This window comes from Ruegeria sp. HKCCD3925, assembly GCF_057221175.1.
Map to the genome: position 1 here is coordinate 229,450 of NZ_JBWVBI010000002.1, position 115,343 is coordinate 344,792.

The 115,343-nt window shown below is 54.5% G+C and carries 93 protein-coding genes (2 of these 93 only partly in view); 56 read left to right on the forward strand and 37 right to left on the reverse strand.

Annotation, left to right across the window (positions count from 1 at the left end):
• Positions 1-1,016: the 3' portion of an ABC transporter ATP-binding protein gene (locus tag AC2TEM_RS06005; RefSeq protein WP_170422750.1), read on the forward strand. 697 nt of this gene lie to the left of the window's left edge; only the last 1,016 of its 1,713 coding nucleotides appear in the window; its start codon lies off the left edge, out of view; the stop codon is at positions 1,014-1,016.
• Between the two features lie 31 nt (positions 1,017-1,047).
• Here AC2TEM_RS06005 and AC2TEM_RS06010 read toward each other — a convergent pair whose 3' ends face one another.
• Both AC2TEM_RS06010 and AC2TEM_RS06015 read right to left on the reverse strand, forming a co-directional pair.
• On the reverse strand, positions 1,048-1,785 hold the full coding sequence (locus tag AC2TEM_RS06010; protein ID WP_170393888.1) for a creatininase family protein: 738 nt from the start codon (positions 1,783-1,785) through the stop codon (positions 1,048-1,050).
• Between the two features lie 45 nt (positions 1,786-1,830).
• Positions 1,831-2,601 carry a transporter substrate-binding domain-containing protein gene (locus tag AC2TEM_RS06015; protein ID WP_170393886.1) on the reverse strand — a complete coding sequence of 257 codons (771 nt, stop codon included), beginning with the start codon at positions 2,599-2,601 and terminating at the stop codon, positions 1,831-1,833.
• A gap of 120 nt (positions 2,602-2,721) precedes the next feature.
• On the opposite strand from AC2TEM_RS06015, the gene AC2TEM_RS06020 reads away from it, so the two are divergent.
• From AC2TEM_RS06020 to AC2TEM_RS06040, 5 genes are all read left to right on the forward strand, one after another.
• Positions 2,722-3,462, forward strand: coding sequence for an amino acid ABC transporter ATP-binding protein (locus AC2TEM_RS06020; RefSeq protein WP_170407352.1), 741 nt, complete (start codon positions 2,722-2,724; stop codon positions 3,460-3,462).
• A gap of 10 nt (positions 3,463-3,472) precedes the next feature.
• Positions 3,473-4,234, forward strand: coding sequence for an amino acid ABC transporter permease (locus AC2TEM_RS06025; protein WP_170422752.1), 762 nt, complete (start codon positions 3,473-3,475; stop codon positions 4,232-4,234).
• A 10-nt stretch (positions 4,235-4,244) separates the two neighbouring features.
• On the forward strand, positions 4,245-4,580 hold the full coding sequence (locus tag AC2TEM_RS06030; RefSeq protein ID WP_170422754.1) for a carboxymuconolactone decarboxylase family protein: 336 nt from the start codon (positions 4,245-4,247) through the stop codon (positions 4,578-4,580).
• Between the two features lie 41 nt (positions 4,581-4,621).
• Positions 4,622-6,070, forward strand: a complete 1,449-nt coding sequence (gene phnY / locus AC2TEM_RS06035) for a phosphonoacetaldehyde dehydrogenase (RefSeq protein WP_170422756.1) — start codon at positions 4,622-4,624, stop codon at positions 6,068-6,070.
• Positions 6,071-6,210: 140 nt separating this feature from the next.
• Complete coding sequence (locus AC2TEM_RS06040) at positions 6,211-7,224, forward strand: NAD-dependent epimerase/dehydratase family protein (RefSeq protein ID WP_480856031.1); 1,014 nt, start codon at positions 6,211-6,213, stop codon at positions 7,222-7,224.
• 55 nt (positions 7,225-7,279) lie between these two features.
• Here the strand turns inward: AC2TEM_RS06040 and AC2TEM_RS06045 are convergent, their stop codons facing one another.
• Both AC2TEM_RS06045 and AC2TEM_RS06050 read right to left on the reverse strand, forming a co-directional pair.
• Entirely contained in the window at positions 7,280-8,362 is a 1,083-nt protein-coding gene (locus AC2TEM_RS06045) for a DegT/DnrJ/EryC1/StrS aminotransferase family protein (protein WP_170422760.1), read from the reverse strand.
• Positions 8,363-8,594: 232 nt separating this feature from the next.
• On the reverse strand, positions 8,595-9,548 hold the full coding sequence (locus AC2TEM_RS06050; RefSeq protein ID WP_170422763.1) for a Gfo/Idh/MocA family protein: 954 nt from the start codon (positions 9,546-9,548) through the stop codon (positions 8,595-8,597).
• 163 nt (positions 9,549-9,711) lie between these two features.
• On the opposite strand from AC2TEM_RS06050, the gene AC2TEM_RS06055 reads away from it, so the two are divergent.
• Positions 9,712-11,214, forward strand: a complete 1,503-nt coding sequence (locus AC2TEM_RS06055; protein WP_170422765.1) for a glycosyltransferase — start codon at positions 9,712-9,714, stop codon at positions 11,212-11,214.
• On the opposite strand, the gene wecB is transcribed toward AC2TEM_RS06055, so the two are convergent.
• From wecB to AC2TEM_RS06070, 3 genes are all read right to left on the reverse strand, one after another.
• A complete protein-coding gene (gene wecB / locus AC2TEM_RS06060; protein WP_170422767.1) occupies positions 11,211-12,284 on the reverse strand; it encodes a non-hydrolyzing UDP-N-acetylglucosamine 2-epimerase in 1,074 nt (357 codons plus the stop codon). The two genes, AC2TEM_RS06055 and wecB, sit on opposite strands and share 4 nt — an antisense overlap.
• 1,382 nt (positions 12,285-13,666) lie before the next feature.
• Positions 13,667-14,359, reverse strand: coding sequence for a sugar transferase (locus AC2TEM_RS06065; RefSeq protein ID WP_170422769.1), 693 nt, complete (start codon positions 14,357-14,359; stop codon positions 13,667-13,669).
• 454 nt (positions 14,360-14,813) lie between these two features.
• The gene (locus AC2TEM_RS06070) at positions 14,814-15,506 is read right to left on the reverse strand and encodes a VPLPA-CTERM sorting domain-containing protein (RefSeq protein WP_170422771.1); all 693 of its coding nucleotides are present in this window, start codon (positions 15,504-15,506) and stop codon (positions 14,814-14,816) included.
• Between the two features lie 759 nt (positions 15,507-16,265).
• Between AC2TEM_RS06070 and AC2TEM_RS06075 the strand changes: the two genes are divergently transcribed.
• From AC2TEM_RS06075 to AC2TEM_RS06110, 8 genes are all read left to right on the forward strand, one after another.
• A complete protein-coding gene (locus tag AC2TEM_RS06075) occupies positions 16,266-17,525 on the forward strand; it encodes a glycosyltransferase family 39 protein (RefSeq protein WP_170422773.1) in 1,260 nt (419 codons plus the stop codon).
• 323 nt (positions 17,526-17,848) lie between these two features.
• On the forward strand, positions 17,849-19,288 hold the full coding sequence (locus AC2TEM_RS06080; RefSeq protein ID WP_170422775.1) for a UbiA family prenyltransferase: 1,440 nt from the start codon (positions 17,849-17,851) through the stop codon (positions 19,286-19,288).
• A complete protein-coding gene (locus AC2TEM_RS06085) occupies positions 19,285-19,707 on the forward strand; it encodes a GtrA family protein (protein WP_170422777.1) in 423 nt (140 codons plus the stop codon). The genes AC2TEM_RS06080 and AC2TEM_RS06085 overlap by 4 nt, the downstream gene beginning before the upstream one ends.
• Entirely contained in the window at positions 19,704-21,026 is a 1,323-nt protein-coding gene (locus AC2TEM_RS06090) for an FAD-binding oxidoreductase (protein ID WP_170422779.1), read from the forward strand. Before AC2TEM_RS06085 ends, AC2TEM_RS06090 begins: the two co-directional genes overlap by 4 nt.
• Entirely contained in the window at positions 21,023-21,760 is a 738-nt protein-coding gene (locus tag AC2TEM_RS06095) for an SDR family oxidoreductase (protein WP_170422781.1), read from the forward strand. Before AC2TEM_RS06090 ends, AC2TEM_RS06095 begins: the two co-directional genes overlap by 4 nt.
• A gap of 218 nt (positions 21,761-21,978) precedes the next feature.
• Positions 21,979-22,743 carry a phytanoyl-CoA dioxygenase family protein gene (locus tag AC2TEM_RS06100; RefSeq protein WP_170422783.1) on the forward strand — a complete coding sequence of 255 codons (765 nt, stop codon included), beginning with the start codon at positions 21,979-21,981 and terminating at the stop codon, positions 22,741-22,743.
• A 216-nt stretch (positions 22,744-22,959) separates the two neighbouring features.
• Complete coding sequence (xrtD, locus tag AC2TEM_RS06105) at positions 22,960-24,561, forward strand: VPLPA-CTERM-specific exosortase XrtD (RefSeq protein ID WP_170422785.1); 1,602 nt, start codon at positions 22,960-22,962, stop codon at positions 24,559-24,561.
• Positions 24,562-24,763: 202 nt separating this feature from the next.
• Positions 24,764-26,821, forward strand: coding sequence for a hypothetical protein (locus AC2TEM_RS06110; protein ID WP_170422787.1), 2,058 nt, complete (start codon positions 24,764-24,766; stop codon positions 26,819-26,821).
• A gap of 180 nt (positions 26,822-27,001) precedes the next feature.
• Here AC2TEM_RS06110 and AC2TEM_RS06115 read toward each other — a convergent pair whose 3' ends face one another.
• From AC2TEM_RS06115 to AC2TEM_RS06125, 3 genes are all read right to left on the reverse strand, one after another.
• A complete protein-coding gene (locus AC2TEM_RS06115; protein ID WP_480790471.1) occupies positions 27,002-27,967 on the reverse strand; it encodes a glycosyltransferase family 2 protein in 966 nt (321 codons plus the stop codon).
• 258 nt (positions 27,968-28,225) lie between these two features.
• Positions 28,226-29,794, reverse strand: coding sequence for an O-antigen ligase family protein (locus AC2TEM_RS06120; protein WP_170422789.1), 1,569 nt, complete (start codon positions 29,792-29,794; stop codon positions 28,226-28,228).
• A 185-nt stretch (positions 29,795-29,979) separates the two neighbouring features.
• Complete coding sequence (locus AC2TEM_RS06125) at positions 29,980-32,442, reverse strand: tetratricopeptide repeat protein (RefSeq protein ID WP_480856033.1); 2,463 nt, start codon at positions 32,440-32,442, stop codon at positions 29,980-29,982.
• A 767-nt stretch (positions 32,443-33,209) separates the two neighbouring features.
• Between AC2TEM_RS06125 and AC2TEM_RS06130 the strand changes: the two genes are divergently transcribed.
• From AC2TEM_RS06130 to AC2TEM_RS06140, 3 genes are all read left to right on the forward strand, one after another.
• Positions 33,210-34,541 (forward strand): nucleotide sugar dehydrogenase, encoded by a 1,332-nt coding sequence (locus AC2TEM_RS06130; protein WP_480790472.1) that lies wholly within the window; start codon positions 33,210-33,212, stop codon positions 34,539-34,541.
• A gap of 360 nt (positions 34,542-34,901) precedes the next feature.
• Positions 34,902-36,641, forward strand: a complete 1,740-nt coding sequence (locus tag AC2TEM_RS06135) for a type I secretion system permease/ATPase (protein ID WP_170394562.1) — start codon at positions 34,902-34,904, stop codon at positions 36,639-36,641.
• Entirely contained in the window at positions 36,641-37,948 is a 1,308-nt protein-coding gene (locus tag AC2TEM_RS06140; protein WP_170394559.1) for an HlyD family type I secretion periplasmic adaptor subunit, read from the forward strand. Before AC2TEM_RS06135 ends, AC2TEM_RS06140 begins: the two co-directional genes overlap by 1 nt.
• A gap of 20 nt (positions 37,949-37,968) precedes the next feature.
• Here AC2TEM_RS06140 and AC2TEM_RS06145 read toward each other — a convergent pair whose 3' ends face one another.
• On the reverse strand, positions 37,969-39,882 hold the full coding sequence (locus AC2TEM_RS06145; RefSeq protein WP_480856034.1) for a M10 family metallopeptidase C-terminal domain-containing protein: 1,914 nt from the start codon (positions 39,880-39,882) through the stop codon (positions 37,969-37,971).
• Between the two features lie 349 nt (positions 39,883-40,231).
• Between AC2TEM_RS06145 and AC2TEM_RS06150 the strand changes: the two genes are divergently transcribed.
• The 5 genes from AC2TEM_RS06150 (at position 40,232) to AC2TEM_RS06170 (ending at position 48,915) form a co-directional block, all read left to right on the forward strand.
• Positions 40,232-44,071, forward strand: coding sequence for an Ig-like domain-containing protein (locus AC2TEM_RS06150; RefSeq protein WP_480856035.1), 3,840 nt, complete (start codon positions 40,232-40,234; stop codon positions 44,069-44,071).
• Positions 44,072-44,135: 64 nt separating this feature from the next.
• Positions 44,136-44,942: a SapC family protein gene (locus AC2TEM_RS06155; RefSeq protein ID WP_480856036.1), complete on the forward strand. Its 807-nt coding sequence runs from the start codon at positions 44,136-44,138 to the stop codon at positions 44,940-44,942.
• Between the two features lie 394 nt (positions 44,943-45,336).
• Entirely contained in the window at positions 45,337-45,492 is a 156-nt protein-coding gene (locus AC2TEM_RS06160; protein WP_170608973.1) for a hypothetical protein, read from the forward strand.
• Positions 45,489-47,621: a type I secretion system permease/ATPase gene (locus AC2TEM_RS06165; RefSeq protein WP_170422801.1), complete on the forward strand. Its 2,133-nt coding sequence runs from the start codon at positions 45,489-45,491 to the stop codon at positions 47,619-47,621. The genes AC2TEM_RS06160 and AC2TEM_RS06165 overlap by 4 nt, the downstream gene beginning before the upstream one ends.
• Entirely contained in the window at positions 47,605-48,915 is a 1,311-nt protein-coding gene (locus AC2TEM_RS06170) for an HlyD family type I secretion periplasmic adaptor subunit (protein WP_170422803.1), read from the forward strand. The genes AC2TEM_RS06165 and AC2TEM_RS06170 overlap by 17 nt, the downstream gene beginning before the upstream one ends.
• Positions 48,916-48,989: 74 nt before the next feature.
• Here the strand turns inward: AC2TEM_RS06170 and AC2TEM_RS06175 are convergent, their stop codons facing one another.
• From AC2TEM_RS06175 to aspT, 4 genes are read right to left on the reverse strand one after another with little or no spacing between them, the layout of a single operon-like run.
• A complete protein-coding gene (locus tag AC2TEM_RS06175) occupies positions 48,990-49,691 on the reverse strand; it encodes a response regulator transcription factor (RefSeq protein ID WP_170394537.1) in 702 nt (233 codons plus the stop codon).
• Positions 49,692-51,593, reverse strand: coding sequence for a PAS-domain containing protein (locus AC2TEM_RS06180; protein ID WP_480790474.1), 1,902 nt, complete (start codon positions 51,591-51,593; stop codon positions 49,692-49,694). It lies immediately after the preceding gene.
• Positions 51,594-51,648: 55 nt separating this feature from the next.
• Complete coding sequence (locus tag AC2TEM_RS06185; RefSeq protein ID WP_170422807.1) at positions 51,649-53,265, reverse strand: bifunctional aspartate transaminase/aspartate 4-decarboxylase; 1,617 nt, start codon at positions 53,263-53,265, stop codon at positions 51,649-51,651.
• 18 nt (positions 53,266-53,283) lie between these two features.
• Complete coding sequence (gene aspT, locus AC2TEM_RS06190; protein ID WP_170394528.1) at positions 53,284-54,969, reverse strand: aspartate-alanine antiporter; 1,686 nt, start codon at positions 54,967-54,969, stop codon at positions 53,284-53,286.
• Positions 54,970-55,365: 396 nt separating this feature from the next.
• Here aspT and AC2TEM_RS06195 point away from each other — a divergent pair, with 396 nt between their 5' ends.
• Genes AC2TEM_RS06195 through AC2TEM_RS06210 form a run of 4 tightly spaced genes read left to right on the forward strand, consistent with a single transcriptional unit; the run spans position 55,366 to position 59,282 of the window.
• Positions 55,366-56,490 (forward strand): ABC transporter permease, encoded by a 1,125-nt coding sequence (locus AC2TEM_RS06195; protein ID WP_170422810.1) that lies wholly within the window; start codon positions 55,366-55,368, stop codon positions 56,488-56,490.
• Position 56,491: 1 nt separating this feature from the next.
• Entirely contained in the window at positions 56,492-57,307 is an 816-nt protein-coding gene (locus tag AC2TEM_RS06200) for an ABC transporter ATP-binding protein (protein WP_170422811.1), read from the forward strand.
• A gap of 5 nt (positions 57,308-57,312) precedes the next feature.
• Positions 57,313-58,629 carry an MlaD family protein gene (locus AC2TEM_RS06205; protein ID WP_170422813.1) on the forward strand — a complete coding sequence of 439 codons (1,317 nt, stop codon included), beginning with the start codon at positions 57,313-57,315 and terminating at the stop codon, positions 58,627-58,629.
• Positions 58,626-59,282 (forward strand): ABC-type transport auxiliary lipoprotein family protein, encoded by a 657-nt coding sequence (locus AC2TEM_RS06210; protein WP_170407827.1) that lies wholly within the window; start codon positions 58,626-58,628, stop codon positions 59,280-59,282. Before AC2TEM_RS06205 ends, AC2TEM_RS06210 begins: the two co-directional genes overlap by 4 nt.
• 6 nt (positions 59,283-59,288) lie before the next feature.
• On the opposite strand, the gene AC2TEM_RS06215 is transcribed toward AC2TEM_RS06210, so the two are convergent.
• Entirely contained in the window at positions 59,289-60,869 is a 1,581-nt protein-coding gene (locus AC2TEM_RS06215) for an FMN-binding glutamate synthase family protein (protein ID WP_170422815.1), read from the reverse strand.
• 216 nt (positions 60,870-61,085) lie between these two features.
• On the opposite strand from AC2TEM_RS06215, the gene AC2TEM_RS06220 reads away from it, so the two are divergent.
• Both AC2TEM_RS06220 and crcB read left to right on the forward strand, forming a co-directional pair.
• Positions 61,086-61,493 carry a fluoride efflux transporter FluC gene (locus AC2TEM_RS06220; protein ID WP_480790475.1) on the forward strand — a complete coding sequence of 136 codons (408 nt, stop codon included), beginning with the start codon at positions 61,086-61,088 and terminating at the stop codon, positions 61,491-61,493.
• The gene (gene crcB, locus AC2TEM_RS06225; protein WP_170394509.1) at positions 61,490-61,852 is read left to right on the forward strand and encodes a fluoride efflux transporter CrcB; all 363 of its coding nucleotides are present in this window, start codon (positions 61,490-61,492) and stop codon (positions 61,850-61,852) included. The genes AC2TEM_RS06220 and crcB overlap by 4 nt, the downstream gene beginning before the upstream one ends.
• Here crcB and AC2TEM_RS06230 read toward each other — a convergent pair.
• From AC2TEM_RS06230 to AC2TEM_RS06255, 6 genes are read right to left on the reverse strand one after another with little or no spacing between them, the layout of a single operon-like run.
• Positions 61,849-63,366: a DHA2 family efflux MFS transporter permease subunit gene (locus tag AC2TEM_RS06230; protein WP_170422817.1), complete on the reverse strand. Its 1,518-nt coding sequence runs from the start codon at positions 63,364-63,366 to the stop codon at positions 61,849-61,851. The two genes, crcB and AC2TEM_RS06230, sit on opposite strands and share 4 nt — an antisense overlap.
• A complete protein-coding gene (locus AC2TEM_RS06235; RefSeq protein WP_170422819.1) occupies positions 63,363-64,340 on the reverse strand; it encodes an HlyD family secretion protein in 978 nt (325 codons plus the stop codon). The genes AC2TEM_RS06230 and AC2TEM_RS06235 overlap by 4 nt, the downstream gene beginning before the upstream one ends.
• A gap of 35 nt (positions 64,341-64,375) precedes the next feature.
• The gene (locus AC2TEM_RS06240) at positions 64,376-64,702 is read right to left on the reverse strand and encodes a cytochrome o ubiquinol oxidase subunit IV (protein WP_255612219.1); all 327 of its coding nucleotides are present in this window, start codon (positions 64,700-64,702) and stop codon (positions 64,376-64,378) included.
• Complete coding sequence (locus tag AC2TEM_RS06245; protein WP_170422821.1) at positions 64,695-65,327, reverse strand: cytochrome c oxidase subunit 3; 633 nt, start codon at positions 65,325-65,327, stop codon at positions 64,695-64,697. The genes AC2TEM_RS06240 and AC2TEM_RS06245 overlap by 8 nt, the downstream gene beginning before the upstream one ends.
• The gene (locus tag AC2TEM_RS06250; RefSeq protein ID WP_170422823.1) at positions 65,324-67,414 is read right to left on the reverse strand and encodes a cbb3-type cytochrome c oxidase subunit I; all 2,091 of its coding nucleotides are present in this window, start codon (positions 67,412-67,414) and stop codon (positions 65,324-65,326) included. The genes AC2TEM_RS06245 and AC2TEM_RS06250 overlap by 4 nt, the downstream gene beginning before the upstream one ends.
• Entirely contained in the window at positions 67,411-68,274 is an 864-nt protein-coding gene (locus AC2TEM_RS06255) for a cytochrome ubiquinol oxidase subunit II (RefSeq protein WP_480436524.1), read from the reverse strand. Before AC2TEM_RS06255 ends, AC2TEM_RS06250 begins: the two co-directional genes overlap by 4 nt.
• A 231-nt stretch (positions 68,275-68,505) precedes the next feature.
• Between AC2TEM_RS06255 and AC2TEM_RS06260 the strand changes: the two genes are divergently transcribed.
• The 8 genes from AC2TEM_RS06260 to AC2TEM_RS06295 all read left to right on the forward strand — a co-directional run bounded on the left by AC2TEM_RS06260 (position 68,506) and on the right by AC2TEM_RS06295 (position 79,399).
• Positions 68,506-69,741 (forward strand): lytic murein transglycosylase, encoded by a 1,236-nt coding sequence (locus tag AC2TEM_RS06260; RefSeq protein WP_170422825.1) that lies wholly within the window; start codon positions 68,506-68,508, stop codon positions 69,739-69,741.
• A 391-nt stretch (positions 69,742-70,132) separates the two neighbouring features.
• Complete coding sequence (locus AC2TEM_RS06265) at positions 70,133-71,761, forward strand: peptide ABC transporter substrate-binding protein (RefSeq protein ID WP_170407804.1); 1,629 nt, start codon at positions 70,133-70,135, stop codon at positions 71,759-71,761.
• Positions 71,762-71,827: 66 nt separating this feature from the next.
• On the forward strand, positions 71,828-72,751 hold the full coding sequence (gene oppB / locus AC2TEM_RS06270; protein WP_170422826.1) for an oligopeptide ABC transporter permease OppB: 924 nt from the start codon (positions 71,828-71,830) through the stop codon (positions 72,749-72,751).
• A gap of 10 nt (positions 72,752-72,761) precedes the next feature.
• Positions 72,762-73,691 (forward strand): ABC transporter permease subunit, encoded by a 930-nt coding sequence (locus AC2TEM_RS06275; RefSeq protein WP_170407802.1) that lies wholly within the window; start codon positions 72,762-72,764, stop codon positions 73,689-73,691.
• A 1-nt stretch (position 73,692) separates the two neighbouring features.
• Positions 73,693-75,498 carry an ABC transporter ATP-binding protein gene (locus AC2TEM_RS06280; RefSeq protein ID WP_170422827.1) on the forward strand — a complete coding sequence of 602 codons (1,806 nt, stop codon included), beginning with the start codon at positions 73,693-73,695 and terminating at the stop codon, positions 75,496-75,498.
• Positions 75,499-75,740: 242 nt separating this feature from the next.
• The gene (galU, locus tag AC2TEM_RS06285) at positions 75,741-76,634 is read left to right on the forward strand and encodes a UTP--glucose-1-phosphate uridylyltransferase GalU (RefSeq protein ID WP_170422829.1); all 894 of its coding nucleotides are present in this window, start codon (positions 75,741-75,743) and stop codon (positions 76,632-76,634) included.
• Between the two features lie 71 nt (positions 76,635-76,705).
• A complete protein-coding gene (locus AC2TEM_RS06290; protein WP_170422831.1) occupies positions 76,706-78,142 on the forward strand; it encodes a mannose-1-phosphate guanylyltransferase/mannose-6-phosphate isomerase in 1,437 nt (478 codons plus the stop codon).
• 180 nt (positions 78,143-78,322) lie between these two features.
• Complete coding sequence (locus tag AC2TEM_RS06295) at positions 78,323-79,399, forward strand: DUF2793 domain-containing protein (RefSeq protein WP_170422833.1); 1,077 nt, start codon at positions 78,323-78,325, stop codon at positions 79,397-79,399.
• Positions 79,400-79,571: 172 nt separating this feature from the next.
• Here the strand turns inward: AC2TEM_RS06295 and AC2TEM_RS06300 are convergent, their stop codons facing one another.
• The 3 genes from AC2TEM_RS06300 to AC2TEM_RS06310 are packed head-to-tail and all read right to left on the reverse strand — an operon-like array spanning position 79,572 to position 81,981.
• Positions 79,572-80,651, reverse strand: coding sequence for a helix-turn-helix domain-containing protein (locus AC2TEM_RS06300; RefSeq protein WP_170422835.1), 1,080 nt, complete (start codon positions 80,649-80,651; stop codon positions 79,572-79,574).
• Positions 80,652-80,710: 59 nt separating this feature from the next.
• Positions 80,711-81,448, reverse strand: a complete 738-nt coding sequence (locus AC2TEM_RS06305) for a hypothetical protein (protein WP_170422837.1) — start codon at positions 81,446-81,448, stop codon at positions 80,711-80,713.
• Positions 81,445-81,981, reverse strand: coding sequence for a sigma-70 family RNA polymerase sigma factor (locus AC2TEM_RS06310; RefSeq protein ID WP_170422839.1), 537 nt, complete (start codon positions 81,979-81,981; stop codon positions 81,445-81,447). Before AC2TEM_RS06310 ends, AC2TEM_RS06305 begins: the two co-directional genes overlap by 4 nt.
• Before the next feature lie 86 nt (positions 81,982-82,067).
• Between AC2TEM_RS06310 and AC2TEM_RS06315 the strand changes: the two genes are divergently transcribed.
• Positions 82,068-82,649: a YceI family protein gene (locus AC2TEM_RS06315; RefSeq protein ID WP_170422841.1), complete on the forward strand. Its 582-nt coding sequence runs from the start codon at positions 82,068-82,070 to the stop codon at positions 82,647-82,649.
• A gap of 37 nt (positions 82,650-82,686) precedes the next feature.
• Here the strand turns inward: AC2TEM_RS06315 and AC2TEM_RS06320 are convergent, their stop codons facing one another.
• The 3 genes from AC2TEM_RS06320 to AC2TEM_RS06330 all read right to left on the reverse strand — a co-directional run bounded on the left by AC2TEM_RS06320 (position 82,687) and on the right by AC2TEM_RS06330 (position 85,622).
• Positions 82,687-83,709 (reverse strand): trans-3-hydroxy-L-proline dehydratase, encoded by a 1,023-nt coding sequence (locus AC2TEM_RS06320; RefSeq protein ID WP_480856037.1) that lies wholly within the window; start codon positions 83,707-83,709, stop codon positions 82,687-82,689.
• 63 nt (positions 83,710-83,772) lie between these two features.
• A complete protein-coding gene (locus tag AC2TEM_RS06325) occupies positions 83,773-84,831 on the reverse strand; it encodes a sn-glycerol-3-phosphate ABC transporter ATP-binding protein UgpC (RefSeq protein ID WP_170422844.1) in 1,059 nt (352 codons plus the stop codon).
• Positions 84,828-85,622, reverse strand: a complete 795-nt coding sequence (locus tag AC2TEM_RS06330; protein WP_170422846.1) for an IclR family transcriptional regulator — start codon at positions 85,620-85,622, stop codon at positions 84,828-84,830. The genes AC2TEM_RS06325 and AC2TEM_RS06330 overlap by 4 nt, the downstream gene beginning before the upstream one ends.
• A gap of 140 nt (positions 85,623-85,762) precedes the next feature.
• Here AC2TEM_RS06330 and AC2TEM_RS06335 point away from each other — a divergent pair, with 140 nt between their 5' ends.
• The 12 genes from AC2TEM_RS06335 (at position 85,763) to AC2TEM_RS06390 (ending at position 99,932) form a co-directional block, all read left to right on the forward strand.
• Positions 85,763-87,022 carry an ABC transporter substrate-binding protein gene (locus tag AC2TEM_RS06335; RefSeq protein WP_170394448.1) on the forward strand — a complete coding sequence of 420 codons (1,260 nt, stop codon included), beginning with the start codon at positions 85,763-85,765 and terminating at the stop codon, positions 87,020-87,022.
• Between the two features lie 94 nt (positions 87,023-87,116).
• Entirely contained in the window at positions 87,117-88,043 is a 927-nt protein-coding gene (locus tag AC2TEM_RS06340) for a carbohydrate ABC transporter permease (RefSeq protein WP_170394445.1), read from the forward strand.
• A gap of 1 nt (position 88,044) precedes the next feature.
• A complete protein-coding gene (locus AC2TEM_RS06345; RefSeq protein WP_170394442.1) occupies positions 88,045-88,893 on the forward strand; it encodes a carbohydrate ABC transporter permease in 849 nt (282 codons plus the stop codon).
• A 22-nt stretch (positions 88,894-88,915) separates the two neighbouring features.
• Positions 88,916-90,256 (forward strand): alpha-glucosidase/alpha-galactosidase, encoded by a 1,341-nt coding sequence (gene melA / locus AC2TEM_RS06350; protein ID WP_170422850.1) that lies wholly within the window; start codon positions 88,916-88,918, stop codon positions 90,254-90,256.
• Between the two features lie 54 nt (positions 90,257-90,310).
• On the forward strand, positions 90,311-92,020 hold the full coding sequence (locus tag AC2TEM_RS06355; RefSeq protein WP_170422852.1) for an IlvD/Edd family dehydratase: 1,710 nt from the start codon (positions 90,311-90,313) through the stop codon (positions 92,018-92,020).
• Complete coding sequence (locus AC2TEM_RS06360) at positions 92,020-92,787, forward strand: SDR family oxidoreductase (RefSeq protein WP_170394433.1); 768 nt, start codon at positions 92,020-92,022, stop codon at positions 92,785-92,787. The genes AC2TEM_RS06355 and AC2TEM_RS06360 overlap by 1 nt, the downstream gene beginning before the upstream one ends.
• Positions 92,788-92,791: 4 nt before the next feature.
• Positions 92,792-93,685, forward strand: coding sequence for a 2-dehydro-3-deoxygalactonokinase (locus tag AC2TEM_RS06365; RefSeq protein ID WP_170422854.1), 894 nt, complete (start codon positions 92,792-92,794; stop codon positions 93,683-93,685).
• Positions 93,682-94,287, forward strand: a complete 606-nt coding sequence (locus tag AC2TEM_RS06370; RefSeq protein ID WP_170422856.1) for a 2-dehydro-3-deoxy-6-phosphogalactonate aldolase — start codon at positions 93,682-93,684, stop codon at positions 94,285-94,287. The genes AC2TEM_RS06365 and AC2TEM_RS06370 overlap by 4 nt, the downstream gene beginning before the upstream one ends.
• Positions 94,284-95,144: an SMP-30/gluconolactonase/LRE family protein gene (locus AC2TEM_RS06375; protein WP_170422858.1), complete on the forward strand. Its 861-nt coding sequence runs from the start codon at positions 94,284-94,286 to the stop codon at positions 95,142-95,144. The genes AC2TEM_RS06370 and AC2TEM_RS06375 overlap by 4 nt, the downstream gene beginning before the upstream one ends.
• Positions 95,141-97,054, forward strand: a complete 1,914-nt coding sequence (locus AC2TEM_RS06380) for a beta-galactosidase (protein ID WP_170422860.1) — start codon at positions 95,141-95,143, stop codon at positions 97,052-97,054. The genes AC2TEM_RS06375 and AC2TEM_RS06380 overlap by 4 nt, the downstream gene beginning before the upstream one ends.
• 67 nt (positions 97,055-97,121) lie before the next feature.
• The gene (locus tag AC2TEM_RS06385) at positions 97,122-98,966 is read left to right on the forward strand and encodes a family 1 glycosylhydrolase (protein ID WP_480856038.1); all 1,845 of its coding nucleotides are present in this window, start codon (positions 97,122-97,124) and stop codon (positions 98,964-98,966) included.
• 39 nt (positions 98,967-99,005) lie between these two features.
• Entirely contained in the window at positions 99,006-99,932 is a 927-nt protein-coding gene (locus AC2TEM_RS06390; protein ID WP_480856039.1) for a carbohydrate kinase family protein, read from the forward strand.
• A 135-nt stretch (positions 99,933-100,067) separates the two neighbouring features.
• On the opposite strand, the gene AC2TEM_RS06395 is transcribed toward AC2TEM_RS06390, so the two are convergent.
• From AC2TEM_RS06395 to AC2TEM_RS06405, 3 genes are all read right to left on the reverse strand, one after another.
• Positions 100,068-101,333, reverse strand: coding sequence for an ABC transporter permease (locus AC2TEM_RS06395; protein ID WP_170394412.1), 1,266 nt, complete (start codon positions 101,331-101,333; stop codon positions 100,068-100,070).
• The gene (locus AC2TEM_RS06400; RefSeq protein WP_170394409.1) at positions 101,330-102,136 is read right to left on the reverse strand and encodes a taurine ABC transporter ATP-binding protein; all 807 of its coding nucleotides are present in this window, start codon (positions 102,134-102,136) and stop codon (positions 101,330-101,332) included. Before AC2TEM_RS06400 ends, AC2TEM_RS06395 begins: the two co-directional genes overlap by 4 nt.
• Before the next feature lie 74 nt (positions 102,137-102,210).
• Positions 102,211-103,206, reverse strand: a complete 996-nt coding sequence (locus AC2TEM_RS06405; protein ID WP_170394406.1) for a taurine ABC transporter substrate-binding protein — start codon at positions 103,204-103,206, stop codon at positions 102,211-102,213.
• A 176-nt stretch (positions 103,207-103,382) separates the two neighbouring features.
• Between AC2TEM_RS06405 and AC2TEM_RS06410 the strand changes: the two genes are divergently transcribed.
• The 4 genes from AC2TEM_RS06410 to hisD all read left to right on the forward strand — a co-directional run bounded on the left by AC2TEM_RS06410 (position 103,383) and on the right by hisD (position 107,603).
• Positions 103,383-104,357: a LysR family transcriptional regulator gene (locus AC2TEM_RS06410; protein ID WP_170394403.1), complete on the forward strand. Its 975-nt coding sequence runs from the start codon at positions 103,383-103,385 to the stop codon at positions 104,355-104,357.
• 218 nt (positions 104,358-104,575) lie between these two features.
• Positions 104,576-105,589: a D-cysteate sulfo-lyase gene (cuyA, locus tag AC2TEM_RS06415; RefSeq protein ID WP_170561560.1), complete on the forward strand. Its 1,014-nt coding sequence runs from the start codon at positions 104,576-104,578 to the stop codon at positions 105,587-105,589.
• Between the two features lie 35 nt (positions 105,590-105,624).
• Entirely contained in the window at positions 105,625-106,320 is a 696-nt protein-coding gene (gene cuyB / locus AC2TEM_RS06420) for a cysteate racemase (protein ID WP_170422868.1), read from the forward strand.
• Positions 106,321-106,328: 8 nt separating this feature from the next.
• The gene (gene hisD / locus AC2TEM_RS06425; protein WP_170422870.1) at positions 106,329-107,603 is read left to right on the forward strand and encodes a histidinol dehydrogenase; all 1,275 of its coding nucleotides are present in this window, start codon (positions 106,329-106,331) and stop codon (positions 107,601-107,603) included.
• A gap of 33 nt (positions 107,604-107,636) precedes the next feature.
• Here hisD and AC2TEM_RS06430 read toward each other — a convergent pair whose 3' ends face one another.
• From AC2TEM_RS06430 to AC2TEM_RS06450, 5 genes are read right to left on the reverse strand one after another with little or no spacing between them, the layout of a single operon-like run.
• Positions 107,637-109,103 carry an aldehyde dehydrogenase gene (locus AC2TEM_RS06430; protein WP_170394391.1) on the reverse strand — a complete coding sequence of 489 codons (1,467 nt, stop codon included), beginning with the start codon at positions 109,101-109,103 and terminating at the stop codon, positions 107,637-107,639.
• Positions 109,104-109,112: 9 nt separating this feature from the next.
• A complete protein-coding gene (locus AC2TEM_RS06435; RefSeq protein ID WP_170422872.1) occupies positions 109,113-110,150 on the reverse strand; it encodes an LLM class flavin-dependent oxidoreductase in 1,038 nt (345 codons plus the stop codon).
• Between the two features lies 1 nt (position 110,151).
• Complete coding sequence (locus tag AC2TEM_RS06440) at positions 110,152-111,072, reverse strand: flavin reductase (RefSeq protein ID WP_170422874.1); 921 nt, start codon at positions 111,070-111,072, stop codon at positions 110,152-110,154.
• Positions 111,069-111,881: an alpha/beta fold hydrolase gene (locus AC2TEM_RS06445; RefSeq protein WP_170422876.1), complete on the reverse strand. Its 813-nt coding sequence runs from the start codon at positions 111,879-111,881 to the stop codon at positions 111,069-111,071. The genes AC2TEM_RS06440 and AC2TEM_RS06445 overlap by 4 nt, the downstream gene beginning before the upstream one ends.
• Positions 111,853-112,455, reverse strand: a complete 603-nt coding sequence (locus tag AC2TEM_RS06450) for an amino acid synthesis family protein (protein WP_170422877.1) — start codon at positions 112,453-112,455, stop codon at positions 111,853-111,855. The genes AC2TEM_RS06445 and AC2TEM_RS06450 overlap by 29 nt, the downstream gene beginning before the upstream one ends.
• Before the next feature lie 102 nt (positions 112,456-112,557).
• Between AC2TEM_RS06450 and AC2TEM_RS06455 the strand changes: the two genes are divergently transcribed.
• Together AC2TEM_RS06455 and AC2TEM_RS06460 are read left to right on the forward strand one after the other, a co-directional pair.
• Positions 112,558-113,244, forward strand: a complete 687-nt coding sequence (locus AC2TEM_RS06455) for a GntR family transcriptional regulator (RefSeq protein WP_170422879.1) — start codon at positions 112,558-112,560, stop codon at positions 113,242-113,244.
• Between the two features lie 100 nt (positions 113,245-113,344).
• The gene (locus tag AC2TEM_RS06460) at positions 113,345-114,319 is read left to right on the forward strand and encodes a LysR family transcriptional regulator (RefSeq protein ID WP_170422881.1); all 975 of its coding nucleotides are present in this window, start codon (positions 113,345-113,347) and stop codon (positions 114,317-114,319) included.
• Between the two features lie 14 nt (positions 114,320-114,333).
• On the opposite strand, the gene AC2TEM_RS06465 is transcribed toward AC2TEM_RS06460, so the two are convergent.
• A protein-coding gene (locus tag AC2TEM_RS06465; protein ID WP_170422883.1) for a trimethylamine methyltransferase family protein crosses the window boundary here: on the reverse strand, positions 114,334-115,343 show its 3' portion. It continues 508 nt past the right edge of the window; only the last 1,010 of its 1,518 coding nucleotides appear in the window; its start codon lies beyond the right edge, outside the window — the gene reads right to left on this strand; its stop codon occupies positions 114,334-114,336.

A 115,343-nucleotide genomic window follows, 5' to 3' on the forward strand; every position in this document is an offset into this window, starting at 1 on the left:
TTGAAAGCGGCACCACGGCACAGGTGATGGGCCAGCCGCAACACGAATACACCAAGTCCCTGATCGCCGCCGTACCACGCCCGACGCTGAAACTGCATCGCTTCCCTCAGATCAGCTATGGCGGGCGTGAAACGCGTTTCGCGATCGAGGATATGGCACGCCACTGGCCCAAGGTGGATAATGACGCCAGCAAACCGATCTTTGAAATCCGCAACCTGACGAAGAAATTCCTGCAAAAGCGTGGATTACTGCCTTGGGATCGTACCTACTTCACCGCTGTCGACAACGTCAGCTTTGACATTCGCGCAGGTGAGGTCTTTGGGGTTGTCGGTGAGTCCGGATCGGGCAAGTCCACCGTCGCGCGGATGATTGCGGGGCTCTATCATGTGGATGGTGGTACCATCACTTTTGACGGGCAACTGGTAAGCGATCTGAGTAATCGTACGGTGCAGGAAGAGTACCGCAAGAACATCCAGATGATCTTTCAGGACCCCTACTCGTCTCTCAATCCGCGTATGCGGGTGGATGAAATTGTGGCGGAGCCGATCCGCCATCACCGCCTGATGGAAGGTGCCGACGTCAAGCGCCGCGTGGACGAATTGCTGGATCAAGTGGGTTTGGGGTCAGAGGCCGGGCTGAAATATCCACATGAGTTCTCGGGCGGTCAGCGCCAGCGCATCTCGATCGCACGCGCACTGGCAACACAACCCCGGTTCCTGATCTGCGATGAGCCCACAAGCGCGCTCGACGTTTCGATCCAGGCGCAGATTTTGAACATCCTGAAAGACCTGCAAGAGCATCTGGGCCTGACCATGCTGTTCATCAGCCACGACCTACCTGTGGTGCGCCAGATGTGTGACCGAGTTGCGGTCATGAAACAGGGACAAATCGTCGAGGTTCAGGACACCAGCGATCTGTTTGCCAGTCCGAAAACCGAATACGCGCAAGAACTGTTACGGTTGATGCCGAAACTCGATGACCTGTCGACTGACGGGCTTGGGGTCGAAGCAGGATAGGGCCGCGACACCCGTTGCAGGCGCTCCGTGACTAGAGGCCTTGTTCGAATGCCCGGAACTCGGCAGCGATAGCCGCAGCTGCTATCGCCAGCAGACGCTCGCCATCCTGAGGATTGGCCAAAGCTGAATGCGATCCAACGCGGCCATCCGGGAAGTCCGCGCGATGCTCGTCAGGTGGACCATGGCGATCCCCTGCGTGATCCCGGATGTATTCGGCGCTGAGTTTCTGGGGCGGCTCAGCGGCCTGATTGGCAGGCAATGGTCCAAGCAAAGACTGGGTTATGGCAATCTCCGAGGGGGTGGCGTGCATCCCTTCCCAATCTCCATAGAGCTGCTGTCGCAGAACATTCACTGCGTTCGGCTCCCACCAGCTACGGATCAGCAATTGACCACCGGCAATTTCGCTTTCGATCTGCCGAAGAGGCGCCAGATTGGCCCCGTGTCCGTTCACTATGAACACTCCAACGAAACCTTGCTTCAAAAGCCCCCGGATCACCTCATCTGCGATGGTGCGAAAGGTTTCGGCTGAAATAGACACCGTTCCGGGAAATCCCGTGTTAAAAGGCGCTGGCGTGTAGGCCAGCGCCGGAGCGACGATACCCTCGCATTGCCTGGCAGCAGCGAGCGCAACAGCCTCGGCGCAAATCGTGTCGGTGCCAATGCGACCCATCGGGCCGTGCTGCTCGGTCGATCCAACCGGCAGCAACACGGCCGCACCGGCATTGATACGAGTGTTAACCTCGTACCATGTCATGTGCTCAAGTTTCATGACTTTGAAAACTCTCGCAGGCGCTCCAGTTACTAGGGCCTCTGATCAGAGACCCCAGCGTTCCCGGTTTTCGTCAAAGAAGCCTTGGGCTTTTTTCACTTCAATCCAGTTGTTCACATAGTTGATCCAGACCTGATCACTTTGCGGCAACAGCATCGCGATGGGAGAAGGAGAACGTGGACCGGCATTCTTGACGCGGACGACCGGGAACTTTGCTTCAAGGGTCGATCCCTCGATATTCGAGGTTATGAACACATCTGCACGACCGGCCAAGACCTCCTGAAAACCACGTGCAGGAGCTTCGACCACTTTGATATCCGCATCGGGGAACCATTCGCGCACGCGCTTTTCAAAGGTGGTGCCCAGGGTAGTAGCAACCTTCACGTCCGGCTTGTTGATCGAGTCGTAGCCATCAAATTTGTCGGCCTTTTCCTTGGTTGTGTAGGGAAACAACTCAACCGCGATGTAACTGTCGGAAAACCCTGCAACTTTCATGCGCGGAGGTGAGATAGAAGCCGAACCGGTGATGTGGTACTTCCCCGCTACCACACCATTGACCAATGTTTTCCAGTCGGTGGGCACATATTCGACCTCAACACCCAGATCAGCGGCCAGCGCGTTCATGATGTCGATATCATAGCCTTTATAGCTGTTAGTCGCCGGGTCGCGCAGTGACATCGGATTCCAGTCACCGGTTGTCCCCACTTTCAGCACGCCGTCATCCAAAATTTCATTCAGAGCCGACTGTGCTTGCGCAGCGCCGCTGATCACAAGACCGAGCGCAGCCGCAGCCGCGACTTTAACAAAACGTTTCATGTGGTTCTCCCGTTGGTGGCGTTAGTCTTTTATCACGACATTGCTTCTTGATTTAAGCGTAAAGAAAAAGATAACCTCAAGCAACTAATTAACTCATAGTAATCACAAGTGGGCCAGCAGATGCCAAACGCAGCGATCGAGCTTGTCGACGTAGACAAGTGGTTTGGCACATTTCACGTGCTCAAGAACATCAACCTGACAGTCAACAGTGGTGAAAAGGTTGTGATCTGCGGCCCATCCGGATCGGGTAAATCAACGGTCGTAAGATGCATCAATCAGCTTGAGAAACATCAAAAGGGCACCATCCGCATCGATGGGGTCGAACTGAACGATGATGCCAAATCTGCAGCCACCATCCGCTCAGAAGTTGGCATGGTGTTCCAGCAATTCAATCTGTTCCCGCATCTAACAGTGCTGGAAAACCTGACCCTTGGCCCCATCAAGGCCCGCGGGTTGAGCCGAAAAGAAGCCGAAGACAAAGCGCGCCATTACCTCGAACGTGTTCATATACCCGATCAGGCCGACAAGCGCCCGATACAGCTTTCGGGTGGACAGCAGCAGCGAGTGGCAATTGCCCGTTCGCTTTGCATGGAGCCCAGGGTCCTTTTGTTCGACGAACCCACCTCAGCGCTCGACCCTGAGATGATCTCCGAGGTGCTCGACGTGATGGTTGAACTTGCCGAGGAAGGCATGACCATGGTTGTGGTGACCCATGAGATGGGATTTGCCCGAAAAGTGGCCGACAACATGGTGTTCATGGATGCAGGCGAGATTGTCGAACAAGGTAAGCCCGAGCATTTCTTCACCAATCCAAAGTCTGAGCGGTGTCAGAAATTCCTGAGCCAAATTCTGCAGCATTGAGTTGGGTCCGATGAAAAAAACACTTCTCTTCCTTCCCCTTTTCATGCTGATCACGGGCTGTTCGTCCTCACAGACCTGGGGTTGGTACGTCATTGACCCAACCACGGCTTCAGGCTGGACCAATGTAAAATTCCTGATTTCGGGCATGGGTGCGACCATTCAGATTTCGCTGATTGCGGCGATCTTATCGATTGTCATCGGGCTGCTGGTTGCCCTGCCCGGTTTATCGGAAAAGCGCGGCTGGCGGCTGGTAAACCGGGTATATGTCGAGTTCGTTCGCTCGATCCCTCTGTTACCTATGCTGTTTTGGGTGTTCTACGGGTTGCCGATTGTCTTTCAGTCGATGGGTATGAACATCCCAATCGATCCCTTCTGGGGTGCAATTATCACCCTTGCGATATCGGACAGCGCCTTTACCGCCGAGATCTACCGTGCCGGTATACAATCTATCGCAAAAGGGCAAAGCGAGGCGGCGCAAACGATTGGCCTGAACTATTTTCAGACCATGCGCTACGTGATCCTGCCGCAAGCGATCCGGCGCATTCTGCCGCCGCTGGCCAACCAGTTCATCTACATCGTGAAGATGAGCGCATTCGCCAGCGTCATCGGCATGCAAGAACTGACACGCCGTGCGAATGAGCTGGTAGTGACGGAATACCGCCCGCTTGAGATCTATACCTTGTTGATCTTCGAGTATCTGGTGCTGGTACTGATCATCAGCGCCGGTGTGCGTTGGCTCGAGCGCCGGATGGGCGCAGATGAGCGCGGATAAGGAGCATAAGATGGACTGGAAAGACTTCATGGCCGAGACCGAGGCCAATATTGGTGCATTCTCGAAAGAAGTGCCCGAAACCGTCCGTGGTTTTGGCATCATGGGTAAGGCCGCCAAAACAGATGGTGCGCTGAGTGAAAAAACAAAGGAATTCATGGCGTTGGGGATTGCCATCGCGACGCGCTGCGACAGCTGCATCGGCTTCCATGTCCGCTCATTGGTGCGGCTGGGTGCGACCCGCGAAGAGCTGTGCGAAGCGCTGGCAATGGCCACCTATATGGGCGGCGGCCCGTCTTACGCCTACAGCGCCAAGGCGTTGAAGGCGTTTGATGTGTTTTCAGAGTAATAGACCGGTACGCGGTCCGATTTCATTGGATGGTTCTTGCCATGGCAGTCACCGAAATCCGTGATGAAGGGATGCGAATTGGTGGCGAGATCATCTTTACCGCTGAGACCATCCCGGTTCACTACCCTTATACCAATGAGGTCGTGGGCCATGTGCCCGCAGGGCAGGCTGAACACGCGCGCCGCGCCTTCGAAATTGCGGCCCACTACAAGCCCGAACTGACCCGCTATGAACGCAGCCAAATCCTGCAACGGGCTGGAGAGCTGATTGGTGAACGTCGCGATTACCTCGCCAAATGGCTGGTGCTTGAGCTTGGCATCTGCCATCAACACGCGATCTACGAGACCAAGCGCGCGCAGGATGTCTTTCAATTTGCGGCGGCCGAGGCACTGAAGGATGATGGCGAAATCTTTGCGTGCGATCTGACCCAAAATGGTAAAGCCCGCAAGATTTTCACGATGCGCGAGCCTGTGACCGCAATCAGCGCGATCACTCCATTCAACCATCCACTCAACATGGTCAGCCACAAGGTTGCTCCGTCGATCGCCACCAATAACTGCATGGTCTGCAAACCGACCGAGTTGACGCCTCTGACCTGCCTGACGCTGGCCGATATCCTTTATGAGGCAGGCCTGCCGCCTGAGATGTTTCAGGTGGTCACTGGCTGGCCACAGGACATTGGGAATGAGATGATCACCAATGAAAACATCGACATCATAACCTTCACCGGTAGTGTTCGCGTGGGCAAGATGATCGCAGAGAAGGCGGTTTACAAACGTCAGGCGCTGGAGTTGGGAGGTAATGATCCACTGATTGTTCTGAATGACCTCAACGATGCCGATCTAGACAGGGCAGCAACGATCGCCGTAGCCGGGGCCACCGGCAATTCGGGACAACGCTGCACTGCGATCAAGCGAATACTGGTGCAAGAGAGTGTCGCGGACACCTTTGTGCCTTTGGTGCTGGAGAAGGCCAAAAAGATCAGATTCGGAGATCCGCAGGATCCTGAGACCGAGCTGGGTTGTGTGATCCACGAGGATGCGGCCAAGCTTTTCGAAGATCGTGTTCACTTGGCCCAGAAAGAGGGAGCAGAAATCCTTTACCACCCCGGACGTCAGGGCGCGCTGCTGCCGCCGATCGTGGTCGACGACGTTCCCCACGACTCTGCGTTAGTGATGGAGGAAACTTTCGGCCCCATTATTCCCATCATTCGCGTGCCCGACGACGATGACGAGGTCATGCGCATCTCGAACTCTACTGTGTACGGCCTGTCGTCGGGGGTATGTACAAATGACCTGAACCGCGCAATTGCCTATATCAATGGGCTGAACGTGGGCACCTGCAATATCTGGGAACAACCCGGATACCGTATCGAAATGTCCCCCTTTGGCGGCATCAAGGATTCGGGCAATGGTGTCAAAGAAGGGGTCATCGAGGCCATGAGGTTCATTACGAATGTCAAAACCTACTCGCTTCCTTGGCCCGGTTGAAGGCTTGTTGAAGATTGCAATGCACACCACTAGAGATTCATGCTCACTCAGCCATGAAATGACCGCTTGAGCCCTTCGGCTCTTGGCGTCATATGTGCCGTCGAACGCACGCGCGATGCCCCGAAACAAGGAAATACCTCATGCAAAAGGTTCTGATCACAGGTACTGCCGGATTTATCGGGTTCCATCTTGCCAAACTTTTACTTGAGAACGGTTGCCGGGTTCATGGCTTTGAAGGGATGACTGATTATTACGATGTCCGCCTCAAACAGAGCCGACATGCGCTGTTGCAGGAGAACCCAAATTTTTCGTGCGATGAAGGGATGCTGGAAGATACCGCCAAGTTCGACCAGATCGCTGATGCTTTTGAACCGGACGTGATCATCCACCTCGCGGCGCAAGCTGGCGTCCGATATAGCCTGGAAAACCCGCGCGCCTATGTCGAAAGCAATGTTGTCGGGACGTTCAACGTGATGGAAGCTGCACGGCGGCACAAAGTGCGGCATCTGCTGATGGCTTCGACTTCGTCGATCTACGGGGCAAATCCTGACATGCCCTTCGACGAGTGCGAAAAAGCAGATCATCAACTCACTATGTACGCAGCCACCAAAAAGGCAAATGAAGCGATGGGGCATTCCTATGCCCATCTTTGGAATATTCCGACAACAATGTTCCGCTTCTTCACAGTCTACGGTCCTTGGGGACGCCCGGACCTTGCGTTCTTCAAATTCACGGACGCGATCCTCGACGACCGCCCGATAGACATCTACAACCACGGCGACATGTATCGTGATTTTACCTATGTTGATGACCTGGTGCGCGCAATTTCTCTGCTGATCGACGTTGTGCCTGTTCGCCCCAAAGCCCCCGGAGACATCGCCGAAGGTGACAGCCTGAGCCCGGTCGCTCCCTATCGCATAGTGAACATTGGAAATTCAGACAAAGTGCGTTTGTTGGATTTCATCGACGCCATCGAAGAAAGCCTCGGCAAACCCGCGATCCGAAACTATATGGAGATGCAGTTGGGCGATGTGCCTGCAACTTGGGCCAATGCCGATCTGCTGCACCGCCTGACCGGTTATCGCCCAAAAACCGAAATCAAGGACGGCATTCAGGCCTTCGTGGACTGGTATCGCGTATATTACGGTAAATAGAACCTGCCTACACCTGAATTCGCCGGCCACAGCACCGATTAAACCGTCAGCGCGATCAGATCGCTTTTTTCAGTGCCTCGATTATCTGCTCTTGCGAATTCTCCTTCAGATACGGGTGCATCGGCAGGCTAATCACTGTTGCGGCGGCCTGATCGCCAACAGGCAAGTCGGCATTTGGGTCAGAAACAGCTGGTTGCTTGTTCAACGGCAGTGGATAATGCACAGCGGTCGGAACCCCGGCGTCTTTGAGCTTAGCTTGCACATCCTCACGATTGTCCACGCGTATCGTGTACTGCGCCCAAGCGCTGGTCGCCCCCTCCATCAGCGTTGGAGCGGCGATATTGGTTTCCTTCAGTAGCACTTTGTAACGGTCCGCGACGGTGTCTCGCAGGACCAGTTCATCCTCGAAAATATCCAGCTTGCACAGCAGGATCGCAGCCTGCAACGTGTCCAGACGGCTGTTAACGCCAACCCTGATATGGTGATAACGCCGGTCCTGCCCGTGCCGGGCAATCTGGCGAAGAATGCTGCTCAGATCATCGTCCGAGGTGAAGATCGCACCACCATCGCCGTAGCAGCCAAGGGGTTTCGATGGGAAAAAGCTGGTGCAGGAAATCGTTGACAGGTTTCCTGACCGTTTGCCACGCAAAGATCCGCCAAAGCTCTGAGCAGCATCCTCTATGACAGGTAGGCCGTTTGCCACAGCCACCTCGTTAATTCGTTCGAAATCAGCAGGTTGGCCATACAGCGACACCGGTATAATTGCCTTTGTCCGGGGTGTGATCGCAGCGTCAAGCTTGTTGGGATCAAGGTTATAACTAGTCTGGTCAATATCGACATAAACCGGCTTTGCGCCCAGCAATCTGACGGCTTCAGCCGTGGCAATATATGAAAATCCGGGCGTGATGACCTCATCCCCCGGCCCGACCTCAAGCGCCATCAAGGCAACTTGCAATGCATCCGTTCCATTGGCGCAAGTGATGCAATGTTTGGCACCCGTAAAGGCAGTCAGCCGTGCCTCTAGTTCAGCCACTTCTGGGCCAAGAATGTACTTCCCATGCGCCAACACATTGGCAATGCCGGCATCAAGCTGATCCTTGATACGTTTCTGTTGTTCCGCCAGGTCAATAAATTGCATCGCTAAAACGCCCTATTGGTTCTTAAGGAATTTCTACAAGCTGCACCGCTACAGTTTCCAATACATAATCCGGTACTGCTCGACCATGTTTATTCGTCGGCAAAGACTTAATACACCGGGCCTGTTTGGCACGGATTACCGCAGTACTAATAACTGGGCGAACCGTTCCCCTGCATTGCCTAGTACCGAAAATGTAATGGGTGATGGGACGACATGCAGACGATCCGTTTGATCAAAGTACCGTGCTGCTCATCAGCTTCGGATGCTGCTCACCTTTGCTTGCTTCGATCGAGGCATTGCGGATATGGCTAACCATCGCAATAGCAGGTCGGTTTTCATTCAATCCAAACCCGTTCCCGTTCAGAATCTCTTCGTAGCTTCGCGTGTGCAAGTCGGCAAATCCGCCCGAGAATTCGATCTCTTCCCCATCAATAGTGATGGAGCGATAGGTTCTGGCTCCAGTTTCTCGCGCCTCTGCCGGAACGTCATTTACGTCCAGCGACAAGAACCAACGGCACCGGGCGTGTTCAAACTCAAGATAGCCCGCGGCCTTGGTCGGGGCATTGAGATGCACATGGTTCGCCTGAAGGTCTCCGAAGAGGAAGTGCAGCATGTCAAAGAAATGCACGCCGATGTTGGTGGCAATACCGCCAGATTTGCGGACATCCCCTTTCCAGCTCTCCAGATACCAACGTCCACGGGACGTGATGTAAGTCAGATCGACCTCGTACTTGGTATCCTTGGGGCTGTTTCGAATCTTGTCCCTCAGAGCAATGATCGAGGGATGTACGCGCAACTGCAGGATCGTGTTTACGGTCTGTCCGGTCGCCTGTTCGATCGCTTCCAGGCCATCGATATCCTCTGGGTTCAACACCAGCGGCTTCTCACAGATCGCATCGGCGCCTGAACGAAGGGCAAACCGCATGTGGCTGTCGTGGAGGTAATTCGGCGAGCAGATCGAGACATAATCAATTTTGCCCGCTTCGCTGCGACGTAACATGTCAACATAGCGATCAAAACGCTCGAACTCTGTGAAAAAATGTGCATCGGGGAAGTGGCTATCGATAATCCCAACGGAGTCGCTTGTGTCCAGAGCAGCCAACAACGTGTTTCCGGTATCCGTTATCGCCTTCATGTGGCGCGGCGCGATGTATCCTGCGGTTCCTATTAGTGCGAAGTTGCTCATTCGGTGCGTCCCAAGTGCTCAAATTGTGCTACAGCGCTTCCAAGAATTTCTTTGGGAAGTCAATAGACGCAGGCATTTCAAGCATCGCCAATCACGCTGGAAACCCCCATCAACCTCTGTTAGAGCGGTTCGGAATTGTCAGAGCTAGATTGATCTTAGACCGATGTTAGACACCCGCCCCAAATCTCAAAAAACCGTTTTCTGTCTTACCTACCACGAGATAACGGCGGATGCGCGCGTTCTTAAAGAAGCGCGCGCGCTTCAAGCAGCGGGCCATAACGTACATATCTTCTGCGACTGGCCAGGGGGCATGCCGCAAGAAGACAGCATCGATGGCATTCGGATCACTCGATTCAACTGGCAGTCTTCCGAACATATTACCAGCGACATGCTAAAGCGTTTCTTTTTTGTAGATCGTGTTTCGGATGAAGTAGATAAGCGCGTTCTGCCCTATATTAAGTCTGCAGCGAGATTGAATAGCCTTAAATCCAAGTTTCGAGAGTTTCTTTCAGATGAAGAAGTTCTGAAGCTCGACCCGATGTACTATAAAAACTACAGTGGCCGAGAACGACGGAAACGTAAGTTTGCTCACAAACGGCTTCTCTGGAGGATTAAGCTGACATCCGGAATTGGTGACGCTCGGAGAAATCTGAAGCTGTTTAGTTCTGACGCCAGAGAGGTCAGGGAAGGGTTCTTCAAACTCTATCAACTAAACTCTCTCTTATTCGCTGAAAACCTCTGCAACCTCAGATTTGATGATACCCCGGACGTCATTCACGCTCACGACATCTATTGTCTCCCGGCAGGCGTTGTGCTTGCAAAACAGTTTGGGGCGAAGCTTGTATACGACGCACATGAATACGAACCAGCGCGGGCGACGAAGAATCCAACTGATGGATCGAACTTTGCAGAAAACCTAGAAGACGATTGTCTCCCCTTCGTCGATTATATGATCACCGTATCGTCGTCCATCGCAGATTTATATGCCAAACGCTTCAAAGATAGTCCGACACTTATCCTCAATGCTCCAGAGATAGATGTTGATTACATGGATAGTCGTAAAGAAAAGGCGTTGGATCAGCTTTCTATCCGTGCTCAGGCAAACGTTGCTGACGGGGCGCCCTTGATTATTTTTACTGGCGGCATTCAAATGTCACATCGTGGGCTAGATAAAGTTCTTGAGGCTTTGGTTCATCTTCCTGAAGTCAAGTTAGCTACGATGGGCCCACGGCACCTCCGAAACGACAAGTGGTTCATGAGTGTCGCTCATGACCTGGGTGTGGATGATCGCGTTACCTTGCTTCCACCTGTGGCAGCTCCAGATGTACCAGTCGCAATTAGTACAGCAGACCTCGCTATATGCCCGTTTCAGGACGTATCGCTCAATCACCGCTACGCAATGCCCAACAAGCTTTTTGAGGCAGCATTTGCTGGCGTACCAATTTGTGTTTCAGATCTTCCAGAGATGCGTCGGTTTGCAGAGTCTCTCGGTTTCGGACGAGCAATGGACGAAACAGATCCTCTTAGCATTGCTGAAGCTATTCGGGATGTCTTGGATCATCCCGAACGCTTTACGTTAAGCGCCGCCAACAGAAGGAAGCTTTGGGAGACCTACAGCTGGCCTGCGCAAGCCAAGAAGTTGGCGTCGCTCTATGAAGGTATTTAAACTCGCGCGGCTAGTATCTGTGCGATTTGTTGCGAAGCGGTTCCATCACCATAGATTTCCACCTGATTCCCGGTAGTCCCTATCGCACTGAGGATACCATCCTCGATATCCCCTTCTGTGGGTGAAACGATACGATTCCAGCCGCTTTCAACAAGCTCAACCCATTCTGTTTCCGTTCTAAGAGTGACGCAAGGGACGCCGTAAAAATACGCTTCTTTCTGCACTCCGCCAGAGTCCGTAGCAACCAGCACCGCATTGCTTTCTAGAGCGACCATATCCAAGTACCCGACTGGGTCTATTGTTTGGACATGTTCGAATTTACTACCGATTCCTTTTATCCTTGCGGCAGTACGTGGATGCAATGGCAAGACAACCGGATGTTGTTTCGCAACCGCCTCCAGACCATCAACAATGTTTGTTAACGTTTCTGGCGAATCCGTATTTTCAGCTCTATGGATCGTCGCAAGTATGAATCCGTTTGCGTCTACCCCAATGTCAGCCAAAATTGTTGATTTCTGCTTGGCCTTTTCACCAAAGTGTAGTGCTGCGTCGAACATCACGTCACCGACTTCAAAAATTTTGCTCTCCGAAATGCTTTCTCTTCGCAGATTTTCCACAGCGTCGCTGGAAGTCGTGAACAGAAGGTCGGAAATGTGATCCGTTAGCACTCGGTTCGTTTCTTCGGGCATCTTTCGATTATAAGAGCGCAGCCCGGCCTCGACGTGCGCCACCGGGATATGAAGTTTTGAGGCGACCAATGCACCCGCCAATGTTGAATTCGTATCCCCAAAAACAAGGAGCGCATCTGGTTCATGTTCTTGAATGACGGGTTCAAGTTTCTGCATCATCAGTCCTGTCATGGCACCATGACTGCCTGAGTTCACCGATAGGTTGATGTCGGGTTTTGCAATTTCTAGTTCGTCGAAAAAAATCTTAGACATCGAATCGTCATAGTGCTGTCCTGTGTGAATCAGCAGCTCTGTTACTCCCGGCATGGAACGAAGGGCTCTGCTCACCGGAGCCAATTTAATAAACTGAGGGCGTGCGCCAACTACAACTGCGATTTTCACGGTAGCTCCAAATAAGTAATAACCTAAAACTGCGCTAACACACGGCCTATATAAATTCCACGTGATATCTTGTGACTGTTTCGCTCACACAGTTTTTGATTAGCTTGGCTTTTACCTTGGTCGACGTTAAGTGACGAGGTCTGTGAAGGTAGTTAAAGACATGAAGAGCAGCTAACCTGAGTAAATAGAATTTCAAACTGGCACTGCGGACGATTGTACCGGGCCTTGCCCAGGCCTTTTCATTAGAGGCTTCTCTCCGCTCCAAGCGGTAGCGATTGTGAGCAGCCACCCTCGGATGGTCCAGTTTGAGTGTTGATGCAAAACCGGTCTTGTGCCCACCTGATGGGTGGTTTTAGAACGAGTTAATATCCCTGAGCACTACCCGGATTTTTCTAATTATTACGTTTTCGCCATCTTTTTATTAGAGGCTACACTTTTCTTAGATTATGATAGATTTTACGATTTATGGAGCTATCCCTGAACCGGGCATTAGAACTTTCGCTGTAACCAATCTACCATGGGATGCGCGGTACGACGTATGCAGCTATTGCACATACTTACTTTGCATAGCTTGCTGCAAAAAAGGGGCCAAGCTACTTCTTTTTAAATCCGCGATCCGCAATAGCCACATCGACCAAGCTGACGGTTCAACTCTATCACATTTGCCGCCAAGCACGCTTCGTCAGCTCGACCTTGGGGCAGCTTGCCATTAGTGGATCGTTATTGTGTAAGGATAAGACACGTCCGCCTCATCTTTTGCTTTGCAAAGGACTGTCGGGTAGAAGGAAGTTCCGTAGCACGCAGGCGGTGGCGTGCATAACCGATACAGATACGGTGACCCGTGGGGCTCAGAAGTTATCTTCGGCTGGCTTTATCATAGTCAGTTTGTCTGTCATCGGATCCGAAATCCCCTTTTGTAAGGCGTTTGTTCCCATTTGAACGTGCTGGCGTTCCTGCAATTGAACCGCCGCCGTCACTAATATTTCTTCTTCCAGTGGAAATAGGTTTGTTCAATGATACTAATCTGGCGGATAATACTCAGATAGAATATGCCTTTCGCCATCAAGATCTCGACCAGCTGCGACTTCGAGACATTCTCTTTGGACTCCGTTCGCTTGTCGCTATGTGGTCCCTCCATTTTCTTAACTACCATGATGGAATACTCCAAGGACGGGGAGGAATCCAAGGCTTCGGACGCGTTATTCGGGCCCCAGATTGTCAATAAAGGCAGATAAATTTTCGGCTCAGCTTCCTAGCCGGAGATCGCGCCACAGGCGTGAGGTCAGTAGTATTTTCAGACTCAGTCAGGTCTTCAAGAGCCTGACGGCACCATATTCAACCGCTTTCTCCGTCGCTATGAGCTTCTAAGCAGCCTGAAGCTCTTAGCAACCAGTAGCCCTGATTACAACGCCAACCGTCGAATAGATAATACTCAGATCAGATTTCAGCGTCAGATTTTGAGCGTAGGATGTGTCGAACTCTGCACGACTGGCAAAGCTGCCCGAGTTTCGCTTGGAAACCTGCCAAGGTCCAGTCAGGCCCGGGCGTAGCGTAAAATATGCCGTGCCAGGATAGAGCTTCTGCTGCTCAGGCATCATTGGCCGCGGTCCAACGAGGCTCATTTCACCGACGAGCACATTCCAAAGCTGGGGCAGTTCATCCAGCGAAGTTCTCCTCAGAATGCGTCCTACGGAAGTTATTCGGGGATCATCCTTGAGCTTCTGGGTTTCGTCCCACTCGTTTCGCGCTGACGGGTTATCCTCGAGATAGTCTTCAAGCAAAGCATGAGCATTTGGAACCATGCTACGAAGCTTCCACATGGTAAAAACGCGTCCGTTTCGACCAACACGTCGCTGAGCATAAAGTGGATTAGCCCCATCTAAGGCTACCCAAGCCGCAAGCATCATAATCAAAGGTAAGACAATTGGCAGCGCTAGCAACACAATCGAAAGATCCAAGACCCGTTTGAACAACTGTCCATAAAGGTGAACAGGATTGGTCACAAAATGATCAGGGTTTTCTATAGAACCTCGACGGCTCGCTTCTCTGACAATACTAATATCTTGGCTCGTCATTTTATAACTCGCAAACAAAAGCCAATAATTGGCCTACTATTACTACTGCAGATTTGCCTTAACGAATCGGCTTCTGCAAACAACAGAACTTGGAGTGAGAATCAATCTCTGTTAGAACATCGACAATCTCCCCAGACATTCTTTTACACTATTATTACCAATCCGACAAACCATATAATCCGGCTAAACAGTTCTAGATTTGCATTTATTGAGCGCAAGTACAGCCTCACACAATATTTATTGCCATAAGTGTATACAGCAATTGCATTGCTGGCTAAGTATTCCGCTCCGATAGGAACAAATGTAGTCTAAAATGCCAGAGTATCTATTTTCTGATGTATTGCCTACAGCCAGTAACAAAGAAGATACTAGTTAGGTGTTTCAATTTATTGCAGCCATAAAGGCACCTAGACCGACCGTGAGACCGGCTCAGGGTGTCCACTTGGCGGGGCATTCAAGATAGGCGCTTGCGTCTCCGCATAACTCCCATACCAAATAAACCGGTCAGCAATAGAATCGATCCCGCCGGTAGAGGTACCGCTGACACGACATCGAAAGAGATACTCTGAAGCTTGAAATCATCTCGCCAACTGTCGGCACCAAAGCCAATAATCGAACCGATCAATTCTCCGCTACCGAAGTAGTGTGTGTACAAACTTGAGTTCCCGCTTCCGAGATCTTCTTCGAAAATTTGAGCAGTCGCTGGGATGCTGGTGTCTTCATATGTCCCGTACGCAAATGAATCATGCCGATCCCAGTAAGCGAATGTCACAGATGTGACCTCAACTTCTAATCCGCCAAAATCGAGCAGAGCAAACTCATCTGGGCCGCTTCCATCAATGGTATGCTCATCCCAAGTGCAGTAACCTCGTCTAACGTTACGGCAGTCATAAATCCCGATACCACCTTGATTACCAGACCAACTTGCAGTCAGGAAATTATCTGTATCAGTGACGGTACCACTGTTGTTAACCCGAACCCCATCCACATCAACGTTAACTGACCCATCGTTGCTTGTGTATGTATTGGTACCAGACGTCCAATTTCGACCGACGTTGAAATCTACAGTCAGAGCACTTGCAGCAGTTGCTGTCATTGCTATCGATGCGGTTAGCACAGCCGCATTAAAACTCAGCTTGAAATTCATGTTACTCTCTACCCACTATCCGTAGCCCAAGGGCCTATACGGCGACACGACAACTTAGAATGTATCACGTTAACTAACACATAGTGAGCCAATCACGCAATGCTGGAGTTCCCAAGAGCGCCACAAATATTTACCGGGATGAACTTTTCTTCATGTCGCACACTTTATGCGTGTGTCAGTGACTGACAACTGGGATATTATTCTCGCAAGAGTTGTGCCGAAACCTGTTTTTATTAACACTGCACTTTCGCCAAGGCACGAATCGCGGAATTCCTATGGCCAAGTTTCGACAATTCAAACTTATTGAACACCTCCCTGAATCTAAAGAACTAGCTCCGCAAACTGCATGTACTTAAAAACATGAAGTCTACATCTTATGCAGAAGCCATTGAATTCCTGCTTGATCATGAAACTCAAATCGAAGAAAGGAACACTAAGCGGGTCTAAATTTAATGATGGACCAAGCCCAAATTGCGCTCTTGAAGCAATGCTTTGAGTATTCGATATCAACCACACTTTGATGATCAGAGTGTTGCAACAGAGGCAGTAATTTCCGTTCCTAATTGCTTGCTGACTATATTTAATGGCGAGGTCTATTCTTTAGATTGCTAGGATTTGCTATTGTCTTTACCTCACGGCGGCGCATCAACTGCCTTGACGGGCCGGTATAGCCGTGGAAGAAATTTAGAGTAGTTCATTTGACAGAACTTTGTGTTGAACGTGTCGTTTAGGTTAATCAGTTAATAGAATGAGGTAGAAGTGGCGCTTCTCGAACGCCTTTTGAGCCGATCGGCGGGTCATGAAAGCAAACTAGCCTATTTGATCGCTTTCCTCGCTGTCCTGTTATGCTGGGCTGTTATATTCGCTGAGGGCGGCCGAGAGAGATCTTTCGACGAAACGGACTTTCTCGCTATTGCACAAAATTTGGCGTGGACCGGACGCTTTTCGGAAACTGGGGATCTTTTGACCGCCTATCGCGCACCAGGTTTGGTGTTCTTTCTTACCCCTATTGCGGGTCTTGGCGGGGGCCTGCTGGAGGCGCGGCTGGCTAATGCGATGCTCTTGGGGCTCAGCCTTATTGCACTATTCCATATCGTTCAGCGCCATGCCGGCCCGCACGCAGGTTTGTTGGCTGTTTTACTTGTTCCAACATCGCCCGCGATAATGTATGCAGCGACAACACTTTACCCTCAGACGCTCGCTACCTTTCTTCTTCTTCTGACAATTTTGTGTCTCGATCGGTTAACCGCATTGCATCAATGGCGTATGGCGTTCGCAACGGGCTTTAGTTTTGGTCTTTTGATCATGACGGTCCCCATATTTTTATTGTTGTCCCCCATTCTGGTCACATGGGTGATATGGAACGTCGCAAGACCTTGGCCTACAGCACTTCTGTGCGCGCTTGTGTCCGCTGTTATTGTTTCGTCCTGGACTGTGAGGAATTACATCGCGTTCGATGCATTTATCCCAATCTCGACCAGTTCCGGATACAATTTGGTCTTTGGTAATGCGCCGAATGCACGGTATGATACGACCCTCAATATCAGGCTGCCTGAGTATGTGTACACAGAGCTGACAGGCGCGACTGAAGTTGAAGCAAATCAAATCATGACTAACGCAGCATTCCGCGAAATCGCTGCGGATCCGGGACGTGTAGCACAACTCTATATTGGGAAATTTTTACATTGGTTCGACTATAGCAACAAATTGCTGTCGGACAAAGTTATCGACGGCGGCGCCTCGTTGATTAAAGTAGATACACGTGAGGCGATCTTGCTGGTCAGCCATATAATTCTGATCCTGCCACTAGCAGCCCATTTGGCGATGCGGCGACGGATTCCGTTTCGACCTATAGAATGGTTATTTTTGGCACTCTGGATAGGTGGAGGGCTCGCCTATGCCATATTCTTCACTCGGGTTCGATTTCGAATCCCATTTGATTGGCTGATCTATGCGTCAAATGCGATGTTTCTCACGACACTGCTGGGGAATTGGCTTAGACGCACGAATGATACTTAGTCAGCTTTGAGGACTTTTCTTGCTAATATTTCACCATTGCCTAGGATACTTGCTAAATTTGTGTATCAGAGCCTACGCACTTGTAACTTTGCCAGCCAGAAGAAGCTACCGGATGCTTTGTATTCAACCGGCACCAGAAGAAACAAACAGCGTGATACCTACACATTGTAGCGTCAAAGTGGCCAGAGATCAGCGATGCATCTAAATCACCCACACCTCTTTATCACAAACAGCGTCACGGGCTTGAATCGTCCATATTTTGCCGTTTTCACGGTGTTGGTTTCGAAGGGGAAACCTCAAGCCGTCAGGAGTACGACTGTGTTATGTTAAATCTGCAGACCACATCTACAGACACCTTGGTGGTTGATCTCGACGGCACTCTGCTCAGATCAGATATGCTGCACGAAAGTTTCTGGGCAGCTTTCTCGTCAGACTGGCGTACACCGTTTCGCGCAATAAAGGCGTTGTGCGCGGGCAGATCAGCTCTAAAACGCGAACTGGCCGCGCGAGCAGATATCGACTCGTCAACCCTCCCTTATGATTTGAAGGTCATTGAATATATCGAGAGTTGGCGTAGAGCGGGAGGGCGAACCGCTCTGGTTACTGCTAGCGATCAAAAAATTGCCGATTGCATCGCGAAGCACCTTAATATCTTCGACGAAGTACATGGCTCAAATGGAAAGCAGAACCTCAAAGGGGCTAACAAGGCCGTTTTCTTGGAGGAGCATTTCGGTTCGGGGCGTTATGCCTATATGGGTGATGCGACAGCGGACTTGCCCATCTGGGAACGTTCCGGCCAAGCAGTCACGGTGAATGTTTCGCCATCTCTGCGTAGGATCGTCGACTCGATCGATACGCGCGTTGAACACCTCCAAACTAGTCAAACGCGCTTTGCCTCTTACCTAAAAGCGATCCGACCGCATCAATGGCTGAAGAATATTCTCGTTTTCTTGCCGACTTTAGCCGCACATGACCTTTCGGCTTCTGCGATTTTACATAGCCTCGGGGCTTTCGTTGCATTTTCACTCATCGCGTCAAGCGTGTATGTGACGAACGACCTTCTTGATCTGCGCGCAGATCGAGCCCATCCGCGCAAGCGAGAAAGGCCGCTTGCATCAGGCGCGTTACCCATTTCGCATGGAGCACTGATGCTCGTGATGCTGATAGGGGCAGGAACGGGAATCGCGGCGCTCCTGGGTTGGCCCTTTGTATTTGTTATGGCAGTGTATTTCATCATCACAACGGCATATTCGCTAACGCTGAAGCGCCGTGTAATTATCGATATTTGTACGCTGGCCGCCCTTTATACGATGAGAATTATCGCTGGGGCTGTGGCCACGGGTATTACGCTATCGGTATGGCTTTTGGTATTTTCTGCATTCTTCTTCTTTTCATTGGCCGCCGTCAAACGGCAGGCCGAACTGATTGACAACGCAGCGCGTGGCAAATTGAAGGCAGCAGGCAGGGGGTACCGGGTCGAAGATTTGCCTGTGGTCTCAATGATGTCTGTTGCCTCAGGCTACGTTTCGATTTTGGTGATGGCACTCTATATCAATTCTCCTACCGTGATGGTTCTCTACTCCGAGCCGATATTTTTAGGAGCAGTTTGCGGGATCTTGTTTTATTGGATATCACGGATAGCGATGCTAACGCATCGAGGACATATGCACGATGATCCGGTTGTTTTTGCAGCGCGTGACCGCACAAGTCAGATTTGCATTATACTGATGATTGGCTTTGTCATCGGAGGTACAGTGTTATGAGTGTGGAGGTCCTAATATTTCGGTATACGGCCTTCGCTGTCCTGGCAACCATAGCCAATTTGGGAATGCAGCGCTTGGTACTGTCGATCAATTCGTCAACCTGGGGATTTGCATCTGCTGTCTTTTGCGGCACGCTTGTGGGGCTTCTAATCAAGTACTTCCTAGACAAGCGCTGGATCTTCGCCGATACATCACGCAGCATCCGCGCGCATAGTCGGAAATTTACTCTCTACACCACCATGGGAATTGTCACGACGTTGATTTTCTGGGCAACAGAAACCACGTTCTGGGTGATCTGGAAATCCAACTTGATGAGAGAAATCGGAGCGATCATCGGCCTGACAATTGGTTATGTGGTTAAATACCATTTAGATCGCCGATTTGTCTTCACAGACTCGCAGAGAGCGAAACCAGCATGACGCTTGAAGGATGGGGCAGATTTCCCGTCTATCAGGGCACTTCCGAGGCTCCGCGGAACGAGGCGGCATTGTCTGCATTGGTATCTGAGCATGCCGTCATTGCCCGTGGAAATGGCCGTGCCTATGGGGACAGCGCCATAGGATCGAATAAGACCGTTTCGATGCGTCATTTCAATCGGATGCTCTCATTTGATGCGTCGGCTGGCATTCTAGTCGCCGAGGCGGGTGTATTGCTGGCTGATGTGATATCAACATTCCTTCCACGAGGTTGGTTTCCTTCTGTGACACCGGGAACGAAATTTGTCACGCTCGGAGGCATGATCGCTGCAGACGTGCATGGAAAGAACCACCACAAAGAGGGCAGTATTGGCGCTTTTGTGGACTGGCTTGATGTCGTCACACCAGCAGGTAAGATAGAGCGCTGTTCGCCGCAGAAAAATGCAGATTTGTTCAACTGGACCACCGGTGGAATGGGGCTTACGGGTATCATCTTGCGAGCAGCTCTTCGTCTACGCCCAGTCGAAAGCGCCTGGATACGTCAAACCTTGCGACCGTTGCCAAATCTAGATGCAGCGCTTGATGCATTTGAAGCAACTCAGGACGCAACATATTCGGTAGCGTGGATCGACTGCCTAAGCCGGGATGACAAACTCGGTCGTTCTCTTTTGATGCTGGGGGAGCACGCCACGCGCGCCGATTTATCAGGGGACAAGTTGAGGTATCCTTTCGAAACTCCAACGAAAAGGAAATTGTCTATTCCGTTCGACTTTCCGCAAGGACTGTTAAACAGACTGTCTGTGCGAGGGTTCAATGGGCTCTATTATTGGAATGGCTCTCGCGAAAGCGGCGAAACACTGGTGGATTGGGACAGTTATTTCTACCCACTCGATGCTATCCTCGGCTGGAACAAGATCTATGGGCGCAAAGGACTAATGCAATTTCAATGTGCGCTACCTCTGGAGCACTCCAAACGCGGCCTAACTGCGCTACTTCAAGCCACATCCGCTGCCGGGGCCGGCTCTTTCTTGGCGGTGCTAAAGCGGTTCGGCCAGCAAGACAGCGCATTTTCTTTCCCAATGTTGGGCTACACATTGGCTCTGGATTTCCCGGTAAACCAGCGAACGCTTTCACTGATGTCGCGGCTCGACCAAATCACGATGGACCATGGCGGCCGGTTCTATCTGGCTAAAGACAGCCGAATGCCCGCCGATACTTTGCACCGTTCTGATCCACGCGCCGCTACTTTCGCCGCCCGCCGCGATGAAGCCGGGCTAAGCAGCAGTTTTCGTTCAAAACAATCAGAAAGGCTCAAACTATGAGCAAAGGTGCAGTGCTGATCTTGGGGGCACGATCCGACATTGGTCTTGCGATAGCCCACGAATTCGCAAAAAGCGGTCATCCAATACAGCTCGCACTGCGAGATCCCGCACATTTGGAAACGGCACAGAAGGATTTGCTTTTGCGTTATAATGTGCCGGTTACTCTTCACGTCTTTGACGCTCTCGCATTCGAAACGCATGCAAGTTTTGTCGACGATCTACCCGAGCTCCCCCAGATCGCTGTTTGTGCTGTCGGACTGATGGGTGACCAAGTAGAGAATGAACAAGATGTGGATGCGGCAGTGACAGTCATGCGATCCAACTATGAAGGTCCCGCCAGCATTCTGGCTCTCTTGGCAAATCGCTTCGATCAACGCGGCTCAGGCAAAATCGTTGGTATCAGTTCTGTTGCAGGTTTGCGCGGGCGTGCCACCAACTATGTCTATGGCTCGGCCAAAGCCGGATTCACGGCCTTCCTTTCTGGTCTGCGTAACCGCATGGCTCGTCGGAATATCCATGTTCTTACGGTTCTGCCAGGCTTTGTAGCCACTCGAATGACAGAGGGCATGGACCTGCCTGCACGTCTTACTGCGGCGCCGGAAGAAGTAGCAGAAGCCATTTCTCGCGCTCTGATCAAAGGACGCAATGTGATTTATGTTCGTTCGATTTGGAGGCTGATCATGATGATCATCACCCTTATTCCAGAAACAATCTTCAAAAAAATGAAGATCTGATGTGAAAACATATAAAAACATGTTGAGATACCCCAACCCAGCGCGCCATCCCCTTTGACCCGAAGCAGCTATCGTACATATTTTTACATCATCTGAAGAATCCAAAGCAAAATTCAATTTCAAGCGGCTGAGCGGGTTTCGAAAAAACACTACTGAAAGAGCATGGATGGGAGAGCTACTCGCTTAATACCTTTGCAAAACTCTACTAGGAGAAAACTATGAACGTTCCCGCCAAGATCGAGACAGAATTGGATGACAATTTCGTCACCAAGTTCGAGCAAGACGGCTATGTCGTGTTGCGCAATTTCCTAAGCGAACCGGCGCTTGATGCAATCCGCCAAAGCTTAGAATCGATCTTCAAGGTTTACGCAAACGAAGGTGAAAACATTTTTGATACCGTTGAACGTCTCGCGACAGAGGAAAAAGATCTCTTTTATCGAATCTATAAGTTCATCGCGAAATCCTTTGTTTCACTCTATCCTGTACGACTTGAGTGCTTACCCATTGTGGAAAAGCTTCTGGGTGGGAAAGTTCATATCGATATCGGTTCCGCGGTGATCTTCGCTCCACCAGAAAATACGCGTCTTACCTGGGGTTGGCACCAGGAAACAACCTACGATCCCGATATGCCTGACGCCCTTCATTTCAGCTTTCCCATTTTCGAACCTGCTCGCGTCGAGAACGGCTCCATGAGCGTATTGCTTGGTTCGCACAAGCTGGGGACATTGCCCTACGACAAGGTTAAGATTACGGATGATGCTGCAACGAGCCTGGTGCCCAAAGATATGGAGCAATGGTGCAAAGACTACGAGGAAGTTCCCTTCATAGCTCATCCAGGCGACATCGCAGTCTTTCACAACGATTTGATCCATCGCTCAAACTCTAACCTCTCCGGTCGATCTAGGATCACAGGGTTGGTTCGCATTGCGAGGATTGACAAATTACCTGAAGCGGCCAGCTGGATTGACGGAAAGGTATATTAAGTAATGCGATGCGTGGATAGTTAATGCGCGAGACCACTCGCAAGTGGGCTGCTCTATATCTTCTCATTTTTAGATATTTTGGTATCCAACCGTATGATCATATGCTAGCTACAACACCGTCCACTATTTGTGATTTTAGCTTCAGAGGGTTCGCGCCTATTATTCATAAATCTAATCGTTGTGTTAATCTCGCTTGTGTTGTTACGAGTTTTGGCTATGTCTGTTGTTCACAATCACTCTGCATTTCATGAGAAGCCGAGTAGCTATATCGGATGGGGCCTCTTTTGGCTTGTGATCGCGACGATAGGAGCACTCGCGTTTTTTATTGAAGGAATCCAGGCACTATTGAGTGCTTGGCAGCTCCCTGAATATAGCCATGGTCCACTGATACCCGTCTTATCTGCACTGCTCTTTCTGCGACAACTCAAAACTGTTCCAGAGAACCATGGAGCGGCAGACTGGCGTTGGGTCGGGTTTGCCGTCCTAATCGTCGCTCTATTGTTCGGATTATTGGGAAAGCTCGCCACAATCGACGATATTGTCGCTTATGCACTAATACTGTGGGTTGGAGGCTTACTACTAATAAGTTTTGGGTGGCGCACGGGCAAGCATTTTTGGCCACCGGTCTTGCATCTGGTTTACATGCTTCCGCTTCCTGGCGTGATCTACTTTAAGATGTCAAATTGGTTACAGTTTATTTCCTCTGAATTGGGCGTGTGGTTCCTTCAGCTTCTGTCAGTTCCAGTTTATCTGGATGGGAATATCATTGATCTTGGAGTTACCAAACTACATGTTGCAGAAGCCTGTTCAGGCTTGCGCTACCTATTTCCCATCCTAAGTTTTTCATATATATTTGCCGTCTTATACAAAGGTCCGGTTTGGCACAAAGCGGTTCTGTTGATTTCGGCGGCTCCCATTACAGTTGTCATGAATTCAATTCGGATCGCTGTTGCGGGATACATCGTCAACTATTGGGGCGTTGATTGGCTAGAAGGCTTCACACACTTCTTTGAAGGATGGGTCATTTTTTTAGTCTGCATTCTCGTACTATTTGGGCTAGCGAGGATAATGTTGCTTTTTAACGGCGATCGAATGTCGCTAGTAGATGCGCTTGATCTTGATACCAGTGGCTTAGGCACGCAGTTCATGAGATTGCGTTTGGTTCAACCCTCTGGCGCGCTCATTTTCGCAGCGCTGGTTTTCGTACTCGCCGCATTTGCTTGGCAAGCCCTCCCCCAACGTGGAGACCAAATTGCCTCGCGTGACAGCTTTTCAGAGTTCCCGCGTCGATTGGGCAATTGGCAACAACTTGGTTCACAACAATACTTGGATGCTAGAGTTGAGCAGGCTCTAGCCGCGAACGACTATCTGCAAATAGATCTAGCGCAAACTGGATCATCTTCGAATGTCGGACTCTTCATGGCCTGGTATGATGATCAAAGTCAAAATGGCGTCCACTCGCCAGAGATTTGTTTGCCTGGGGCCGGCTGGGAAATCGCTTGGTTTGAGCGGACTGATATCGGAAACATTTTAAACAGCGAAACACCATTCAACATTAATCGAGCCATCATCCAAAAGAGTGAATCGCGCATGATGGTATATTACTGGTTTGAACAAAAGGGACGTCGTATTGCTTGGGATTTCGCTGCAAAATACTGGCTACTGATGGATGGGATTCGAACCGGTCGAACCGATGGTGCGCTTGTCCGTCTAACTACAGTCATCGACCCAGGGGAATCCGACGCTGCTGCAGAAGCGCGTCTGCAAGATGTGGTTGACCAACTTTCGCCGGTGCTTCCGCGTTTCATACCATTGTGACAATTGACCCACCAAACCTCGACAAGCCTAAGATGTAGGCCCACTGGATAGACTCGGACACGCGATTGCATGCACATACTTACCCGACTATTTGAATGTGCCTAATGATCGTCGAACAATTTTGCACTGACTGATATAAGCTTCACATAGTTGTCCAAGCGCGGATGTATCCTCGATATGTCGACCAGAAAAAGAGGACTGAATGGCTAAAACTAGTAAGTCGCTTCTTCATCCACTCAGAAGCCTCAAAGGCGTCAGTTCAAAGCATCCTGATCTACAGGCAGATGTTGCGCCTAGCTTGTCTCTCTCACCTGGTGACGAGAGGCATCTAGTATCTATGATAGGCGACGCCGATCAACCAGTTTGGGATCAACCTGCCGACCCTGAGACCTCGGTTAAGATCAATGTTTTTCGAAGCGATCATCGTATTGCACCAGAAGGCGCATTCTTCGACCTAACGCTTTCTGGTTTCGATACAAATACGCTGCCGCAAGGCGAATATGACCCAAGCTTCCATGACAAGTACGTATTCTGGGATTATGGCGAAAGCTACGCTTTCACCGCCCCAGTCAACGTACTGATGATGGACGATGCAGATGGTGGAAACCGGGCCGACAGCAGATACAGCCGTGGCCCACTTGGTAGCCACGTGTACCGTGTGCCAGGACGATATACGGTGCGTGTTGCAGTGTTTGAACCGGACAGTGGTAAGTGGGGCCAGGGCTCGACCATCATCGCTGTTGGCAACCCGGATACATTTTTTTCCGGCTCAGCAACACTCTATGTCAATTCGTCAGGCGACTATTCAAATGCACCAGCTGGCGCACAGACAACGACAAGCCTCGAAGCAGCTTTGACAAGGATTGGCAGAGCTCTGACTCCGCATCGGATCGTCCTTGAGCGCGGGCAGACATATACGCTGACCAAGCAATTCACGTTTCGACCACCAACCTCTGCTTCTGGCGTGAGCTTTCGGATCGAGGCGCGCGCCGGCAGCGGTGCGCAACCTGTTATTACATTTTCACCCGGCTTTTCTGGCTTTTCCGTGTTTCAGGATTTGGCTCTTCACGACGCCATTGGCGCCGACAGCGAGACTGTACTTCACGATATCGAATTTCGCGGGCTTTGGGACGTCGCCTCGGAAACGGGCGTGCGACTGGAATTAATCCGTTTTCCACCAGATCGATCAGCAACAACAGTCGTCGATAAGTGCACTTTTAGCGGGTGGGGCCTCGCTCTTCATGCAACAGACGGCGTGAGGACAGCAGGAAAACGGTCATTTAGCAATGATCTGCGCTTCAAAAGCATGGGTGACTACGCCATTTTGGATGGGGCCCTGGGTTATTGCGCCATCACTGGTTGCGGCTTTATCCAAGATGTTGATGCAATGATGGGTGGCCCCAAGAATAATAAGCACAACACACACGGCCCCCTTCGTATCGCCGGGGCTTCCAAGTCGAATATCTGGGCCTGTGATATGTATAGCGCCACGGGTTGGTCCGGGACCCGCGACTTCATCATCGCACAACCCTGTCTACGCTGGAACACAGATTGCATTATCGGTGCGAAGCTCAATTTACAAGCTTGCGCTATGGAATCGCCGTCCAATGTCCTGTCAATCGAGACCGCAAATTCAAATCCCAAATTAGCCGCGGTAGCCAATGAACGCGTGCCTTGCAATGCTCTGGTCGAGGGCAATATTGGTGTATCAGGCTGGCAGGCGTTCTATTCGCTGGGCGTTGCTCATGGTGGGGTTACCTTGCGCAACAATATCTTCGTTTTGGCCAATGCGAATGGCTCTTTCGAAGGTGGGCGACCTATTACAAAACAGTGTTTCGTGAAATTTGTGGGCGGGGCCGAGAACATCGGAAGTGTTCTCGCAACGCCACAGCGTTTTTATAACAACACGTTCGTTAACCTGACAAATTCGGCCGCCCGACTTGGTATCGATGAAATTGGCTTCGAAAACACTTTGGCTCGAAACAACATAGTGCACGAACCAGGCGTGAATCCACCTAATACACCCTTTGCACCATTAGCCAAAACATCAGCGTTCGCATGTCGGTATCCGGGTTACCGCGACCAAAATACGCGCTTTACAACTACCAATGCCACGCCGGTCGATAGCGCTCAAATTTGGCGACCAGAAATAGGATCACGCGCTTTGGGAGAGGCGATATTGGAACCAAACGCGAGCGTAGACTTTAAAGGCACTTTTCGGCCAGAATACCCCTCGGTCGGAGCAATGGAGATTGACTGACTTCGATCGCCATACACGCATCGCAGACAACGCATCTCAGTCACTATCTTCCAAGTTCTCACAGTATAGGATGATTGCGCACTGATGCCACCGCTAGCCATCGTGCTTTCTGCACTCTTAGTCGGCTTGAAGAGTTTCCTTCGGCAAAATCCCACGATACCGCACCAAGCAGACAATGGATCACTTATATTCAATGAGACCACGAGGGCGACCTAATAAGCGGCGCGCATGATACTCAATGATCCCCACAGTTTCTGCGAACTTCCCGATACTTAGAAGCCAAGCTCTCTCCCAAGCGACACGAGATGCGCCTTCTCGCATAGCAATGCGCAACGCACGTACCGGGTAAACGATCAACAGCAAAAATGCCCAAGGCGTGAGCAGCAATGACAGAAGAATAACCGCTACCGGCACACCTGCTCCCCACAATAACGCGCGACGAACCTGGTCTATGCAGTGACGCTCAGGAGCCGCACCATGCAGCACTGCGCCCTCTGCCCATGCATGCCCTGCGCGCCGAGCCCGGGACCAATATTGGCCGAACCTGTTCATTGCTGCGTCGTGTAAAGTCATCTCTTCATCAATACGCCAGATTCTCCAGCCCACTGCCCTTAGCCGAACGCACAATTCGGGCTCTTCTCCTGCAATGAGCTTGGGATCATATCCACCAATTTCATCCAGCGCCTCCATGCGGATAAGCGCATCTCCACCACAGGATCGCCGCTCACCCAGTGGGACATCCCACTCCCAGTCGCACATCCGGTTATATATCGTGTCTTGGGGAAAGCGCTCCCGTCGACGTCCGAACACTACGCCTACTCCAGGATGATCCGCGATGAACGACTGCGCCGCCTTCAGCCAGCCTTTCTGCAGCTCACAATCACCATCCATAAATTGGACGAGATCAGGTTTGTCGCCTTGATCTCGCAGTCGATTAATCCCGGCATTTCTCGCTCGCGCAGCGGTAAACGGCTGCGACATATCAAGCTCTACAAGTTCCGCTCCCATGGCCACAGCCATCTCCTGTGAGCCATCTGTAGAGCCACTGTCCACATAGACCACTCGCTTGGCGTCGCGCACCGAAGCAAGTCCCCGGATCAACCGCGCACCTTCGTTACGACCGATGATAACCACGGCCAGCTTCACGCCCTTAACCCCCCAGCCTTGATAACTTTAGCCAAATCTTTTGCATCGACCATTGCTTTTACGAACACCCACGCAATGTGAAAACAGTGCTCTCTGCAATAGTAGCGCGAACGGAAAGAGCCATTGCAACAATTACAACAGCACTCTTGTACCACCACGCGATCATCTTCATGGAATATCACCAATATCGTTACAGATCTTGAGTATCTGGCAGTTGCACCCGGGCAACCCAAACTGCCCGTGGTATTGAACACGGCATCACCCCTTCATCCTTCGAGCATGTTGGCTTGATTTGCGGCGATTCGTGCGACGCGTCTGCCGCGTGTATTTGTTGACTGGCTCTTCCGTAACGGATGACGACACAGAATTATGCAGTGGCGCGGTAGACGCACCCGCCCCTGGACGTTGCCGCTGGTAACTCAAACGCACCGGAGGTGGATCAATTGCAAACTTCTCATTAGCCTCGGTGACACGACCATATTCCAGACGCCCCCACAGCGCACCCGCCATCAACAGCTTGTCTGGTGTCATACCCGAATTAGGAATCAAATCGATTACCGAAGCCGTAAGCACGCATCCGATAACAATGCTTTCCATACCAATTTCGTCGCGGCGCCAGTGCCACAAAAGCAGGATCACGGGAAAAACCAGTAACCCGAAACGCGCGAGGAAACCTGCCCAGCCGTAGACGCTCAAGGCGATCACCCAATGGCCGTCGACCACTGCATAGTTGCCGCCTCCAATATATAGGTTTCGACCCCATGTTCCCCAACCAAATAAAGGCCGTTCCTGCGCTCGAGCCAGCAAAAGCTCCTCAGTATTCAGCCTGAATTCCAGTGATGCTGCACGTTGTGAACTTATATTGTTAACGAAAGCCAGCACGTCTTCCAACGGCACCAACTCCAAGCCGCGTAATACTGGATAAATTGTCACCACGGTGGCCAACAGCGCCGATACGTAGACCAAGACACGGCGGGGGGCGAAAAGAATCAGCGGAGAAAAAAATAGCGCAATCATCTGCGCACCAAGCGACTTGCTGGCCACAAGTGCGATCAAAATAGCTGCGCCCGCCAATAAAAACCTGACTCGGCTTTTCCCAGAGTTTATCCTCGCCAGTCCCAGCGTCATAAGTAGTGCCGCCGACAAAAAGATACTGAGTTGCAATCCGTGTGCAAGAAAGACGATTGGACGATATCCTCCGCCACGTACATGCTGAATCCAGCTATGCTGGAAATATCCATATAGCGTTCTGTTGATCTGAGGCGACATGCGCGCTTCGAATAGGACCAATGGCACATAAGCCAGGGCACCGACACAGAAGCATAACAACAACAGCCGCTGAGCATCTGGATGACCAAGAAATTTTCGCCCGAGAAGTAATGGAATGATCAATACCAGAGCTTGCAGCGATTGGGCGGCTATGTCGGTCAAGGGAACACCGGAGATAACAATCGTCCCCCCAAAAATCTGCCGTCTCCAATTAAACACGTTGGTCTCAATAATCGGATCACGATTTGTCAGAATCGTCATCACAACACCTAAAATCAAAAGAGCAACGAGCATCCTCGGTACAGCATTCCCCGGCAGCCAGCCCGGTAGCCAAGTAGTCGGTTGTTTCTGTCCACGTAACATTTGGTTTTGATTGCGTGAAACAGCCACCAAACACAGAAGCAGCGCCGTATACGCTGAGATAGTGTATTTGTTGAGCTCGTAGAAAAGAGGAAGGTCGACCGCTCGACCTGTAGGCAAGAACAGGTAGCCACCGAGAATTGTTATGATCAAAGTGACTTCTACAGTCCGACCCCTGCTGAGAAGAACCGCAATCACAGGCCAACTCAGGATCACTGCAACCGCTGGTATCAAGGCGCATATCCCTCGCTTGGCAACGACAAAAACCTCAGCGTCAGTTCTGCGCTTGTGGCTTCAGTTCTCTTTTTTAGCCTATGGATCTTCACGAAACCGAATATCACAAAGATATCTCCGCAGCCAAATATCATTAGACGGGGACCAGTCTATTGATTTTCAGCTTCCAACTCGGCCTCCCGCAACCGAGCGACAGCCTCCTGCGCCTGCACTATCTGAGCACGCGTATCTTCCGGGCCAGCAAGCTCTAGAACGCGTTGGTAGGCAGCTATCGCATCCTGAGGTCGGTCGAGGGCGGCATAAACTTCTGCCAGATGATACTGCACAATCGGATCTTGTGGAACACCAGCGGCGGCGCTTTGAAGATACGGCAATGCCGCTTCAGGGTCGCCACGCCGAAAGGCCAGCCAACCAAATGTGTCTTGAAAAGCGGGAATATCAGTATCGCGCAATCGACGCGCGATCACCCAAGCCCTCTCGATACTTTCAGGATCATTCTTATAGGTTACCAGGAGACTTGCGAGATTGTTGGCAAAAACTACCGAGTCTGAATTAACTGCATACAGATCTTCATAGATGGCGATGGTTGCATCGATATTACCCGCTCGTTCCAACTCGCCCGCCTTAGCCCACAAAAGAACCGGGGCATCTGGCATCGCAGCCAGCGCTTCGTCGAGTAATCCGCTAGCGGTGTCCTCATCCTCCGCAATCTGTGCAATGCGGTAAAGTTGCTGCCAAACGTTTACCCTTGTGGGATCTTCAACTACCAATGCACGCATAAGTGTCTGGGCAGACTCCCAATCGCCTGTTGCCGCCAGCGTATTGGCAAGTATGAAACGCCGCTGCGGATCATTTGGTGCCTCTTCCACAATCGCTTCCGCACTGCGAAGAGCAGCTTCACTTTGTCCCGTCGAGAGTTGAGCGCGCAGTAATAGGGCCTTATCTTTCAAACCTGCATTTGCACCCGTGGTCATTTCCTCGAGAAATGCGAGTGCCGCCTCAACTCCCTGTTGGCTTAGAAGCAATTGGACTTGCAGTCGATTTGCCGCATTTATGGCTGCATCGGTACCGATTTGGCGCAGTTGACGAACCGCCATTGATGCTCGGTTAAAGTCGCTGGTGGCAAGATACATATCCCCCAAAAGTGACAGAATCTCAGCGCTTTTAGGGGTTCGGCGCAGCCCGGACAACAAAACTTCTTCAGCAGAATTGAGACTATTTGTTGCAGCCAGCATCTGAGCATAGCGCAATGTTGTATCTGGAGCGTTATTCGATGCATCCACGGCTTGGGCCAGAACATCAAGCGCCAAGTCTTCGCTACCTGCTCGGATATATGCGTCCGCCAACAAACCCATCGCTTGCACACTATTAGGATATATGTCAAGCACGCGACGCAAGTCCGAGATTGCGCCGTTTGGATCATCGACATCAATGAGGCGCTCGGCCCGCATCGTCAGGGCATCGACATCGTCAGCATCAGTTTCCAATACCTTTTCGACCAATTGCTGAGCCCCAGCAACGTCTCCATCAACAATCAACATGCGAGCAAGAGAGATTCGGGCTTCATTAATCAAGTCAATGCTTGCTTCATCCTCGCCTTCCCGTTCAAGGACCGAGCGCAAATCAGAAATTGCCTTGTCGCGCCTCCCGTCCTCAAAGTCTAACACCGCCAAGAGTACGCGCAGGCTGTCTGGCTCTGGACTGATTTCAATAGCCGCATCTAGTTCAACACGAGCAGCTTCATTACCATGTACTTCCTTGATAAACCTCACGAGACTTATGAAGAAAGAAGGATCCGGTGCTGCCGGATCACCAATGGTTCGCAAATAGGCCTCCGCACCTTTTGGATCTCCGTTTGCCATCAAAAACTTCACTAGTGTTTCTTTGGCATCCGCGTCATCAGGGAAACGCGCGATCACGTTGCGCAAATGCTCTTCCATCAGACCACGATCACCGAATCGTTGCAGCAATAATAACCGCTGATCGTAGTAAGTGCTGTTTTTTGGCTCACGTGCGATCATCACATCTAACTGCGAAAGTGCTGCGTCTAGATTGTCTGAGCGAAGATAACTGTCAAAAAGGACGTGTTGCAGCAGATCACTCTCGGGTATCACTATAGAAAGCTCTTTTGCCTTCCGAGCGAGGGCCTCAACAGAACCGCTATCCTTGTTGATGATTGCTTCTCGGTAGTGCAATGCAATATCTAGAGATTGGCTGCGTGGCAAATTCGGCGCCAACTCCACAACCCTTTTCCCATGACGAGTGAACTCATCCCAGTCACCCGCCTTAAACGCCAATTCTGCTAAAGAAACGCGCCCATCTACATCATCCGGAGACAACTCGATCAGTCGTATATACTGACTGTATGATGCCGCGTTGTTGCCAGTCTCCCTCATAACCTGAGCCATCGTGCGTCGAGCTTCGACGTGGTTGGGCGCAAGCTGAAAGATGTTGCGTAATTCAACAATCGCGCGATCTAGGTCACCAACTTCGATCAATTCTTGTGCCGACGAAAAATGCTCCTCCGCGCGTTCTTCTGCAGTTTTACAAGCGGCAAGCGCTATACACACGCCAAAGACCAATACACTTCTTCGAAAAGTCCGAGTTAACATTTCGTACACCTCAAAAAACCTTCATGTGTTGCCGAAGGAAACTCACGTAATATAGTTGAGCCATATATCTGATGCATACCTTGCAATGCAAACAACGGCTGAATCAAATGAAGTTAAGCTCATTCACTGGATGTGACAGATCGAAAGTGCAAACTAATCGGTCAGATCGTATTTATTGGCAAAGGATCGCACCCATACCAGAGTCTTATAGCTCGATAAGCATTCTCGTGCCAACTACTCCAGTAAATATTAGTGCAACATAAGATTCATAACTCGAACATGGCGAGTTCCGTGAAGAGGATGACCAACTAAATTACGTTGGACGTCTGCTATAGTAGTCTGCACCTCGCCTTCAGTGGTCTAGTTTTTGCAGTGGAACTCTACGCGCTTCTGAGAGTTACACCCAGTCAAGCGTGTTCTTTATCCACAAGGCGCGCCTCACCACCGTAAACCATTGTGATTGAAGAATGTAACCTTACCCAATTCAGGCTAAACTTCGATACTCGGGTTACCTCAGAGTTTCCAGGTATAAGGCTTCAGATCCTTCATCTGAGCGTCAATCACCTATGAACTCAAGCCTAGTCGCCGTTCAATTTCCCAATCGGGGAAAATGAAGGAGGGAAATCGATGGATTCTGAACTAAGCGAAGTTACAATGGTCAAATCTATGTGCAACGCAAATACCCATTGCCTTTTCCAACAAAGCAACTAGTAGAGACGCGACTTCGTATTCGAGCCTCCTCTAACTTCCCTGCGCAGACTTAGATAATGAGCGATTTTGTCATGACACAGACATCACTGGACAACCTGCTACACAAACTTAATGCGAAGCAGGCTGTGATCGGGATTGTTGGACTGGGATATGTTGGACAGCCCCTGGCCCTCAGATATACCGAAATTGGATACCGGGTCATTGGCTTCGACCTGGATGCCACAAAGGTGCAGGACTTAAACTCCGGTCACAGTTCGATTGAGCATATCGACGATGCCCGCATCACAGCGGCACGGGAAAATGGGTTCGAGGCTACCACGGATTTTTCGCGTATCGCTGAGGCGGATGGCATTATGCTTTGCGTGCCAACGCCACTCAACAAATATCGCGAGCCAGATCTGAGCTTTGTCACCGACACGTGCGATCAGATAGCAGATCATTTGCGTCCGGGTCAGGTTATTGCGCTGGAAAGCACAACTTATCCAGGCACAACCAAAGAAGAAGTTTTGCCTCGGCTTGAGAAAAATGGACTTGAGGTTGGTGAGGATCTTTTTGCTGTCTACTCACCCGAACGCGAAGACCCCGCCAACCCTGATTTTACGACTAATACAATCCCAAAAGTGGTCGGCGGACATACAGAGGCTTGCCTGAGGGCGGGCATCGCGCTTTATGAGCATGCGATTGATAAGCTCGTACCGGTAAGCTCGACCGAGACTGCCGAGATGACAAAGCTTCTGGAAAATATCCACCGGGCGGTAAACATTGGCCTCGTGAACGAGATGAAAATCGTTGCTGACCGCATGGGGATCGATATTTTTGAGGTTATCGACGCGGCCGCGACCAAACCCTTCGGGTTTACGCCTTACTATCCGGGTCCGGGACTTGGAGGGCACTGCATCCCTATCGATCCATTTTACCTGACCTGGAAAGCACGTGAATACGGCATCAACACACGCTTCATCGAATTGGCCGGTGAAGTGAACACGGCGATGCCGGAATATGTGTTTGGCAAACTCGCCAATGCGCTGAATGATCGCAGCAAAGCGATTCGTGGCAGTAAAATCATGGTTTTGGGCATCGCGTACAAAAAAAATGTCGACGACATGCGAGAGAGCCCTTCTGTCACCTTGATGGAGCTGATCCGAGACAATGGAGGAGACCTCAGCTACTCGGACCCCCATGTGCCCGAGTTTCCCACGATGCGGGAACACTTCTTTGAATTGTCATCTGAAACCCTTACCCCTGAGGTTCTGTCGGAGCAGGATGCAGTTATTCTGGCGACCAATCACGATGCCTTTGATTATGAGTTGATCAAAAATCACGCGAAGCTCCTCATCGACACCCGCGGTAAATACCGTACCTCTGAGCAAAATATTGTTCGTGCTTAAATGAAATCGTGACCGGCTTTGCCGAGCAGGGCAGGAACACCTGGCGGATGGTACTTAGGAACGGCTGTCGCTCGTATGATCGCTTACGCGGGACCAAAACTCTGAATGGTTTGACGGTGTCCTAAGCGCTGGATGAATGCGCTGAGAATTGGACCCGCAAGGCAAAAATGTCGGCACTTTCCTGCCATTCCAATCAATTCATCGGTACGAACACCGCCTAAACAATTGGCGGCGCATGAAACGCGCGTTGTTCCGGTGCAGGTAGGCAGATATAGTTGCGGGAAATGTCAGGCCGCCTTCGGGTACAGGAAGATTGGCTGTTGACGAGTTCCAATTGTGAGCAATCAAGGGCCAAAACGCGTGAGCTTGAAAAACCGCAACACCCCGCCTCAGCGCCATGAGCTGCGAAAGGTGCGTAATCAGGGGAACAGTTTCCTGGCGCTTGCCTTCATTTTCAGCGTTTTTGTCAATCTGCTTATGCTGACCGGACCGCTGTTCATGCTGCAAGTGTATGATCGGGTCCTTGGGTCACGCTCGGTCGAGACTTTATCAGCGCTATTTCTGCTTGTCGCGCTGCTTTATGCGCTGATGGCGATGTTGGACTATGCGCGCGGCCGAATTGTGGCTCGGTTCGGAGCGCGATTTCAATCAGCACTCGATGAACGCGTGTTTGAAGGAACCATGCGACGCGCATTGTTCCCACAGGTTCGATCAGCACCTGCGACTGCATTGCGAGATCTAGAATCGATCCGTGCACTATGTGCCTCGCCCGTTTTGTTGGCGGTGATGGACATCCCTTGGACTCCAATCTTTGTGGCTGCAATTTTCCTGTTCCACCCGTTGCTAGGCTGGTTGGCCGTCGCAGGCGGAACGCTTCTGGTTGTTATCGCCCTACTAAACCAAGCGTTGACCCATCGCAAAGTGGCAGATGCTCAAATCGCCTCTGCCAAAGCAAATGCATTTTCTGAACACGCCAGACAAGCTGCCGAGGTCGTCAGATCTCAGGGCATGCAGGAAGATGTCTCAAAACGCTGGTTGAACCAACGCACCGAGGCGCTTTCTCAATCCATATCCGCAAGCGACTGGACCGGCAGCTTTACTTCGTTGACTAAGTCTCTGCGGCTGTTTTTGCAATCCGCCATGCTGGCGCTTGGCGCGTTGCTGGTTCTGCGCAACGAAATGACGCCCGGCGCTATGATTGCTGGCACGATCCTTCTGGGTCGCGCTTTGGCTCCGGTCGAAATGGCGGTGGGTCAATGGTCGATGATCGAACGCGCGCGCACGGCATGGATTAACCTGAACACATTTCTTGATTCAACGCCCCCCGAGGCGTCGCGCACCAAATTGCCCGTTCCGAAAGCACATCTTGTCGCAAAGGGCCTGACGGTGATCCCTCCGGGCGCGAAGACACCGACACTACGGAATGCGGCACTTGAGTTGCGCCCCGGCACAGCTCTGGGTGTGATTGGTAAAAGTGGGTCTGGCAAAACGACCCTAGCCAAAGCGTTGTTGGGCCTTTGGCAACCGGCGGCAGGGGAAATCCGTTTGGCCGGCGCTACACTTGATCAATACGACCCTGATGATCTTGGGCAACATATTGGCTATTTGCCCCAGCAGGTGACCCTCTTTAACGGAACGGTTGCTGAAAACATCGCCCGGATGTCACAAACCCCTGATCCCGAAGCTGTAGTTGCCGCAGCGAAAACAGCCAATGCGCATGAGCTGATTCTGGGGCTTGAGAAAGGATACGATACGTTCCTTGAGGGCAATGACAGCCAGCTTTCCGGTGGGCAGAAACAGCGGATCGCATTGGCGCGCGCTCTCTATGGTAATCCGGTATTGTTGATATTGGATGAGCCAAACTCGGCCCTGGATGCAGACGGAACCCTTGCCCTGAACAACGCGGTCCGCGAGCTCAAGAGCGCGGGCAAATCCACGATTATCATGACGCACCGGCCTCAAGCGATCTCGGAATGCGACGATCTTGTCGTTGTCGAGAAAGGCCAGATCGTCAAATCCGGTGGGCGCGATGAAGTTTTGAACACGATGGTCCAAAACGCCAACGTTATTAAAAGGCACCTGAACAAGGTGGGTGAATAATGGCAGACAAGAGTTCACGTCCCGTTTGGAGTATTAAAGCGCCCGCTTTTGTCGGCCTTTTGGCTCTGGCAGTTTTGATCCTGGGACTGGGATTATGGAGCGTCCGCACTGAGCTGGCCGGTGCTATTATCTCGCAAGGTGTGATCGAAGTTCAGAGCAATCGTCAGGTCATCGAACACCCCGATGGTGGCGTTGTAGGCGAGATATTCGTACGTGACGGTGACGCAGTGGCGCGTGGGGACATGATGCTGCGGCTTGACGATACGTTTTTGGCCTCGGAGCAAACGATCGTGGAATCTCAGCTATTTGAGTTACTTGCCCGAAAGACCCGGCTAGAGGCTGAACGGGATGGTGCGAACGCAGATACGTTAAAGCAAAATCTGCAAGAGCTCAAAGCCCGCGAATCGATCGACGACGATCTGTTGGAAGGCCAACAACGTCTGTTCAACGCCAGGTTGGAAACGCTGACCCAGCAGATCGACCAGCTTGGGAAACAGAAGATACAGATCCAGAACGAGATTGAGGGGACGCAGGCGCAATTGGCGTCACTGAATACTCAGGTCGAATTGATCAGAACGGAGCTCGAAGATCAGCAAGGTTTGCTTGATCGCGGCCTGACACAGGCCAGCCGCGTTTCTGCATTGCAGCGGGAAGAGGCAAATCTAACAGGGCAAATCGGCAGCCTCGAATCCACAGTTGCGCGACTGACAGGCCAGATCGCCACGACCGAGATTCAAATTGTTGAATTGCAGGCCACGCGGCGCGAAGAAGCCATCACCGAGCTTCGGGATGTGCAGTCTCGCGTTGTAGAACTGGCGGAACGTCGTCTTTCCCTTTCCGAGCGTTTGTCGCGTCTAGACATCCGTGCACCCGTCGCTGGCACAGTTTACGACAGTCAGGTTTTTGCCATCCAGTCTGTGATCCAGCCGGGTGAGCCGATGATGTATGTAGTGCCACAGGATACGCCCTTGTTGGTCGCAGCACGGGTGGATGCGTTGCATGTGGATCAGTTACATCGCGGGCAGGAAGTCGCCCTGCGCTTTCCCGCATTCAATCAACGCGACACGCCTGAGCTGAATGGCCGTGTGATCAATGTATCAGCAGATTCATTCACAGATGAGACAAGCGGCTTTACCTTCTACCGTGCTGAAGTTGTGCCTGACGAAGGACAACTGGACCGTTTGAATGGTCAGGAACTGTTGCCAGGTATGCCTGTCGAAGCCATGATCAAAACTGATGAACGCACTCCGCTTTCTTACCTGGTCAAACCATTGGCAGATTACTTCTACCGCGCGTTTCGAGAATAGCACCGGTCACGCAGTCGCATTCAAACTGCCTCGATATTGCCAAGCAGTATTGAGGTCATGTCGACCGACAGATCACTATCAACTATTGTGACCTCTGCTCCGGTTTCGTAGGTGACGTTGCTGCGTGAAATTTCGGATAGATCCGCATTTGCATCCAGAAAAACCCACTCAGCGTTGTGCTCAGAAGGCTGGCCAACCGCAACCTGAAGAATTGCCAGCGCATCCAACGCGTTTACCGATCCATCTCGGGTGATATCGGCCGCAATGTAATTCTCGGCCGTTGCCGGACCCCATGTCAGATCAAGGCCAACCGACATGCGCAAAACCTGCAATGCATCCAGCGCTGTTATCTCGCTGCTTGCCGTTGAATACGATTTGATGATGTCCAATTGGCCGGAAAACGCGCCGTCTGGTAGATCCAGATTAAATTCACCTTGTGCATTTGCCTGCGCAACAATTGCAGACCCTCCGTCTGGGGTGAACCGGATTTCAGCATTTCCCAACGCTGCGTTTGGAGTCGTCGAATTCAGCGTGAACCCACCAGCTACCCCGTCTGATGAGTTGTTATCCGGCCCGCTACCCAGATTGACAGGAATATGATCGGGACCACCAAACCCTGCGCCGAATACCTGCTCAGTTGTCAGGGAGGTGCCATTAGCTGAAACAAGTTCTATCGTTTCGTCGCGATAAGCGATTTGGGCGCCTTGAGCGGTGGAAGTGAAATCCAACTGCGCTGGGGTGCGCAGAAAAGGATAATCGGTCAGATCCAAACGATCGGTGCCGGCCTGAAAGTCCGTGATCACAGTCGGGCCACTTGTTTGACGGATCACAAAGATGTCCGCGCCAGCACCACCCGTCATGGTCGTGGAACTAGTGCCCGTAATCAGCATATCGTCCCCTGCTCCGCCGTCCAGAATAGTGTCCAGTATGCCGCCTTTTAGCATGTCGTCCTGCGCGGTACCGGTTACTGTACCGAAGCCTTCGACAACAATTCCAAGGTCGGCAATCGATACGCTCAACTGAGTGAGCCCTGCATCCTGTTGAGATGATACAAATATCTGCAGCTCATCCCCCATATGCGCAACGCTGATCGTTTGGACATTTTGCAATCCACTGTCCAGGGTATCAGCAAAACTATCCATATGGATGAGCTGCCCGTCCGGCGTCATTGTAAACAGCGTGATCCCATCATCCCCGCCCCCAGCCACCACGAAAACCCGACCATTAACTTCAAGAATTGAAAGATCCTGTACGGCCCCAAACCGGGTATGCAGGGTATCCAGAATATGATCCGTCGGCTTTAACTGCCCGCTGGCGTCCATTTCCATAACGCTTAGCGAATTACTTTGCGATCCGGCCACAACAATCCATGACTTTCCATAGGCTTGAATTGTCTCAACCGCCGTAGGAGAACTGATGCCCAGCGTTTGGATATCGTCATTACCGGCAACCTCAGAGAGCACGCCACTGCCTTGATCGATCGAATATGACGAGATTGTTCCACTGGTTGCATCTGCGCCGACAATGAAATGATTCGACCCCGATTGCAGGGTCTGAAGCGTACTGGCAGACGCGTTGATGCTATGCGCCGGGCTCAGCGATCCATCACCATTGATACTATAGGTGCCGATCTGGCCTGTGTCCTCATGCGCAAGCGCAAGCAAGTCGCCAGCCCCAATCGTTACCTGGACCGCTGCAGCGATATCCCCGCCGCCCGTCAAGGCATTGGTTTCTTGCAAGGCACCGATAGTGCCATCCGCGTTTAGTTCATAACCCACAAGCCCTGTGGCAGTATCGACGTCGAGGACCAGTTGATCATTGCCCGCCAGATGAATCGGGGTTCCGCTGTGCCCGACCTGATGGGCAATCGAGGCATCGAAATATTGTTGGTCCTGTTCTTGTGGGCCAGCCCCCTCCACAAGGCGCCAAGACACGAGCCCTCCCCCGGATCCGCTCGTGCTGTAAAGATACGTTTCCCCGTTAAACGTTTTTAAAGCCGTATCGCCGATACCTGAATCGAGCGCTGCGGTCCCCGTTGCCACCACTCTTTCGAACTGAAGCATCATCGCCCGTTACCCCCTGCCACCCCTGGCAACACATACAGGATGAAACGATGTTCGGTTCTGAACCAGAACAGAAATGTGGTGAAAACAAGGACTTCAGTTCCAGATTAACTCAAATTTTTCGCAGCGGTCGAATGGCTCAGAAGATCAAACCACAGACCAGATCGGCCGAAAACAGCATATCACGCAACGACCAGCGTCCATCTAATGAGAGGGCAAAATGACCAAAGATACCGTTTCGACCAATAAATCGACCACGGACGCCGGGCCCGATGCGCAACGTACGCGCCATATCCGCAAATGGTTCGACAAAAAACTTCAGCGATGGGTAGGACGCGGGGTTGCTGGCGGCCTTGGCTCGACACTATTAGCATTACCAGCTCTTGCGCAGGCCACCGATGAACAGCTTGCGTCTCATCAGTTTGCTGAGTCAATTCCGGGCGTTCGGGTGGCAAAGCTGCTTTCGAATGGCGACGTGCAGCTGAAACTGACAGATGGGCGGACGATTGTTGTCTCTGCCGAGAACGTACAGATTCTGGAAAACGGCACCATAATGGTTGCAGATGAAGTCGTCGGCGAAATTGCACAATTAGGTCTAGCCGCAGAGGCCGCAGGTGGCGTAAGCGGTGCCGGGCTGGCCTTGGGCGGGCTGGGATTAGCCGGTGCTGCAGCTGCCGGTGGCGGAGGCGGAGGCGGCGGCGGTGGAGACAGCGACGATGAAACTGATGCCGAACCCACCGTTACCCCCTCACCTCCTCGACCGCCCAGCCTGAACCTGGCTGAGCTGCAATCAAACGTATTGAGCAATCTCAGCAGCCAAACAACAGCGCCGGATGGAACAACGACTGTCGAAGTTACCATCGGATCGGTGACAAAATCAGTCACTCCTGCAGGCGACGGAAGCTGGAGCGTTTCACTGACGCAGGCCGAGGCAGCGGCCCTGCCTCAGGGGATCTCGGATGTTTCCGTGCGCCATCTGGATGGTAGCGGGATGGAGCTATCGGCTGAAACCGCAAGGTTCGACGTTGATACCATTCCGCCGGTCCTGACCATCGATACATTCTCGGCGGGTGCGGTAATGAATGCTGCAGAACAAGGTACAAATCTCGAAATCTCTGGCACAACGGATGCCGAGAATGGGCAGACCGTAATGGTAGCGATTGGTGGGCAATCCTATAGTGGCACCGTTTCGGGCGGCGGCTGGAGCGTTTCGGTGCCCGCTTCAGATCTTACCACGCTGCCAGACGGGTCAAGCGTCACGGTGACGGCTGATGTATCGGATCGCGCTGGGAACCCAGCAGCTCAGGCCAATGGAAGTTTTGACACTGATCTGACCGCGCCTGATCTGACACTAAACCCAGTGGGTGGCGGTTCAATAGATCTGGCCGATGTCGTTGGGGATCTTGTCTTGTCGGGCACGACCACAGCTGAAAACGGCCAGGTGGTCAATGTATCTTTCGACGGTCAGGATTACACGGGTTCTGTATCGGGCGGCAGTTGGTCAGTGACGATCCCGAATGCCGATTTGTCTGGTTTGGCAACCGGTGTGCCCGCATCCGTTTCAGTTGCCGTCAGCGACACAGCAGGCAATTCGGCAACACCGATATCGGTATCCGTTCCGGTCGATCTCACGGGCCCATCAATTGCAATCACTCCCTTGTCGGTCGGGGCTATCCTGAATGCGGTCGAAACCGGATCTGACCTGGTCGTAAGCGGGACAACAGGGAACGTAACCGACGGGCAGCAGGTAACAGTAACCCTTGATGGGCAGACTTATACCGACTCGGTCTCGGGCGGCAGTTGGAGTGTGACAATCCCCAGCGCCGATCTCATAGCGCTTGCCGATGGTGGAGACTTCAATATCACGGGCGACGTGACGGACGCCGACGGCCTTGTCGCCCCGCAAGTCAGCGTCAACTTATCCAAAGATGTCACCGCCCCAACTCTGAGTATCGACAGTTTTTCGGGCGGAGCGGTTTTGAATGCTGCGGAACGTGGTACGGACTTGACCATTACGGGCACTACATCCGCCGAAGATGGTCAGACAATCACCGTAAATCTGAACGGCCAATCCTACACTGGACAGGCCTCAACCGGGGGGTGGTCGGTGAGTGTCCCCTCGGCGGATTTGGCGGCGCTACCCGATGGAGCTACGATCAGCGTGATAGCGGATGTATCGGATGCCGCCGGCAATCCGGCGATACAGGCGACCAACAGCTTCGACACGGACTTCTCCGCCCCGTCGCTCGCCATATCATCACTGTCAGATGGAGCAGTAGTCAACCTGACCGAACAAGCAACGGATCTGGTGGTCTCGGGAACTTCTGATGCGGCCAATGGTACGCAAGTTTCGGTACAGATCATCCAATCCGGAGGTGCGGTTCTGACCGGCGGAACCGCCACTGTAAATGGTGGCATCTGGACATTCACAGCGGCTGCTGCCGATTTGAGCAGCCTGCAGGACGGGCAAACGTATGACGTGAACGCCTCAATCACGGATGCGGCTGGCAACACGAATGCTGCGACGACCAGTTTCAGCACCGACCTCAGCGCACCAACAATTGCATTGAACCCGCTTTCGGTTGGATCGGTTCTGGATATCGTTGAACAGGGAACAGACCTCAATGTGTCGGGGACAACAAATGCCGAGGACGGGCAGATTGTAACGATTAGCCTTAATAACCAGACCTACAGTGCGGTGGTTTCCGGTGGCTTGTGGAGCACAAGCATTCCTTCGGCGGATTTGGCCAGTTTGGCCGATGGAGGCAATTTTGCGGTCACGGCATCGGTTCAAGACACCGCAGGAAACCCGGCAAACGATGCGACAATCATGTTGGCCACGGATTTCAAACCTATCCTCTACATCGATGATCTTGGTGCCAATAGTGCCGTGTCGCTGAGCGATGCACAAAACACTGGAATGACCGTATCAGGCAGTTCCGCAGGCCTGTCAGCCGGACAAGCGGTCAATGTTACACTTAACTCGGTCTCGCTTGGTTCGGCGACGGTTGCGGCCGATGGGAGCTGGACCCTGTCCGCGCCTGCCGCAAGCTTTGCCTCGATTGAAGCGGGAGACGCCCTCGATTTCGCGGCACAGGCGACAGTCGCAGGCGGCCCCGATCCTGATCCGGTGTCCGAACACGCGATTGCTCATGTTCCGGCGGCCTACACCATCGTTGAAGCCGATCGCAGTGGAACGACAGTGACGTTCGAGGTCTACGCAGATTCCGATCGCGATATCTCAAGCGGTCTGGCCTTTACCGCCGAGCTGGGGTTCGATCCTTCGGTGGCGACCTACGATAGCGGCTCCGAGACAGAAAACCCTGACTTCAATCTCTTTCTGGCTAACCCGAATGGAGGTTCCGCAATCAGTTTCGCGGGCGCGGCCACGAGCTATGGGGACTTATCGCAGCCTGTGGTGACATTTGCCATGACAGTTCAGGACGCGAGCCAACCCATCGTTTTGACGTTGACCACTCCAGACGGAGGGCCATCACAGCTCCATCTCGGCACCAGTGGGAATGATACCATTACGGGCTCGGATGTTGATGATGTCATCCGCGGCAACCAGGGCGACGACACCATAGATGTGTCCGGGGCGGGTCGAGACGTCATCGTTTTCGAAGCTGACCCATCTTCAAATGGCATTGATACGATCAATGGTTTCACACTGGGCCCAGCAGCCAGCGTTTCTGACGCCTTGATGTTCCAGGGGTTGAATACCACATCGCTTCGCGGCGACGGGACCGGTGTGGAGACCTTGGTGGCCGGCGGCACAATTGGTGCCAACACCGGTTTCATCGGGCTGGAGACCACGCTTTCGGACCTTGATCTGGATACAATCACTAGCGCAGCCGAAAACCTGAATGGTACTCAATCAGGTGATGAGATGTATCTGCTGGCAACGGATGGCACTGACAGCATTCTGGTCAAGGTTGACTACTCTGGCCCAGATTCGGCGTCGGTCGAAGCGCTTGCACAGTTCGATGGCCTTTCCGATCTGAGCAGTTTGTCCGACGACAACATCCTGATCACTGACCCAACTGGCGCTTCAGCCTAAACGGCGCTCGTAGCTTGGGGCGATGCACAAATGTAGCCTCGCCTCTTCAGAACAAGAGGATCACATGGCAGAGAACGGCCTTTTCCCAGTCAGCCTTGTACGGCACAGGAATCGATTCTGGCGCCGGTTCACATCATACCAATTTGTTGCAGAGATGGACGCCTGTCCCATCGTCATCTCAGAAGTTCCGCAAATTGCCACATCTTTTCCGATTGTGTTCCTGTCAAACCAAACAGGTTTTTCTCCCGTCGCACTATTCTCAGTCATCCCGGAAATGGCACCGCCCTTCGTCGACCAAAACGGTCGCTGGCTTGCGCCTTATGTGCCCTCAGCGCTGCGTTGCTTTCCGTTCCAGGCAGAAGCTATGAAAAAGGGCGACTCTCGGTCACGTCTGTTTGTCGACGAGGATTCAGGGTTGGTTACACATGACCCTAAAGACAAACCATTTTTTACAGTGGACGGACTTTTGACGCAGGATCTCTGCCGTGTGCGCCGCTTTCTGCAAAATCGCCTGGCCTCGGCAAACAAAACGGACCAAGTCTGCTCTTTGATCGCTGAAATGGGTCTGCTTGTACCACTGGGCGAACAGAATGGCATCACTTTGACCGAGGGTTACTGGGGCGTTGATCCAATTCTGCTGGAACAATTGCCCGAGTCTAATAAATTGGCCCTACTTTCTAGCGACGCGCTACAGTTGATTCACGCTCATCAAGTATCCCTGTCGCATTGCGTGTGGCTGTCCAGTGCGCAGAGCCAATCAGGCACGAGGAGTTCAGAACAAAACGACACCTTTGGCGGATTCATGACTGCACTTGCTGAAGAGGTTCGGCACGGACAATGCAAGGAGGGCGCGATCCATGAAATGGGTTAAGTTCGGGCTTGGAATCCTTGGCATAACAGCGGGGTTACTGTCAGTTTCAGCCTGCACCTCAACGCCCAACTTAGCCGATGTCGAGACATCTTTAACGCGAGGAACGACCGGAGCAAGCGCAACAGCACGATCAAAACAACTTTCAAAGAACGCTTATGACCAACAAGTGCGACAGGCTGTTCAGAGCAGTTCGATTGTGGCACGAAGTGGGTCCAAAACAAGGACAATCCAAGCTTACCAGAATGCCGCTGGCGGTGCATTCTTGGCTCAGGCCTTATTGGGGTTGATAGCGCGGCCCGTTCAGACAAACTCCAATAGTAGTGAAGCGCCCCCTTACTGGCGGGTATCGGAAGGTCATGAACCTAGAATGGATGTATTGACTGCGAGATCCCGAGTGTCGGGTACGAAACGCAACGACATGCAGCTACAGGAACGGCTGATTCTGGCAGAACAGAACTTCGCTTTGGCCAATTACACCTCATCGATCCGAACCGAGCACATTCTGGATTTTCCGGGGTTCACGATGGACGCGCTGGATAAGTCGCTATGAATGTTGATCGTGCAACTCTGACCGAACTGGAAGCTTGCTTGTTGAATGTCGCGGCGACACTTGAGCGACCGTTGACAGTGGCAGCACTGAACGCCTGCCAATCTGGTGATACAGGTCAGTTGACCGTGCGCGATGCGATGCACGCGGCACAACGAGCAGGCCTGCAGGTCGGGTTTGGTGCGCGAAAGCTGTCGGCATTTGATGCATCGCTGGCACCTGCGATCCTGTTGTTGGAAGGCGATCGCGCCGTTGTGTACCACGGGCGCACGCGCAATGGCGATCTATTGCTTTACGACCCCGCTTTGGATGACGGTATCGGAGAGGTTCCTGAAAGCGGCGTGGGCGAAGTCTACACGGGCTATGCATTGTTGTTTCGACCCTTGCACCGCGACGAGGTTAACGCAGATCAAGCGGATCAGCGGGGTCATTGGTTCTGGTCGGCCCTTTCCGCAAACCGCTGGTCTTACGTTCAGGTGGCGCTGGCTGCGGCGATGGCAAACGTTCTGGGACTTACGACCTCAGTCTTTATCATGATCGTCTACGACCGGGTCTTGCCCAACGAGGCGACCGAGTCGCTGATTGCTTTGACGCTTGGCGTGGGGCTGGCGCTTCTTTTTGACTTCGCGCTGAAGCTCCTTCGCGCGGGGTTCATAGATCGCGCCGGCCAGAATGCTGACATGTCCATGGGACGGCGAGTATTTGACCAGGTGCTGAATATTCGCATGTCGTCCCGAACGGGCTCAACGGGTGCAATGGCCAGTACCATCCGCGAATTCGAAACTTTGCGTGAATTCTTTACTTCTGCCACACTCGTCGCTGTCGTAGACTTGCCATTCATCGCGGTATTCATATTCGCGATCTATATGGTGGGCGGCCCGCTGGCGCTTGTTCCGGCACTCGCTGTACCAGTCGTTCTTCTCAGCGGACTGGCTGTTCAACCGATCCTGTCGCGTCTTGCTGAACAAAGTTTTGCAGACGGACAATCCAAGCAATCTGTTCTGGTTGAGGCTGTATCAGGCTTGGAAACCATCAAGACAACCGCCGCCAGTCGGCAGATGCGAATGCGGTGGGAAGGTGCAATTGCACGCCAGTCAAACTACGGATCACGCAGCAGGGCCGTTACTCAATTTGCCCTGAACCTAACTGGATTTACTCAGCAGGCCGCGCAAGTTCTTATCGTCTTTTATGGTGTATTTCTGATCACGGATGGCCAGACGAGCATGGGGGCACTTGTTGCGTCGGTGATGCTGACCGGCCGTGCCCTGGCACCGCTGGGACAATTGGCGCAAACCCTGACACGTGTCAATCAGGCACGCAGTGCCTACCGCAATCTGGACACGTTAATGCAGGCGAGCAACGAGCGGCCTGAAGGCAAATCTTGGATCAGCAGATCCGAGTTTTCCGGGCGGATAACGTTTAACAATGTTCATTTCGCATATCCTGATCAAACGGAAGACGCGATGAAAGGTGTTTCATTTACAATCGAACCCGGTGAAAAAGTCGCTGTCCTGGGCCAGATTGGGTCGGGCAAGAGTACGATTGCGCGACTGCTGTTGGGCCTCTACCAACCGCGCGTGGGCTCGGTGATGTTGGACGGGCTGGACATTCGCCAGATTGATCCCGGCGACTTGCGGCGAAATATTGGTTCAGTCTTGCAAGACATCTGGCTGTTTTCCGGTACCGTCCGGGAAAACATTGCCAGCGGGTCGGTGCGACCGCGTGATGATGAACTGATCCGTGCAGGGCGCATTGCAGGTGTCGAAGATTTTATCGCGCGGCACCCACGGGGCTATGATCAGCCTGTAGCCGAACGAGGAGAAGGATTGTCAGGTGGTCAAAGGCAGGCGATTGCATTGGCCCGGGCGCTTATCGGGCATCCTCCTGTCCTGCTGCTGGATGAGCCTACGAGCGCGATGGACGTCAAATCCGAATCCGAAATTATACGCCGCCTTAAAAAGACCACGCCAGATACCACGATGATCATTGTGACGCACCGAACCAGCCTGCTGGAACTGGTTGATCGGGTCATAGTGATTGAGGATGGCAAAATTGCGATGGATGGACCCAAAAACATCCTGACGCAGACAGTTCGCAAACCCGGGAGGCATCTGAATGTCGCGGCATCCTGATCTGGAAAGCCTCGCCCGTGAAATGCGTGGAGGGTCACCGCTGCGGGGATCATTGCTGCTGCTCCTGATACTCAGTTGTTTGATAAGCGCCGTCGCCTGGGCTCATTTAACTGAACTCGACGATGTCGTGAGGGCAGATGGGCGTATCGTGCCATCCGGCGATATTCAGGTGATCGAAGCGACCGAACCCGGTGTTTTGCGGTCCGTTCACGTGCGCGAGGGTCTGGTGGTTGAGGCTGGTACATTGCTGATGGAGCTGAATACTACTCAGATCGAACGAGAGTTGAGCCAAGAGCAACAGCGTGCCTTTGGTTTGATGGCCCGCGTACAACGACTACGTGCCGAAATCGATGGGGCTGAGCTTGAGTTCGACGACGATCTTCTGACTGGCGCGCCAGATGTCGTGCGGTCGGAGACTGCGCTGTACCACGGTCGGCAAGCAGAACTTGAAGCTGAGATTGCAATTCTCTCTCGACAGCGCGAACAGCGGCAACGCGAGTACGAAGAGGGATTGGTTGACCAGGTCACGTCAACCGAGACCCTGAATGTGTTGGCCGATGAGCGCGCTATGATGGTGCCATTGGTCGAACAGAAGATGGAACCGGCAACAACCCTTTTGACCCTGCGCCGTAGCGAGGCGGAATGGAAAGGCCGCAAGGTCAGAGCAGAGGCGATGATCAACCGGTTGAAAGCCGGGCTGGATGAAGTGGATGACAAGGTCCGCGCGACGCGCAGTCGGTTTCGCAGTGCCGCACTAACTGATCTGGCTTTGGTTTCGGCAGAGCTTGCCGCCTTGCAACCTGCCCTGCCCTCTTTGCGTGACCGTGCGTCTCGCGCGCTGGTCCGGGCCCCCGTACGGGGTGTCGTAAACCGGATTCACCGGACGACGATCGGCGGGATGGCCCGAAGCGGTGAGGAACTGATTGAGATTGTTCCGTTGGACGACCGATTGTTAGTGGAAGCCTATGTTCGACCCAAAGACATCGCCTTCCTGCACCCAGAGCAAAAGGTCAAAATCAAGATCACGGCCTACGATTTTTCGCGGTACGGCAGTCTGGATGGCGAGATCGTTCGAATCGGTGCCGACACCATCACTCGCTCGGAACGAAGTGAAGAAGAGGTTTTCGTCGTCGAAATTCAGACGTCAGACACGATGTTGGATGCGGGTGGTACAGCGGTTGAAATCATCCCAGGAATGATCGCTCAGGTCGATATTCTGTCAGGCCGAAAGTCAGTTCTGGATTATCTGATCCAACCTGTTCTGAAGATAAAAGACGAGGCGCTGCGCGATTGAAGAGACCGACAGATGGGCAGCAGATAGCAAAGCGCCAGCCGATAGACATCTTAGGCGTCCGGGGGGACCGACGACTAAGACCAGGTCACGTCACCAAGAAAGATATATCCCGCACCATATATCGTTTTAATAAGGCGCGGGTTTTTGGGATCTTCGCCCAGCTTCGTTCGCAAGCGGGAAATCCGAACATCCATAGCGCGGTCAAAGCTGTCACCTGCCCCGCCACCCAACATGTCCTGCATGCGCGCGCGACTGATCAGGCGTTTGGGACTTTCAAGAAACAATCGCAGAACCTCACCTTCGGCATGACTGAAAGGTGTCTCGACGCCATCGGCATTGATCAAGACATATCGATCAAACTGTGCGGTCCAACCATTGAATTCGGCTATGTCTGAATTCGGCGTTGCTGGTCCAGTAGAGCGTAGCCGAGCGCGGACCCGAGCAATTACTTCGGCTGGATCAAATGGTTTGGTGATGTAATCATCTGCGCCAAGCTCCAATCCCGTTACCCGGTCCTGCACCTGAGCGCGGCCTGATATGATGATGACGGCAGCACCTTGCTCAAGCGCAAGTTTGTGCACAAGTGCAAGTCCATCAGTATCCGGCAATGATAAATCCACCAAACACAGATCTGGAGTGACCCTTTTCAGCGAAGCTTCAAATTCACGGGCACGTGAAAAGCTTTGAGTTTGAAACCCGGCATCTTCCAGCGCTTCCGTTAGGATACGGCGGATTTCAGGTTCGTCATCGAGAATGGTCACCAAAGGTTGTGTCATTCAGGCGGCCTCGGTTCGGATCAACGCCGACAATTGCGACGATGTGAATGGTTTGCTTAGGACAGGTGCACGGGTCAATGCCTGATGATGTAGCGGGTCATTTAGCGGCAGCGACGTCATCAGTATACAGGGCAACGCACCATTCAGGCGGTCGACAATGTCGATCCCAGTGCCTTCGCCCTCCAGCTTAATATCTGATAGAACCAGCGCGATATCACCGATTTCCGACGTCAAGGTCAAAGCTTCATCGACCGAGCTTGCCTCGATCACCGAACACCCCAAATCGACCAGCATATCCCGGAACTGACTGCGCAGGTCATCGCTGTCTTCAACCAACAATACGAGACCCGCTTGCGCGGACGGGGCAGGACGGTAGGGCAAACGTATCACGACCGAAGCACCAGAAGGCGTGTTGCGCAAATTAAGGTCACCGCCCGCCAGCTTTACCGTGTCGTAGACCATTGGAAGTCCCAACCCCGAGCCATCGCTGCCTTTGGTGGAAAAGAATGGGTTTAACGCCTTCTTTAATGCTTCCCCGGTAAACCCCGGGCCAGTGTCCGACACCGTGATCTCAACCCATATTGTCCCGATTGCATGCGCAGTGATCGTGATCTGGCCCGATGTGCCGCAAGCATCCCGCGCATTCAGAACCAGGTTCAGCAGTGCATCCTGAACCATGCCGGGATCTAGCATCAGCGCCTTGTCGGGTAGAGTATTGACCACCGACAACCCCATGCCCCGCGGCAAGGACGGGGTGGCAAGGATTCGCAAATCCTCAAGTAAACCGCGCATATCCGTCGCCTGAGGTTGAGGCGTGCGATTGCCGGTCATGTCTGCGATGCGATTCAGCAATTGCCCCCCGCGTCGGGCAGTTTGTTGCGTAGCCGTGACTAGCTGATCGGCTTCCTCGGGCAGATTCATCCTCTCTAATCGCGCCTGCATGCCCAGAATGATGGTCAGCAAATTAGAAAAGTCATGGGCAAGCCCGCTTGTCATCTGCGCCGCCATGGCTCTGCGCCGCGTTTGCTGAAGGGCGACACGGGCTTGAGTTTCTTCGGTGATATCCACCGACATGACATAAACACCACCCGCTTTATCCGGGGTGAATGATACCCGAATGCGGCGTGAATCCTGATCTTCGGTAAACTCGAAAACCGAAGGTTGGCCTCCATAGGCCTGTTCCAGATGTGGCTTTACCCGGTCATAGGCAGATGACCCCAAAGCCTTTGATATATGAAGGCCCAGAATGTCAGACGGACGGCCGGGCATGACCGAACTGAGGCGGCGGTTTGAGTAATCGTATCGTCCATCGGCATCCAGATGCGCGATATGAGCCGGCATCATCTCGGTCGTCATCCGCGTGCGGGCCTCGATCTCGGTCAGTTGACGCTTGGCTTCTTCCAGCGCGGTGATGGTCGCGGCCAGTTTGCGGTTGGTTGCAGAAAGCTCTTCGGCATGGCTCAGAAGTTGGTCAGACAGTTCTTCTGAACGGGCGCGCAGCAAATCTTCCACCTGCTTCGTGCGAGTTATGTCGGTATAGACGGCCACCCAACCCCCATTGGGCAAAGGTGCACCTTCGACCGAGATCACCTGACCATTGGGCCGGGTGCGCTCCATATAATGCGGCTCGAACGCGAGGGCCTGTGAAACGCGTAGCTCGACCATCTCGTCAACATCGCCGACCGAACCGTATTCCCCGCGGCTAGCGAGAAAATATATAGTGTCGCGAAACAGAGCCCCCGGCTCGACAAGTTCGTTTGGCAGGTCGAACATTTCCTGAAACCGCAGGTTGCTGACCACGAGACGCAATTGGCTGTCATAAATTGACAGCGCCTGACCGATCAGGTTCAGGCCAGCCGTAGTCATCGCCTTGATGCGCTGTTCGGAAATGTCCAAATTCATCCTCCCCTGCGCCCATGGGTATCACCAGTTCAGGCGCAGGTGTAGGGAGATTTATCTATCCGTGCAGCGGCAAATTGTTCGCGGCACGGTAGGCTTGAACATAGCCGCGTGCCACTGATCGAACGGCTGTACCAATCTGCGAATAAGCCTCGTCCGGCAGGTTGGCAAAGGACACACGGGCCGACCATCCGGGCGCATCAAATCCGCTGCCGTTCAGCAAAACGATGCCATAGTCTTCGGCCAGCTTGAACGCGATATCCAATGGATGAACATTCTGCTTGATCCAAGCCACGACATCTTCACCGACATATTTTCGCAACCAGTATTCGAAATCGATGATGCCGTAATAGGCGTCGTAATGCTCACCTGCCTGCACCTCGATGCCCATCGCTTCGGTCAGCAGTTTGAAACGGCGATGAACCAACTCCATACAGGCGGTCTGATAGATTTTCTTGCTGTCGACCAACTCACTGAGTGAAAACAGTGTCATCATCACCTGCTGCGGCAGCGACAGGCCCGCCGTGTGGTTCAAAGCCACATCGCGGCTATCGGCCACAAGCCGGTCGATAAAGCGAATGTCACGCGGCGTCAGGCTGAGCGTGCCGTAGCGCTTGTCCAGGGACTGTTTGATCTCATCCGGATGATCCGCCAGCTTGAGATCGAAGATGTTATCTTGCGCCACGGCAATCACGCCGAGACGCCAGCCGGTGCAGCCAAAATACTTCGAGTAGGAATACACACCGATTGTGTTGCGCGGCAGATGGCCCATGACCGAGGTAAAATCGTGCACAAAGGTGCCGTAGACATCATCCGTTAGCACGATCAGATCAGGCCGGTGATTTTCAACCAGATCCGCTAGTTTGCGAAGTGACGCGGTACTGAGCGCGACCGAAGACGGATTGCCGGGATTGACTAGGAAGAACGCTTTTACCTTGGGATCTTTCAACTTTTCCACAGCTTGGTCGGTCAGTTGAAAACCATCCTCTTCATCGGTTTCCACATGCACGGATTCAAGGCTGTAATCCTCCAACTCAGGCATTTCCAAGTAAGGCGTGAAGATCGGAGTGCACAGAGCTATCGTGTCACCCGGGTTCAGCAATCGGTTGGCTTTGAGCGTCTTGAAGATGTAGCACATCGCCGCCGTGCCGCCTTCGACTGCGAACAGATCGAACTGAGCGTCAGGCCGGTGACCTCGGCACATGGACCACATCAGGTATTCATGGGCAATGGTGGCATTGTGTTTCAGGATGCGGTCAGGCACCGGATAGTTATCACCGATGATCGAATCCGTCAGTTCATGCACAAACTCGTCCGCATCGAAATCAAATGCGGATATGGCATGCGCCACGACCTCAAGCAGCGTATCGACGCCCGGCGTGTCGGAATGATCAGACGCCCAGCTCTGCAGCCGTCCATGGCAACCTTTCTGCGCCGGCATTCCGCCTAAACCAGCGGGGTGGTCCATCACACGTTTGGATTCAGTTATGGCAAATTGACCAAGGGCAAAGAACGCCTCACGCGGACGGGTGGCAACCCAGTTAGGATTGCCGCGCCCCGCGTTCAGGAAAGCACTATTGGCCTTACGCGCCTCGGCCGAGGCCAGTTTGATCAGCTCATCCTTGATCTGAAACGGGCTGAGTGCTTCGTAATCGTGCAGCGCTACTCTATCCATAACGTGAACCTCTCCAAATCAGCTTAGGATCAAAACAACGACCATCCCGAAGATGGTCAATAGTGTATTTCCGATCGCATACGGCATTCCGTAGCCAAGCGCCGGGATGCGACTTTGCGCGGCTTCCTGGATCATACCCAACGCGGCAGTGGTGGTGCGTGCGCCTGCGCAGGCACCAAACAGAATAGCCGGGTGGAACTTGAATACGTAATGCCCGACGTAAACTGCAAAGATCATTGGTAGCGAAGTCGCGACGATTCCCCATAGCAGCAGCGCAATACCGGCCTGTTGCAGTCCCGCGACAAATCCCGGCCCTGCGGTGATCCCTATCACCGCGATAAAGACGTTCAGGCCCAGCGTGTTCATCAACCACAGTGCCGGCCCCGGGATGCGCCCAAAGGTCGGGTGCACCGTACGCAGCCAACCCAGCACCAGCCCAGCCAGCAGCGCGCCTCCGGTAGTGGAAAGGCTGATCGGGAAACCACCCATCATGACTGACAATGTTCCAATGATGCCGCCGATGAAAATCCCCCAGCCTACAAAGGCCAGATCCGTGGTGTCTACCGGGCGGTCGGCATAGCCAATCTGGGCAACTGCGGCCTCGACATGCCGCTTGCTGCCCTGAATTGTGACGATGTCACCACGATGCACGACTGTCCCGGGTAGCAGCGGCAAATCCTGCATGTTTCGCATCAGTTTCGAGACATAAATGCCCCGCGCGATCGACAGTTTGCTTAGCTCTTCAAGCGTCTTGTTATGAACCTCTTTGCTGGTGATCAGCACATCCAGTTTTTCCGACGGTATGCTCAGCAGATCAGGCGCGTCAGCTTCTGTAAGATTGGTCTCAAGCAAACCCACCAGATCAGCGCGGCGGCCTGAGAACATCACAACATCTCCGGCCTGCAATACGGTGTTATCATCTACCTCTATGATCTTCCCGTCACGTCTCAGGCGTTCGGCATAGATGCGGATACCGGGCATCAGATCTTTGACCGGTTGCCCCAGCAGATCGCTACCTTCTGGGATCTCAAAGGCCCGCGCCTCGATCGCGCGATATGCCGAGACGATGCCATCACCGGTTTCAACCGACGTCGTGCCACCCAGCTTAGCCTCATATTCCTTGCAGGCCGCGACCAGATCGACGCCAATCAGACGCGGGCCGATCTTGGCCAGAATGATGGCCGACCCGATTGTGCCGTAAATATAGGTCACCGCATAGGCAATCGGAATCTGGTTAGCATAGGTTTTGGCCTGTTCCGCCGACAGGCCCAGCTGGCCAATTTGGTCGGTGGCAACACCGATCGCCGCTGAAATCGTCTGCGATCCGGCATAAAGCCCCGCAGCATAGCCAAGTTCCAGACCCGCGACCTTAGCTGCGATGATTGGGATAACAAGGCAAAGCGCAAGTACGCTGAGCGCAAAGAACACCTCGCGAGCGCCGTCTGCTTTCAGGCCGCGGATGAACTGAGGTCCGACACCGTAGCCCACAGCAAAGATGAACAAGATGAAGAAAGTCGATTTGACCGCTGAGTCGATTTCAATCTGGGCCTGTCCGATCACCACCGCCGCCAACAAGGTTGCCGTGACCGTGCCCAGACTGAACCCCATCAGTTTCCAAGGACCAACGAGAAAGCCGATACCGATGGACAGGAACACCGCCAGTTCAGGGTAATTTTGAAGAATATGCACCAGCCAATCGACCATCAATCACCTCTCAATCCGCGCCTGACAGGCATTTGAGGCAAAAGCCGGAGACAAGGTGAAGAAGCGCCCAATTGGCCCACTTACTGCCCGACCAAGCCGCCTGTTCGAACACACAACCGCAACAGGAAAACTTCGGCTTCACGATACCTTACAAAGGACATTTGTCTATAATTATCTGAATATTAATAGTTCTGCTTGTCCGCCCTCATTCAGAACACCCCGACTGAGCCTGCGCCACAATGCAAACACGCGAAACGCATGGCTCGCCCGCTCTGCCTGCTCCAGAACCGGAACCATGGGCTTCACTGTCGCTCTACCGCAATGCGCGGGTGCAAAATCCTGAGGGGTTCGAACAAATCCATTGCAGCGACCCGGTGTTTGCCATCACATACCGCTATGACACGGCCGACGATTATTTCCGAGACCAGCGCAACCGGCGTTTGTATCCGCCTTGCCGGAGATCTGCGCACTCAATCGTTGGATCGTGTCGAAGCGGGTTTTGCTGCCCAAAAGCCCAACGGCCAAGATGTCATTGTGGACATGTCGCAGGTGGAATCGCTGGATACCGGAGGGGCCTGGCTAGTCGCCAATCTGGTGCAGCGGATGGGAAGCGAGGGCGCTCAGGTCCAGCTCGAAGGGTTGGCCCCTGCGCATTCGTCATTGATCGAAACAGTATCGCACAACATATCCGAGGTTACAGGAGAAGAACTGCCGCCGCATGGCTTTGTGAATTGGGTTGCCCGGATTGGGCAAAAAACTTTTGGCGCCTGGCAGGACACATTATCAATCATCGGCTTTCTTGGCCTTACTCTGCATCGATTGGTCCGGACTCTGATCATGCCATGGCGACTGCGTCGTGCTGCCTTGGTGTCACAGATGGAGCAAGTCGGCTTCAAGGCGCTGCCGATTGTGTCCTTGATGGGTTTCCTGATCGGCGTCGTTCTGGCCTTTCAGGGCGCGACGCAGTTGAAACAGTTCGGGGCTGAGATCTTTGTTGTCGAATTGATCTCCATCTCGATCCTGCGTGAGCTTGGTATCCTGCTGACAGCGATCATCGTCGCTGGTCGCTCCGGTTCGGCTTTTACGGCTTCGATTGGCTCGATGAAGGTGCAGGAAGAGATTGATGCGATGCGCACCCTGGGGTTGGATCCGATTGAAGTTCTGGTCATTCCCCGTGTTCTGGCGCTGTTGATCATGTTGCCCATTCTTGGCTTTGTTGCCGATATGGCTGGCCTGATCGGCGGAGCGTTGATGAGTTGGATCGACCTCGGAGTCAGCCCCGGCATGTTCCTGACCCGGTTGAAGGAAAATACCGGCGTCGCACAGCTTGCCGTCGGGATGATCAAGGCACCGTTCTTTGCACTGGTGATCGGTGTCATTGCCTGCTGGCAGGCTATGCAGGTCAAAGGTTCATCCGAAAGCGTTGGTCAGCGGACGACAGCCTCGGTCGTGCAATCGATCTTTATGGTCATCGCCATCGACGCCCTGTTTTCGATCTTCTTCTCAGAGTTGGGGATCTGACATGGATGGAGCCGCGCTTCAGGACAAGCCCCAATCCGACGCGAAACGCGAGGCCGTTATTCGTGTGCGCAATTTAACCAACCAGTTCGGCGAGCAAGTGGTCCACGACAACCTCAACCTCGATGTCTGGCGCGGTGAAGTGCTGGGTGTTGTCGGTGGATCGGGCACTGGGAAGTCCGTGCTTTTGCGTACGATCGTCGGGCTGAACAAGCCCAAGTCGGGAAGTATTGAGGTTCTTGGCGTCGATGTTCTTAATGGCCCCGAAGAAGAACGTCAGCGGATCGAAAGAAGCTGGGGCGTGGCATTTCAGGACGGTGCGCTGTTTTCCTCACTGACTGTATTGCAGAACGTGATGGCGCCTCTGCGCGAGCACACGGGTATCAGTGAAAAATTGATGGCCGCACTAGGTGGGCTGAAGATCAGTCTCGTTGGCTTGCCTCAACTAAGTTGCAGCAAGTTCCCCTCGGAACTGTCCGGTGGAATGCGCAAACGCGCTGCGTTGGCCCGCGCCCTGTCGCTGGACCCGGAAATCGTTTTTCTGGACGAACCAACTGCCGGGTTGGACCCGATCGGGGCCGCCGCATATGATGACCTGATCGGGGAACTTCAGCACACGTTGGGGCTGACCGTGTTCATGGTAACGCATGATCTGGACAGCCTTTATGCCATATGTGATCGCGTCGCGGTACTTGCGGAAAAACGCGTGCTGGTTGAAGGTCCGATAGAAGAGATGACCAAGGTCGACCATCCTTGGGTTCAGGAATATTTCACAGGCCCCCGCGCCCGTGCGGCACAACAGAAGGGGCAGGACAGGTAGAGGCGATGGAGACCCGAGCGAATTACATCCTGATCGGTGCGTTCACCCTGGCGGGCATCCTTGGTGCCTTCGGGTTCTTTCTGTGGCTCGCCAAATTCGAAGTGACTCGGCAATACGCCTATTATGATGTGTTGTTCGACAATGTCTCGGGCCTGTCGGCTGCAGGTGGCGTAAATTACAACGGCTTGCCCGTGGGTCAGGTGGTTTCCTTGGACTTGGACAAAGATGACCCGTCAAAGGTGCGAGTGCGGCTTGAGGTTGATGCCGACATCCCTGTTACCAAAGAAACCATCGCACAATTGCAATCTCTGGGTGTGACAGGGGTTGCTTATGTTGAGCTTTCCGGAGGGTCTCCAACCGCAGAAAGGCTGGCCCAGAACAGTGTCATCCCAAGCAAGCGCAGTTCGATTCAATCCTTGCTTGAGGGTGCGCCAGAGGTTCTCGAAAAGGCGGTCACCCTGTTGGAGAACCTCAATTCGGTTGTTGATGACAAAAACCGAAAGGCGGTGTCGGATATCCTGAACAATCTGGCAGAAGCGTCGGGCAAGCTCGATAAAACTCTGACGGATTTCCAGTCGCTCTCGTCCGATTTGGGCGGTGCGGCCAAAGACGTTGGAGAATTTACCAAGAGACTGGATACGTTGGCGAACACGGCCGAGACGACGTTGAGCACAGGAACGGACACGCTGAAGAGTATCAAAGAGACCTCAGAATCCGCCAAAACAACGCTAGAGACTGCAAATAACGCCATTGCCAGTGCTGAAAGCGTGATTCAGGAAGATATCCGGCCCTTTATCGAACGCGGGTCAATCCTGGCCGAAAGGCTGACTCGGCTGTCAGATGAAGGCAGCGTTACGCTTGAGGTAATCAGCGAGACTGTTCTGAATGCAAACACCACCCTTGAGTCGGTTACATCGACTATGGATTTAGCCAAAGGAGCGCTCGATTCAGCAGAGAGGGCGTTTGACTCGGCAAACCGCGTGATGGACGAGGATATCTCACCTGTCGCTGAAGATGTGAGTAAGGCGGCTAATCAGGTTGCGGAAACCGTCTCGAATATCACCGAAAAGATTGACAAGATTTCCGACGATGTTCTCAGCGCCTCCCAATCGGCGTCGGATCTGCTGGGAACCATCGACGGGATCGTTCAGGACAACCGCCGTCAGGTTTCGGACTTCTTGCGCGTTGGGTTGCCTCAGTTCATCCGGTTCATCGAGGAATCACAGCGTCTGGTCATCAGTCTGGATAGATTGGTCGACAAGGTCGAACGCGACCCGGCCCGCTTTTTGTTAGGCACCCAAGCATCGGAGTTTCGTCAATGATACGGCCCTTAATATTGACTCTGGTTTTGGCCGCTTTGACGGGCTGCACGGGCTTGGGCACGCTGCGGCAGGCTTCTAAGCCCAATGACTTGTATTTGCTGACACCCAAAAGCACGTTCTCGTCATCGCTGCCGCGAATCCAAAAACAGATCGTTGTCGAAGAGCCCACAGCGACGGCGGCCGTGAACACCGATCAGATCGCCGTGCAGCCCACCTTGCTTCAGGTACAGTATCTGCCGCGGGCCCGATGGGTGGATCGCGCGCCGTTAATTGTGCAGGCGCTGATGGTCGAAAGCTACGAAAATTCGGGCAAGGTCGCGGCGGTAGGACGTTCGACCGTAGGCCTGAGAGCGGACTATGTGATCGCGCCTGATCTGCGCGAATTTCAGGGCATCGTCATCAGCGAAACCGAAGATACGAAGACGGTCCGCGTAGAAGTGCGCATCAATATCAAGATCATCGATGAGTATGAGGACAAGATCATCGCTTCAAGCTCATTCCAGGAAGCAGTGCTGGCGACCAGCGATAAAACACCCGAACTGGTTGAGGCCTTTGATATCGCCTTGGGCAAGACAATGCGGGATGCCGTGGAATGGAGCATCCGCAAAATCCATACGCATACGCTCAATAACCCGCGATCAAGACCTAGCTAGTGGTCGCTAGAACTGGCTCGCTGAGGCGACTTGCCAGTCAGCGGCGAACTCTTCGGGGATGGTCTTGCCCAACAGAGAGCCGTCATCCAGGAAGCTGTATAGCTCGGCATAAGACCGCTCTCGTTCATCCGCATTTCGGCGCCGGATGTCAGCAGGGCGCAGGTCGGAAACTTTTGCTTTGCCCATAGCCCCTAATATCTCGCGGAAGCTTTCAAGTGTCGCGTCATGAAACCGATGTACGCGCTGTCGTTTCTGTGGCACATTCACCGCCCGCCCACGGATCGGATCTTGCGTTGCCACCCCCGAAGGGCACCTGTTGGTGTTGCAATGCAGCGCCTGAATGCACCCCACCGCAAACATCATCGCCCGCGCCGCGTTACACATATCCGCACCCAAAGCGAATTTCTCGACCATATCGAACCCAGTGGCCACTTTGCCCGAACAGATCACCCGCACCTTGTCGCGGACCCCGATACCGCGCAGACAGTTGTTTACAAATATCAGTGCCTCGTTGAGCGGCATCCCCAATCGGTTGGTGAACTCGACCGGGGCAGCGCCAGTGCCCCCTTCCGCGCCGTCCACCGTGATGAAGTCAGGCAGAATCTCAGTTTCCAACATCGCTTTGCAAATCGCCATAAACTCGGATCGACGACCGATGCACAGTTTGAAGCCCACGGGCTTGCCACCTGACATCTCTCGCAGATGCTGAACGAAATGCATCAATCCAGTCGGTCCATCAAAGGCCGAATGAATAGGTGGGGAAATCACATCCTGATGTACTGGAACCCCACGAATCTCGGCGATTTCTTCATCCACCTTTGCTGCCGGTAGGACCCCGCCATGAGACGGCTTCGCCCCTTGCGACAATTTGATCTCGATCGCCTTGACGACATCTATCTTGGCCTTTTCGGCAAACAGGTCCTTATCGAACCCACCTTCAGGCGTGCGGCATCCAAAATATCCTGTTCCGATTTGCCAGATGATGTCTCCACCTTCTGCCAGATGGTGGGGGGACAGCCCGCCTTCGCCCGTGTTATGCGCAAAACCCCCATCTTTTGCACCACCGTTCAAAGCACGGATTGCGTTGGCGCTGAGTGCACCGAAACTCATTGCTGATACGTTCAGACGCGACGCATTGTAGGGTTTGTCGCACTGAGGGCCGCCCAGTATCACCCGTTCTTCGCACTCTTCGACGTGCTTGGGGGATAACGAGTGATCAGCGCGGTGATAACCTACCGTCATGATATCGTACTGAGTGCCAAACGCCTGAGTATCCACCTGCCCCTTGGCGCGGGAATAGACCAGACTGCGGATGATCCGATTATAGGGCCGCCCGCTTTCATTGGTTTCAACGAAATACTGCCGGATTTCAGGGCTGACAAACTCCAACATATATCGGAAGTGACCCAGTACCGGGTAGTTGTTCAGCACATTATGCTTGGTTGTCAGCATGTCGTAGAGACCGACAACCGCATAGGGGATCAGTATGATCAGCAACCAGTGGGCGGGTGGCCAGAAAGAACCCCAAAGCAAAGTCAAAGGCAAGCAGACATAGCTGAGGAAATAGTAAAGCCTGCGAACAATCATTTCCTATCTCCCTGAGTAGCGCTGTGACAGCGTGACCTTGAATGGACATTGGGTCCATGACCCTGCTCTTCATCCAGAACGTGGAACAAATTGACCTGTTTGCGCAAGCCCTTGCTAATCAAACAAAGATAACGGTTGGGTTAGCGAGGCCGGTTGAACCAAGCAAAAGCAGTCTGTATGCAAAATGAAACGCTGGTCAGAGCAGGATCAACCGCAGTGTCGAAAACAGCGCCTGTATTCGGGCATCGCGCCCTGATGTATACAGCCGTCTTTGTGGGGGGTGCTGCAGGGTCGTTGCTGCGCGAGCTATTTTCGCTGGAAATCCCCGGCGCTCCGTTCCTGACCGCGACTTTCGGCATCAATGTTGCGGCCTGTTTCGTTCTAGGTTGGCTCTATGCCATTCGAAATCTTGTCCACGCCCACGTCCTGCATCTAGGGGCCGTCGGATTTTGCGGTGGGCTATCGACGTTTTCCTCATTCGTCGCCGAGCTGGAAAGACTGGCAGAAACCGGGAATTGGTTTGTGATTATCGCCGTAAGCGCGGAGATCGCATTTGGTCTTACGGCGGCGGTTCTTGGGGAAGCGCTGGGTCGGCGGCATCATTCCCGGGAAACATCGGAATGACGACCTTGTATCTACATGCCATGTTCGCATTGGGCGGAGGATTGGGGGCTGTACTGCGGCATTGGCTGGCGCTTCGGGTGACGCATGATCTGCCGTACTCGACCCTGATCGTGAATGTTCTGGGCAGCCTTCTGCTGGGTCTTTGGATTGGTTATCTGGGTGGCTCTGCGGAAATGGGCGAAGAGGAAAAACGCCTTGTATTCGGGTTTTGCGGCGGCTTCACCACATTCTCAAGCTTCGCCTATCAATCGCTGCAATTGCACCGTGAACGGACGATCGTATTTGCCGCCGGTAACATCGTTCTCAGCCTCGTCTTGTGCTGGTTCGCGCTATGGCTGGGCCTTGTTCTGACGCGCTAGTGAACGGGTGCTGCAGCCCTTTGGTCGGGCCTGGGCGCGCGGCAGAAGAACAACAGTGGGATCGTGGCCAACGCCAGCAGTCCAAGATTGTTGAATACAGTAAGGTACGAGATCATCTCGGCCTGCCGAGCAATCTCTTGTCCCAAAATGGCGGCGCCCTGGGCGCTATCGGGTGTCAGCCCCAGCGGCGCAAGATAAGCCTGTGCAGCAGGATTGTAGGGTGTCACATTCTCACTTAGCACTGCCGTATTGGTTTGCAGGCCACGCACGACCCAAGTCCCCACCAATGAAATACCTACCGAAGAGCCAAGCTGCCTGGTGACGTTGAATAGGCCCGAGGCCTCATCCTGCCTTGATTTACTGATGCTCTCGAATGCCAGAATAGACATCGGCACAAACACCAGCCCCATCCCCAGACCACTGACAAAGCCCGGCCAAGCCAGTTGCCAGAAACCGGCGTCGAGGTTGAGCGTGCCCAACATGAAATTCCCCACTGCTGTCAACAGCATCCCCAACCCGGCTAAAACTCGTGGATCAAACCGGGTGACCAGTACGGCCCCGGTCAGCACCATCGATGCACCTGCTGCGATCCCGCGCGGTATGAACAAATGACCGGATTCGATCACGGGGTAATCGAGCAGGCTTTGCACAAAGGTTGGCAGTATGGCGATCCCGCCAAACAATGAGATCGCGAACCCCGCTATCACCAGGTTGCACAGGGCAAAGTTGCGATCCGCAAAAAGGCGCAAATCAACGACAGAATGCCGGGATGTCAGAGAATGGACGATGAACCCCAGCGCCCCAAGAACCGAAGCGATCAGCGCCAGCTGTATCATCCTCGATGACAGCCAGTCCTTGGTCTCACCTTGGTCAAGAATGAATTGAAGGCATCCAATGCCAACTGCCAGCAGCGCCAGGCCTTTCCAGTCGATGCGCACCTCTTCGGTTTTGTCGTCCGGCAACTCGCCCGCCAAAAGCAGCAGGGCCATGGCAGCGACCGGAAGATTGACGAAAAACACCATTCGCCACGAAAAATACTCTGTCAGGACTGCGCCTACAGTTGGGCCCAACACCGGTGCGACCACCACGCCCAAGCCAAAGACCGCCATGGCCTGCCCCCGTTTTTCACGCGGAAAGGCGTCAAACAGGATGGACTGCGACAACGGGATCAGGAACGCGCCGAACATGCCCTGCGCCAGGCGGAACGCGACGATAGTCTGAAGACTCCATGACAGGCCGCACATGACAGACATTGTGGCAAAACCCGTGACCGCAGTCAGGATCAGCCTGCGCCGCCCGACCCGACGCGCGACAAACCCGGTCAGCGGCATGACCACAACGGCTGAGACGATATAGCTGGTTAAGATCCATGTCGCCTGATCGGTTGTGGCCCCAAAAGCCGCCTGAATATGCGGCAACGCAACATTGACGATGGTACTGTCCAGAACTTCGAGAATAGCACTGAGCACGACGGCCACGACAATCACGCGATTGATATGGCCGGCATCAGTCATTGGCTGGTTCCGGTTGTATCCACCGTAACTTTGCTGCTGCCTCCGATACGCAGCGGAGCATCAGTTGGATCAAGCTCAATCCGCACCGGGAAACGACGAGTGACCTTGACCCAGTTGCCGCTGGAGTTTTCGGACGGCAACAACGAAAACGTATCGCCCGAGCCTCGACCGATCGACGCAACCTTGCCGGTCAGGGTCGTGTCTGGAAGCATATCCACCTGCACTGTGACCGGCTGACCGGGTCGGATGCGTGGCAGTGATGTTTCCTTGAAATTTGCATCGACCCACCAGTCAGACGACTCGACAATGGAAAATTGCGGCGCATTGGCCGAGACAGACGACCCTGGCCGCAGCGTCAGATTTGCGATCCAGCCATCGGCCGCGGCATAGACCTTGGTCCAGACAAGATCGGCCTGCGCGATTTCCAACGCAGCCTGCGAGGACAACACATTGTCCTGCCGGGCCGCGAGACCACTTTGCAATGCGGAAAGCTCGGACCGGCTGGTGGTCAACCGGGCCGAAGCCTGTGCGAATTCGGATGTAGTTTGGTCCAGCGAGGCCTGCGCGAGGTCCCCGTCCGAAAACAAAGCTCGGGCACGTTCAAGATTGCTCTGCGCGGTTTCGTAGAAAGAGTTGGCGCTTTCGACAGCGGCCTGTGCAGCGGTGATCTGGTTCGAGAAGGAGTCAGCCTGCTGAATGGCACTGTCCAGATTAGCTTTGGCCTGATCGACCGAGGCTTGGAACTGTGTCGGATCAATCGAGAACAGCAAATCGCCTGCATTGACCGGCTGGTTTTCGACCACCGCAACGTCTGAAACCTGCCCGGTCACCTGTGCGGCCACGTAGATGATATTCGCGCCGATATAGGCGTCTTTTGTTGACGGATACCGCTCTTCATGCCGCCAGAAAAGGAACAATCCAATAGCAATCGTGACCAGTATCCCTGCGGCGGCAATTGCCTTGAATGACTTCATAAGCAGCTTCCTTTTCGGTGCCTAATCGAGCGACCTCACATCACCTGCATATGCATGCGCATGGCCAGATTGCCCAGAATCCAAACTGTCCCGCCGATGATAATCAGCAGAACAAGTGTCGAGAACAGAACCAGGTCCAGATCCTCTCGGCTGCTGCGGCGGCGGTCGATGTGTAGAAAATAGATCAGTTGAACAACCAGTTGTGCCAACCCCAAAAGGCCGATGGTCATATAGACACCTGGTGTTTCAATACCGAAATGATAGGCGATCACAAATACCACCAGCGTGAGCAGCAGTGACCCACCATAGCCAATCACGTAACGCCGCCGTTCGCGGTGATGCATCTCGGATCGTTTATCCATAGGCCAGCCCTCCGAAATACACGATGGTTATTATGCCGATCCAGATAAGATCGAGGAAATGCCAGAATAGCGCCAACCGCACCATACGCGACATCAGCAGATCGGTCAGCCCGAACACACGCAGCTGAATACCCAGCACGATTAGCCACAGACACCCGGCTGCAACATGCAAGCCGTGGAGCGGTACGAGACCATAGAAGGCCGACAAAAACCCGCTACGCTGTGGGATACCGCCTTGGGCTGCCATGTTCATGAAATCACGGATTTCCAAAACCAGAAAACTGAGCCCCAGCAACAGAGTCACTCCGAACCACAGCACGATCCGTGCCCGAGGCAGGTTGTATTTCAGCGCCAACATCGCCAGCCCGACGGTCAAACTGCTGGTCAGCAGAATGAGAGTCTGGGCAAAGATGCTTTTCAGGTCGAACAGCTCATGCGGGCCCGGACCGCCGGCCTGCGCGTCTATCATGGTGATATAGATCGCGAACATCAGGCCGAAATAGACCAGATCGCTCATCAGGAAGACCCAAAAGCCGAAAGTGACGACCTCGGTCGCCTTGTGGGCGCTGGCGTGGTCCTCACCGAGGTTTATCCCCGGATAGCTGTGCTTGGGTGCGCGCCTCATATCACGGCCTCCATATCCGGGCGGGCGAGGCCGCGATTCTCCGGTGTACTTTCATGATCGCGATCCACAGCGGCGGTGCTGTGGACCAGCGCCAACCACGCCTCGTGTTCTTTGCGGACCTCTTCGGCGGGGATGATGACTTCGGTGCTGGTGTCGAAACTCCAGATGATAATGGCGAGGATCATCGCGATGGTCATCAGTGCTGCCAGCCACCAGATCCACCAGACCAGAGAGAACATCCAGATGCCACTGAGCACGCAGAGGATAAACCCGATGCCGGTGTTGCGCGGCATCTCGATATCTTCGTAGGCCGCGGGTGCAGGATAGGCTTGTCCGCGCTCCTTAGCTGCAGCAAAGTCATCGCGGTCACTAACCTGCGGAATAATAGCGAAGTTGTAGGGCGGCGGCGGAGACGGGATCGACCATTCCAGCGTGCGCCCGTCCCAAGGATCACCGACCGGTGCGCGGGTCTGTTCTCGGTCGCGTATACTGACCCACAATTGGACCAGGATCGAAAGCAACCCGCAAGTAATCACCAGCGATCCTATGGCGGCGGTGATCATGTAGGGGTGAAAGCTGGGATCCTCCCAACTGAACGACCGGCGGGGCATGCCCATCAGACCAACGAAGTAGAGCGGCATGAAGGTCAGCAGAAACCCAACCGTCCAGCAGAAAACCGAAACGCGGCCCCAGAACTCGTTTAGACGGAACCCAAAGGCCTTGGGAAACCAGTAGTTATAGCCGGCTAGCAACCCGAACAGCACACCGGGTAGCAACGCGTTGTGGAAATGCGCAACCAGAAACAGCGTATTATGGACCTGATAGTCGACGGTTGGATTGGCAAGAACCACTCCGCTGAGGCCGCCGATGACGAACAACATCAAGAACGCAAGGCCATAAAGCATCGGGACCGAGAATCGAATGCGCCCACGGTACAGAGTCGCCATCCAGTCATAGACCTTAACCCCGGTCGGAATGGCGATCAGCATCGTGGCAATCCCGAACACCGCGTTGATCAGAGCGCTTTGCCCCATGGTGAAGAAATGATGCAACCAAACCGTGAAGGACATGACCGCAATCGACATTGTTGCGATGACCAGTGAGTTGTAACCATAGAGACGCTTGGCCGAAAAGGTGGCAAAGACCTCAGAATAGATTCCATATGCAGGCAGGACCAACAGGTAGACCTCGGGGTGGCCAAACAGCCAGAACAGGTTGGCATAGTTCATCATGTTGCCGCCAAGGTCATTGGTGAAGAAGTGAAAATCCAGATAGCGATCCGCGGCCAGCAGCAGCGCGGCAACGCCTAGGGGCGGCATAGCAAAGATGATCAGGATCGAGCTGCAAATGATCGTCCAGCAATACATGGGCAACCGCATGAACTTCATCCCCGGCGCACGCAGCTTGTAGATCGTGACGGCAAAGTTGATGCCAGTCAGTGTTGTGCCCACGCCCGAGACCACGATGGCCCAGATCCAGTAATCCGGCCCAACGCCGGGATTGAACGCGGCCCCGGTATAGGGCGGATAGGCGGTCCAACCACCTGTTGAGAATTCGCCCACCACCAGCGAGACCATCAGCATCAGCCCGGCCGAGACGGTCAGACCAAGCCCGATCTGGTTCATCACCGGAAAGGCCACGTCGCGCGCGCCTATCATGAGCGGAATTATGTAATTAGCGACGCCAAAGACAAAAGGTACCGCGACGAAGAACACCATTATGGTGCCATGAGTGCTAAACAGTTCCGCGAAATGCTCGGGTTCCAGGAATCCGTCCCCCGGTCCCGCCGCCTGTTGGGCCCGCATCACCACGCCTTCCAAGACGCCCCGCGCCAGCATGACGATGGCGAAGACAATGTACATGATGCCGATCTTCTTGTGATCAGCGCTGGTCAGCCAATCGCGCCAGAGCGGACCCCACAACCGGAACCACGTCAGGATGCCAATCACTACCACTACGCCCACGATCACAATAGCAGCAGCAGCGTTTGCAATGATCTCATTTGCGCCAGGGTTCTGGATCAGTCCAGCGATGGGAAATGCATCCCAGCTCAGGCGACCGAAGAAACCGGTCTCGGCATTTGTCATTGGCTTGCCTCCTGCCCGTATTCAGCCGTTCCGGGTTGCTGATCCAACTGCAGAGGCTCGCCGCTGTGATAACGACGCAGGATCGAATGGAACAGGTCGCCCTCTTCCAGCGTGAAATAAAGCGCATTCAGCGGCATGAGTTCGGTGCCCAATGCTGCCTGCACCTCATCCCGATCCGTACGCATCGCCAACGTTCGATAAGTGCTTTCGGTCAACGGTATGCCATGCGCTTTTACGCTGGCGACCCATGCCTGAAAATCCTCGGGCTGCATGGCTTGCGCCAGGAATTTCTGCTTTGTGAATCCTCGGCCATTATACTGTGTGTTCTCGCCTTGCATCGTTTCAGGCGAGTCTGCCACCAGGTGTAGCCGAGTCGTCATCCCCGGCATGGCATAGATTTGCCCCGCCAGCGCCGGGATCATGAACGACTGCATCACCGTGTCTGTGGTCAGCGTCATCGCAACTTGCTGTTTGATCGGTATGCCCAGTTCTCCCACCGTTGCGATGCCATGATCTGGATAGATGAACAGCCATTTCCAATCGAGGCCAACCACCTGCACATTTAGGGCAGGCTCCTCTCCAAAAGGGGCGGAATAAGGGTCAAGACGATGTGTCGCTTTCCAGAGATAGAAAGACAGGATCATCACGATCACGACCGGGACGCCCCACATCAGAAATTCAAGCTTCGCCGAAAAATCCCAATGCGGCGTGTATGCAGCATTTCCACCCTTACGTCGGCGATAACGCAGGGCAATCAGCGGCACCAGAGCCAGAACCGGTATCACAGCGATCAGGATAAGAGCCGTCGCGCGCAAAAGGTGTGTCTTTTGCACCGCTGCAATCGGGCCTTGGGGGTCCATGAAGCTATCACTCGCCCCGGCAGACTCAGCCGTCAACAACAGAGCAACAAAGATCACCAAGGCTGGCACAGCGACTGAATGTATCCGAGACAAGGTCACACCTGATGATCCTCTTGCGGCGGGGTTTCCCGGCAACTATCGGCAGAGTCACGGATTTTCTCAAGAACTTTTCCAAAATCACCCTGCGGCGCCGCTGTTGACATGAGGTCAAGCGCGCGCGAGACCAATCATATGCGTTTGGTTCTTGCAATAGTCTCCCTGGTTTGTCTTGGCACCCCCTCGGTAGCGCAAGATCGCGCTGAGGTTGAACGTCAGTTCCAGAACTGGCTGCAACAAACCATTTGGCCTCAGGCAAAATCCAAGGGCGTTTCGAAACGCACATTCCAAAGCGCCTTTGACGGGGTGACGCTGAACTGGGACCTTCCTGACCTGGTTCCGCCGGGCAGCCCCAAAAAGACACCCAAGCAACAACGGCAGGCCGAGTTCGGCTCACCTGGTCGATATTTCAATGCCGGATCAGTCCAGGGTGCCACCTCCGTCGGTCGCAAGATGGCTAGGCGCTACGCGGACACGCTATCACGTGTCGAGACAGAAACCGGCGTACCCGCCCGTATCATACTGGCCATCTGGGGCCGCGAAAGCGGATACGGACAAGTCCCTATCCGCCATAATGCGTTTCAGGTGCTGGGCACCAAAGGGTTCATGAGCACACGGGCAGAGTATTTCACGGCTGAACTAATTGCTGCGCTACAGATCGCAGAATCCGGTCACGGCCAAGGCAACGCACTGAAAAGCAGTTGGGCGGGTGCCTTGGGGCAGCCTCAGTTCATGCCCACAAATTTTCTGACTTACGCGCGCGATGGCGATGGCGATGGCCGAACTGATATCTGGGGCTCAGCCTCGGACACGATTGCATCAATCGGCGCGTATCTTGACGAGCACGGATGGGTGACAGGCCGCGACTGGGGGTTCGAAGTTATCCTACCCACGACCGTTTCTTGCGCGTTGGAGGGCCCTGATCAGGGGCGGTTGATCCGCGATTGGGTCGCCATGGGCGTAAATCGCGTTTCCGGCAAACCTTTTCCGGCACATGAACTTGATGCCGAGGGCTATCTTATGATGCCTGCCGGTCGTAGCGGTCCGGCCTTTATCGTAACGCCCAATTTCTATGTCCTCAAAGACTATAACACCAGCGACCTTTATGCGCTGTTTGTGGGACATGTCGGTGATCGCATCCAATACGGAGTTGGCGATTTTCGGGGTCGTTGGGGCGATGTCGGCAATCTCTATCGTTCAGATGTCGCCAGCATGCAGCAGGTGCTTGTTCAACAGGGTCATGACGTCGGTGGCGTCGATGGCCTGCCCGGATACAAAACCCGACGCTCGATCGGGCACTGGCAAGAGGCTTCTGGAAGCACACCAACCTGCTTCCCCGATGCCTCATTGAAGGCCGTTCTGAAGCCGTAGCAGCGTACTGATTCGCCATTTACGAGCATCAATGCGAACACATTCACCCACGGTGATATGTTGAGCTTCACGAAAATGTCACTGCCACGAAGTGTTTCAAAATAAAATTTTAACACCTCCGCCGGCTGCGGTTCTAATCAGCCTTTGTGGTCTTCACCCACCGCAAAACCCTTTACCTTTGCTTCAAAACTGACAGGTTCATGGGCAGTGAAAGATAGCTTTCGCATTCGGATCTCCGACATTGCCTGATGCATGAATGCCGAAATTATCGATCTTGGCACGATCTAGATCAAGGTAAAGTCCAGACAATTGCCGGAGACAAAATGGCAGACAAGCGCCCACCGCGAATGCGGTTTGGACGTTCGAAACCATACAAAATGGGAGTAAACACATGAACAAAATAATCAGAACCTCTTTGGCAGGACTGTTGTCCTCGACCATCATTACCGGTGCTGCAATTGCTGCCGGTACACATCCCGAAACCGGAGAAGCCCTGGCCGACGATCAGACCTTCACCTATCGGATTCTCGATGAACACAGCTCGGTCGACCCGCAAGTCGTAGAAGATGTGTCGGGTGCAGAAATTGTTCGCGATCTGTTTGAAGGCCTGATGAATCAGGATGAGGACGGTAACCTGGTTCCTGGTGTCGCCACCGAATTCTCGGTCAACGATACCAAGGACGTTTACACCTTTACCCTGCGCGATGAAGCGAAGTGGTCGAATGGTGATCCGGTGACCGCAGGTGACTTTGTGTATGCCTGGAAGCGCGCCGTCGATCCCGAACTGTCGTCGCCCTATGCGTGGTTCATGGAACTGATGTCGATCGAAAACGCTGCCGAGATCATCGCGGGCGAAAAACCGGTAGATGAGTTGGGTGTCAAAGCCATCGACGACAAAACGCTGGAAGTCCGCCTGAGCGCCCCCCTTCCCTATTTCCCGCAGATGACCACACATTCGACAACCTTCCCGGCACCGCAGAAAGTGATCGAAGAATTTGGTGACGCCTGGACCAAACCGGAAAACATCGTCTCGAACGGCGCTTATGTTCTGACCGAGCACCTGCCGCAGGAACGCTCGGTACGTGAACGCAACACCGCCTATTGGGACAACGATAACACCATCATCGACAAGGTCGTGGCGCTGGTCATCAATGATGAAAACGTCGCCCTGACCCGCTATTTGGCTGGCGAACTGGACCGCACCGAAATTCCAGCCGGCCAGTACCCACGTCTGAAGGAAGAGCACCCTGTAGAAGCCATCAGCTTCCCACGCCTGTGCAACTATTATTACACCTTCAACCTATCTGATGGTGGCCCCGAGGCTTTCAAGGACCCGAACGTCCGCCAAGCCCTGTCACTGGCCGTTGATCGTGCGATTATCACCGAAAAAGTGATGGCAGGCGGTCAGCCCGAAGCCTACACTTTCGCCCCCGAAGCAACCGCAGGCTTCACCGTACCGGCCGTTGAAATGGCATCCATGTCCCAAGCCGAACGCGACGAGTTGGCGAAGGAGCTTCTAGCAGAAGCAGGTTATGGGCCTGACAACCCTCTGAGCTTCCAGATGGTTTATAACACCGCGGAAAACCACAAGAAGGTCGCCGTTGCGCTGAGCCAGATGTGGAAGCAGAAGCTTGGCGTGAACGCCGAACTGGCAAATATGGAGTGGAAAGTCTTCCTCGAGGAGCGCGGCAACCAAAACTTTGAGCTGGCACGTGGTGCTTGGTGCGGAGACTACAACGAGGCGTCAACCTTCCTGGACCTACTGCAGTCGGACTCGGGCTATAATGACGGCAAATATGCCAACGCGCGCGTTGATGAGCTGCTGGCCGAGGCCAAAACCTCGGACGATCCGGCTCCGCTTTACACCGAAGTTGAACGCATCATCGCCCAAGAAACGCCTGTGATCCCGATCTATCACTACGCAGGCGTCTATATGATGGACAGCGATGTAGGCAACTGGCCGGTGAACAACGTCGAGCAGAACTGGTACTCGAAAAACCTCTACAAGCTCGCTGAATAATTGTCTTTGAACCACGCCGTGCCCCGGAGACATCCGGGGCAGGGCCAATAAACACGGGGGCATGAAATGCTTGCCTACAGTTTAAAGCGGCTACTGGTCGCTATTCCGACGATCCTGTTATTGATCGTCGCCTGCTTTTTCCTCATGCACATCGCGCCTGGCGGGCCATTCACCTCGGAACGGCCATTGCCGCCGCAGGTTCTGGCCAATATCGAGGCGCGTTATGGATTGGACCAACCGCTGTGGAAACAGCTTTGGGACTATCTGTACAACATCGTGGTGCATTTTGATTTCGGACCGTCCTTCAAATTCAAGGATCGGGATGTGAACGACATCATCGCGCAGGGTTTCCCGATTTCGCTAACCTATGGTTCGTTGTCCTTTCTGGTGGCAACATCCGTTGGCGTCGCGCTGGGAATTGCCGCTGCAATCAAACACAACAGCTGGATTGACTACTTTGCGGTGGGTCTGGGTATCGCCGCTCAGGCGCTTCCGAACTTCATCATGGGGCCGATCCTGATCCTGACCTTTACCCTGTGGTTGGGGTGGCTGCCGGGTGGCGGCTGGCATGGCGGTCAATGGCAGTATCTGGTGATGCCGGTGATTGCGTTGGCGACCTCCTACATGGGCTCAATCGCAAGGATTACGCGGTCATCGATGCTGGAGGTTCTGAACTCGAACTTCATTCGAACTGCACGGGCCAAGGGATTGCCGACAAGAACCGTGATCTGGCGCCATGCGCTTAAACCGACATTGCTTCCCGTTGTCTCGTACCTCGGGCCGGTTTTTGTCTACGTTCTGACCGGTTCGGTTTTTGTCGACATCTATTTCTCAACCGGTGGTCTGGGGCAGGCCTATGTCGGCTCGGCTTTGTCTCGCGACTATGCTGTGCTGCTAGGGGTCACCATTCTTTACGGCGCGTTGACCGTGGTTGTGAACCTTCTGACCGACCTGGCTTATGCCTGGTTCGATCCAAAAATCCGATACTGAGGGGCAGGCAATGCTTGGAAAATCACAAAAAGCCGCCCATCTGGCCGAGGAAATCACTGATTACACGGTCATTCAGGGGCGCTCGCTTTGGCAGGACGCACGGATACGTTTTGTCCGCAACAAAGCCGCAATGGCCAGCGTTTTCATTTTGGGTCTGATCGTGTTGTTCACGATTGTTGGGCCTTACTTCGCGGTCTGGAACAATGAAGAGATCGATTGGAACGTCATGGGGGACGTGCGCGGCATGGGGATGCCATCCATCGAAACCGGACACTATTTCGGCGTCGATGATCTGGGGCGCGACCTATACAGCCGTGTCATTCAGGCCACCACCACATCGCTGCTGGTCGGTTTGATCGGGGCCGCGACCGCTCTGATCGTCGGCACCTGCTATGGCATCACCGCAGGATATATTGGCGGGCGCACCGACAGTGCGATGATGCGGTTCGTGGACATCCTGCTTGCAATTCCGGCAACACTGATCATCATTTTGCTGCTTGTCGTGGCGGGACGATCCTTTTTCATGCTGTTCATCGCCTTGGGCGCGGTCGGTTGGCTGACGATGGCGCGGATTGTTCGGGGGCAAACCCTGACCTTGAAGAACCGCGAATTTATCGAAGCCGCGCGCGCCGCCGGTGTCAGCGAATTTACCATCATGTACCGTCACATTCTGCCCAACCTGTTGGGCGTTGTGATCGTGTACGCTTCGTTACTGGTGCCTGAGATGATCCTGACCGAAAGCTTCATCTCGTTCCTCGGCCTCGGAATCTCAGAACCCTACACATCGTTGGGCCGCCTGATCGCCGAAGGGGCTGGCACCATGGCGTATGGTACGCTCTGGCAGCTGATGTTCCCTCTTACTTTTTATGTCGCCATCATCATCACCATGTTCTTCATCGGTGACGGGCTGCGCGACGCTCTGGACCCGAAGGATCGCTGATATGAGTCTGTTTTCCGTCAAGGACCTGAGCGTCCGATTTGATACGCCCGATGGCGTGGTTGAGGCTGTAAAAGGCATCAGTTTCGACATTGATCCCGGCGAATGTCTGGGCATCGTCGGCGAAAGTGGCTCGGGCAAAAGCCAGACGTTCATGGCAGCGATGGGGCTGTTGCCCTCCGCTGGCCATGCGTCTGGTTCTGCTTTGCTGAATGGTCAGGAAATCCTGAATCTACCTGTGAACAAAATCAACAAGATTCGTGGCTCAGACGTCGGCATGATCTTTCAGGATCCGCTGACCGCGCTGACCCCACATCTGCGGGTCGGCCAGCAAATGCGCGAAGTGCTGCAGGTTCACGAGGGCTTGCAAGGTTCGGCTGCCCGCCAACGTTGCCTTGACTGGCTCAACCGCGTGCGCATCCCCGAAGCGGCGCGGCGTCTGGATCAGTATCCGCACGAGTTGTCGGGCGGCATGCGCCAGCGTGTGATGATCGCCATGTCGATGCTGTGTAATCCCAAGCTGCTGATTGCGGATGAGCCCACGACCGCGTTGGATGTGACTGTTCAGGCCGACATTCTGGACCTGATGGTACGGTTGCAAAAGGACGAAGGCACGGCCATTGCTCTGATCACTCACGACATGGGTGTTGTCGCGCGCATGTGTGACAATATTCAGGTCATGCGTATGGGCGAGTTTGTCGAAGCCGGTGATACGCGAGAAGTCTTTCGCGCTCCTCGGCATGACTACACCCGCACGCTACTTGAGGCGATGCCGCGTATTGATGCGGGCGATGCGCCGAAAGCTTTGCCGCAGACGGAAGAACCGTTGCTGAAAGTAGATGACGTCAAGGTTCATTTCCCCATCCATGTCCCGGGTGGTCTTTTTGGGCACAAGGTACCGCTGAAAGCCGTTGATGGCGTGAGTTTCGACATCCGAAAGGGCGAGACTCTGGGTGTTGTTGGGGAATCCGGCTGTGGCAAATCCACACTGGCCCGGGCTGTGCTGCAATTGATCGAACCTAGCGCGGGTAATGTCAGCTGGTTGGGGCATCCGATTGTAGGGCTGAAACGGGCAGAGTTGAACAAGTACCGCAAGGACTTGCAGATCGTGTTTCAGGACCCGCTGGCAAGCCTTGATCCACGGATGACGATCTCGGCCTCGATCGCGGAACCGCTGAAAACCTACCGACCGGATCTGACTGAGCGTGAGCGCAAGGAGTTGGTCGCCGAGATGATGGAGCGTGTTGGCTTGAAGGCCAACATGATCAATCGGTATCCGCACGAACTGTCCGGGGGGCAAAACCAGCGTGTAGGAATCGCACGGGCCATGATCAACAAACCAAAGTTGATTATCTGTGACGAGGCGGTCTCGGCGCTGGATGTGTCCATTCAGGCCCAGATCGTGGGATTGTTGCGCGAATTGCAACAAGAGTTCGGCCTATCGATGATCTTCATCAGCCACGATTTGTCAGTGGTGCGCGCGGTCTCGAACCGGATCATGGTGTTGTACCTGGGCCGCATCGTCGAATTGGGCGATGGTGAGGTGATCTGTTCCGAACCGAAACACCCGTATACGCAGTCCCTGATCTCGGCGGTTCCGATCCCTGATCCGGATGTCGAGCGCAGCCGTCAAAGGCTTAAACTACCGGGAGAATTGCCGTCCCCCATGGATCCAAAAGCGGCTCTGCGATTTTTGCCCAGCAGATTGTCTTTGGGTGAAACCAACTATGTTCCCCAACTTAGTGAGGTTGCGCCGGATCACTTCGTCGCCGAACATGACCCGCTTGAGACAATTATGGACAATGCATAAGGATACGCGCCCCGTTCTTCGGGGCGCGTTCTAAACTTCATTGATCAAGTGATTGATGGATCGGATAATTGAAACCCGCATTCGGCTCTGTTTCGTTTTGACTCTGACCTAAAGTTAATGGCAGATTCCAGCAATCCCGTAGCAGACCAGCCGGGTGTGATTGATTGGTAGGATTTTAGATTATATGTGGGGCTCCGGCATCACCGAGAGTCGCCGGCAATATATAGAATTAGTGAGGTAATATGGTACGCAAAGTCACCAAGGCGATATTTCCCGTTGCGGGAATGGGCACTCGGTTTCTTCCGGCGACTAAGTCGGTACCAAAGGAAATCATGACGCTGGTTGATCGTCCGCTGGTTCAATATGCCATCGACGAGGCGCGTGCCGCCGGGATCACCGAGTTCATCTTCGTGACATCGCGTGGGAAATCAGCGCTTGAGGATTATTTCGATCACAATCTTGTGCTGGAACAAGACCTCAAGTCCAAGGGCAAAGACGAACTGCTTGAGATATTGAACGCCACTAACATGGAAAGCGGTGCAATCGCTTATATCCGTCAGCACAAAGCGCTGGGATTGGGGCATGCGGTCTGGTGCGCGCGGCGACTGATCGGGGATGAACCCTTTGCCGTGATGCTGCCAGATGATGTGATTGCCGCCGACAAACCCTGCCTGCAGCAGATGGTCGAAGCTTATGAGGAAACCGGCGGCAACATGGTCGCCGCGATGGAAGTCCCCAACGAAAAAACCAGCTCCTACGGTATTTTGGATACGGGCCAGAACGTTGGCACGGTGGTTCGGGCCAAAGGAATGGTTGAAAAACCGAAACCCGAGGACGCGCCATCCAATCTAGCGGTGATCGGTCGTTACATCTTAGGTCCTTCGGTTCTATACAATCTGAACCAGAAAAAGAAGGGAAGTGGCGGCGAAATCCAACTGACCGACGCAATTGCCGAGGATATAGGCAATGGTGTTCCTGTTTTTGGCTACAAGTTTGATGGACAGCGGTTCGATTGTGGTTCAAAGGCTGGCTTTCTGCAAGCAACGGTCTCGTTCGCATTGGCCCGCGATGATCTGCGCGACGACCTAAACCAATATCTGCATGAAGTCGTGGCCTCTGATCGGGCCGCGCAGTAGGCCTAATTGTGTCAGCTATTCCGATTTCAATTCAATAGTTTAAGCTAATAGGTTCAGAAGGGGCAGGCATTATGAGCATGGTCTATCCTGTAATTTTATGTGGCGGATCCGGTACTCGGCTTTGGCCGTTGTCGCGTAAAAGCTACCCCAAACAGTTTGTTCCGCTGATTGGTGAAACCAGCCTGCTGCAGCAATGTGCCGAGCGGTTGAAAGGCCCGACCGACACGCCTTACGCCAAACCTCTGATCCTGACCAACGAGGCTTTCCGCTTTGTTGTCCCTGAACAATTGATGGCCATCGGAGTCGATCCGGGTCCAATCTTGATCGAACCCGAAGGACGCAATACTGCACCTGCAGTGCTGGCCGCTGCCCTGCACCTTTCATCCATTGATCCCGACGGGATGATGCTGGTAGCCGCGTCGGATCACGTCATTCCAGACAGTGCGGCCTTTCACGAGGCCGTCACCGAAGGTGTCCGAACAATAGCCGAGCGTGGAGATCTGGTGACGTTTGGGATCACACCCGACCGACCCGAAACCGGATATGGCTACCTTAAGCTCGCCCAAGCACCGGACTCGTCAGGCGCTTCTGTGCAACTTGACCGGTTCGTTGAAAAACCCGATCTTGAAAACGCCAAGGCAATGGTGGCTGAAGGGAGTTATCTTTGGAACTCGGGCATCTTTTTGTTCGCGGTCCGAGATATCCTTGAGGCTTTCGACCAGCATGCACATGATCTAATTGCGCCCGTTCAGAAGGCGGTTGAGCATGCACAGTGTGATCTGGGCTTCCTGCGGTTAGATCCCGAGGCCTGGGCGACAGTTCAGGACATCTCTATCGACTATGCGGTTATGGAGAAGGCCGACAATCTCAGCGTTGTCCCTTATGCCGCCGGGTGGTCAGACGTGGGCAGCTGGTCTGCCGTACAAGAGCTGAGCAACCCCGATCCAGACGGCGTTGCAACTGCCGGCGAAGTGACCGCCATAGATTGTCGCAACGTGCTTGTGCGTTCTGAATCGCCCGCGCTAGAAGTTGTTGCAATGGGGTTAGAGAACGTAATCACCGTGGCTATGCCTGACGCGGTTTTAGTCGCCAGCATGGACCGGACGCAAGACGTCAAGCAGGCCGTCGCAGCATTGAAGGCAAAAGGCGCCAAGCAGGCGGTAGCATTGCCCGTTGATCATCGCCCTTGGGGATGGTTCGAAAGCCTCGTCATCGGCGATCGGTTTCAGGTCAAACGCATTCACGTCCATCCCGGCGCTTCGCTGAGCTTGCAATCGCATCACCATCGGTCCGAGCATTGGATTGTCGTGGAAGGCACCGCCGAGGTGACTATTGACGACAAGGTACAGCTCGTGTCTGAGAATGAATCCGTCTATGTGCCGCTCGGGGCCGTGCACCGGATGGTAAACCCAGGCAAAGTGCCAATGGTTCTTATCGAGGTGCAGACCGGGACCTATTTGGGTGAAGATGACATTATTCGCTACGAAGATGTCTACGCGCGTGACTGAGATCTGATTTCAAGAACTGATCCAAGTTTGGGGCATCTGCAAGGCAGATGTCTCCATATATCTGAGACCAAATCTTAAAAATTCGAAACCTGGGCGTTCGGCTGGGTCAGGCGGGATTTACGCACATCACGGCAGTGTGGCGCGCAATCATCATCGGACCGACACCACAGGAGGATGCCCATGCCACAGAACTCTCCCCGTCTAAATCTGCCCTATCTGCAACCCGCGCAGGCCCAAAAACATGTGACCCATAACGAAGCGCTGCGTGCGCTAGATCTGGTGGTGCAGCTAAGCGTTGCGTCCGTTAACGCGACGATCCCACCAGCTGCTCCTGATCAGGGTGAAACCTATGCATTGGGCACGTCTCCGACCGGGGCATGGTCCGGACAGGATGGAAAACTGGCGGCTTGGTTGGACAACGGGTGGCAATTCTTGACGCCCGACATGGGCTGGCGGGCTTGGGATCAAAATGCAGGGCTGTTGAAAGTCTGGGACGGGTCGGCGTGGATCGACCCGCCGGTCAATACACAGAACCTTTCCGGGATCGGCATCGCAACCGGATCAGACAGCACAAACCGTCTGGCCGTACGTAGCCCTGCCAGCTTGTTGACGCATGAGGGCGCTGGCCACCAACTCAAGATCAACAAGGCTGGTGCCGGTGATACTGCCTCGCTGCTGTTTCAATCGAACTGGACCGGCCATGCCGAAATGGGCCTATCCGGCGATACAAATTTTTCAATCAAGGTCTCGCAGGATGGCGGAAGCTGGGTCGATGCTTTGCGGTTTGACGCCACAACCGGAACAGCCAGCGGAGCGGCTGTGCAAAGCAGCGCCGATGACACCACCTCGGGTCGCCTGATGCGGGCAGATTACGGGTACGGACCGGGCAATGTGCTGGGCACCGTATCCGAAAGCAGCGGTGTACCCAGCGGAGCGGTGATCGAGAGGGGCAGCGATGCAAATGGTGACTACACGCGCTTTGCTGACGGAACCCAGATTTGCACCGCCGTTCTAAGTGCGGTGGCCTGCACGACCGCAACTGGTAGTATGTTCGCCAGCGGTACCGCCAATTGGGATTTCCCTATTGCCTTTGCTGACAGCAGTTCTCCCGCTCTCAGCGGGAACGGCGGCGGTATTGGCCGATTTATGGGGTTTGACGCACCTTCAGAAACTCAAGCGACGTATCAGGTGATGGCTCCATCCTTGGACGCTACCAGTATAGCGCCAACAGTGATCGCAGTCGGACGTTGGTACTGAATAAAGACCGTTCGGGCCATCGCCCGGACGGTTATCGTTCTTGCAAATTGGTTTCTGACCGATCCAGACAACACGCAAAGATCTGTCTTATCCTGTACCCAAGATCGATACCAGGAACCCAGCTAACAACCCTATCATTTCACTCTTTGTGAAAGCGGCAGATCAAGGCCAGTTACAAGGCCGCCGTCCATACGCGATATCGACCCTGCCCGGTTACTTCGCGGATTAGCCCCCTATCGCTGAATTTGTCCAGATTTCGCTGTGCCGCTGCACGCGAGGCATGGGTCAGTTCTTCGGCCAGCGGGGCGGAAACCATCGGCCAAGCCGTTAATGCATCAATCAGCACGGGTGGGGTTCGACCGCTTAGGTCCGAAATGGCGTCGCGGGCGCGCCCTTCCCAAGCGCTGATCCGGTCCAAATGCAGCAAAGCCGCAAGTGAGGCCTGACCTGCCCCCTGAATCCAGGCCGAAAGTTTCTCGTCCAACGATCCTGCCCCCCGCAATGCACCTGGGCCCGACAGAGAAAGCGGCATGAACAATGCGCCACCTCGACCCATCGCGGAGGCATGACGGGCCGCGATGACCGCAGCCTCGGTATCCTGTCCTATGCCAGGAGACAACGCGCGCCAGGCGTGAAATCCGATGGCGGCCTGGGTAACCGGGTGCAAACCGGCGACATTTCGCATGGTTTCCGCCAGATCAATCACTGCTTCGGGTGTATCTTCGAAACCTTGGGCCTGACGGTCTAGAAAAGCGGTCAGCCCCGCATCCCAGCCGCCCTCTGATGGCGCAGCACCCGACGACAGCCGCCTCACTGCCCATCCCGCCCGATACAAAGCCTGCACATCATCACCGGTTGCTCCGATCCGCAAACCGGTCCAAAGCGCAAGGCGGTCGACGCTGATCCGATCGCCCGTCCACCAGCCCAGATCCGAGACCTCCATCAGGGCCAGACGGTGACCCCACCCCTTGGGACCCGCGCGCAAACGTTCATCCAGAGCTCCAAATGTCACGGCCAGATCGGCAAGTTCAGCTGATAACTCGGATTGGGCCGCACGCCAGTCCCTTGGGTCAAACAGCAAACGCTGGTCCGGTCTCGGTACAGAGGGCAGAAATTCTCCCGGGTCTTCGTCGCCGTCAGGCGGGAGGAACCACAAATCCTCGTCTTCCGGCGGATCGGTGTCATAGATGCTGCGCGGCCCTTCTTCCAAGGCCTCATCATCCGGGTCCGATATCTGAGGGTTCGGCTTCATGTCGGGTATTCTTCGGGCATTTACCGCGGTTCTCAAGTGGTTTTGCGGATTCTTGTCGCTCAGCCTGAAAACGCCTCGGTCAAAACACTTAGTTCTCCACTCAGGTCTGTTTGCGCATCTCCACCCAACAGCATATAGCCGTAGCCATCATTCGCCCATGTCGCTGTCGCAAGACCACTGAGCACCGCAAGGTTCACATCCTTGACCGGTGCTCCCGCGCCTTGCCGGATCACACAAAACGCCACCGGATTACCCTGGGCGTCAGCAAAGACCACCTGCACCAAAGGTTTACCTTTGAACGACAGTACCTGAGCACGTTTCAGATCAAGGCCCGGCAGATTTTCCAATACGCCCCGGTTCAGTGAACGACCCAACTGAGCCTCGGCCTGAACAAACTGCGCGTCCAGCGTTTGCTGAGAATTGTCCAGATCGGCAATCGTGTCCGGTGAATAAAGCGATTGATAGATCGCAGCCTGCTCCGCCCAGCCCAATGCCGGTGGTCGCGTGGCCCAGAATGTTGCAGAAGCAGCAATAACAGCAACTGAGGCTGCGACCGCCAGCAAACGGAGCGGTCCGGCATTGGACTGTTGAGCGCTTGGTATGGGCAGATCGATCGAAGGCGCCTCAGTTGGAATGCCTTCAAAAGCCTGCTGCACAACCTGGGCAAATGGGTCGAGCGCCATGAGACGGTGTTCGAGTGCAGAATCCTCGGCCACCGCGTCTTCGATGCCGCGGGCTTCGGCCTCATCGAGGCTGCCTTCCAGATAGGCCAGAAGTGTTTCGTCGGAAAACTTCATTTGCCACTCCGTTGCACGGTGTCAGCCGCATCGTGCTGCATAACGGTTTTCAGTTTCTGCCGGGCATTGGAAAGCCGGCTCATGATTGTGCCGATGGGTACGTCCAGCATATCCGCAGCTTCGCGGTAGCTGTAGCCTTCGACAAACACAAGCATCACCGTTTCACGTTGCGCCTCTGGCAGCTGCATCACTTGAGTAAACACCTGAGCGGCGAAAATATTCGTTTCTGAATCAGGCCCTGTCGCGACTAATTCCGCCTCGGGCGTGACTGAAAGCGCCTGCGCCTTTCTTACGGATCGCGCCCGTATCTCGTTCAGCCAGATTGAACGGCAGATCGTCATCAGCCAACTGTCCAGCCGTTCATACGAGGTGACCTGGTGGTGCTTCTCCAACGCACGCAATGCCGTCGCCTGCAACAGATCATCCGCAACGTCCGACGCACCCGACAAAGCCAGCCCAAACCGCCAGACCCGTTTCGAGTGGGTCTGGATCGCGCCGCGCACGGCTTGTTCGGTGCTTATCTCAACACTCATCGAATAAAACGCGACCTGTGTGTGTTTGCTTTGACATGGGACCGGGCCCGCTTGGTCAGAACTGTCATAGATCCTGGAGGAAAGAAATGAAACTTCTGTTCAAAACAATCACGATTGCGTCGGCTATTATTGCAGGCCCGGGTCTGGCCGCTGATTGGACACTAAACCCGGATGCGTCTCATCTGGCTTATGGAACGGTCAAGATCGATGATGTTGGAGAGGTCAATTCTTTCACCAACCTTTCGGGTCATGTCAGCGAAGATGGCAAGGTTAATATCGATATCGATCTGTCGTCGGTCGAAACGAATATCGACATCCGTAACGAACGGATGATCGAGTATGTGTTTCGCAAGGCCGCGACCGCGACATTGAGCGCGAATATTGATATGGACCAAGTGTCGAAACTGGATGTGGGAGCCAGTAACACGATTGAGGTGGATGCGAAGCTGGCTCTGGCGGGGACCGAGGTGGAATTCTACACCGATATGTTTGTCCTGCGTGTGGCCGAAGATACCGTCATGGTTTCAACCAACGACATGGTGTTCATCAGCACCGAGGATGCGGGCGTTTCGGCAGGCGTAGACAAGCTGATGGAGTTGGCACAACTACCCAGCATCACCCGCACCGTACCGGTGACCGCACGATTGATGTTCAGTCTTGAAGGCTGAAACCTAAGAAAAGTACGGGGTCGAATTTGGCCCCGGCTTATGCCCCCCAAGTGTCGCTTAGGCGATAGCCGCCAGGCCATGGGTCATCGGGGTCCAGCATGTGCTGGTGCGTACCCGTAATCCAGCCTCGCCCCGAGATTTCCGGGGTGATCGCCACGCGGCCGTTCAGATCATGCCGCTCTACGATACGGCAGCGAAATTCACTGTTGATGACTGAACGCGCGTGGTAGCGATCGGTCATCGTCATTTCTCCCTTGGCCAGCAAAACCGCCATCCGGGCTGAAGCACCGGTGCCACAAGGTGAACGATCCAGCTTACCCGGTTTGATGGCGACAGTATTTCGTCCGATGAGAATATCGCCCTGACGATCGAGCGGGCCTGCAATCTGGCAAAACGAAATGTGACTCCAGTCTTTAGTGGGGTGATCGAAGCCTAGCTGCTCATTGGCGGCATCGGTGATACGCGCGCCAGTCCTTGCAAGATCAGCTCCTTCATCAGGGGTAAGCTCGAAACCCAAATCGGCGGCATCGACAATTGCAAAACGGTCGCCACCAAACGCGGTATCCACGCGCAACGTCCCGATGCCCTCAACCTCGATCCGGGCATCCAGCTTGTCGACGAAACTTGGCACATTATGCACAAAGATACGTTCGGCCTTGCCATTTCGGCATTCGGCGCGGACGCGGATCAACCCTCCTGGGGCTTCCAATGTCAGATGGGTTTCAGGCTCGTGCATCGGAAGAATGCCACTGTCTAACAGAACCGTTGAGACACAAATCGAGTTGGAGCCTGACATCGGTGGCGTGTCTTCCGGTTCCATGATGATGAACGCTGCATCCGCCTCGGTTTTTTTTGGTGGAACCAGAAGATTCACATGGCGAAAGACACCGCCGCGAGGTTCATTCAGCATGAAATCCCGCAATGTCTGGTCTTCAGCGATAAAGGTCCTTTGGTCCCATACCGTCTCTCCCGGAGGCGGAGCGACGCCGCCGACGATAACGTCGCCCACTTCGCCTTCAGCATGGGCCGAGATCACATGGATGGTTTTGGAACTGCGCATAAAGCCTCCGAAAAGCCGATGGATAATGCGCAGTCATGCAAAACAGATCCGGTCTGGCAAGCCCTATCGCAGCCGCTGACCCGTCTCGGGATCGAACAGCATCGCACGCTCAGGACGAACCGAAAGCCCGATGCGGTCACCGGTCGTACTGCGTTGGTCTTCCCGTTCTTCCACAATCAGCTTATCGCCATTTGGCGTCAGCAGATAAGAATATGAAACACCACCGAGCGCTTCGGTCAGATCAACTGTGCAGGTGTCACCGTTTCGATCCACCTGAATATGCTCGGGGCGAATACCCAATGTTACTTTCGTCGCTCCTTTGGGAACGCTCTCGGTGACCGGGACATCATCAGAAAGTGCAGGGTGCCGCACCATGCCGTCCACGACATCGCACTCAAGGAAGTTCATTGCAGGAGACCCGATGAAACCTGCCACGAACTTATTGTCGGGGTCGCGATACAGGTCCATAGGGGCTCCCACTTGCTCAATCCGACCGTCGCGCAATACCACAATCTTGTCGGCCATGGTCATCGCCTCAACCTGATCGTGCGTAACATAGATCATCGTCGCGCCGATTTCCTGATGAAGCCGCGCAATTTCAACCCGCATTTCCACGCGAAGTTCTGCATCCAGATTCGAGAGCGGTTCGTCGAACAGGAACACCTCGGGGCCGCGCACAATGGCACGCCCGATCGCGACCCGCTGACGCTGACCGCCGGACAACGCTTTGGGTTTGCGTTTCAGATATTGATCGAGCTTCAGAATATTTGACGCTTCCTGAACCTTCTGGTCAATCTCGGCCTTGGCAACACCGTTCATCCGCAGACCAAATCCCATGTTCTCGGCCACGGTCATATGAGGATAGAGCGCATAGGTTTGAAAAACCATCGCCACTCCGCGTTTGGCAGGATCCACATGCGTGACTTCACGTGCGCCGATATGGATTTCCCCGTCCGAGGTTTCTTCCAAACCCGCGATCATCCTCAAAAGCGTGGACTTACCGCAGCCCGAGGGGCCCACGAACACGCAAAACTCACCATCTTCAATCTGCAGATCAATCCCGTGAATGACCTGCGTCTGGCCATACCGTTTGATCGCGCCTTTCAGGGTTACACCTGTCATGTTGCTTGCATCCTATTCTGTTGGCCCTCGGGGAACCGCCACGCCTGTGCTTCTGTGCCGATCTGTTCAGCGACGCGCCGGACGCGCGGCACCCAAGATTGCAACTGCTCGAAATCCATTCGCCCAGTCGATCCTGTCACCGATAGGGCCCCCAACATGCGGCCCCCATTAGTCAGAATCGGGCAGGCAATGCAGATGATGCCAGGCTCATGCTCTTCATCATCAACTGCGTAACCACGGCTGCGGATCTTAACGAGATCAGCCCGCAATGCCTTTTCCGAGGCCAAGGTCTTGTCAGTGAACCGATGAAAGCTTTGTTGCGAGATCGTCTTTTCCAACTGTGCCTCGTCCAAATAGGCCATCATCGCTTTGCCAACGCCTGTGCAATAGGCCGGGCCGACCTTGCCGGCCTCGGAATACATCTCAATTGGTCGTTGCGCGTTGCGCTTATCCACATAAAGCACCTGCCCGGAATCAAGTTGCGCCAAGTGCACGGTCTCCCCTGTCTCGGCGCTGAGAGCGTCCAGGAAAGGCCGCGCAATTGGAGCTAATGAGCTATGCGTCCATGCCGAATGTGCCAGTCGCACCAATCGCATACCTGGCGAATAGGTCTGCCGTTCCGGTTCGTAATTCAGCATGCCCTGATTGGTTAGTGACTGCAGAAAGCGGTATAGCGTCGCCTTGGGAAATTCACTGCGTTCCAGCAATTCCCCGAACCGCACCGGGCGTTCGAAGGCCGCGACCTGTTCCAGCACGTCACATGCTTTTCCTATTGTTCCGTCACCTGCCACGGGTGCCTGTTCTCCTCCACTTTCCCTCGGCTTTGGGCACGAGGGTCTTGACAAGAGTAGCCGAGTCGATGTGTAGTTTTCAATATATAAAACAAGGTTTCAATATTTGAGACCAATATGGAAGCTTAAGGGAGGAAACTATGCATTCCATGTTCAAGCGCACAGCGGCTGCTTTGGCTGCCAGTGTGGCACTTGCTGCGCCCGTCGCAGCAGAGCTGACCGGCGAGCTGCGAATCTTCCTCGATACGTCCAACCCGGCGCCGCGCGCGACGATGGAAGCGATGATCGAGCGATTCGCGGCCGAGCATCCCGGTCTGGAAATCGAAACCACCGTGATCGACCGTGAGGCCTACAAGACCCAGATTCGCAACTTCCTGACGGCTGACACGCCAGACGTTGCCACCTGGTATGCAGCCAACCGGATGAAGCCTTATGTTGAAGCGGGTCTTTTCGAAGACGTCTCGGACCTCTGGGCTGAACCTGAAATCGCCGACAATCTAGCGTCGACCAAAGGTGCGATGACCATTGATGGCAAACAGTGGGGCGTTCCGTACACCTACTATCAATGGGGCGTTTATTACCGCAAAGACATCTTTGATGAGCTGGGTCTGACCGAGCCGACCACTTGGGAAGAAGAACTGGCCAATTGCCAGAAGATCGTCGATTCCGGCCGCGCCTGTTATACCATCGGCACCAAGTTCCTGTGGACAGCAGGTGGCTGGTTTGACTATCTGAACATGCGCACCAACGGGTTCGACTTTCACAATCAACTCGCAAATGGCGAGATCAGCTGGGAAGACGACCGGGTTAAGCAGACCTTCGCCAACTGGAAACAGCTGATCGACATGGGCGCATTCATTGACAACCACCAGACCTATAGCTGGCAAGAAGCCCTGCCCTTTATGGTCAACGGTGAGGCCGCCGCCTATCTGATGGGTAACTTCGCTGTGGCTCCGCTGCGTGAAGCAGGCCTGACCGACGATCAGTTGGACTTCTATCAGTTTGTCGCCATCAACCCCGATGTTGAACTGGCCGAAGACGCGCCGACCGATACGTTCCATATCCCGGCCAATGCCTCGAACAAGGAAGCCGCGCGTGAGTTCCTGCGTTTCGCAGTCTCTGCGGACGAACAGACCGAAATCAACAACGGTGCAAACCTCGGCCAGTTGCCTGTGAACGCGCAATCTGCAGTGGACGACGACAAGTTCCTGCAGCAGGGCTTTGTCATGCTATCGTCTAACAGCCCCGGCGGTGTTGCACAGTTCTGGGACCGCGACGCACCAGCGGAAATGGCAAAAGTGTCGATGGAAGGCTTCCAGGAATTCATGGTCAAGCCGGACAACGCTGACAAGATTCTGGCCAAGCTGGAACGTGCGCGCGAGCGCATCTACGACAACTAAATCTTGTCCAGGGTCGGGCTGAAGCCCGGCCAACACCTTGCACAATAGTAGGGCGGGCTTCAGCCCGCCTTCACCCACCAGATCCGAGATGCCCATGACCGCTGCCGTTGACGCCCCCGAGCAAGAAAGCTGGTTCCACAGAAACCAACAGCGCATCGCGCCCTGGCTGTTTTTGGCTCCGGGTCTGTTGTTCTTCATGGTCTATGTGATCATCCCGGTCTTTCAGTCTTTCAATCTGTCTCTTTATGAATGGGACGGTTTAGGTGCAGCTGAATATGTCGGCTTTCGCAACTATGAAGATCTGTATTGGGAATGGGTGGACCGCGACGCTTTCTACATCTCGCTCAAGAACAACCTGATCTGGCTGATCCTGTATCTGGCCGCAATCCCTGCAGGCTTGTTTATCGCACTGTTCCTGAACCAGACGGTCTGGGGCATCCGCCTCTACAAGTCTTTGTTCTTCTTTCCCTTCGTCATCTCTCAGGTCGTCGTTGGGCTAGTATTCACATGGTTCTACGACCCAACCTTTGGCCTGCTAAATGAATTCCTAAGCCTCTTTGGCCTCGGTCCACTGAACGTGCTGGGGGATGAGCGCTTCGTAACCTACGGCATTATCTTCGCAGGTCTATGGCCACAAACGGCCTATTGCATGATCCTCTACCTCACCGGCCTGAACGCGGTCGACCCCGAACAGATCGAAGCCGGGCGTCTGGACGGCGCAAAAGGTGGGCGAATGCTGTGGCACATTATTCTGCCGCAGCTGCGCCCGGCAACCTTCATCGCATTCGTTGTGACAATCATCGGCGCGCTGCGCAGCTTTGACCTGATCTCGATCATGACACAGGGCGGTCCTTTTGGCTCGTCCCGCGTGCTGGCCTACTACATGTTCGAGGTCGCGCTGTCCGAATACGGCTTCCGCATGGGATATGGCGCAGCTATCGCTGTGATCCTGTTCCTGATTATGCTCTGCTTCATCGCCTACTTCCTGTGGTCGATGTACCGCGAAGAAAGGGGGCACTGAGATGTTTCCCAAACCGATCGAAAAACAACCCCGCGCAGCGCAGATCACCTATCAGGCGATGTTGCCTCTGGCACTGCTACTATGGCTGGGCCCCCTTTTGGCGGTCGCGCTTTTCTCGGTCAAACCAGCCGCAGACTTCACCAATGCGAATTACTGGGGGATGCCGTCCAGTTTTGAGGGCGCGTTCAACTATGGTCAGGTCTTTTTCAATTCGGATATGCCACGTTACTTGATGAACTCGTTCCTGATCACCGTACCAACGGTAATCGGGGCCGTTGCACTCAGTTGCATGACAGGCTTCGCGCTGGGGATCTACAAATTCAAATCGAACCTCTGGATCTTCTTCATGTTTGTGGCGGGCAATTTCGTACCCTTCCAGATCCTGATGGTCCCCGTGCGCGATCTCACGCTGGAGTTGGGCCTTTACAACACCAAAACAGGGCTTGTGTTATTCCACATCGCCTTCCAGACCGGGTTCTGCACGCTCTTCATGCGCAACTTCATCCGCGCCCTGCCATTCGAACTGATCGAGGCCGCACGGGTCGAGGGCATTAGCGAATGGCGAATCTTCTGGTACGTCGTTCTACCACTGATGAAACCGGCCATCGCCGCACTCAGTGTCCTGATTTTCACCTTCATCTGGAACGACTATTTCTGGGCTGTTGTCCTGACCCAAGGGGCCGAAAGCCAGCCCGTGACAGCCGGGATCACCAGCTTTAACGCGCAATTTCGCGCTGCTTATCAGTTGATGAGTGCCGGTTCTATAGTGGCAGCCCTGCCGCCGGTTGCCATGTTCTTCCTGATGCAGAAACACTTCATCGCGGGCCTGACCCTCGGTGCCGTAAAATAACGTCAAACCAGAGGTTTACCTCATGACCAAGATCACCTTTGTAGGTGCAGGTTCCACGATCTTCATGCAGAACATCGTGGGCGACGCCCTGCTCACCCCTGCCCTTGCAGACAGCCACTTTGCGCTGATGGATATCGATCCGGTGCGCTTGGCCGAAAGCGAAGCTGTGGCCAAGGCCATGATCCGCTCAGTCGGCACGGGTGCAACCGTCTCAACCCACACGGATCGTCGCGCGGCGCTGGACGGCGCAGATTTCGTGATCACTGCCTTTCAGGTTGGCGGGTATGAGCCTTGCACGGTGACAGATTTTGAAATCCCAAAACAATATGGCCTGCGTCAGACTATCGCCGATACGCTGGGTGTTGGTGGCATTATGCGCGGCCTGCGCACTGTGCCCGTTCTGTGGGGCGTCGCGCAGGACATGATGCAGTTGTGCCCCAACGCAACGCTGCTGCAATACGTGAATCCGATGGCCATCAACACCTGGTCTCTGGCTGAGCGCTTCCCTAATCTGAAACATGTCGGCCTGTGCCATTCTGTCCAGAACACGGTCGAAGAACTGGCGCATGATCTAGACCTGCCCAAGGCGGACTTTCGCTACAAAGTTGCCGGTATCAATCACGTCGCGTTCTTCCTCAAGCTCGAGCATGAAGGCCGCGATCTGTATCCGGCTTTGCGTCAGGGCTATCGCGCCGGGCATTTACCCAAGCCTCCGCTGCTAATGCCGCGCTGTCCAAACAAAGTCCGATACGAAGTGATGGACCATCTTGGATACTTCTGCACCGAAAGTTCCGAGCATTTTGCAGAATACGTTCCTTGGTTCATCAAAGACGGTCGCAATGACCTGATCGAACAGTTCAGCATACCGCTGGACGAATACCCGACCCGCTGTGTCGAGCAGGTGGCCAATTGGAAGGAACAGGCCAAGACCCTGACAGATGGTCGGAACATTGAAGTAACCCGAAGCCATGAATTCGCCGCCGACCTTATGAACGCAATCGTGACAGACACGCCGTACACAGCCTACGGCAACCTGCCAAATACGGGTCAGATTCCGCAATTACCCCTAGGTGCAGCGGTTGAAACGCCGTGTCTGGTTGACTCGAATGGCGTCCAGCCTTCCGTGGTCACGGATATCCCACCACAACTGATCGCGTTGATGCGGACCCAGATCAACGTACAAGAGCTAACGGTTCGCGCGCTGACCGAAGAAAACCCCGAATACATCTATCACGCCGCAATGATGGATCCCCATACTGCGGCCGAGCTGGATCTGCGCCAAATTCGCGGCCTCGTCACCGATCTGCTTTCTGCCCATGGCGATTGGCTGCCAGATTGGTGCCGCCCCGCCCGCGCAGCTTAATCTTCGTCTTCTCAAAAAACACTCAATTCCAACGCCAGACAGACAGAGCCAATAATGACCAAGAAACGCCGTTCACAGCATTGGTACGGAAAACTCGATAAGGACGGGTTCATTCACCGGTCCTGGATGAAAAACCAGGGCTTTCCGGATCACGCTTTTGACGGGCGCCCCATCATCGGCATCTGCAACACATGGTCGGAACTGACGCCCTGCAATTCGGGCCTTCGTGATCTGGCCGAAGGCGTGAAACGGGGCGTGTGGGAGGCGGGCGGCTTTCCAGTGGAATTCCCCGTTATGTCGCTGGGCGAGACCCAGATGAAACCCACCGCCATGCTGTTTCGCAACCTGCTGGCGATGGATGTGGAGGAATCGATCCGCGCCTATGGTATCGACGGCGTTGTCCTGCTGGGTGGATGCGACAAGACCACCCCGGGGCAGCTGATGGGTGCAGCCTCGGTCGATTTACCGTCCATCGTGGTTAGCTCTGGCCCGATGCTGAACGGCAAATACCGGGGTCAGGATATCGGCTCGGGCACAGATGTCTGGAAGTTTTCCGAGGCTGTTCGTGCCGGAGAAATGACACTTCAGGATTTCATGAACGCTGAATCAGGCATGTCGCGTAGCGCGGGTGTGTGCATGACTATGGGCACCGCTAGTACTATGGCCTCATTGGTTGAGGCGATGGGCATGTCGCTGCCCACCAACGCCGCCCTGCCCGCCGTTGATGCCCGCCGCATGGCGCTGGCGCATCTGACCGGCAAGCGCATTGTCGAGATGGTGGACGAGGACCTCAAGCCATCAGATATCCTGACCAGGGAGGCGTTTGAGAATGCCATCCTCGCCAATGCGGCCGTCGGAGGATCGACAAACGCAGTGGTCCACCTGTTGGCACTTGCAGGTCGCGTGGGTGTCGACTTGACGTTGAAAGACTTTGAAATCGGATCAGAAATCCCCCTGCTGGTCAATTGCATGCCTTCCGGCAAATACCTGATGGAAGACTTCTGTTATGCAGGCGGCGTGCCAGTGGTTCTGAGCGAACTCAAACCTTTCCTGCGCCCGGCAAGAACAGTTCTGAACAAGGACATCTCGGCCCACTATGAAGGGGCTGAGTGTTTCAACACAGACGTCATCCGCCCATTTGACGATCCGGTAAAACCCGCCGCAGGCCTGCGGGTTCTGCGCGGCAATCTTGCGCCCAACGGGGCAATCGTGAAGCCTTCGGCGGCCACAGATGCACTGCTGGAAACCGAGGCCGAAGCATACGTTTTTGAGAGCATCGAAGATCTGAAAGCCAATATCGACCGGGACGACCTACCAGTTACACCTGAGACCATTCTGGTTCTCAAAGGTTGTGGTCCCAAGGGCTATCCCGGGATGCCTGAGGTTGGGAACATGCCAATTCCGGCCAAGCTGGTAAAAGACGGCGTGCGCGACATGATCCGTATCTCGGACGCGCGTATGTCTGGTACCGCATTCGGGACAGTTATCCTGCATGTCAGCCCTGAGGCTCAGGCTGGTGGTACGTTGGCGTTGGTCAAAACCGGTGACCGTATTCGGGTGTCCGCCAGCAAGGGCGAGCTGCAGCTGCTGGTCGACGAAAAGGAACTGGACGCCCGCCGCGCCCTGTGGCAACCGGACGATCCGCATTACTCGCGCGGGTATGCGAAGCTTTATATCGACCACGTGTTGCAGGCTGATCGCGGCGCGGACCTTGATTTCCTTGTGGGCAAAGACACGCGCCTAGTGACGAGAGAGAGCCACTGATGGATCAACCTGCTACATTTCAAGACCTCAACGGAGCCTCTGTTTATATCACCGGCGGCGGTTCGGGCGTTGGTGCAGCGTTGACTGACGGGTTCATGGCCCAAGGGGCTAAAGTTGCCTTTATCGGTCGGTCAGATGCCGGTGAATTTGTCGAACAGATGCGTGACAAGCACGGCCGCGCCCCCTTGTTCCTACAGGGTGACATGACTGATACCGAGCTGTTGCACGCCACCATGGCCAAAGCAGCTGAAGCCCATGGCCCGATTAAAGTGCTGGTCAACAACGCCGCGAATGACAAGCGGCACTCACTTGAAGAAACTACAACCGAGTTCTGGGACTGGATGATCGAAGTCAACCTAAAGGCCTACTATTTTGCCTGTCAGGAAGCCGCGCGACAGATGAAGGACAAAGGCGGTTCGATCATCAATTTCAGTTCGATCAGTTACCTGATGGGGAACGCAGGTTATCCAATCTATACAAGTTCAAATGCGGCAATCACCGGCATGACACGCTCGTTGGCGCGTGAACTTGGGCCACATAAAATTCGCGTCAACGCGCTGGCACCGGGATGGGTTCTGACACAGAAACAGCTGGACATGTGGGCCACACCCGAAGATCTGGCTGCGCATATGGATCGCCAGAGCCTGAAAGAGCATCTGACGCCCGAAGACATGATCGCACCAACCCTGTTTCTGGCTTCAAGCGCAAGCCGTGCAATGACCGGGCAGTGCATGGTGGTTGACGGCGGCGTGGTAGGAACGGGGTGACGCTATGAATGTCGAGTGGATCGCTGTTGACTGGGGAACATCTCATCTGCGGGCATGGGCCATGCAAGGTGATAGCGTTTTGGCACAGGCCGCGTCGTCAGATGGTATGTCCCGCACAACCGGCGGAGGTTTTCAGGCAGCCCTGCTGGCTTTGATCGAAGATTGGCTGCCCGGGCTACCGGTAGATGTGATCGCCTGCGGAATGGTTGGGGCACGACAGGGTTGGGTCGAGGCCCCGTATTCTGCGGTTCCATCCGAGCCTATTCCGGTCGTACCCTTCCGCGTTCCAAACACCGATCCGCGCATTCGGGCCTTCGTTGTTCCGGGGCTGAAACAGACCAGCCCTCCCGATGTGATGCGCGGCGAAGAGACTCAGATCGCGGGGTTCCTCAGCACGCATCAGAATTGGGACGGTGTGATTTGCCTGCCCGGTACTCATACGAAGTGGGCCCAGATCAGTGCCGGAGAGGTGGTCAGTTTCCGAACCTTCATGACCGGCGAGTTGTTTGATCTGCTGCGCGGGCAATCCGTTCTGCAGCATTCAATTGACGAGGGCTGGGACGACGCGAGTTTTACCGAAGCGGTTGCCGACATGCTGTCGAAACCCGAGCAGCTGGCAGCGCGCCTATTCGGGCTACGGGCCGCTGATTTGCTGCACGGTCAAAGCAAGAGCGTTGCACGCGCCCGTCTTTCAGGGTTCCTGATTGGCGCCGAGCTTGCCGCATCGCGGCCCTATTGGCTGGGCCAACAATTGGCGATCATCGGCTCGGAAAGTCTGACCAAGGCCTACGCGACCGCCCTGCAGCAACAAGGTGCCATGGTCGAAACCGCAGACGCCACAATCGCAACACTTGCGGGTCTGTCGCAGGCCCGAACATTAACGAGGCAAACCGCATGAGCCGCCCCATCATCGCCATCCTGCGTGGGCTGAACCCTGACGAGGCGCTACCGGTCGGTCACACCCTGCTGGAAGCGGGAATTGACCGGATTGAGGTTCCGCTGAACTCTCCCGATCCGCTGGAAAGTATCCGAGTTCTCGCCTCGGAGATCGGGGACCGCGCGCTTATCGGAGCGGGCACTGTATTAACCCCCGATCAAGTTGACGCGATTGCTGATGTCGGAGGTAGATTGATCGTTTCGCCGAATTGCGATGTGTCCGTGATCCAACGCTCTGTCGCGCTTGGGCTGCAAAGCTGGCCGGGTGTGTTCACGCCGACCGAGGCCTTCGCAGCGCTCCAGGCCGGGGCTACAGGGTTAAAACTTTTCCCCGGTTCGCTCGCAGGTCTTGCAGGGCTGGCTGCCCTGCGCCCTGTTTTGCCGACGGGCGCTCAGGTCTTTGCGGTGGGCGGTGCGGGCCCCGAGAACTTTGGAGCCTGGATCGAGGCCAGCGCCGACGGCTTCGGAATTGGGTCTGCGCTCTATAAGCCCGGAATGTCAGTTGGAGATATAGCAAACCGTGCCCGGCAAATCGTTGCCGCCTATGATGAGGCCGTTGGATGAGTCAGGTCTATGACGACCGCCCCTGCGAATTGGGCGAGGGGCCATTGTGGCACCCTATACGGCAACAGCTTTTCTGGTTCGATATCATCGGCAAACGACTGATGACGCGAGAAAATGACCAGGCGCATAGCTGGGCGTTCGATGAACATGTCTCAGCCGCAGGATGGGTAGACCGTGACACTTTGCTGATCGCGTCGGAAACCGGCCTGTGGCGATTTGGGCTTGAGAGTCGAGCCAAAGATTTGATCGCCCCGCTTGAGGTCGACAATCCGGTGACTCGATCCAATGATGGGCGCGCCGATCCTTGGGGCGGGTTCTGGATTGGCACCATGGGCAAACAGGCAGAAGTAGGCGCAGGTTCGATCTATCGCTATTGGAATGGCGAGCTACGGCCATTGGTCCGAGATATCACCATCTCAAATGCAATCTGCTTTGCGCCGGACCGATCCTGCGCCTATTACAGCGATACCGCCACCAAGCTGGTCATGCGTTGGGAACTGGACGCGCAGACAGGCTGGCCCATAGGCAAAGCGGCGGTCTTCCTTGACCTGCGCAGCGAAGATCTGAACCCGGACGGCGCTGTGGTTGATCGCTCCGGAAACATCTGGATCGCCCAATGGGGTGACAGCCGGGTCGCAGCCTATACGCCCAGCGGTCAGTTCCTGAAAGCTGTCGTCTTCGATGCCAAACACACTTCGTGCCCGAGTTTTGGTGGTGATGACCTGACTACACTGTTCTGCACCACCGCCCGCCAAGGGCTGGACGCGGACACTCTTGTAAGAACGCCGACGAATGGCATGACACTCACCGCGCCAAATGTGGCGCAAGGTCAAGCTGAACACAGAGTTATACTATGAAGCCGGAACTTGGCGTTTGCTATTACCCTGAACACTGGCCCGAAGAAAACTGGGCTCAGGACGCCGCGCGCATGGTCGAGACTGGCTTGAAATGGGTCAGGATCGGCGAATTCGCCTGGAGCCGAATGGAACCCACTGCTGGAGACCTGCAATTCGACTGGTTGGATCGCGCGATTGAAACCTTGGGTGCGGCAGGGCTGAAGATTGTGCTGGGCACCCCGACGGCAACACCTCCGCGATGGATGCTGGACAAGCATCCCGACATGCTGGCTGTGGATGCTGATGGCAATCTACGCAAGTTCGGCTCACGCAGACATTATTGCTTTAGTCACACCGGCTATATCGACGAATGCAAGCGGATCACGAAGATCATGGGTCAGCGCTATGGCCGCAACCCGCATATCGCTGCTTGGCAAATCGATAACGAATATGGCTGTCACGATACGACGCTCAGCTATAGTGCTGCGGCGTTGTATGCTTTTCACCGCTGGCTGGCGAACCGATACAACTCGATCGACGCGTTGAACAATGCCTGGGGGAATGTGTTCTGGTCGATGGAATATAACAGCTTCGATCAGATCGAGCTGCCGAACCAGACCGTGACCGAGCCCAACCCGGCACACGTCTTGGCGTTTCGCAGGTTCAGTTCGGATCAGGTGGTGGCGTTCAACAAGGCCCAGGTCGATGCGCTGCGGCCGCTAACGGATCAACCATTGCTGCACAATTACATGGGGCGCGTGCTGGAATTCGATCATTTCGATGTAGGCAGGGATTTGGACATCGCCACGTGGGACAGCTATCCTATTGGCTTCCTGTCGGATCGGTTGGAAGTGGACGAGCCGCACAAGACTGCATTTCTGCAGCAGGGTGATCCGGACATGCAGGCCTTTCACCACGACCTATACCGCGCCGTCGGTCGAGGCCGTTGGTGGGTCATGGAACAGCAACCCGGTCCAGTGAACTGGGCCCCCTACAACCCGGCACCCCTGCCCGGCATGGTGCGTCTCTGGTCGCTTGAGGCGGTGGCCCATGGGGCCGAAGTGGTCAGCTATTTCCGCTGGCGGCAAGCACCGTTCGGGCAGGAACAGATGCATGCCGGTCTACTTACCCCGCATGGCGACGAAGCACCCGGTTTGGCCGAGGCGCGTCAGACCGCCGATGATCTGGCCGCGATAGGCACGGTTCAGCCTATCCATGCGCAGGTTGCTATCGTCTTCGATTATGCATCTGACTGGGCCTGGACAACGCAGCCTCAGAGCGCGGGGTTCGATTATTTCCGGCTCGTATTCTCTGCCTACCGCGCGTTGCGGCGCGCTGGGTTGTCGGTGGATTTCGTGCCTCAGAACGAGGTCGGCAAGGAGCACTATAATCTGATCCTAGCACCGGGCCTGGCTGCCCTAGGCGATCTTGAACAAAGGCTACTACAAGGATGTGATCTTGCCGTTCTGGGACCGCGCAGCGGGGCAATCACCGAAGATTTTCAGATCCCTGATTCGGGGCGCCCAGGTCTTGATGGCCTCAGCAGCCATGTCGATCTGATCGAGACTTTGCCACCCGGCGTAACCCGCATTGTCGAAGGGGGCGGTGCTGCGGAACATTGGGTTGAGCGCTTGTCAGGCTCCGCGCAAAAATTGCTTTCTTTCGCAGATGGCACTGCGGCGTTGCATGGCGGTGCCGGTCTTTGGTATTTGGCGGGGTTCCCCGATGAGGCCCTTTGGGATCGCGTCATAGCCATGGCGGCCCAGAAAACGGATCTGGCGCTCCATCCGATGCCCAAAGGGCTGCGGCGGCGCGAGACGCAGTCGCACGAAGTGCTGATCAACTATAATGCGCATTCAGTGACATGGGACGGCCAGCAGATCGAGGGATGTGATGTCCTGTTCAGGACGCGCGGTTCATATAAACGTTAATCTAGATACCGCTAACATAACCTGTTAGATGGCGTGACGCTGGTCATGGCTCCAACAGGTTGCGACAATGAAATATACCCGTTCTGACTTTCCCAATGGCTTTCTGTTTGGTGCGGCTGCCCCTGCAGAACCGGCAACTGGGCTAGACATGCACCGCTTTACAGTCCGTTGGCAGCAAATCATGCCAGACGGTCGCATTCCTGATGCACGCGCATTGGATCAGTGCGAGCAGCGGATTGATCAGCTTTTGGCACACAGCATTCGGCCATGCATTGTGCTGGATCACAACGATATCCCCCCAGCGCTGGAGGATATCGGCGGGTGGCGCAATCGAGTAATGGCCGACTATTTTGCAGCGTTTTCTGAGGCAGTCGTCGCTCGGATGGGTGATCGGATATTCAACATCTCTACCTTGAACCCGTCCGTCGGAATCGAACGCGACCCTCGCACTAATGCCCGCAGCCTGCACCATCAATTGCTTGCACAGGGCGCGGCGCGTCAGGAAATGCGGAGCTATGGGATGGCCAATCTGGGTGTAGAGGTCGATCCGCTCATCCTTGATACGATAACCAACGGGCAATACCCGCAGTCTTTGCTGGATCGATTGGCCCGCCACTTTCCCGAAAATTGGCGGGATGATTTTTCCATCATCGCCGAGCCGATTGATTGGTGCAGCGTAGTCGTGAAAGAGGGCGCTGACATAGACATACTCATGAGCACAACACATGAGCAATCGCTGCCTTCATTCGTGACCGTAGCCGCCGATGCGGGTCATGACTTGGTGCATTCGCTGGCGCGCGTGCATGACGCGCTTGAATCCGACACCTTGGTACACGGCATTTTCGTTCAGTCCGGGACCGACGTCGAGGCGTTGCAGACAATCCAAACAAGTGACGCCCAGCCGGCCCCATGGGTTAGACCCAAGGGAGGGTTACACGCACATTGGAATCTGGTGGCCGATATCGGCGGCACCAATACAAGATTGGGCGTCGTAACCGAGGGGGCGCTGACCGATCTTCGCAAACACCCCACGGGCACTGTAAGCGACCTGCAAGACGCATTGCACAGCCTCTGCGACGAGGTCGGAACACAGCCGCGCGCGGTCGTCGCTGCCGGGGCTGGTCCGGTTCAGGACGGCACCATTCGCCTGACCAATGCCAATCTTGATCTTTCCGAAGACGCTCTGGCCCGAGCAACCGGCGCGCACCATACCTATGTCATCAATGATTTCACTGCTGCCGCATGGTCAGTCGCCGAGATTACCGAGAATGATGTTGAGGTATTGCAGGGCTCAGCCGCTCCACCACTGGGGACACGGCTAGTTGTCGGGCCGGGAACCGGGCTGGGCGTGGGCGCCCTGCTCTACTCTGAAGGACATTTTCACACCGTTTCCGGCGAGGGCGGCCATGTTGGATTGTCCCCGCGCCATCTTGACGAGGTCGAGGTTTTCCGCGCAGCGCGCAAGATCATACCCGAGTGCTTTTTTGACGATACGCTAACCATCGAGGCCGAGATGTTCCTGAGCGGAACTGGCCTACCGGTTCTCTATCAGGCGATCGGAATGGCCGAAGGTCAGGCCAACGGCATGATACGTTCGGCAAAAGACATTCTGCAGGATGCTCAGGACGGCTCGGATGCCTGCGCTGTTAAGGCGGCGCGAATGTTCACCGAGCATCTGGGCGCCATAATGGGCGATCTTGCTGTTGCTCTTATCCCCTTCGGAGGTGTGTTTCTTGTTGGCGGGGTGGCCGAAAAGAACCGCTGGCTGTTTGGTCAGGATTTTCTGCGTGCCTTCAACGCAGGAGGTCGGTTTGATGAACTGCGGCGATCAATGAACCTGTATGTGTCGGAGCAGAATGAGTTTGGCATTGTTGGCGCTAACAATTTCTGTAAGAATGCCTTGGCACGGTAATTTGGCCGTGCATTTTTAGGCAGATCGAAGGGTAGCGGAATGATCCTGTGCTGTGGAGAAGCTCTGATCGATATGATCGCCGAACCAACGGTTTCTGGCAGCAAAGGGTTTGTCCCACATTCCGGCGGCGCGATCTTCAATACAGCAATTGCACTGGGTCGTCTGGGCATACAAACGGGGCTGCTGTCAGGGCTATCTACCGACATGTTCGGAGAGCAGTTGATCGCCGCCTTGCAGATCAGCCATGTCGCGACCTCGCACGTTATCCGCTCGGACCGTCCTACGACACTTGCATTCGTGCAGTTGAGGGATGGGCACGCCACATACAGTTTTGTCGATGAGAATACGGCGGGCCGGATGCTGCGGCCCGAAGACATGCCGGATCAACTACCGGGCGTTTCCGCACTGTATTTCGGAGGGATCAGCCTGGCTTGCGAACCATGCGCTGATGCGTACGCGGCCGCACTTGATCGTCATGGCGCGGATCATGCAGTGATGTTGGATCCCAATATTCGACCCAGCTTTATCAAGGATCAGACGCGATACCGGACCCGCTTGAACCGTATGATCGCAAAGACCGACATCATTAAAGTTTCCGATGAAGACCTTGATTGGATTATACCGGGCCCCGAAAGCCATGCCGAGAAAATTCCACTGCTGCTTCGTGCAGGACCAGTGATCGCAATCGTGACCAAAGGGGGGGATGGCGCGACAGGCTATCTTTCTGATGGAACGGACGTTTCCGTGCCCGTCCAGAAGGTTAAGGTCGTGGATACTGTTGGTGCTGGCGATACGTTCAACGCAGGTGTGCTGGCTGCGCTAAGCCAAACCGGTCATCTCAACAAGCCCGCCTTGCGCACTTTGCCCACAAGCAGTCTTCGCGACGCTCTTGAATACGGTGCAAAGGTCGCTGCCGTCACCGTATCCCGAGCGGGGGCAAACCCGCCTTGGGCACAGGAGCTCTGAAGGTATACAGACCGATGCCGTGTTCAAGCTAAGTTAGCAGCAAGGTCCAACGCCGCGTTCTTAATCGCAGCTGAAACAAAAGGCCCCCGAGATTGCTCGGGGGCCGCTTTGTTACCACAGTATCGGAAAGACCGATCAGCTGCGGCCTTTCCATGGCACCAGCCAGTTCTCGGCCTTGCGCATCAGGATATCGATTCCATATCCGATCACCCCGATCAGGACGATCCCCATAATGACAATGTCGGTCAGCTGGAATTTGGATGCGGCGATGATCATCATGCCGGCACCCTTTTGTGCGGCAACCAGTTCAGCCGCAACAACAGTTCCCCAACAGACACCCATAGCCACACGTGCACCGGTGAAAATCTCGGGCAGCGAGTTAGGCACGATCACATGGCGCATGATCTGCCATTTCGACGCCCCCAGAGAATACGCTGCGTGGATTTTCGAGATGTTCACACCGGACACACCAGCCCGCGCGGCGATGGTCATGATCCAAAGGGCCGCAAGGAACAGCAGAACGATCTTGCCGGTCTCCCAGATGCCGAACCAGATGATCACCAGTGGGATCAGCGCAAGTGGCGGCACCGGTCGCATGAACTCGACAATCGGATCGAACCAGCCGCGGAACCAACCGGATAGGCCCATTGCATAACCCAGCGGAATCCCCACAAGCGCACCTGCGATAAACCCAGCAATCACGCGCAACAGCGACCAGCCCAGATGCTCCCAAAGCGAGAAGTTCTGGTAGCCTTCATTCGCAATCTCAAAGAACCGGGCCACAACGGTTTCAGGGGCTGGAAGCCAGATGGGGTTCATCTGCAAGCCCTGTTTGGGGGTGAAACTGATCGCCCCTTTCCCGGTCAGCGTTACGGTACCATCGCCTGTATCAACCTTCTGGCCTTCACCTATAGGTGTGCCGTTGATCGCGACGATCTTTGCACCCTCATTACGTTTGGCATCATCGTTCTTGTCGAACAGGATCGTCGATGAGCGGCCCGCAGCAGCAGCAACCGCATCGTCTTTGGCAAATCCGCTGCCGGGCTCGACCTCGAATTTCTCTGCTTCCTCACCGAAGGCTGGAACGCGAACAAAAATCGTGGCTTCATCCGTGCTGCCATCCGCGTTTTCGAGCGTATAGGTGAATTGCGTATCACCTACAAATGGGCCCGGCACATGGATCGGAAACAACTTCGAGCCGGTGAAAGCCGCCCAGATTACAAAGATCACGAGAACTGAGATTATCGATGCAGCCCTATCCGCTCGTACGGCACTTTCGTCGCCGAAAGTCACAGTTTTCAAGCTTGTGAAATCCTGACGCGATTGCAAACCGCGGCGTAACGCGTAGACGATGAAAAACGCGCCACCGAACAGGCCGATATAGAAGAGAAGTACAATCATGATGCCTGCTCCGTCCGACCCATAATTTCTTCTTCCATCTCCCAGATCATCGAGAGGATCTCATCGCGCTTTTCCGCAAAACCTTCGGATTTCTTCACATCACGCAGATCGGCATTCACACCGCGTTCAGCAAAAGGCAGATTGTATTCGCGGTGAATGCGCCCCGGTCTGGGGGCCATGACAATCAAACGCTCACCCAGCAACAAGGCCTCTTCGACCGAGTGGGTGATCAGGATGATCGTCTTGCCCGTTTCTTTCCAAAGCTTCAGGACAAGGCCCTGCATTTTCTCACGGGTCAGTGCATCCAAAGCACCCAGCGGTTCGTCCATCAGGATGACGTCCGGCTCGTTTGCCAGGCACCGCGCCAATGCAACACGCTGCTGCATCCCGCCCGATAGTTCATAAACCGCCTTGTCCTTGAAATCCTGCAGCCCCACGACCTCAAGCAGATGGTCGGAAATCTGGTCACGCTCGGCTTTGGGCATGCCTTTCATACGCGGGCCAAACTCGACATTTTCCCGCACGTTCATCCATTCGAACAACGCGCCCTTCTGAAACACCATCCCGCGTTCAGCATCAGGGCCTTTGACCAGATGGCCGTTCAGTTCAATCTTGCCAGATGTCGGCGCCAGAAATCCTGCAACGATGTTCAGCAACGTCGTTTTACCACAGCCCGACGGGCCAAGGACAGACATCAGCTCACCCTCTTTAAGGCTGAGTGAAACATCTTGTAGGGCCTGTACTGAGGAGCCGTTGGGTAAGTCAAAGCGCATGGACAATTCTACGATGTCCAGTTCAGGCATCCTGCCTCCTTCCTGCTTTCATAGCTGTCGACCGGCCCGAAACCGGGGCCGGTCGCATGAAATGTCCTGCGTGATTAGTTATTCGCAGCTGTCAGCGGGCCTGCATTAACGGCACCATCATACGAATCCAGAGCGGATTCGATGCTGCCTGCCGACACGAACACGTTTGCAACACCCTGCATGAAGTCTTGCGCGCCACCTCCCAGCCACTTCTCGGACAGCTGGTCTTCAACTGACGGGAAGGTGAAAGTCGCGATTGTGGCTTCAGCGTCTGCAGGATCCATACCAGCATCCTTTGCAATCACCGGCAGCATTTCATCTTTGCTGTCGCCTGCGTTCCACTTGGCGTTGGCATCTGCGGTAACCTTAAGGAACTTCGACAGAAGCTCGGGCTCTTCTTCGATGAAGCTTGCCGGAGCGCTTGTGACGTCGAACACCAGGATACCGATCTCTTCTTTTTCAGCACCGGTCAGCAGGATGTTGCCATGCTCAGTCATACGACGAAGCGCGCCACCCCAGCCGCAAACCATGTCGAGGTTGCCCTGCGCAAATGCCGCGGCGCCATCGGCCGGAGCCATGTCAACAATTTCCATTGAACCGATGTCGACACCGAAGTGAGACATTTGCGACAGGAAACCGTAATGCGCAGCTGTACCGATCGGAACACCGACCTTCTTGCCGTTCAGTTCACCCGCGTTGCCCTTGTCGATTTCAAGCGCTTCGGCAACAACGCAGTTGTCGTTGTCTGAATAGCTAACCGCCACATCGACGATCTGGATGTCCTGACCGGCCGAAGTGGTTACCACAAACGGTGGTACCCCTTGGCTGACCGCGATCTGTACATCACCCGAGGCCATCGCAGCTGACATGGCGGTACCGGTGTCGAAAGACACCCAGTTGATCTTGACGCCCAGTTCTTCTTCGTAGGTTCCGTTTGCTTTCGCATACTGGAACGGCATCGGCCATTCGAGGAAATATGCAACCGTCAGTTCATCAAGCGCGGCGGCTTGTGAAGCGGTAACGGCCGCAATCCCGGCATATGCTGTTGTGAGCAGATATTTCTTGATCATTTTGACTATTTTCTCCCTGCTGGTTCCACTTGTCGGCTCTTGAAACGTCCGAACTCTGGAACAGTAGAAAAACCATAGTCCTTACGCGTTGAATTAGTAAATCAAAATACTGGTTGCGTAAAAAGCGAAACTTTGTTTCGCTTTTGACTGATAGTTCGCTGGTTTGGGAGCCCCCGATGACAAAGAAAGCACTCAGTCTCAGGTGGCTGGAGGTCTTCCAACTTATTTCCAAGTTGGGTTCAATCCAAAAGGTGTCAGCTGAAACCGGTTTGTCAATCAGTACGGTCTCCAATCACTTGCGCAGTCTTGAAAAGGCGCTGGATGTGGATTTGGTGGACCACAGCCGCAGACCCATGGGTCTGACACCCGCAGGCACGGTGTTCTCACGACATGTGCATGACGGCCTGATCGCCTTGAAACGGGGCGAGGCCGAGCTTCGCTCGGGCAGTTGGCAACATGCAACAGATTTGCGTCTGGGCCTGATTGACGATTTTGACAGCCGGGTCGCGCCAGAACTCTTCCGTCATCTCTCTGCAAGCCTGCCGCGGTGCAATTTTCGCCACTTTACCCGCCCCAGCCATGAGATTCTTGACAAACTGCAGTCTCAAAAGCTGGATGCAGGCGTTGCGACCCGACCTCCTGAGCACTTTGAGGGGTTAATCGAATTCCCGCTACTTCGAGATCCGTTTATCGTCATTCTTCCGCCTGCATATGACGGACCGGTCGAGGAACTGACCAAATCAGACAGTCCGCTTCCGCTTTTACGATATTCGCGTGATCACACCATAGGCAGACTCATCGAAATTCAGCTAACCCGCAGCAAGATTAACCTACCCAACCGGTTCGAACTTGAATGTAATCAGTCAATTATCGGACTTGTCGCCGGGGGCAGTGGTTGGACGATCACGACTGCCGCCAGCTACTATCGCGCACGGCGATTCCACAAAGATACACGCGCATTACCTTTCCCGGGCAAAAGCTTTGCGCGTACCGTATCGTTGTTCACGACCAATATCTATCCGTCGACAACCACACGACTGATCCACAACACACTGCAAAACCTGATCCGTCGTCATGTGACCGAGCCTATGAATTCGCGGTTTCCGTGGTTGAATGACGACTTTCGAACCATTCCCGCACCCCCCGAATGAGCAACCAGGTAATCTGAGCGCAATATCGAAGTTATTTTCCGGCTTTTTCGAAACCGGGTACAGTGCGCTTGACCGACGCGCCCCATCCGCTGTGATTAGGCCTGACCTTGCGGCTTGAATACAGGCGGCATTCTAAACCCAGAAACCTACCCAGCGGCCCGTGTTGGCAAGACCTACCGGTCTTGAACTATGTGCCGGGCCCAGATCAGGACAGCTTGATGCATCTTTCCCGTTTTCCCCGTGTTTTTCTTGCCCATCTGCCAACACCGCTTGAACGGATGGATCGTATGTCCGAGGCTCTGGGAATCGATCTGTGGATCAAGCGAGACGACTGCACCGGCATGTCGACGGGTGGCAACAAGACCCGCAAACTAGAGTTTCTGTTCGGCGAAGCGCTCGAACAAGGCGCAGACATGGTGATGACACAAGGGGCAACGCAATCGAACCATGCGCGTCAAACCGCTGCATTCGCTGCCCGGCTGGGTTTGAAATGTCATATCCTACTGGAAGACCGCACCAGCTATAACAACGCCAACTACAACAACAACGGCAACGTTCTGCTGGATCATTTGCATGGCGCAACCACCGAGAAGTTTCCCGGCGGCCACGACATGCCCGCCGAGATGGAGCGTTCGGCCGCGAAGAAGCGTGAAGAAGGTCACAACGTCTATGTCATTCCGGGCGGAGGTTCGAACCCGATCGGAGCGCTTGGCTATGTAAACTGCGCGCTAGAGCTTGTGAGCCAGGCCAATAACGCCGGTCTCAAAATCGATCGCGTGGTGCATGCGACGGGCTCCTCGGGCACGCAAGCCGGGCTGGTCACCGGGCTTTGCGCCATGAATACGGGCATTCCGGTTCTTGGCATTGGCACCCGCGCACCGCAGCCCAAGCAAGAGCAGATGGTCTATGATCTAGCCCGCAACACGGCTGAGAAATTGGGTTGCCCAGGCGTGGTGCGGCGCGAGGAAGTGATGGCCAATACCGACTATGTAGGCGACGGCTACGGCTTGCCGACCGAAAGCGGCATTGAGGCGATCCGCATGTTTGCCGAACTGGAAGGCATTCTGCTCGACCCGGTCTATTCCGCCAAAGGGGCCGCCGGTCTGATCGATCTGGCGCGCAAGGGCTCGTTTAAGGATGAGCGTGTGGTGTTCTTGCATACCGGAGGCTCGGTTGGCCTGTTCGGTTATGATTTCGCTTTCGATCACACCGACCGCTGGGTCAATCTGTAAATCACGGTGATAAGTTCCAGCAAGCAGGTCTTCGCATGAAACCCCGCGTCACCGGCATATTGGGCGGAATGGGCCCCGAGGCGACAATTCTGTTGCAGCAGCGCGTGTTATCCACGGTACAGGCGGCGGATGATGCCGATCACCTGCCACTACTGATTGACATGAACCCACAGGTGCCTTCCCGCATCGCGCACCTGATCGAGGGCAACGGGTCTGATCCCGGGCCGGTTCTGGCCGATATGGCGAGAGGATTGGAGCAATCAGGGGCAACCGCGCTTGCGATGCCGTGTAACACCGCACACCACTATGCGGCGCAGATAGAGGACGCCGTCTCGATCCCCTTTCTGAACATGGTAGACCTGTCCGTGGATCAAGCGGCGCAGCTCCTGCCTTCTGGCAGCCAGGTCGGAATTCTTGCCTCCCCAGCGCTGCGAAAGGTCGGAATTTTTGACGCCCCCCTGAACCGCGCCGGATTTACCGCAATCTGGCCCGAGGATGAAGACAGGATGCTCGGCACGATCCGCCACATCAAATCTGAAGGGCCAACCGGCGCTGCACTCAGCACACTTTCCGACGCTGCTAACGCCCTTTCGGGCCGGGGTGCCGCGCTTTTGTTTGTGGCCTGCTCCGAATTCTCTCTACTCACCCGCGACTTGCCCAAAAGCGTTCCGATCATCGACACCGTCGATGTTCTGGCGGGCGCTATCCACTCCCACTCTCTGACGCGTTGAGGTTTCCCATGGCCGTCTCTTATCTGAAAACCGCCCTGCCCCGCCCCGACGCAGAAAATTCGGATATCCGCGATATCGTCGCAATCATGCTCTCCAATATCGAGCGCGAGGGCGAAGAGGCCGTTCGGCGCTATGCCGGAACGCTCGATGGCTGGACAGGAGAGTTCGTGTTGACTGATGAAGCGCGCAAAGCCGCATGTGACCGCGTGCCTGAACAGGTCAAAGACGACATCCGCTTTGCCCATGCCAATATCCGTCGATTTGCCGAAGCGCAGATGACCACGGTGAGCGAATGCGAGATCGAGGTGATGCCCGGCCTGATCGCAGGTCAGAAACAGATCCCGATCGCTAGTGCGGGATGTTACGTTCCTGGTGGTCGGTATAGCCATATCGCAAGTGCGTTGATGACGATTACCACGGCAAAGGTGGCTGGGGTGTCCCACATCACGGCGGTCTCGCCACCGCGTCCCGGTGCGGGCATCCCCGATGCAATAGTTTATGCGATGGACCTTAGCGGTGCAGATCTGATCCTGAATTTGGGCGGAGTTCAGGGGATTGCTGCGATGGCCCATGGCTTTTTTGGTGCGCTTCCTGCCGACATTCTTGTCGGTCCCGGAAATTCCTATGTCGCCGAGGCGAAACGGATGCTGTTTGGTAAGGTTGGCATCGACATGTTTGCAGGTCCAACCGATACCTTGGTAATTGCCGATCACACAGCATCGATCGAGACCGTCGCCTGGGATCTGGTGAGCCAAGCCGAGCACGGCGTCGATAGCCCTGTCTGGCTTGTCAGCACCGATAAAGCTCTGGCCCAGGGCGTTATCGCGCGCGCCGATGCCCTGATCGACAGTCTTCCCGAGCCGAACGCTAGTGCAGCGCGCACGGCATGGCGCGACCGGGCCGAGATCATTCTTTGCGACAGCCGCGACGAGGCTGCCAGGGTCGCCAATAACTACGCGCCCGAACATCTGCAGGTGATCGCCGAGGACCTGGATTGGTGGCTGGACCAACTGACCACCTATGGATCGCTGTTTCTGGGTGCCGAAACAACAGTGCCCTTCGGCGACAAGACGTCCGGGCCAAATCATGTTTTGCCGACAAGCGGAGCGGCCCGATATACCGGCGGTCTGTCAGTGCATAAATTCACCAAAACGGTGACATGGCAGCGCTGCTCAGCGCAAGCCTCGCACGAGCTTGCTGAACGCACTGCTAGGATCAGTCGGATGGAAGGCATGGAAGGCCACGCACGCGCGGCAGAAATGCGATTGTCTAAAGTGTGCTAAATCTGGCCCAAGGATGCTGTTGATTAGTCAGATTCACCGCATCACGAACGGATCGGGGATCGGATCGTCGCTTGTGCGCAACCAGACCGATTTGACCCGTGTGTAATCAAGCGCCGCCTGTAGGCCCCCTTCGCGCCCGTGGCCCGACAGTCCATGACCTCCGAATGGAGCAATCGGGCTGACAGCGCGATATGTGTTAACCCAGACAATGCCAGCCCGAATTCTGCGGATCATTCGATGTGCGCGGGTCAAGTCTTTGGTAAAGACACCCGACGCCAGCCCAAACGCGGTGTTGTTGGCTATTTGTATCGCCTCCGCTTCGGTCCCGAAACTGACGACCGAGAGGATCGGACCAAAGGCTTCGCGCGTCAGACAGGGCGCATCAGGCGCGTCCGTACAATCAATGATTGTCGGTGGAAAATAGTGCCCCTCACGGTCCAAAGGTTGCCCACCCGCTATCACGGTAGCCCCTGCCGAGACGGATTCAGCAACCAAATTTGCCGCTGTCACAAGCTGAGCCTGAGTGCACAGCGGGCCAACTTCGGTCTTTAGGTCATCGGGCGCCCCGATCACGATCTCACCCGCTTTTTCGGTGAGCCGGGCCAGAAACTCATCTTTGATCTTATCAGAGATTACCAATCGCGATCCCGCCACGCAGCTTTGCCCGGTAGCAGCAAAGATCCCCGAAACCTGCGCGTTCACAGCACTTTCGATATCGGCATCTTCGAATACGATGAACGGGGATTTTCCGCCCAGTTCCAACGAAGTCGAAGCGAGGTTTTCAGCCGAGTTGCGCACGATATGGCGCGCGGTTTCCGGGCCGCCTGTAAAGGCAACATGATCGACATCCGGGTGACTGGTCAGAACGGCGCCGCATTCCGGCCCGAAGCCGGTGATGACGTTCAGAACTCCGGGCGGGAAGCCTGCCTGATCGAAAATACGCGCGAATTCCAGCATCGGGGCCGGACCATCTTCGGATGCTTTCAGAACGACTGTGCAACCGGCGGCAAGCGCCGGGCCAATCTTGACCGCAGACAGGAACAGTTGCGAATTCCACGGCACTATGGCGGCCACCACACCAACTGGTTCTCGGCGCAGCCAAACCTCCATGTCGGGCTTGTCGATCGGCAGGTGCGCCCCTTCGATTTTGTCCGCCAATCCGGCATAGTAACGGTAGTAGTCCGCGACATAGGCGATCTGAGCAGAGGTTTCGCGAATGATCTTGCCGGTATCGCGCGTTTCAAGCTCGGCTAAGGTCTGAGCATTTTCGGCGACCAGATCGGCCAGCCGGTACAACAGTTTACCACGCGCCGTTGCCGTCATGGTCGCCCATTCGGGGGCATTCAGCGCTGAACACGCAGCCTCAACCGCGGCGTTCACATCATGTGTTCGGGCCTCAGGCATTTTCGCCCAAACGGTGCCCGTCGCGGGATCAAGGCTGTCGAAATGCGCGGTCCCATCCGAAAACGTGCCGCCGATATAGTGCTGAAACTGCCGCATTTTCTCTCCTTAGGCGAAGGCGGGCATGACGTCCGCGATGAACCGCTCTAGCGAGGCTTTCTTGCGCTCAAAGCTCATCCCACTGTCGATCCAGAAAGAATACTCATCATATCCAAGATCGCTATAGCCCTTGAGGCGTTCGATTGCTTTGTCGGGCGTGGCGATCACATTGTCCCGGATCATCGCCTCGGGCGAATAGAAGGGATGGTTAGCGATGTCGTCATCGCTCAGCGTCTGGATCAGACCCTGCGACACAGGGCGTTCGTTTTTGAACCACGCGCCGAAATAGCAATAAAAGCGATTGATCTCTTCCGCCGCGCGACGGGCATCCGTCTCGTCCAAGGCGATGTAGGTGTGGTTCAACAGCATGATTTCGGGGCGCGGGACGTCATGGAATTTGGCACAAGCGGCATTGAACGTATCCATCAGCCGGGTAATCTCTTCGTCGCCCTGCCACAAAGGGGTGACCTGCACGTGACAACCGTTCGATACCGCAAACTCATGACTGTTGGGATCGCGCGCGGCAACCCAGATCGGTGGACCGTTTTGTTGCAGAGGCTTGGGTGAAGATGTGGTTGCCGGGAAAGAATGAAACTCTCCGTCCAGCGCATGATCGCCTTCCCAAAGACCCCGCACTGCCGGAACAAGCTCGCGCATACGCTGGCCTGCCTCCCAGGCGTCCAGCCCCGGCACCATCCGCTCGTATTCATAGCTGTAGGCGCCACGCGCAATGCCCAGATCCAAACGGCCATTCGTGATCATGTCCGTCATTGCGGCCTCTCCGGCCAGCCGGATCGGATGCCAGAACGGAGCGATAACGGTTCCGGTTCCCAGACGCACATTGTTGGTCTGGCGTGCCAGATCGACGATATTCAGGAACGGGTTCGGCGAGATGGTGAAATCCATCCCGTGATGTTCGCCGGTCCAGACCGCATGCATGCCGCCCGCATCAGCGATCTTGGCCAGTTCTATGAAGTTTTCATACAGCTCCTGCTGGTCCTGATCGGGAGAGGTGCGTTCCATATGAACGAAAAGCGAAAACCGCATGTCAGTGACCTCCTCGTGTAATCGGGCGAACCTCGCCGCTGTTCTTGTTTCCGTAGTAAATGCCAAAATCTCCCAGCCGGGATTCCTCGGACAATCGTTCCAGCATGGTTCGGGTCGCCGTGTCGGTTACAGTGCCAAAGGATACGACATCCAGCGGGACGAAATTACCTTTCTTCGGCTCACCATCTGCGGCCTGACACAGAAACGCGATGTGTTGACGCTTTTTCTCTGCATCCTCGTAAACCGAATAAACAAAGCCCGGCTCTGCGGTCAGCCCGGTGGCCTCAATCAATTGTTCCAATGCCGCTGAAACACCTTCTGACCCAACCACTGCCTCGGGCGGTGCAAGCGCGCCGTCACCAGCATCGATCAACAGAACCTCACCTGCGCGTTCGATCAAGGCTGAGACGATCAGGCCGGTGTCCTGCATCAAGGCACCAGCAGCTGTTGATGGTGTTACATAGGCCCCCCTGACATATCCGAGACCGGGTGCCGGAGTATTGTCGAAGGCTTTGACCTCGCCGATCAGGATCACATGATCCCCCGCTTCGACGGTTTTGTGCATAGCGCAGTCAAACCAGGCCGACGACCGATCGATCAACGGCGATCCCGCAGGTCCACGCCGCCACTCGACGCTGGCAAACCGGTCTTCGACGGGCCGGGCAAAGGTATTGGATATCTCGATCTGTGTCTCTGACAGGATATTGACGGCAAACCCGTCTGCGGCAATCAATGCTTCATAGTTCTTTGAACTGTTGGCGAGACAAACCAGCACAAGCGGCGGGTCTAGTGAGACGGATGTGAACGAGTTCGCGGTAAACCCGATCGGGTTACCTTGGGTATCATGCGACGTAACCACGGTGACGCCAGTCATGAACGCTCCAAATGCATTTCGCAGCGTGCGGGGATCAAGCGAGGTCATTGCGCAATCCTTTCTTCGGCGGGCTGGCCGAGCCATTCAACCAGATGCGCTGTTACTTCATCGGGTGCTGTCAAGTTCACCATATGTCGGTGGCCTTGGATCACAACGGCCCGACCGTTTTGAACTGCTGCGGCCATAGCTTGTGACATAGCCGGGGTTGAGTTCGAGTCTCCGTCGCCGGTGAGCGCTAGAAACGGGCACGAAATCAGATTCATCTTGCTGGCGTAGGTGGCATCGCCCCGCGCAAAAGCGGAATAGGCGATGGCGTAGCCTCGTTGATCCACAGACCCAAGCCACGACGCCACCTGCGCACGGGCAGCCAGATCACCCGGACTGTCACCAAACCAGCGCGACAACGGCGTTTCCAGATCAACTCGACCCGCGCTGATTTCAGCGGCCCGTTGGATGACTGCGGCGCGGGCTGAGGCATCGCGACAGAAGACGCCGTTCAACATAGCAACACGGCTAGTGATGTCGGGGTGCTCCGCCGCAAAGCCGGCGGCAATCAGAGCCCCCATTGAATGCCCGATGATTGCGACCGGAGCCAGATTCAATGCGTCGACAACATCATGCATCCAGCCAACAAAATCCGGCAATTGGCTTCCAGATGACAGACGGTCACTGCCTCCATGCCCCGGCAGATCAACCGCAATTATACGGCAATGCTGGCTCAGCGTGTCAAACTGAGGGCCCCAGGCCGCAGATTGCATGCCAACGCCATGGATCATAAAGACCGGTTGCCCTTCGCCCGCCTCTCTGAACGCGACTGATCGGCCCGAGTTAGACAGCTGCAGGGTTGTCAACGTCATGACCAAGTTCCTCGATGTCCTGATAGCGATCCCCGATCCGGTGGTGCGGCCGCCCTCCAATCGATGCACCCAGTGCAATCAGAATCTCATCTGCCGCAGGTGCATCTGCAACCGAAGTCTGGATCGTAAGGTAGTGAGAGCGACGACCGCCATCATGTTTGTCCATCAAGGGGATCAGCAGCGGCGCATTGGCTGGGCCGCGCGTATTGCAGAAGGAAAGGTAGGATTTCGCGCCGACTGCTTTGCGATAATGATTGCCAAAATGCAGCGTGTGGATCAGGGCCGACGCATGCTCGACCTCTCCGTTCAAGCCCACAATCGCGGATTTTCCATAGGCTTCGACCCGGTCGCCGCCACCTGAAGCATCCAAAATCATTTTGGTCAGCAACTCCCCCAATCCGGGGGCGCAATCGCGGATCGCGGGGCCAAGATCTTCGACAAAACCCTGACCAGCCCAAGGGTTCCGAATGACAGCCATTGCGGCAATTAGCTTCAGCGGAGTGTCCGCCAACTTACCACCCTCGATCAGAGTGTCTTCGACATGCAGAAGCGTTTTTCGAATTTCGGCGGACATGGTGATTCCTTTGGCAAGCCTTTGGTCGAGAATATGGTATACCATAATACGATATGTCAATCATACTTGTTCCGGATCCGTACCACAGATATGAAAGCGTCGATGATGAACACCGACTCCACCCTGCAAAAGATCGAAAAAGCACCGCAAACCTTGCGGGATATCGTGCAAGCCCGCCTGCGCGAAGCGATCATCGCCGGGCATTTTGCCCCCGGTGAGCGGCTTGTTGAACGCCCGCTTTGCGATCAGCTTGGTGTCAGCCGCACCGTCATCCGCGAGACGATCCGGTTTCTGGAAGCCGAAGGTTTGGTTGAGATTATCCCCAACCGCGGGCCAATCGTCTCGACCCTCAGCTGGGACCAAGCGCAGCAAATCTATGACATCCGCTTACAGCTAGAAGGCTCAGCCGCCGCCGCCTGTGCACAAGCGCATGAGACAGGTTTCGCAAACGATCTGGGCAAGGCATTGAAAGCAGTGGGCGCGGCGCAGAATGACACCGAATGGTCAAATCTGCTACAGGCCACAACTCGCTTCTATGAACTGATTTTTCTACAGGCTGGGCACAGCATCGCCTGGGATGTCGTGCAACGTCTGAACGGCCGGATCAGCCGCCTGCGGGCCTTGACCCTCGCAGCGCGGAATCGAGAGCGTTCTGGGATGAGCCACATGACTGCAATCCATGATGCCATCCTCAGTGGTGATCCTGCCAAAGCCCGAAAAGCAGTCGAAAGCCATATCGCGGATGCTGCACAGACCGCGCGCGGCTTTTTGGAAAGCTCTGAAACCTGAGTGCTCGGCAATTGAGCCAGAATTCCAAGATTCTGATATCAAAGCTCTCATTATCTGCGTAGATTTGCCGGGAATGCCCTGATCTCACGAAAGCACCGGAATGCCGCGTCAGTCTACTCCGAAAGACCTCAGCCTCAAATGGCTGGAACTGTTTCAGATATGCGCGCAGAAAGGGTCGCTGCAGGCGGCCTCAAAGGAAACAGGGCTGACGATAAGCACCGTTTCCCATCACCTGCGCAATCTCGAAGACCATCTGGGCGTTGAGCTGTTCAACCACACCCGCAGACCCATGGTTCTGACCCCGAAGGGCCGGGTCTTCCTGCGCAATATCGACGATGCGCTGCACCTGATCCGAAAGGCCAAGGCCGAAGCGTCTGCAGGAAGCATCACCGAGGCCAGCTATCTGCGTTTCGGCACGATCGAAGACTTCGACAGCGACATCATTCCAGAGCTGGCGGTCTATCTATTCGCGAATATGCCCGCCTGTGATTTCATGTACCACACGGATTCCAGCCACGCGATTATCGACATGCTGCGCGACAGGCAGTTGGATCTGGGGATTTCCACTACTCCTAGCGAACGTATGCGCGATCTGCAGGATCGCCCCCTTCTGCGCGATCCATTTGTGATCGTTTTGCCTGCGGTGAGTGACAAGTCTTTGCAAGACATTGTTGAGGGTCGAACTAAATTGCCGTTTCTACGATATTCCAGCAATCTGATCATCGCGCGCCAGATCGAGTCCCAATTACGCCGGATGGGGATTTCGTCCTCTCACAGGTTTGAATGCAGCAACAATCAGACGTTGATGTCGATGGTGTCCTCCGGTGCGGGTTGGACCATCACGACGCCGCTGCTGTATTCTCGGGCAAAGCGGTTCCAATCAAAGCTGTGCATGCACCCGTTTCCGGGCAAGAGCTTTGCACGCACACTGGCGCTGGTCGCGACGCCGGATTGTTCAAGATCAGTGATTGAGCTTGTGGATGCCAAAACCCGATCACTGATCAATGACCGCATCATTTCACCACTGCGCGATGATACCCCGTGGCTGACGGATAGTTTCAAACTTATCGAATAGCACTGGATCAGCCTTCAAAGAATGTTGAAGCGATCTCGGATTTGCCGATCCTGTTCGTCTGACAGGTATCTTGGCGTATGGGTCTGCAAAATTTCTTGCGCCCGATGTCGCGCGCGGCTCCAGGCATCTTGCGCTCCGTTTTCTGCCCAGGTTCGCGGCTCGTCCCTGTCTGCGAGTGAGGGATAAAAGTAATCCCGTTCCATGGCCGCAAAAGTATGCTGACCACCCAGAAAATGGCCCTCGCCCAGAACTGCTTCGCAGATCGCGTCAAAGCCCAGATTCTCGTGTGTCACCTCTATGCCCCTCAAAGCGCGGTAGGTGTACGAGTGCATCTCATCATCCAGCACGAACGCCTCAAAACTTGCACCCAGCAACGAGGCCGTCATGCCCGAGCTTTCATAGATCAGATTACCACCTGCCAGCGCTGCCGACATTGAGGTCAGTCCCTTTTCCATCCCGTATTGAGCGTCGATCGCCTTGGCATCAGACATCGAACAGGCCACACCTGAAGGCAGCCCAAGCCAATTTGATAATTGTGCTGATGCTGCATTCAGGACAGCCGTCTCTCCGCTGCCACCTGAGAACGCGCCGGTCCGAAGGTCAATCACCAGTGGCCAATTCGAAAAGACCATAGGAAACCCGGGCTGGATCGCGTGGACCATTACTAGACTCGCAAGAGTTTCTGCCAATGACTGCGCCAGAAAACCAGCCAAGGTCGCTGGTGCAGTCGCGCCGGCCTGAGCAGCGGTGATGCAAGAAATCGGAATATTGTGTTCGATGCAGGCGTAGACCACATCCACCGCGTCTTCGCCGTAGCGCATCGGCGAGATCACCGGGCTTATATGTGCTTTCATGAACGGGCGTTTTGCGAATTCACCGGGTCCCCCGGCTGCGATATCCAATATCTCAACAATTGGCGCAACGTGCTGCGCCAATGTAAATGACGTCGCGGTGGGCTTGGAGGTATTCTTCAACAGCGCATAGACGGTGTTCACATCCAGATCGAAGGTTTCCTCCAGATCGG

Bases quoted from the DNA above. Each gene is read 5' to 3' on its own strand.
- AC2TEM_RS06010 (WP_170393888.1), bottom strand. From the start codon at position 1,785: ATGAAACTTGAGCACATGACATGGTACGAGGTTAACACTCGTATCAAT.
- AC2TEM_RS06015 (WP_170393886.1), bottom strand. From the start codon at position 2,601: ATGAAACGTTTTGTTAAAGTCGCGGCTGCGGCTGCGCTCGGTCTTGTG.
- AC2TEM_RS06020 (WP_170407352.1), top strand. From the start codon at position 2,722: ATGCCAAACGCAGCGATCGAGCTTGTCGACGTAGACAAGTGGTTTGGC.
- AC2TEM_RS06025 (WP_170422752.1), top strand. From the start codon at position 3,473: ATGAAAAAAACACTTCTCTTCCTTCCCCTTTTCATGCTGATCACGGGC.
- AC2TEM_RS06030 (WP_170422754.1), top strand. From the start codon at position 4,245: ATGGACTGGAAAGACTTCATGGCCGAGACCGAGGCCAATATTGGTGCA.
- phnY (WP_170422756.1), top strand. From the start codon at position 4,622: ATGGCAGTCACCGAAATCCGTGATGAAGGGATGCGAATTGGTGGCGAG.
- AC2TEM_RS06040 (WP_480856031.1), top strand. From the start codon at position 6,211: ATGCAAAAGGTTCTGATCACAGGTACTGCCGGATTTATCGGGTTCCAT.
- AC2TEM_RS06045 (WP_170422760.1), bottom strand. From the start codon at position 8,362: ATGCAATTTATTGACCTGGCGGAACAACAGAAACGTATCAAGGATCAG.
- AC2TEM_RS06050 (WP_170422763.1), bottom strand. From the start codon at position 9,548: ATGAGCAACTTCGCACTAATAGGAACCGCAGGATACATCGCGCCGCGC.
- AC2TEM_RS06055 (WP_170422765.1), top strand. From the start codon at position 9,712: ATGTTAGACACCCGCCCCAAATCTCAAAAAACCGTTTTCTGTCTTACC.
- AC2TEM_RS06065 (WP_170422769.1), bottom strand. From the start codon at position 14,359: ATGACGAGCCAAGATATTAGTATTGTCAGAGAAGCGAGCCGTCGAGGT.
- AC2TEM_RS06070 (WP_170422771.1), bottom strand. From the start codon at position 15,506: ATGAATTTCAAGCTGAGTTTTAATGCGGCTGTGCTAACCGCATCGATA.
- AC2TEM_RS06080 (WP_170422775.1), top strand. From the start codon at position 17,849: ATGTTAAATCTGCAGACCACATCTACAGACACCTTGGTGGTTGATCTC.
- AC2TEM_RS06085 (WP_170422777.1), top strand. From the start codon at position 19,285: ATGAGTGTGGAGGTCCTAATATTTCGGTATACGGCCTTCGCTGTCCTG.
- AC2TEM_RS06090 (WP_170422779.1), top strand. From the start codon at position 19,704: ATGACGCTTGAAGGATGGGGCAGATTTCCCGTCTATCAGGGCACTTCC.
- AC2TEM_RS06095 (WP_170422781.1), top strand. From the start codon at position 21,023: ATGAGCAAAGGTGCAGTGCTGATCTTGGGGGCACGATCCGACATTGGT.
- AC2TEM_RS06100 (WP_170422783.1), top strand. From the start codon at position 21,979: ATGAACGTTCCCGCCAAGATCGAGACAGAATTGGATGACAATTTCGTC.
- xrtD (WP_170422785.1), top strand. From the start codon at position 22,960: ATGTCTGTTGTTCACAATCACTCTGCATTTCATGAGAAGCCGAGTAGC.
- AC2TEM_RS06110 (WP_170422787.1), top strand. From the start codon at position 24,764: ATGGCTAAAACTAGTAAGTCGCTTCTTCATCCACTCAGAAGCCTCAAA.
- AC2TEM_RS06125 (WP_480856033.1), bottom strand. From the start codon at position 32,442: ATGTTAACTCGGACTTTTCGAAGAAGTGTATTGGTCTTTGGCGTGTGT.
- AC2TEM_RS06130 (WP_480790472.1), top strand. From the start codon at position 33,210: ATGAGCGATTTTGTCATGACACAGACATCACTGGACAACCTGCTACAC.
- AC2TEM_RS06140 (WP_170394559.1), top strand. From the start codon at position 36,641: ATGGCAGACAAGAGTTCACGTCCCGTTTGGAGTATTAAAGCGCCCGCT.
- AC2TEM_RS06150 (WP_480856035.1), top strand. From the start codon at position 40,232: ATGACCAAAGATACCGTTTCGACCAATAAATCGACCACGGACGCCGGG.
- AC2TEM_RS06155 (WP_480856036.1), top strand. From the start codon at position 44,136: ATGGCAGAGAACGGCCTTTTCCCAGTCAGCCTTGTACGGCACAGGAAT.
- AC2TEM_RS06165 (WP_170422801.1), top strand. From the start codon at position 45,489: ATGAATGTTGATCGTGCAACTCTGACCGAACTGGAAGCTTGCTTGTTG.
- AC2TEM_RS06170 (WP_170422803.1), top strand. From the start codon at position 47,605: ATGTCGCGGCATCCTGATCTGGAAAGCCTCGCCCGTGAAATGCGTGGA.
- AC2TEM_RS06175 (WP_170394537.1), bottom strand. From the start codon at position 49,691: ATGACACAACCTTTGGTGACCATTCTCGATGACGAACCTGAAATCCGC.
- AC2TEM_RS06180 (WP_480790474.1), bottom strand. From the start codon at position 51,593: ATGAATTTGGACATTTCCGAACAGCGCATCAAGGCGATGACTACGGCT.
- AC2TEM_RS06185 (WP_170422807.1), bottom strand. From the start codon at position 53,265: ATGGATAGAGTAGCGCTGCACGATTACGAAGCACTCAGCCCGTTTCAG.
- aspT (WP_170394528.1), bottom strand. From the start codon at position 54,969: ATGGTCGATTGGCTGGTGCATATTCTTCAAAATTACCCTGAACTGGCG.
- AC2TEM_RS06195 (WP_170422810.1), top strand. From the start codon at position 55,366: ATGACACGGCCGACGATTATTTCCGAGACCAGCGCAACCGGCGTTTGT.
- AC2TEM_RS06200 (WP_170422811.1), top strand. From the start codon at position 56,492: ATGGATGGAGCCGCGCTTCAGGACAAGCCCCAATCCGACGCGAAACGC.
- AC2TEM_RS06205 (WP_170422813.1), top strand. From the start codon at position 57,313: ATGGAGACCCGAGCGAATTACATCCTGATCGGTGCGTTCACCCTGGCG.
- AC2TEM_RS06210 (WP_170407827.1), top strand. From the start codon at position 58,626: ATGATACGGCCCTTAATATTGACTCTGGTTTTGGCCGCTTTGACGGGC.
- AC2TEM_RS06215 (WP_170422815.1), bottom strand. From the start codon at position 60,869: ATGATTGTTCGCAGGCTTTACTATTTCCTCAGCTATGTCTGCTTGCCT.
- crcB (WP_170394509.1), top strand. From the start codon at position 61,490: ATGACGACCTTGTATCTACATGCCATGTTCGCATTGGGCGGAGGATTG.
- AC2TEM_RS06230 (WP_170422817.1), bottom strand. From the start codon at position 63,366: ATGACTGATGCCGGCCATATCAATCGCGTGATTGTCGTGGCCGTCGTG.
- AC2TEM_RS06235 (WP_170422819.1), bottom strand. From the start codon at position 64,340: ATGAAGTCATTCAAGGCAATTGCCGCCGCAGGGATACTGGTCACGATT.
- AC2TEM_RS06240 (WP_255612219.1), bottom strand. From the start codon at position 64,702: ATGGATAAACGATCCGAGATGCATCACCGCGAACGGCGGCGTTACGTG.
- AC2TEM_RS06245 (WP_170422821.1), bottom strand. From the start codon at position 65,327: ATGAGGCGCGCACCCAAGCACAGCTATCCGGGGATAAACCTCGGTGAG.
- AC2TEM_RS06250 (WP_170422823.1), bottom strand. From the start codon at position 67,414: ATGACAAATGCCGAGACCGGTTTCTTCGGTCGCCTGAGCTGGGATGCA.
- AC2TEM_RS06255 (WP_480436524.1), bottom strand. From the start codon at position 68,274: ATGGACCCCCAAGGCCCGATTGCAGCGGTGCAAAAGACACACCTTTTG.
- AC2TEM_RS06260 (WP_170422825.1), top strand. From the start codon at position 68,506: ATGCGTTTGGTTCTTGCAATAGTCTCCCTGGTTTGTCTTGGCACCCCC.
- AC2TEM_RS06265 (WP_170407804.1), top strand. From the start codon at position 70,133: ATGAACAAAATAATCAGAACCTCTTTGGCAGGACTGTTGTCCTCGACC.
- oppB (WP_170422826.1), top strand. From the start codon at position 71,828: ATGCTTGCCTACAGTTTAAAGCGGCTACTGGTCGCTATTCCGACGATC.
- AC2TEM_RS06275 (WP_170407802.1), top strand. From the start codon at position 72,762: ATGCTTGGAAAATCACAAAAAGCCGCCCATCTGGCCGAGGAAATCACT.
- AC2TEM_RS06280 (WP_170422827.1), top strand. From the start codon at position 73,693: ATGAGTCTGTTTTCCGTCAAGGACCTGAGCGTCCGATTTGATACGCCC.
- galU (WP_170422829.1), top strand. From the start codon at position 75,741: ATGGTACGCAAAGTCACCAAGGCGATATTTCCCGTTGCGGGAATGGGC.
- AC2TEM_RS06290 (WP_170422831.1), top strand. From the start codon at position 76,706: ATGAGCATGGTCTATCCTGTAATTTTATGTGGCGGATCCGGTACTCGG.
- AC2TEM_RS06295 (WP_170422833.1), top strand. From the start codon at position 78,323: ATGCCACAGAACTCTCCCCGTCTAAATCTGCCCTATCTGCAACCCGCG.
- AC2TEM_RS06300 (WP_170422835.1), bottom strand. From the start codon at position 80,651: ATGAAGCCGAACCCTCAGATATCGGACCCGGATGATGAGGCCTTGGAA.
- AC2TEM_RS06305 (WP_170422837.1), bottom strand. From the start codon at position 81,448: ATGAAGTTTTCCGACGAAACACTTCTGGCCTATCTGGAAGGCAGCCTC.
- AC2TEM_RS06310 (WP_170422839.1), bottom strand. From the start codon at position 81,981: ATGAGTGTTGAGATAAGCACCGAACAAGCCGTGCGCGGCGCGATCCAG.
- AC2TEM_RS06315 (WP_170422841.1), top strand. From the start codon at position 82,068: ATGAAACTTCTGTTCAAAACAATCACGATTGCGTCGGCTATTATTGCA.
- AC2TEM_RS06320 (WP_480856037.1), bottom strand. From the start codon at position 83,709: ATGCGCAGTTCCAAAACCATCCATGTGATCTCGGCCCATGCTGAAGGC.
- AC2TEM_RS06325 (WP_170422844.1), bottom strand. From the start codon at position 84,831: ATGACAGGTGTAACCCTGAAAGGCGCGATCAAACGGTATGGCCAGACG.
- AC2TEM_RS06335 (WP_170394448.1), top strand. From the start codon at position 85,763: ATGCATTCCATGTTCAAGCGCACAGCGGCTGCTTTGGCTGCCAGTGTG.
- AC2TEM_RS06340 (WP_170394445.1), top strand. From the start codon at position 87,117: ATGACCGCTGCCGTTGACGCCCCCGAGCAAGAAAGCTGGTTCCACAGA.
- AC2TEM_RS06345 (WP_170394442.1), top strand. From the start codon at position 88,045: ATGTTTCCCAAACCGATCGAAAAACAACCCCGCGCAGCGCAGATCACC.
- melA (WP_170422850.1), top strand. From the start codon at position 88,916: ATGACCAAGATCACCTTTGTAGGTGCAGGTTCCACGATCTTCATGCAG.
- AC2TEM_RS06355 (WP_170422852.1), top strand. From the start codon at position 90,311: ATGACCAAGAAACGCCGTTCACAGCATTGGTACGGAAAACTCGATAAG.
- AC2TEM_RS06360 (WP_170394433.1), top strand. From the start codon at position 92,020: ATGGATCAACCTGCTACATTTCAAGACCTCAACGGAGCCTCTGTTTAT.
- AC2TEM_RS06365 (WP_170422854.1), top strand. From the start codon at position 92,792: ATGAATGTCGAGTGGATCGCTGTTGACTGGGGAACATCTCATCTGCGG.
- AC2TEM_RS06370 (WP_170422856.1), top strand. From the start codon at position 93,682: ATGAGCCGCCCCATCATCGCCATCCTGCGTGGGCTGAACCCTGACGAG.
- AC2TEM_RS06375 (WP_170422858.1), top strand. From the start codon at position 94,284: ATGAGTCAGGTCTATGACGACCGCCCCTGCGAATTGGGCGAGGGGCCA.
- AC2TEM_RS06380 (WP_170422860.1), top strand. From the start codon at position 95,141: ATGAAGCCGGAACTTGGCGTTTGCTATTACCCTGAACACTGGCCCGAA.
- AC2TEM_RS06385 (WP_480856038.1), top strand. From the start codon at position 97,122: ATGAAATATACCCGTTCTGACTTTCCCAATGGCTTTCTGTTTGGTGCG.
- AC2TEM_RS06390 (WP_480856039.1), top strand. From the start codon at position 99,006: ATGATCCTGTGCTGTGGAGAAGCTCTGATCGATATGATCGCCGAACCA.
- AC2TEM_RS06395 (WP_170394412.1), bottom strand. From the start codon at position 101,333: ATGATTGTACTTCTCTTCTATATCGGCCTGTTCGGTGGCGCGTTTTTC.
- AC2TEM_RS06400 (WP_170394409.1), bottom strand. From the start codon at position 102,136: ATGCCTGAACTGGACATCGTAGAATTGTCCATGCGCTTTGACTTACCC.
- AC2TEM_RS06405 (WP_170394406.1), bottom strand. From the start codon at position 103,206: ATGATCAAGAAATATCTGCTCACAACAGCATATGCCGGGATTGCGGCC.
- AC2TEM_RS06410 (WP_170394403.1), top strand. From the start codon at position 103,383: ATGACAAAGAAAGCACTCAGTCTCAGGTGGCTGGAGGTCTTCCAACTT.
- cuyA (WP_170561560.1), top strand. From the start codon at position 104,576: ATGCATCTTTCCCGTTTTCCCCGTGTTTTTCTTGCCCATCTGCCAACA.
- cuyB (WP_170422868.1), top strand. From the start codon at position 105,625: ATGAAACCCCGCGTCACCGGCATATTGGGCGGAATGGGCCCCGAGGCG.
- hisD (WP_170422870.1), top strand. From the start codon at position 106,329: ATGGCCGTCTCTTATCTGAAAACCGCCCTGCCCCGCCCCGACGCAGAA.
- AC2TEM_RS06430 (WP_170394391.1), bottom strand. From the start codon at position 109,103: ATGCGGCAGTTTCAGCACTATATCGGCGGCACGTTTTCGGATGGGACC.
- AC2TEM_RS06435 (WP_170422872.1), bottom strand. From the start codon at position 110,150: ATGCGGTTTTCGCTTTTCGTTCATATGGAACGCACCTCTCCCGATCAG.
- AC2TEM_RS06440 (WP_170422874.1), bottom strand. From the start codon at position 111,072: ATGACCTCGCTTGATCCCCGCACGCTGCGAAATGCATTTGGAGCGTTC.
- AC2TEM_RS06445 (WP_170422876.1), bottom strand. From the start codon at position 111,881: ATGACGTTGACAACCCTGCAGCTGTCTAACTCGGGCCGATCAGTCGCG.
- AC2TEM_RS06450 (WP_170422877.1), bottom strand. From the start codon at position 112,455: ATGTCCGCCGAAATTCGAAAAACGCTTCTGCATGTCGAAGACACTCTG.
- AC2TEM_RS06455 (WP_170422879.1), top strand. From the start codon at position 112,558: ATGATGAACACCGACTCCACCCTGCAAAAGATCGAAAAAGCACCGCAA.
- AC2TEM_RS06460 (WP_170422881.1), top strand. From the start codon at position 113,345: ATGCCGCGTCAGTCTACTCCGAAAGACCTCAGCCTCAAATGGCTGGAA.